We start from the raw sequence: 115,343 nt of genomic DNA, 5'->3' as shown, positions 1-115,343 counted from the left end.
GTTCGGCGCTCCGGCTGCGGGCCGTCGTGTCACCGCGAAGATGTCCCTGAGCCCGACGCTCGCGGCGTTTGATCGCTACCCGGACTACCGTTTCCGCCTTAACGATTCCCTGGAAGACGCCACGACCGAAGATCTGGCCGAAACCACCGTCGACGACAACGGCCAGGCCGTGATCGACCTCAACCTGCAACGCTTTGCCAACAGCACCTATCGCTTGCAGGTGATGACCCAAGTGTTCGAGGCCGAAGGCGGTCGCAACGTGGCGGCGCAAAGTGCCTTGCTGGTGTCGTCCGCGCCCTACCTGGTGGGTGTGAAAAGTCAGGATTCGCTGTCTTACGTCGCCAAGGATGCACCGCGCCAGGTGCAATGGCTGGCCGTCGCGCCGGACCTGACACCACTGGCGGTGGACGGCCTGACCAGCGAAGTGGTCGAGCACCGTTACGTGTCGGTGCTGGTGAAACAGTCCAACGGCACCTACAAGTACGAGTCACGCATCAAGAACATCAGCCAGCCGGCGTCACCGTTGGTGATGACGAAAGAAGGCGCCAAGCAGACGCTTAACACGTCGACACCGGGCGATTTCACCCTGCAGTTGAAGGACGCCAACGGCAACCTGCTCAACCAGATCGACTACAGCGTGGCCGGGCGTGGCAACACCTCGCGCTCCCTGGAACGCAATGCCGAGCTGCAACTGCGCCTGGATAAACGCAGCTATGCCACCGGTGATGAAATCGCCATCAGCATCCGTGCCCCGTACACCGGCGCCGGCTTGATCACTATCGAACGGGACAAGGTCTACACCCAGCAGTGGTTCAAGGCCGACAGCACCAACAGCGTGCAACATATCCGTGTTCCCGCAGGGCTTGAGGGCAATGCCTACGTGAACGTGCAGTTTGTGCGCGACATGGGCTCGGCCGAGGTGTACATGAGCCCGCTGTCCTACGGCGTGGTGCCGTTCAGCATCAACCTGGATGCGCGGCGCATGGCCTTGAAGGTGGAGGGTCCGGCGAAGATCGAGCCGGGGCAGACGCTGGATATCAAGGTCAACGCTGATCGCCCGGGCCGCGCCGTGGTATACGCCGTCGATGAAGGCATCCTGCAAGTAGCGCGCTATCAGACACCGGATCCGCTGGGCTTCTTCTTCCAGAAGCGTGCGCTGGAAGTCGGCACCAGCCAGATCCTTGACCTGATCCTGCCGGAATTCAGCCGCCTGCTCAGTGGGGCGGCGCCCGGTGGCGATACGGAGGGCGCCCTGGCCAATCACCTCAACCCGTTCAAGCGTAAACACCAGCCGCCGGTGGCCTGGTGGTCCGGGCTGGTGGACTTGCCGGCCGGCGAAACCGTGCTGCATTACCAGGTGCCGGACAGCTTCAACGGCAAGCTGCACCTGTTTGCGGTGGCCGTGGACAGCGACAGCGTGGGTGTGAGCGAAGCCAGCACCGACGTACGCGGGCCGATCGTGATCACACCGAACGTGCCGGCCTTTGTGGCGCCGGGGGATGTGCTCAACGTCAGCGCCGGGGTGTTCAGCAACCTCGACGCAGCGGCGAACGTGAAGTTTGAAGTGCAGACCAGTGACGGTCTGGTGGTGCAAGGCGATAAGGGCAGCACACTGTCCCTGCAACCGCGCAAGGAAGGCACGGCCGAGTTCAAGATCAAGGTCGGCGACACCCTTGGTTCGGCGGATTTGCGCTTTGTCGCGGTGTTGCCGGATGGCAAGCGCATCCAGGTCGCCGAAACCACCTCGATCCGCCCGCTGAGCGAACATCGCGTCGCCCTGAGCCTGGGTCGCTTCGACAGCGCCAGCAAAGAGCTGAAACCGACCCGCGAACTGTTCAGCCAACTGCGCGATGTGCAACTGGGCGTGGCCGCCTCGCCGCTGGTGTGGGCCAACGGCCTCAAGCATTACCTGGACGACTACGGCTACGCCTGCACCGAGCAACTGGTGTCCAAGGCCATGCCGGCATTGATCTGGGGCGGCAATGCACCTGAAGCCGAGCAAGCGTTCGGCAGTGCAGTACGCATGCTGCGCCAGCGTCAGAACCAGGCCGGTGGCTTTGGCTTGTGGGCGGCCAACCCGGATGTGGCGCCCTACGCCAGCCTCTACGCCACCGACTTTCTGATCGAAGCCAAGGAGCGCGGGCTGCCAGTGCCGGAAGACCTGCTGGTGCGCTCGAATGCGTACCTGACCGATCTGGCCAATGGTCCCAGCGAAGGCCTGTCGGAATTGCGCAACCGCGCCTACGCCAGTTACCTGCTGAGCCGTCAGGGGATTCTGGTGAGTGGTGCACTGAGCGATATCCGCGAGCGCTACGAAAGCTACTTCAAGGACACCTGGCAGAACGACCTGGGCGCCGCTTACCTGGCAGCCAGCTACAAGCTGCTCAAGCAGGATCGCCAGGCCGATACCCTGTTCCGCAAGGTGCCATGGCGCGCCCTTGTGGATAAGTGGGACAGCGACGGCCTGTATTACGACCCGCTGGTGCACGACGCCGAACACCTGCATCTATTGGCACGACACTTCCCTGAGCTGATGGACGATGTGCCTACAGCGCTGTTGGATAAACTCGGCAAACGTCTCAACGAACAGCGCTATAACTCGCTGTCGGCGGCCCTGTTGCTGCGTGCCCTGGACAACTACGGCCAGCGTGCGCAAAGCGACATGACCCTCAAGGCCACCGCCTGGCTGGGTGACAAGCAACAGCAATTGCTGGAGATGGCCGGCCAGCCGCCGCGCGCCGCCGTGCCGGGCAACACGCAAAAGCTGGTGATGGAAAAATCCGACGGCCCGGCCGCGTTCTACATGCTCAGCGAAGCCGGTTTCGACAAGGGCGCCAAGCTCAAGCCGATCAACAATGGCCTGGACATCATCCACGAATACCTCGACCTCAAGGGCGAGCCCGTGAGCAAGGTTGCGGTGGGTGATGAGTTCCTGGTGCGCCTGCGCCTGCGCGCTACCGACCGCGATCAGGTACAGCAAGTGGCCGTGGTCGACCTGCTGCCGGGTGGCGTCGAGCCTGTGTATAACTTGCCGCCGGAGCCAGAAGCCGCCAGCACGGAGGAAAACGAGGGCGAAGAGTCCGAGTACGTGGAAGCAGACAGCCAGGAAGAGCAGAGCTGGCAAGCCCCCATCGGCGAAACCGAGCTGAGCAACTGGCAGCCGGACTACGTGGATGTGCGTGATGATCGCGTGGTGTTGTACGGTACCGCGCTGCGTGATGTCGGCACGTTCGTCTACCGTGTACGCGCCACCAACGCCGGCACCTTCAACACGCCACCGGCCTACGCCGAAGGCATGTACGAGACCACCCTGCAAGGGCGCGGCAAAGTAGGCCAGCTTGAAATTACCAAGCCTTAAGCGCCTGGCGCCGCCGCTGCTCGTAGCGGCGGCGGTGCTGGTGGGCCTGCGGCTCTGGCCCCATGCCCCGCTGGCACAGGCTGTCAGCTCATCGCGGGTAGTGTTGGCCGACGATGGTTCACTGCTGCGCATGACGCTGGCGGATGACGGTCAATACCGCCTGTGGCTACCGCTGGAGCGGATCTCTCCTTCGCTGGTCCAAGCCTTGCTGCTCAAGGAAGACCGCAATTTCTACTGGCATCCGGGGATCAATCCCCCGGCGTTGCTGCGGGCGGCCATGGCCACCTACAGCGGTGGCCAGCGCCAGGGCGGCTCGACCTTGAGCATGCAACTGGCCCGGCGCCTGTGGGACCTGAACACCCGCCAGGTGCCGGGCAAGTTGCAGCAGATGGCGCTGGCGCTGTGGCTGGAGGCACGCTACAGCAAGCACGATATCCTTGAGGCCTACCTGAACCTGGCGCCCATGGGCGGCAATATCGAAGGGGCTGAAGCCGCAAGCCGTATCTACTTCGGCAAGTCGGCGACGCAGCTGTCGCTGTCCGAAGCGCTGGCGCTGGCGGTGATTCCGCAACAGCCGGGGCGGCGGGCGCGCTTCGGGCCCTCACTGCAAGATGCGCGACTGCGCTTGATGGCGGACTGGCGCCAGACTTATCCACAGGACCCGCGCAACGACAGCCTGCTCGATTTGCCTTTGGAAGCGCGCAACCGCCAGCAGATCCCGTTCCTCGCCCCGCACCTGAGTGAACAGCTGCTGGCTTCCCAAGCCGGCAATGAATTGAACAGCACCCTCAACCTGCCGTTGCAGCAATTGCTCGAACGCCTGATTACCGGGTTTATCGCCGAGCGGCGCAGCACAGGGGTGGAAAACGCCACGGCGATCCTGATCGACAGCCGTGACCAGAGCGTCAAGGCACTGGTGGGCTCGGCGGATTACTTATCCACAAACCTGCACGGTCAGGTGAATGGCGTGCTGTCGCAACGCTCGCCGGGGTCGACGCTCAAACCCTTTCTATACGGGCTGGCGCTGGACCAGGGGGTCATCCACCCCATGAGCATCCTTAAAGACTTGCCCAGTAACTTCGGCTACTTCCAACCGGAAAACTTCGACGGCAGTTTTGTCGGCCCGCTGACAGCGCGAGATGCGTTGATCCGCAGTCGGAACATCCCGGCGGTGTGGCTCGCCAGCCAAGTGAAGTCCCCGTCTCTATACGGATTGCTGCAACGCGCCGGCATCAAAGGCCTGCGCGACGAGAGCCACTACGGCCTGGCCCTGGCCCTCGGTGGCGGCGAGATGACCCCGGAAGAACTGGCGCGGTTGTATGTGATGCTGGCCGGTGACGGGCACCTGCGCCCGTTGCGCTATTTGCAGGAACAGCCGCAATCCACCGGCGCGCCGTTGCTCACGCCTCAGGCCGCGTTCATGGTGCGCGACATGCTACGTCGCAACCCACGCCCGGATGGCCTGCCCGGCCGCCACTGGCGCACCGCCTGGAAGACCGGCACCTCCTGGGGCTTTCACGATGCCTGGAGCGCGGGGCTGGTCGGCCCTTACGTGCTGGTGGTGTGGGTGGGTAACTTCGATGGCCGCCCGAACCCGGCGTTTATCGGGGCCAAGACCGCTGCGCCGCTGTTCTTCCGCATCGCCGACGCCCTGCCCCTGGCCTTGCCCAACACCGTCATCAAGCCTGACAAACCGCCCGCCGGGCTGGTGCGCATCGACGTCTGCGCCGCGTCCGGCGAACTGCCCAACCGTTGGTGCCTGCAAACCCGCAAGACCTGGTACATCCCCGGTGTCTCGCCGATTCGCGTGTCGAACCTGCACCGCCCGGTGCTGATCGACACCCGCACCGGCAAGGCCGCCTGCCCGCCGTTCGATCCGCAGTACACCCGCGAAGAAGTCTTCGAATTCTGGCCCAGCGACGTGCAACGCCTGTACCGCGCCGCCGGCCTGCCCCGGCGCACGCCGCCCAGTGTGATGAAAAACTGCCAGCCCAACCGCCTGAGTGACCAGAGTGAAGCGCCGCAGATCCGCTCGCCACTGACCCAGGTGAGCTACCAGTTGCGCTTGTCTCAACCCCAGGAAAGCATCCCGCTGAATGCCAATGCGGCCAGCGATGCGGCGACGCTGTATTGGTTTGCTGATCAAACCTTGATCGGCCAGGGTTCGCCGCAGACCACGCTGAACTGGCGGCCGGGCAAGTCGGGGGAGTGTCGGTTGCGGGTCAGTGATGATCAGGGGCGCAGTGCGAGCCGGGGGTTGAAGGTGGAGTTTGTACCTTAGGGGGACTGCCGCACTTAACGTAGTTTGATTCCTCACCTCCCCGAGTTGATGCTGGAGACCCTGTCGGGCCTCCAGGGTGTGGCGGGTTACTCCACCGTCACCGACTTCGCCAGGTTACGCGGCTGGTCCACATCGGTGCCTTTAAGCACGGCCACGTAGTACGACAGCAATTGCAGTGGGATGGTGTAGAGAATCGGCGACAGGGTGTCGTGGATGTGCGGCATGTTGATGACATGGGTGCCTTCACCGTTGGTCATGCCGGCTTTTTCGTCGGCGAACACCACCAGTTGGCCGCCACGGGCGCGGACTTCCTGCAGGTTGGACTTGAGCTTCTCCAGCAGTTCGTTGTTCGGCGCCACGGTAACCACCGGCATGTCGTCATCCACCAGGGCCAATGGACCATGCTTGAGCTCACCGGCCGGGTAGGCTTCGGCGTGGATGTACGAGATTTCCTTGAGCTTGAGCGAGCCTTCCATCGCTACCGGGTATTGCGCGCCACGGCCTAGGAACAGGGTGTGGTTCTTGTCGGCGAACAGCTCGGCGACTTTTTCCACGGTGCTGTCCATGGCCAGGGCTTCACCCAGGCGGGTTGGCAGGCGGCGCAGTTCTTCGACCAGGGTGGATTCGACGCCTTCGGCGAGGGTGCCGCGAACCTGGCCCAGGGACAGGGTCAGCAACAGCAGGCCAACCAGCTGGGTGGTGAAGGCTTTGGTGGACGCCACGCCGATCTCACGACCGGCCTGGGTCAGCAGGGTCAGGTCGGATTCACGCACCAGCGAGCTGATGCTGACGTTGCAGATGGCCAGGCTGGCGAGGAAGCCCAGCTCTTTGGCATTGCGCAGCGCGGCCAGGGTGTCGGCGGTTTCACCGGACTGGGAGATGGTCACGAACAGGGTGTCAGGCTGCACCACCACTTTGCGGTAGCGGAACTCGCTGGCAACTTCCACTTGGCACGGGATGCCGGCCAGTTCTTCGAGCCAGTAACGGGCAACCATACCGGCGTGGTAGCTGGTGCCGCAGGCGACGATTTGCACGTTGCGCACTTTGGCGAACAGCTCGGCAGCTTGTGGGCCGAAGGCATTGACCAATACCTGGTGCTGGCTCAGGCGACCTTCGAGGGTGCGTTGCACCACTGCGGGTTGCTCGTGGATTTCCTTGAGCATGAAGTGGCGGTACTCGCCCTTGTCGGCCGCTTCGGCACCGTCGCGGTATTGCACGGCTTCGCGCTCGACGGACTGACCGTTGACGTCCCAGATCTGCACGCTTTCACGGCGGATATCAGCAATATCACCTTCTTCCAGGTACATGAAGCGGTCGGTGACTTGGCGTAGCGCCAGTTGGTCGGAGGCGAGGAAGTTCTCGCCCAGGCCCAGGCCGATCACCAGCGGGCTGCCACTGCGCGCGGCAACCACGCGGTCGGGCTGGCTGGCGCTGACCACGGCAAGGCCATAGGCGCCGTGCAGTTCCTTGACCGTGGCCTTGAGGGCAACCGTCAGGTCACCAAGGTCCTTGAGCTTGTGGTTGAGCAGGTGGGCAATGACTTCGGTGTCGGTGTCCGAGGTAAATACGTAGCCCAGGCCCTTGAGTTGTTCGCGCAGTACTTCGTGGTTTTCGATAATGCCGTTGTGGACCACGGCCAGGTCGCCGGAGAAATGCGGGTGGGCATTGCGTTCGCACGGTGCACCGTGGGTCGCCCAGCGGGTGTGGGCAATGCCCAGACGGCCTACCAGCGGCTCGCCAAGCAGCGCTTGCTCCAGCTCGCTGACCTTGCCCGGGCGGCGCATGCGCTCAAGTTTGCCGGCGTTGGTGAAGACGGCCACACCGGCGCTGTCGTAGCCACGGTATTCCAGGCGCTTGAGGCCTTCGAGCAGGATGGGAGTGATGTTGCGTTCAGCGACTGCGCCTACGATGCCACACATGGTGTTTCTCCTAGATGATTGCCGCGCATATCAGCGTAATGCCGCGGGCTTGGATCTGGTCGCGGGCCTCGAGCGGCAGGCGATCATCGGTGATAAGGGTATGGACACTGCTCCACGGCAGTTCCAGGTTGGGAATCTTGCGGCCGATCTTGTCGGACTCGACCATCACCACCACTTCACGGGCGACCTCGGCCATGACGCGGCTCAGGCCCAGCAATTCGTTGAAGGTGGTGGTGCCGCGCTCCAGGTCGATGCCATCAGCCCCAATGAAAAGCTGATCGAAGTCGTAGGAACGCAGTACTTGCTCGGCGACTTGGCCCTGGAATGAATCCGAATGCGGGTCCCAGGTGCCGCCGGTCATCAGCAGCACCGGCTCGTGTTCCAGTTCGCTCAAGGCACTGGCCACGTGCAGGGAGTTGGTCATCACCACCAGGCCGGGCTGGTGGCCCAGTTCAGGGATCATCGCGGCGGTAGTGCTGCCGCTGTCGATAATGATGCGGGCGTGTTCGCGCAGGCGCATCACAGCCGCACGGGCGATGGCGCGCTTGTACACCGAGATGGGTTGGGTGGCGTCGCCCACCAGTTCCTGGGGCATGGTGATCGCGCCGCCGTAGCGACGCAGCAGCAGGCCGTTGCTTTCCAGGGCAGCCAGATCTTTACGGATCGTAACTTCCGACGTTTCGAAACGCTTGGCCAACTCGTCCACGCTGACTTCGCCCTGTTCATTGAGCAAGGTCAGGATGTTGTGGCGCCGCTGGGGTGTATTTCGTTTCGACATGGTGATGATAAGTTTCGTTTCGAAAGATAACGAAGGCAATCAAAACCTATTGTCGCGAAGTCGTCAAGCGCCAGCTGGAGTTTTCAGCAATGCAGAGCGGGCCCGACGCTCGGCGAGGGGTCAATGCGGACTCAAGCAATCGCCGGCTGCCGCCCCATGGAAAGTGCCGGCGTGACAATGCCAATGTTCACCAGGTAAGCCAGGATATCGTCTGCGATTTGCTCGGGTGCCTTGCCGCTGGTGTCGATTTCCAGGTTGGCCTGGGTGGGTACTTCGTAGGGCGAGTGAACGCCGGTGAAATTGGGCAAGCTGCCCGCCCGGGCTTTTTTGTATAAGCCCTTGGGGTCGCGACGTTCGCATTCCTCAAGCGGGGTGCTGAGGTAAATTTCCACATATTCATTGTGATTGAGGATGTTTTTCACGAATTCGCGATCCTTGCTGTAAGGCGAGATAAACGCACACAGCACGATCAGCCCCGCGTCGGTAAACAACCTGGACACTTCCCCGACGCGACGGATGTTCTCCACCCGGTCTTCGGCGGAAAACCCCAAATCCTTGTTCAACCCCTGACGCAGGTTATCGCCATCCAGTACATAGGTATGGCAGCCCATACGGTTGAGCAACTGGTCCAGCGCATTTGCGACGGTCGATTTGCCGCTGCCGCTCAAACCGGTGAACCATACGGTGCAGGGCTTGTGGCCCTTCAAGGTGGAGCGGTCGGTTTGATCCAAATGGTATTCCTGCCAGCGCGTATTGTTCATAAGAGTTCCTTTCTTCACCAAAACCAATTCAGGCCGCCTGCTTGATCAGGAATGCCAGGGTTGCCTCACAGATGCCGTGCAATTTTTGCTTGTCGACGGCCGTCTCATAACGGTCATCGATATGATGGAAAAAGCCGTTCCCACCCTGAATCGACAGATAGTCATCACCGCGCGGGATGAATGCGCCCTCACCGGACGGCTCTCCACCGGTGGGCGCGACAATGTCGGGGGCTGCCTCGGCGCGTTGCAGCTGTTCCAGGTAGTGTTCTTGAAGTGGCGTCGTGGAGGCCTGCATGAAAAACAGCGGGTCCTGTGCGGCGGCAAAGTTGGCGCCCAGGTGTAGCCACAGATGAACCTTTGGCCCCTGCGCCCATTCGGCACTCGCGTGTTGCATGCCCAAGTAGCCGAGTTCGTGCCCGCAGGTCACCAGGAATACAACGGAGCGCGACAGTTCGATATCGCTCAGCCGCTGTGCCATATGAAGCAGGCAGGCGACGCCACCACCGCGCTCGGAAGCGCAATACCACCAGCCGGTTCGGGGGGTAAACACAATGATGGGCGACAGATGCGGTTGGGTGCCGTGCTTCGTCGCGATGATGTTGGTCGACTGCGCCGGGGCAAAACACAGGCTCGACTCGATTCTGGCCCTGCCGTGAGTCTTGAGCAGGCTGCGTATAAGGTCGCGGTGTTCACCGGAGACAAAAAAACCCGGCTGGGCAAAGGGCGTTTTGAATTCATCGGCATTGAGTGGCGTCAGCCCAGCAAGCGACCCCATGGTAAAAATGATCATGGCGGCGGCGCCCGACGATTGCTTCAGGTCCGCCAATTGCTGATTGCCCATCGTCGACACTTGAGCCAGACGGATATCGCAGGGCTCGGAAAAGCCAATGGTGCCTTCCAGATTCATATGCTCAGGCAGCTGCGTATCCTGGCACGGCATCAGCTCAAATTGATTCTCGCCCAGCAGCAGCCAGCACTGATGGGTCTGCACGGTGGTAAAGGCCAATGCCTGAGTGCGCACTTCGAGCCCCGCCTCGCTTAAAAGCCCTTGCATCCACTCGGAAACCAGAGGGTCCTGGGGCTGACCTGTTCGATGGGGGCCCATCCCATCGTAGGTTTTCAACAGTTCGCTGATAAGGCTCATCCTTTGACTTCCTTATGCCTACAGGGATAACCCGAATTGTTTTTGCATAGAGCAGGCACTCGCCACTTGCACCAACAGCGCATCGGCACCGGCTTGTACGTTGACGGGAAGGTTGGGCAGGTTGGTAACCAGCGCCAGCAGCTTCTTGGTGTCGTAGAACGGCAATGACTGCGCCTCGGTGCTGCTAAGGGTGTCGCAGATAAACTCCTGCAATGCGCCGAAGCTGTGCCGGGAAACCGTTGGGGCCATGAACGGTTGTTTCTGGCGGTCGTAGACGCGCTGAGGGATCAACTCCCGTGCTGCCTCGCGCAACAGATGTTTTTCGCGATCAAGATGGATTTTCTGGTGCACCGGCAACCGGGCGCAAAACTCGGCCAGGGGGTGATCAAGAAACGGCGGGCGACCTTCAATCGAATGGGCCATTTCCATCCGGTCGCCAAGCACGCTGAGCATGTAGTTGGGAAACGAGGTCTTGCACCACAGGTACAAAGACTGATTCACCGCATCGCGCCCTCTGAGCCGGGCGCTGACATCGATCCCGTCCAGAAACGCCGCGATACTGTCGCGCCCGCTGAGCATCTGCGAGAACGCCGGGGTATAAAACGAGGAATACAGCTTGAAGCGCCGGATACTGCCCGCCAGTTGCGCCGGGATGTAGCCCAGCATGGCTTTGATATAGGCAAGTTCGCTGCCCGACTCCTCCGAGAGCAGCAACCCGATAGACGTTTTGTTGGCCTGCTTCAACTGCTCAAGCTTCAGATTCACGGCATCCTGGCCCAGTATCGCGGCGCTGGTGGTCAACATGTCCTGACGGAAGATGGGATAGCCGGCGAGAATTTCATCGGCGCCTTCACCGGTCAGGACCACCTTGATCCCCTGCTCGCGCACCTTACTCGACAAGATGTACTTGGCCACCCCATGGGGGTTGATGAACAGCGACTCGGCGTGCCGGACCGCCTGGTCAAAATGGTCCGCCAGGTTCTGCTGTGTCACATCGACCCGATGCAAACGTGAACCAGCCAGCGCGGCCATTTCCTCAGCCATCGCGTATTCGTCGTACAGGTCATCATCGAAGGAGATGGTGAAGGCTTCCAGCTTCCTGGCACTGAGGCTGTTGGCCATCCCCAGGATGCTGCAGGAGTCCAGGCCACCACTGAGGTAGCAACCTACGGGCACATCCGCTTCCAGGCGCACCTTCACCGCATCGGTAAAGAGTTGCCGGAATTCTTCAACATAATCGGCACTGGTACGGCGGTCGGCCTCCAGTTGCTGCGTCGTCAAATAGTCAAGGTCCCAATAGCTGACCGTGCGCAGGTGTCCCTGGGTGACCAGAATGAAATGGCCAGGTGCAACCTGCTTGATGTTTTTGAAGAATGTGCGGTCGTTGTGCAGGATGCCTGAGTCGAAGTCGTACACGCTCTCTACATCCCACTCGGCCGGCGCGCCCATGGCCAGCAGGGCTTTGATTTCCGAGGCGACCATGAATTTTTCCTGGTCCTGGTAGTAGAACAACGGCTTTACGCCAAACCGGTCGCGGGCGGCAAACATCTGCTGTTTGCGCCGGTCCCAGATGACGAACGAGAACTCGCCGCGCAGGTGTTCAAGGCAGGCCGAGCCGTATTCCAGATAGAGCGCCAACAGCACTTCACTGTCTGAGTGAGTCTGGAACGGATAGCCCTTTTGCTGCAGGCTCGCGCGCAATTGGCGGTGGCCGTAGATTTCACCATTCACCACCGCAACAACATCGTGCGCGGCGCTCAACAGCGGCTGATGTCCGCCTGCCAGGTCGACGATGCTCAGACGGTTGTGGGCCAGCACGACCTTGCCATCCTCCGAGCTCCAGAGCCCACGGTCATCGGGCCCGCGGTGCTGCATCGTGTCCATCGCGCGATGCACATGTTGAAGAGCGAGCGGTCCTTGCGTCATAACGCCGAAAATTGCGCACATATCAATCCCTGCCTGATAAAAGTATTAACAGCCCACTAAGGTCTTTTGGAGTCGCGAAGCTTTTGCGAGGTGGTGCGGATATCCCAGACCAACCCCACCTTACCCAGCAGGCGAATAATCAGCCCGGTTATATCCAGCTGCCACCATTCAACCCGGGTCGTGGCAGAAGCCGGGAAAGCATGGTGATTGTTGTGCCAGGAGGCACCGAGGGTTGGTAGCGCCAGCCAGGCGTTGTTGGTGCTTTTTTCCTGAGTGACGAAGGGCCTGGAGCCGAAGCGGTGGCACACTGAGTTAACGATGTAGACACCGTTTTGCACGCACCAGATGCGCGCCAGCCCCGCCAGCACAAAGCCATTGAGCACTCCCTGCCAAGTCCCCGCCAGCGCCCCGCAGATCGCAGCCGGCAGTGCCAGCCCGAGCAGTACCCAGTACAAGTAATAGTGCGTTACGAACGCGACGGTTTTATCGCGCACCATATCGGAGGCAAACGCGGCGACGTTCACGTACTGATCACCGAACGACCAGCCAACATGGGCATGCCAGAGCCCGCGCAACCCCTTGAGCGCGCCACGATGATCGAACCACGGCGAGTGGGTATCCAGTTCGGTATCGGTGTATTGGTGATGGCGTCGATGGTTAGCGACCCAGAATGCCACCGGCCCCTGGGCGGCGGTCGCGCCCATGATTGCCAGGATCAGCTTGCCGGCCGTGCCGGTCTTGAACGCACGATGAGCAAAGAAGCGGTGGTAGGCGCCTTCGATGCCGAAGAAACTCAGCACATACATCAGCACGAACACACTGACATCGACCCAGCTGAAACCACGGGTCAGGCCGATGTACAAGGCCGCACACACGCCCAGCAACGGCAGCCCGTTGAACAACAGGCTCAGCAACCGCTGGCGGCGGATTAAGACCGGATTGCTCAGGGTAACGCGCACACTGGCGGTGGCCGGCGTCTCCTCGGTCACAGGCCGGCGCAATGGTGGCGGCATATTCACGTTCATAGCGTCATTCCTTGTCCCGGACATGGCTCACTCCAGAATCCCGTTAAGCACAGCGACCACTTGCTCCGGGCATTCCACATGCAGGTTGTGGCCGCCCTCCAGCGTATGGATGCGCTGCGGCGCGACGGCCGCGTGGAACACCTCAAGGTCGGCTTTTCGGTTGGAGCGGCTTTTCGAACCCAGGACCAAATGGGTTTCCAAAGGCAGGCCCTGCAGTAGCTCGATGTACTCAAGCCTGCTGATGCCCAGCCCCATTCCCGCCCGAAAACGCAGGCGCGCATCCCAGGTCCAGCAGATGCCCTCTGGCGCAGGCCGGGTAATGCGTCGCGCCAATTCAAGCGCCTGGGCCGGCAACAGGCTGGGTGTGACTGTGCGCAGGCGCGAGGCGGCCTCTTCAAGGTCGGCCATGGGTTTGTGCACGTGCTGCGTCTTGAGAAACTCGACAAGCTCGCGGTAGCGCTCCACCTGCGGCGTGAAGCGTTGCACCGGTAACACCGGCTCAACCAGGGTCAAGCTCTTGACCGCCTGCGGGAACGCCGAAGCGTAGGCCACCGCGATAACCGAGCCGAACGAATGGGCCACCAGATGCAGGGGCGCCATTGCGTATTGCTGATGAATGGCCTGCATATCCAGCACGTAGTCGAGCAGCGTCGCCAATTGCTCGGACGAGCCATGACCGCTGCGGCCGTGCCCGCGAATGTCGGGGGCCACGTAGCGGCGGGAGCTCAGATCCAAATGCTGTACCAGCGAATCCCACACGGGCCCCTGTTCCAGCAGCCCATGCAGGAACAACATCGAAGGCGCAGACGACGGCGCCCCCCACTCACTGACGCACATCGGTTCGGCCAACGAGGTGACAAACGACTCTCGCCGCTGGACACCGAGCGCGGCAGGCATCGGCGCATACCCCAGCCGTCGGGCCAGCGCCTGGGTCTGGGCGCTGAGCGCGCGCGGGCTCGCTTGGTTTTTCCACGCATCGGCCAATCGCGGGTCGATGGCTTCACGAGTCTTGAAATTTGGGTCCTCAATGGCCATGGAGGTCGCGTGCACCCCGTCACTCATGCGGTCCTGGGCATAGGGGTTCAACATGGCGGCGTCGTAATCGACGCCGAGGAAATCACACAAGCGACGGATAACCGGCTCGGGTTCGCGCACCAGGTCTTCGTAACAAATGTGGATAACCCGCTGCGGATCGACATGCGCCTGGAAAAAATCGAGCACATTCTGGTTGCCGCTCTGCCAGATCTTCTGCGCCGTGGAAAACCCATCCTCGGCCTCGGCCCCAATCAGCTTGTGCATACGCATGCGGGTAAACGACTCGATGACCGGCAGGGGATGACGCACCAGGTGAATATAACGCGGCCGCTCGAACTGGCTTTCAGCATTGACCAATGCCTGCGCCGAAGAGGCGTAACTGGGCGATTTGTCCACCAGCAACGGGCACCGGGTGTGGTCGAGCAAAAATTGGTACACCTCGCTGACCGGCGTATTTTCACGCACCCAATGGTCGATGCGTTCACTGGCGGCCTGGGCATCTTCCAAAAAAATTTCCATCAGTGCGCGCTGCAAGCCCTGATCGAAATAGTTGGACTCGGACGCGGCTTTCCATTCGCCAATGGTCGCGTAGGCCAACAGATGCAATTCAGGCGGAGCAAAGATCTGTGGGTGGCCCTGGACCATTGCGCGTAGCAAGGTGGAACCCGAGCGTGGGCTGGACAGCAGGAACACAACGCCTTCCCTGACCTTGATGTCGGCATCAATGACCGGCAGCTCAGCGGGGAAAGCCTGCGCACCGGCAAGCGACTCGTCGTCATCCACGGTTGCACCTGGAGCGTCGGTACTGAACAGCTGCTCATACAGGTAGCGGGAAAACAGGCGAATGCTGTTGTGGGTGAAAATCTCACGGGGATAAATGATGAAATCCAGGTCGCGTTTGACCTGACTCAACAGCTCCATCAGTACCAGTGAGTCTAGGTTCCATTCGCTGATATTGCTGTCGAGCGTCAATGGCGCATCGCGGCTGTCGGAAAAACGCTGGAACAGTTCGCTGAGGTACTGTTCCAGGCAACTGATCGCCGCCTCGCGATCCTTCAGACCTGCCAGGTGTTTGAGCAGCCTGGATTGAGGGCCGGCACTTTGCGCGGGTGCTTGCGCTACCAGGTCCGCCAGCAACCGGCTGCCCAGCTTGTGACCCACCAGACGTTGGATGGTGACCCAATCGACCTCGGCGATCAGTTGCTGTCGCGGGCCGCCATTCAGGCCGCGCAACGCTTGCAGGGCCTGCTCGGGCACCAATGGCTGAACGCCAAGAGATGCCCAAATACCCGCGGCATCCTGTCCGTGACGGGTGGCCATGCCGACATTGAGCATCGGCCCCCAATTGATGCAGAACACCTCAGCTTGGCGCCCACGGGCCAACTGATCCAGAAACTCGTTGGCAGCGCTATACATGCCCGCCCCACGCGTACCGATCACCGAAGCGATGGACGAAAAAAAACAATGACGAATATCGGGCGCGTCGAAAAACTCCAACAAGTTGATCGCGCCCATCAACTTGCCCTGAAGCACCTCGATGTCTTGCTGGGTATCACTGTCGACGAACAAACCCTCATGCAGGCTGCCGGCCAGGTGAAAAACGCTGTCGATGCTGATGTCCTGAGCAGCCAGGGTGGCTTTGAGGTCAGCGAGGGCCAGCGGACGGGTAATATCGACGACGCTGTAGATGACCTCCTCCCCCAGCGCTTGCCGCACGGCAATGCGTGAATGAGCGGTTCGTCCCACCGCCACGATCTTGCCCGCACCCTGGCTGCGCAAAAAATGCACCAGCTCTCGCCCCAGCGCCCCCATACCACCCACCACCAGACAATTACCCCATGGGCGCGACTTGGCCTCCACGTCGGGTGCGGGGCGCAACGCGAGCGCGGGAAAGTAGACGCGGTCCTCAACCAGTTTGACCTGACGCTCGCTGCCCGACGCCACCGCCAGGAGGTGTGCCAGGCTTTGCTGGCAGTCGGCTCCCTGGTCTACGGTGGTGACCGTGGCAAGGTCCAGCTCCAGGTTCAGCGCTTTACCCAAGCCATGGAAGATCGCCGGCAGTGGCAACCAGCCCAGGCTTTGGTCGCCGGTACTTATCGCGCCGTGGGTCAGGAAAAGCAGGTTCAAATCATCCGACTCAATCCTGTTCAGAACATCGCGCAGCTCGCTCAGCAACGTCGCCAGCCGTGCAAAATCATCATGGGACGGCGAGTCATCAGTGGCCCACAGTGTCGCGACATCAACCACCAGTGTCAGCGGGTCCTGCCGGGCCAGCTCAGCCAGGCGAGCACTCAGCGTCGCAGTGGATGGGCCGCTCGTACTGCGCTCGTGCATGGTGCCACAGCGTAACCGCTCAAGCAGGTAAGGGTCGGCTGTCCAGGCCAGGACAGTGCGGGGTGCGACGCGGGGGGCCGCTTGCAGGTAATCCTGCAGCTCGGCGGAACGCCAGCACACGTCATACGCACTGACGCCCTGGTGATGGCTGCGCGGAGTAAAGTCCGCATCCACCGCGTAATCATCATGCAGCCGTGCGACCACTGCCATCAGCTGTTGCCGGGTAAACCCTTCCAGTTGCGTCAACAACGAACTATCCACACTCATTCCCTATTCCCGACCATGACCCTGATTACGCGCGACCCGCCCGGGCCTGCGTGATGACACGCGCCAGCTGGCGTTCAAATGCAAGGCTGGCGCCGCTCCAGCAGCACCGGTATCTGGCCTTCCGGGCCCATCACGATTCTGCGCAAACTGGGTGCGGCACTGTCCGCGTAGTCGATGGCGTTGTTGATTCGATAGCGCTGCATCACCGTCGCTAGCAGCAAGATGCCGTCCATCATGGCCATGCCCATGCCGATGCAGGATCGCCCTCCGCCGCCGAAGGGAATGAATGCATGTTTCTTTTCCTCGCTCAGGCGTTCGAGGTCGAACCGAGAGGGATCGAAGGCCAGCGGGTTATCCCAGTAATCACGATGGCGGTGCATGGAATAGATGTTCAGCACGATCATGGTGTTGGCCGCAATCGTGTAGCCGGCCAGTTCGGTCTGCTGCTTGGCACAGCGGATCAACATGGAGCCAGGCGTGTAGTGACGCATGGTTTCGTTGAGGATTTTGCGGGCATAACCCAAGCGCCCGACATCCGAAACGGCAGGCAAGCGGCCTTCCAGCAGGGTGTCGATATCGTGCTCCAGCCGTGCTCTGATATCGGGGTATCTGGACAAAAAATGGAAGGCATAGGTGAAGGTGTTGGCACTGGTTTCGTAGGCCCCGAAACACAGGGTCATGCACTCGCTCAGCAGTTGCTCGTGCTCCATAGGCTGGTTGTTATCGGCGTACCTGGCCTGCATGAACATCTGCACCATCGAGCGGGTGGGCGTAGGTGTCGTGGTGTGGTGCTCGATCACCTTCTCGATGAGGGCCAGCATCTTCTTCTTGGCCTTGATAAAGCGCACGTTTTGCGGGGTCGGCACCCATAGAGGCAAAGGCAGCACTTGGCGTGCCCGCTCCATCGTCAGGATGTTGGCCACTTCAAACGACTCACGCAGGGTCTGGGCTGCCTGATGAAAATGCTCGTCGACGCCAAGGACGTTTTCGCAAATATTGCGCCGTGTGAGCGCCAGCACTTCTTCCTTGAGATTGACCCGGGTGAGCTTCTGCGCATCCCAGCGATCCATCATCTCTTTGGCCGCGTTCACCATCGGCGCAGCAAACTGATCGGTCAGCATCGGGTTGAAGGTTGGCTTGAGCAACTTGCGCTGACGCTTGTTGAACTCACCGTCGCTGGTAAACAGGCTATTGGTAAAAAACCGGTCGATTTCCTTGAAATTGCGGTTACCGTTTTTCTGAAAGTGACCATACCGGTCACTCAACACAGTGCGGATATCATCGGGATGGGAAATGATCACGGCCTGTTCTTTGAGGCCGAATTTGATCCGGCAGATATCACCATAGGTCTCGTTGAATTCCACCAGTGCCGCCAGAGCGTTGCGGCGCAACTTGTTCACCGTCCCCAGAACCCCCGCGGGGCCGGGCAGGTCTTTACCAAGGCCCATGGTTCGCGCATCGGTGGGTAGCTGTGACAGGGTAAAATCTTCGGCTTGCTGAACAGGCAGGTTCATGGGTATTCCCTCGTGGCTATCAGGCGGAAATTTCTTTCATCAACAGATCCATCACCTGCTCGTCGGTCATCGCGTCAATCGCGGCATGGGACGTTGAGGTTTCTGCCGTTGGCGTGTCCAGGGGTTTGTCCACCGGCGGGCCAACGCTGTTGCGGCCTGCCAGTTCACAGACCAGGTAAGCCGCCAGCTCGTCGATGCTGGGGTAGTTCCACAACAGCGTGGCGTCCAACTCAAGGTCCAGGAACTGTTCGAGGTCGTGGACGATTTCCACGGCGTCGGTGGAGTCCAGGCCAAAGCTGGTGAAGGGCTCGTTACCGTCGATCTGTTGCGGTGCCACCGCGATGCAGCGCGCCACCCAGGCTTTGATCCACTGTTGCAACTCGACAGGTGAAGGCCCCTGGCCGACAGCCACAGATACCCGGGCGGGTGCCGGCTCGGCCTGAGGCGTCAGCGCTGCAACCTGGGCAGACGTTTCCTCGACTGCCTCCTTTTGCAGGTAGGCATCGAGCATTTGGTTGTCTGCCGGCAACTGTTGCTCGATATCGGCGATATCGGCCATCAAGTCATCGATTTCGTTGCATACCGCGTCAATCCCGGTAAGCGCCACTTCACACGGCGCACCGTACAGGGCCGCCTGTTTGAGTTGCTCGAAACGTGCGCTGGCCCAGTCGTACGCGCGCTTGAAGCGCGGCTGTGCACTGCTTTGCATGGCGAGGTGCAAAAACCCCTGCAGTACGCCAAAGGTCGACACTTCACCCACTTTGTACTGCACCCACTTTTTCGTCAGAAGCGCATCGCCCTGCACAAAGGCATGGCTGCCGGCCCGCTCCTGGATCTGGCGGGCCGTCTGGGCAATCGCCTGGCTGATATGCGGCGCCAGCAAGGTGGTGTCCAAAAAGGCGAAAAAATCCGCGCCGCCCTTGAGGATTCGACCGCCCAGGTACATGTTCATGGTTTCCGTGGGGCCTTCGAACACCCGCAGAATCCTGGCGTCCCGGAGCAGCTGGGGCGCGCCATTGGTTTCGATATAGCCGCGGGCACCGAGCAATTGGGTCAAGTGATCCGCCGCCTCGCCAAACAGCTCCGGCGCACTGGATTTACAGGCGGTGAACACCTCCGACGGAATGGTCACTCCCTGGTCCATGAAGCGCCCGACACTGAACACCAGGGTATCCACGGCCGTAATGGCCGCAGAAACATCGCTCAGGTGTGCCTGTGTCACCGGGTTGTCCAGCAGCAACCCGGTGGAAATCCTACGCCGCCGGGCATAACGCAACATCAACTGCGCACAGCGCTTCATGCCCCCCAGGCTCAGACCGGCAATGCCCAGGCGGGCATGCATCATGATGTCCTGGGCAATATCCATCCCGACGTTTTTGCTGCCCAGCAGGTACTTTTCCTCGACCTGTGCGGCATCGAACTTCACCGTGTTCTGAATCATGGCGCGCATGCCCATGGTCAAGGCTTCGGGCCCCTGGCTCACACCTGCCGTATCGGCCTTGAGTACGTAGCCACTAATGCCGCTCGGCCGCTGCTGGTCATCTAACTGCTGGACAAACACCGTGGTCACACCCGCCCAGGCGCCGGAACCGATCCACGATTTCTCCCCACTGATCGCCTGCCGCTGCGAGCCGACCGGTACGGCGAAGGTCCTGATCGAGCGAGCATCCGAGCCGGCGCCAGGTTCAGTGAAGGCAAACGCAGCCAGCTCACGGCCCCACGCCAGACGAGGCAGCAACTCAAGTTTTACCTCTTCACTGGCGTACATCTGGATCGGCCAGATGCCCAGCCAGTTATTGAGCCCGACGAAGGTACCCAACGTCATATCAATAGCGGTCAGCTGTTGAATCACGCGCATCAGATCAACCGTGGACAGCTCCAGGCCACCGTAGCGCTTGGGCACCTGCATCCCCAGGATGCCTTTGTTGCCCAGGTCCAGGATGATGTGCGGCGCGATAGTGCGGCGCTCATCCATCACCCTGGAGTTGATCCGGGTGGTTGCGTATTGACGAATCCAGCTGATCAATTCCTCAGCCTTCTGGTGACTTTCCAATTGATCGATGGTCATGACATTCCCTGCCAAAAAAGAGAGTTGTTTACGGGTGCAACCGCGCCGGGCACGGGTTCACGTGTACCAGCACAGCGAGTGGTCAAATTGATACGAAGGCGCTAACGGCCATATGTCGCAGCCCTGCGTGTCGACCCCAGAGCTATCCAGCGCATAGCCACGCAGGAATAACTGTTGGATCAGCACGGGCAAATCTACGGTAGAAAAAATCGAGTCGTCGGCCAGCGTGTAAACCGACCGGGCGCCGCCATCGAGCGGTTCGCCGATGTACAACAGGGGTGCTTCGGCAGGCGTGGGGCCAGGTTGTTGATAATTCGCCAACAGCCCTTGGTTAGTGAGAACCTGCATGAGTTGGCGCGGGGTGGCTTTTTGTTCGCAGTAGGCCGACACTAGCCGCCCCAGCCCCTCGTAATGAAACGTGGTGCCCAACAAACCGAAAGCCCGCAGCCTTTCAACGGCGCTCAGGCACGCCAGGAAGTTGCGCACGCCCGGGTGCTCGACCTCTGCGATCTGACGGGTCCCCACAAGCGCCTCGAATGCTTGGGGCACGGGCGAATTGCGCGACCTGTCCGGCCGCGCCAAGGCAGTGAATCTCACGCACAGCGCCAAGGGTTTGCGCTTTTGGCTTTCAACGATAAAGACCGCGGGCAGAGCGGCGATGGTCCGGATCTTCTCGGCCAATTCACCCACCGAGTAAGCCACCATCGCCACGCGAAACCTGAACTTCTCGCGGCACAGCAGCTCCCTGCACAGCTGCGGTAAATCCTCGTCCAGGTACCCAGGCAAACACTCAAGCAGCTTCTTGAGTTGGGCAACAAGGGCCTGGGAAGATCTAGCCGACAGCACGAACACGTGCTCAGGTTGTGCGACGAGGTCGGGAGCCGTTGATGGCGCAGCCGACTTGAGCAGCGCGAACGCGTTGGTGCCGCCAAAGCTGAACGTGCTGACCCCCAGGCATTTATGCGCGATCGAGGGGGCCGGCTCATGCGCCATGCTGACCCTGAGCTGCCCCGCCTCATATTTATAAAAACGGTTGGGCGTGGTGTAGCCACAGGTTGGATAAAACTCCCGGTAATAGGCCATGCACGCCACTTTAATCAACGACGCCATGCCCGACGCCGACTCCAGATGACCGATATTGGTTTTGACCGAACCGATCTTCACCGAATCGTTCGGCGCACCCAGACGCACAATATCGTTCAGGACCTTGAGCTCGACCGCGTCTCCCATCAGCGTGCCTGTGGTGTGAGTCTCGACGTAGCAAAGATCGGCGACAGCATGGTCGCTGGCGGCGAACGCCTCCTGGATCAAACGTTTTTGCGCTTGGGCGTTGGGGGCGGTAAAGCCATTGCTGGCACCATCATGATTGACCGCAGTCGCGCTGATCAGCGCCCAGATTTTGCGCCGGGCGGCCACCGCATCCGGTTGGCGCTGCAGGATCACCACGCCGCAACCCTCCGAGCGCACATACCCATTGGCTGCATCGTCAAAGGAGTGGCAGGCGCCATCGGCAGAAAGAATGCCGGCGTGGAAGTGGGCCAAGGTGTTATTGGGGTGCAAAATACAATTGACCCCGCCTACCACAGCCATATCGATCTCGCCGCGCTTGAGCGCGCCGACCGCGCTGTCAAGCGCGACCAGCGACGAAGAACAGCCGGTATCCACCACCTGGCTGGGACCAATCCAGTCATAGAAATAAGACAATCGATTGGCGGCGGTGCCCAACGCGGTGCCGGAGGCACTGAACTTGCTCAGCAGGGTGTGATCGGCAAACACCATCCTGTGGTAGTCGGCATTGGTCGCGCCGACGAACACGCCTGTACGGCTCTTGCGCAGACTCGCAGGCTCAATACCGCCATTTTCCAAAGCCTCCCACGACACCTCCAGCAGCAGGCGCTGCTGGGGGTCGAGGTGGTCCGCTTCTTCCTTGCACAGGTTGAAAAAACCCCAATCGAACAGCTTGATATTCGGCAGAAAGCCGCCCTTGAGCATGTCCGGGCTCAGCGCCTCAAGGGAACCTTGCAAGTGGCCAAAGCGGTCCTGGGGATAATCGGTGACCGCGCGGGCTCCGCTGCGTAACAGCTCGATAAAGGAAGCCAACCCACTGGCTCCCGGAAACCTGCAGCCCATGCCTACGATAGCGACGTCCATGGCTATGCCTTCCTCACGGGTACGTTCAGTCTTTGAGACTGGCGGCAGGGTGGTCGATACGCTTGAGGGTCAAGCGCGCCAGTCCCATCGTTCCGGATTTGAACCCCACCATGCACATCTGCAGGTACGTGTTATAGCGTTGGAAAATATCTACGCCGTAGGTGGTGCAGATCGCCTCCTTATTGTTCTTGAGCCCCTGCCACCAGGCCTTCTGAGTCAGGTAGTAGTGTTCCCGGTCATTGCGTACACACTGTATTTCGAACATCCCGTCGCAGGCCTGAGCAATTTCGTACAGGCGCGGCAGATCGGACTCCGGGAAAATCTCCTTGGCAAAAAAGGGACTGAAATCTTCACGTGTAGCGTTTTCATAGGTGATGGTTTGCAGGGACACTTTGCCACCGTCTTCCAGCCAGCCGTGACAACGTTTGAAGAACTGGCGGTAACCGAGGATTTTCTCTTCGGCGGTCTGTTCAAGGTTGGCGAAGTGCTCAAACGCGCCGATGGAGATGATCGCGCTGTACTTGGCCGCGGGCACGTGGTCCTGCCAGTTCTCGAGGCGCACGTCGACACCTGGAAGGTCGAGCTGCTCGACGTAATTTTTCTGCGCATCACTCAAGGTCAACCCCACCGCCCGGTCAACCCCATAACTCTGAACCAGACGCTTGAGGGTACCGCCCCAACCACAACCGATATCCAACACATTGGCGCCGTTGCGCGAGCCAGATTGTTCGATGTGGTAATCGAGTTTGCGCAGCTGCGCCTCTACGAATGTATCTCCCGGCTCCCACAGGGCTGCCGAGTAACACTTGGTCACGGGATCGAGCCACAGATGATAGAAGTCATTGCTCAAATCGTAGTGCGATTGGATCGCTTCCATCGATGCGCCAATTGCCGCAGAAGAAGACTGTGTCATTTACAAATCCTTTTGTGAGGTCAAACCAGAATTTCTTCAGCGTCCATGGCGTGTTGCGCAAGGCCTTCGATGGTCGGGTATTCATACACAATGGTCGGATCGATCTCTTTTCCCAACCAGTCCGATAAGTCACCCGTCATACCAATGACCGCCGCAGAGTCGAGCCCCAAAGCGCTGAACTGCGACTGTTCGCTGATGGCTGTTTTTTCGACGCCCGTGAGATCGGCGATATAATTGATCAGCCACTCTTGTAATTTCGCTACATCATTTTTCATCACAACCTCCAGTAGATACTTTTTTAGATGGGGTTCGTATATCCCAGGCCAACCTGCACACTTCCAAGAACTTGATTGCGTAATAACCGATATCGATATCTTTCCAGTCATGTGCAAAGCGCGCGGAGGCAGGAAACGCGTGATGGTTGTTATGGAAAGATTCCCCCACGGTAATAATGCCCATCCACCAAATATTCGTGCTGCGGTCCCGCGTTTCATGCCGACGGCTACCGATCATGTGCGATAAGGAATTGATACTGCTGGTGGCGTGATAACTTAGAAATATCCGCACCAGTCCACCCCACAAGAACCCCTCCAGCGCCCCATATAAGCTCCAGGTATATAGCCCACCGATAATGGCCGGCAGGATCAAGCCAAGAGCAACCCAATAAAAATAACGCGCCGACACCAGGCAAATATCTCGATCGCGCAGCAAGTCTTTGGCATATCGGGTGGAGTTGGTCAGTTCATGCTGGAAAGTCCAGGTGACCTGGGAGAACCATAGGCCCTTGAGCTTATCCAGCACGCCGGGCCGCTCAACGGCGTATGGCGAATGCGGATCACCGTTGCGATCACTGTACTCATGGTGGCGGCGATGGTTGCTGACCCAGTAAATCGGCGAGCCTTGGGCCGTCATGCTGCCCAATACAGCCAGCAGGACTTTTACCCCGCGCCCGCATCTGAACGCCCGGTGAGCGAATAACCGGTGGTAGCCAACCGACCCGCCCAGCATCGTCAGAAGATAAAAAAGTGCAAACACTCCGATATTGACGGGTGAAACGCCATGGATGAAATACAACACGATGGCCACACCCGTGCCCACGGCGGGCAATAGCAATAACACCAAAGCATGTATCAGCTGAAATTTCTTGAGTTGAGGGCTGGACAGCGTCACGCCCTTCAACGACTCCTGATTAACGTCATGAACAGCAGCAGCAACTTCCATGGAGACTCTCCTGGGGTGGCACAGGTATCAACCTCACAATGCTTCGAGCGCACCTTGCGTGAACAACTGTGCAAGCGCGGAACGGCGCAATTTACCGCTGGATGTTTTCGGTATTCCCTTGGGTTTTATCAAGATGATCCGATGGGGCGAAACACCAAAATGGTTAATCACCGCTTGTCGAATGCATGTTGTTACCGAGGCTTTATCCAGTGTGTTGATGTGACTCTTTTCAACTTCGTAAACAATGACTAATTGTTCTTCAGAATCAGCATTAGTTGAAAAGGCCACACCGCAGCCTTCCCTCAATCCCGCAACGGCGCCATAGGCCACTTGCTCGATATCCTGGGGGTAGTAGTTGCGACCTCGCAGAATGATCACATCCTTCAAGCGCCCGGTTATGTAGAGTTCGCCATCGCGCAGGAAACCCAGGTCGCCGGTGCGATAGAAGTCGGCACTGCCTCCTTCGGGCTGACAGGCAAAGCGTTGCGCAGTGGCCGAAGGGTTATTCAGATAACCCGCAGCGATTGAACTTCCCGCAACCCAGACTTCCCCAACCTGGTTTTCGGCAAGTGTGCCGCCACCTTCAGGGTGGACGATGACCACGCGTTGACCATTGATGGCTTTGCCATTACTGACGTAAATGTCCGAAGGTGAGCCCTCAACGCCCGGTAGTACCTGCCCGTCCGCCAGCGCTTGCCGGTCTACGCTCAGCTTGCGCATACCGCTGCCCGCCGTCGGGCCAGTGACGATAAGGGTGGTTTCAGCCATTCCATAACAGGGGTAGAAACTGCTGGCGTTGAAACCAAATGGCGCGAATCGCTGCGCGAAGGCATCCAGTACCTGCGCGTTCACCGGCTCGGCGCCGCAATAGGCCAGCCGCCAGGAGCTCAAGTCAAGGCCTGCGCAGTCCTCCTCCTTGATTCGAGCCAGGCAATGGGCATAGCCAAATGTCGGCCCCCCTGAGGTGGTGCCTTTGTAATCACTGATCGCCCGCAGCCAACGAACCGGCTTCTGCACAAACTCCAGCGGCGACATATGAATGCAGGTGATGCCCAGCCAAATGGGTTGCAGAACATTGCCCACCAGCCCCATGTCGTGGAACAGTGGCAGCCAGTTGACCCCGACAATGTGCTCATCATTGCCGAAGCCGCTCTTGATCATCTCCAGATTGCTGATCAAATTGCCGTGGGTGATCACTGCACCCTTTGGATCGCCCGTCGAACCCGAGGTGTATTGAATAAAGGCCACATCACCAGGCTGCGAGTCGTCAGGCTGAAAATCGGGCTCGGCGATCGGCACTTCATCCACCAGCAACGCAGGGATGTCCCAGTCTTGAATCTTGTATCGTGCGTACAGGTCGGCTGTTGTCAGCACCCTGCCGATAGCAGCGTCCTGCACAATTTTCTCGAAACGGTCCACAGACGATGTCTGGGTCGGGGTATTGACGGGTACCGGGATGACATTGGCGTAAAGGCAACCCAAAAACGCCTTGATGAACTCCAAGCCTGGCGTGAAGACCAACAGCACGTTTTGCCCGGCAAGATTATGGGCGAGCAGAGTACTGGCGATATTGCTTGCACACTTGTCCAACTCGGCAAACGAGAGCGTTTGCTCCTGTGCGCGAGTAATAAATACAAAAGCGGCTTTATCAGGATGCGCGAGCACATGTGCCTTGAACATAGTGACCAGGCATGAAAATCCAGCGTCGTCGACACGCCCATAATTTGTGGAACTCATAATTTCTCATCCGTGATATACGACTAAGACGTTGAAAAAGGCTTATGTAAGGCTGACTGCCTTCAGCACGTTTTCGAACTCGCCTACCGATAGTTGGCGTTTTAAGGCTTTCTCTGGAAAGTATTCCGTTTGTGCAAACTGGTAATGCGGCAATACATCCGGCTCGCAGGTTACCGTTGGAACAATCGCCGGCCAATTCAATATCCGGCCATGTTGATATAAATAACTCAGCACTTTTGAAAGTTGCTGCAAGTCCGGTGTAGCACGATCCAGGCTGGCACAGGCTATATGCTCATTCTGGTGATCCAGTGCGTTAATGATCGACGTCAATTGAGAACTCGGTCCAATCTCAATAAACAGAGTGGGCCCGCCCTCCATCACCTGACTGACTGCACTGGAAAATTTCACGGTGTCACGCACATTGCGTAGCCAATAGCCGGAAGTGGTCAACAACGCAGCCTCAGCAGTACCCGTGACAGTAGAAACGAATTCAGTCACGGGCGTCTTCAGTTCAACAGAATCCAAATAGGATGCGAACAGATCAAGAACCGGTTCCATTAAATAAGAATGGAATCCACGGGCCACATGCAGCCGCTTATAGTGAGTCGAATGCAGGCCCAGTGTTTGTTCCAGCGCAGCAGCATTAACATCGTCGACCGAAATAACACAGGTGTCCGGTGTGTTTTCAACCGCGATCGAATGAGGGATTTCATCAAGAAGAGCCTCCGCGCAACTTGAGGAGGTCGAAACCACGTACATTCCACCGGGCCGGGTATGCGCCTGGATAAGTCTGCCCCGATACCACACAAGGCGTGCAGCGCACTCCATGGTCATCACGCCCGATGCGCAGGCTGCCGCGTACTCGCCAACGCTATGACCGATCACTACCGTTGGCGTAATACCCCAGGCTTTCCACAACGCCGTCAGCGCGTATTGCACACTGAACAGAGCCGGTTGCACCTCTTCCACTTGAAAGTCGGATTCAGGACTGAAGAGAACCTTCAGCAAATCAAAATCAAACGTCTGGCAATAGAATTGCGAGACACGATCCAGTGCTTGTCGGAATACTGGCGTCGATGCATACAGGTTACTTGCCATTTGCTTGTATTGAGCGCCCTGGCCACTGAACACAAAGCAGGTTTTTGCCATCAACCCAGCGGTTGGAACCACAGACTGCGCGATGACCTCACGCACCTTGTCGAGCAGCATGATTTTGTCGCTGGCCGGCGCACTAAACTTGACAGGAAGATGCGTACGGCAACGATTGGACCGCGCGCAAAGAGCCGCCAGTCGATCCTCGGCGAGGCCGTCGAGATGCTTCTCGAGTTGCTTGAGCTGGGTCAGCAATGAAGCAGAGTCCTTCGCGCTGAGCGTCAGGCATTGCGGCAGTGTCGAAGACGCGACCGTTACCGATTGATCATGACTGGACACTACCACATGGGCATTGGTACCGCTCATACCGAAGCTACTGACGGCTGCATGGCGTACCGGGGCGCAATCCGGCCAGTCTTGTGTGGTAGTCGCAACGGCAAGGTGGCTCTGCGTCCACGCAAATTTTTTGTTGGGTACCTCACAGTTCAATGAGGCCGGAATTCTCCCGTGCTTGACCGCCAGCGCAGCCTTGATCAGGCCCGCCAGACCTGCCGCCGCCTCAAGGTGACCGATGTTGCTTTTGACCGCTCCCAACCAGGTGCGGTGCGTGCGCCCATAGAACTTTGACAACGCCATAAGCTCAATCGGATCACCCAACGGCGTAGCGGTACCATGGCACTCGACATAGCGAACCGCTTCAGGCGCGAGTTGAGCTTTGCGCAAAGCCTCGGCAATCACCTCTTGTTGAGCCAAACCGTTGGGCGCCGTCATGCCGTTGGATTTGCCGTCATGATTGATCGCACTGGCGGAGATCACCGCATGAACAGGCAACCCTTCCTTGATCGCGTCGGACAAGCGCTTGAGAACAATAACCCCGGCCCCTTCGCCACGGACATAACCGTCGGCGCCTTCATCAAACGGCCGGCACTCACCGCTGGGCGACAACGCCTGCATGGTCGAAAACGCGACCGAAGCGCCGGGCGTAAGGATCAGATTAGCGCCGCCCACGACAGCCATGTTTATCTCGTGATTGCGCAGCGCGGAGCAGGCAAGGTCTGCTGCCACCAGTGCTGACGAGCAACTCGTGTCCAGTTGCAACGCAGGGCCACGAAAGCCAAAGAAGTAAGAGATTCGTCCGGGGGCGATGCTCTTTCCGCACCCCAGTGCGGACAACGGGGAAATTTTTCCTGTATCCCCTGAGCGAGTATAAAAGTCGGCATAGTCATCACTGGACAAGCCGACATATACCCCGGTTTTTGAACCGGCGAGTATGCGATAGTCCAGACCCGTGTCTTCGATGGCCTCCCAACTCAGTTGCAGGAGTAAACGTTGTTGTGGATCGGTGCGGCGAACTTCAAGTTCTGACATGCCAAAAAAATTGGCGTCAAAATTATAGATGTGATCAATAAGCCCAGCCGTCTTTTGATAATTTTTTCCACTCTCACCAGGAACGGCACTGTTCCATAAAAGGCTGTCCCAACGCTTGTTAACCATTGGCGCTATGGCACTTTTGCCTTCACAGAGATTGTTCCATAACTGCTCAGGCGTCAACGATCCACCCGGAAACCGGCAACTCATCCCAATAATTGCAATTGGCTCTGAAGCCTGCGCTTTCATAGCAGCAAGCTCTTTTTTTAATTGATTAATTTTAATAAGTGACTGTTTGAGTATTTCGGGTCCGGCGTGCCCCAAGACTGATTGTCCACTGTCATCCATGACACACCTACCTGAGGGTCTTCCATCTTCCACAGGGGTACAGGTGGAGAGGATATTGTTGATTTAGTCGCTGGTGGCATAACTATATGTCAGCAAAATCTGAACTAGCAACTAAATATGAAAGACCGAAAAATCGAGGTAGATCACAAACCAAAATCTGTCAAAAAAATAATTATTATATTTTTTAGCCACCTTGTAACGCACGCGTTATAAGGGTCACAGCTTTTTCTGCTGCGAACGAAGCACGGCAAGAAGCGAAAATTTTGTTGCTTTGAAGGCAATCTGAAATCATTTAGAAAATAAATGTTACAAATACCAGCGCTTTTTTGACTCACAAGTCGGGCATGTGCATAAGATTGGTCTACTAGCAATATTTCTATCTTATTCAACTGACGACTGAAGCATAAGGGAACCTGGCCCCCACTTGAAGAGCAGCCGGTTCGCAGGCAAAAAAAACCTGCTGGCCAGCGCCAGCAGGTTTTTTCATTGTGGATAACTCAGGTCTTCTTGATTTTGACCGGGCGTTTCCAGCCGTCGATGTTGCGTTGGCGGGCGCGGGCTACGCCAAGCTGCAAGTTATCCACATCCTGATTGATAGTCGAACCCGCTGCGGTGGTGGCGCCATCGCCTACTTTTACTGGGGCAACCAATGAATTGTTGGAGCCGATAAACACGTCTTCGCCCAGCACAGTCTGGTGCTTGTTCGCGCCATCGTAGTTACAGGTAATAGTGCCGGCACCGATGTTGGTGCGCGCGCCAATAACTGCATCGCCCAGGTAAGTCAGGTGACCGGCTTTTGCGCCTTCACCCAAGTGGGCGTTTTTCAGTTCAACAAAGTTACCCACATGGGCCTTGGCCTCCAGCACACTACCCGGACGCAACCGCGCAAACGGCCCGGCATCGCTGCCCTCGCCCATCACGGCACCGTCGATATGGCTGTTGGCCTTGATCACCACGCCCTTGCGCAGGGTACTGTCCTTGATCACGCAGTTAGGGCCAATCACCACGTCGTCTTCGATGACCACACGGCCTTCGAGGATCACGTTGATATCGATCAGCACATCACGGCCGACGGTCACTTCCCCGCGCACATCGAAACGCGCAGGGTCGCGCAGGGTCACGCCCTGGGCCATCAGGCGGCGGCTTTCGCGCAATTGATAGTGACGCTCCAGTTCGGCCAGTTGCTTGCGGTCGTTGGCGCCCTGCACTTCCATCGGGTCGTGGGGTTGCTCGGTGGCGACCAGCAGGCCATCGCTCACAGCCATCTCGATGACGTCAGTGAGGTAGTACTCGCCCTGGGCGTTGTTGTTGGACAGACGACTCATCCAGTCGGCGAGCTTATTGGCAGGGACCGCGAGAATGCCGGTATTGCCTTCGGTAATGGCGCGCTGGGCTTCGCTGGCATCCTTGTGCTCAACGATGGCAGCGACCTTCCCGTCGGCATTGCGCACAATGCGCCCATAGCCGGTGGGGTCATCCAGCTCAACGGTCAGCAGGCCCATCTGGCCAGGCACGACGTGCTTCAGCAGGCGTTGCAGGGTTTCCACTTCGATCAGCGGCACGTCGCCATACAGGATCAGCACGGTGTTCGCCGTGATGAAGGGCACGGCCTGCGCGGTGGCGTGGCCGGTACCGAGTTGCTTGTCTTGTAGAACGAAATTCAAGTCGTCTGCGGCGAGACGCTCACGCACCACATCGGCACCGTGACCGATCACTACGTGAATGCGCTGGGGGTCCAGTTGCCGGGCGCTGTGGATAACATGGCCCAGCATGGAATTGCCGGCAACCGGGTGCAACACCTTGGGCAGGGCCGAACGCATGCGGGTGCCCTGGCCTGCGGCGAGAATAACGATTTCAAGAGACATGAGTGGCTACCAATCCTGGGCGGTCCGGCTTCAGACCAGAGAAGTGTTTTGCTGAAAAAGAAAAAGGGTAGCCGAGGCTACCCTTTTTAATCAATCGCGCATGATGTACGACGGCTAGGCCGCTTACTTCTTGCGCAACTGCTGGAGCGTGCGCAGCTGGGCTGCAGCCTCGGCCAGACGTACAGCAGCAGCGCTGTAGTCGAAGTCCGCACCCTTTTCGTTCAGGGCCTTCTCGGCAGCCTTGACGGCTTCCTGAGCGGAGGCTTCATCCAGGTCGCCAGCACGTTGCACGGTGTCGGCAAGTACCTTGACCATGTTCGGCTGAACCTCGAGGAAACCACCGGAGATGTAAAACACCTCCTTTTCCCCGCCCTGCTTGGTCAGCGTGATCGGACCTGGCTTCAAGCTGGTGATCAACGGCGCGTGCCCCATGGCAATGCCAAGGTCACCGAGTTCGCCGTGTGCAATCACCATCTCTACCAGACCGGAGAAGATTTCCCCTTCCGCGCTGACGATATCGCAATGGACTGTCATAGCCATCTGATTGCCTCAACCTGATGAGCGCCCGTTTCCGGGCGCCTGGATTACAGTTTCTTGGCTTTCTCGATCGCTTCTTCGATGCCGCCGACCATGTAGAACGCTTGTTCTGGCAGGTGGTCGTAGTCACCGTTGAGGATGCCTTTGAAGCCAGCAATGGTGTCTTTCAGGGAAACGTATTTACCCGATGCACCGGTGAAGACTTCAGCCACGAAGAACGGCTGCGACAAGAAGCGCTGGATCTTACGAGCGCGGGATACCAACTGCTTGTCGGTTTCCGACAGCTCGTCCATACCCAGGATCGCAATGATGTCCTTCAGCTCTTTGTAACGCTGCAGCACGTACTGAACGCCGCGAGCAGTGTCGTAGTGCTCCTGGCCGATCACGTTCGGGTCCAGCTGGCGCGAAGTCGAGTCGAGTGGATCGACCGCTGGGTAGATACCCAGGGAAGCGATGTCACGGGACAGTACGACGGTGGCGTCCAAGTGGGCGAAGGTGGTCGCTGGCGACGGGTCGGTCAAGTCATCCGCAGGTACGTATACCGCTTGGATCGAAGTGATCGAACCTTCCTTGGTCGAAGTGATACGTTCTTGCAGAACGCCCATCTCTTCAGCCAGGGTCGGCTGGTAACCTACTGCCGAAGGCATACGGCCCAGCAGTGCGGATACTTCAGTACCGGCCAGGGTGTAACGGTAGATGTTGTCGACGAACAGCAGAACGTCGTTACCTTCGTCACGGAACTTCTCGGCCATGGTCAGGCCAGTCAGTGCTACGCGCAGACGGTTTCCCGGCGGCTCGTTCATCTGACCGTAAACCAGTGCCACTTTGTCCAGAACGTTGGAGTCCTTCATCTCGTGGTAGAAGTCGTTACCCTCACGAGTACGCTCACCCACACCGGCGAACACGGAATAACCGCTGTGCTCGATGGCGATGTTACGGATCAGTTCCATCATGTTTACGGTCTTGCCTACACCGGCACCACCGAACAGACCCACTTTACCGCCCTTGGCGAACGGGCAAACCAGGTCGATAACCTTGATGCCGGTTTCCAGCAGGTCGTTGCCGCCAGCTTGTTCGGCGAACGAAGGTGCTGGACGGTGAATGCCCCAGCGCTCTTCGGTGTCGATAGGGCCAGCTTCGTCAATCGGGTTGCCCAGTACGTCCATGATCCGGCCCAGGGTCGCTTTACCGACCGGTACGGAGATGGCAGCGCCAGTGTCGACAACGTCCAGACCGCGCTTCAAGCCTTCGGTGGAACCCATCGCAATGGTACGAACTACGCCGTCGCCCAGCTGCTGCTGAACTTCCAGAGTAGTTTCCGCGCCTTGTACTTTCAGCGCGTTGTAGATGCTCGGTACGCTGTCGCGTGGAAATTCCACGTCGATAACGGCGCCGATGATTTGAACGATACGTCCGCTACTCATAGCTGGATCCTCTGAATATTTGAACCGTTAAACCGCGGCAGCGCCGCCGACGATTTCCGAGATCTCTTGGGTGATCGCAGCCTGACGCGCCTTGTTGTAGATCAGCTGCAAATCGCTGATCAGATCACCGGCGTTATCGGTAGCGTTTTTCATCGCGATCATCCGCGCCGCTTGTTCAGCTGCGTTGTTCTCGACCACCGCCTGGTACACCTGCGACTCCACGTAGCGCACCATCAAGCCGTCAAGCAGCTCTTTGGCGTCCGGTTCGTAGAGGTAGTCCCAGTGGTGCTTGAGTTCCTGATCCGGAGTCGCCACCAGTGGAATCAACTGCTCCACGGTTGGCTGCTGGGTCATGGTGTTGATGAACTTGTTGGATACCACGGACAGGCGGTCAATCCGGCCTTCCAGGTACGCATCCAGCATCACCTTCACACTGCCGATCAAATCATTGATCGACGGCTCTTCACCCAGGTGGCTGATAGCTGCAACGACGTTACCGCCGAAGTTGCGGAAAAAGGCCGCACCCTTGCTACCAACGACACACAGATCGATCTCGACGCCGTTTTCGCGGTTTACCGCCATGTCCTTGACCAGGGCCTTGAACAGGTTGGTATTCAGACCACCGCACAAACCACGGTCACTGCTCACAACCACATAACCCACACGCTTGACTGCGCGGTCGATCATGAACGGGTGGCGGTATTCCGGGTTGGCGTTGGCCAGATGCCCAATTACCTGGCGGATACGCTCCGCATAAGGACGGCTAGCAGCCATGCGCATTTGTGCCTTGCGCATTTTGCTGACCGCCACTTTTTCCATGGCGCTGGTAATTTTTTGCGTGCTTTTGATGCTCGCAATCTTACTGCGAATCTCTTTTGCGCCTGCCATGTAACACCTATCAGGTTAGCAAGCGGGAGCCTTGCGGCTCCCGCTGCGGCTTACCAGGTTTGGGTGGCCTTGAACTTCTCGATACCGGCTTTCATGCCAGCGTCGATATCGTCATTGAAGTCACCCTTCACGTTGATCTTCGCCATCAATTCGGCGTGATCGCGGTTGAAGTAAGCAATCAGCGCTTGTTCAAAGCTGCCGACCTTGGCGATTTCAACGTCGGTCAGGAACCCACGCTCAGCGGCATACAGCGACAACGCCATGTCAGCGATCGACATAGGGGCGTATTGCTTCTGCTTCATCAGCTCGGTAACGCGCTGACCATGCTCAAGTTGCTTACGGGTCGCTTCGTCCAGGTCAGAAGCGAACTGGGCGAATGCCGCCAGTTCACGGTACTGAGCCAGAGCGGTACGGATACCACCGGACAGCTTCTTGATGATCTTGGTCTGAGCGGCACCACCCACACGGGATACCGAAACACCGGCGTTCACTGCAGGGCGGATGCCCGAGTTGAACATGGCCGATTCCAGGAAGATCTGACCGTCGGTGATGGAAATCACGTTGGTCGGAACGAACGCGGAAACGTCGCCAGCCTGGGTTTCGATGATCGGCAGTGCGGTCAGGGAACCGGTTTTGCCGGTCACTGCGCCGTTGGTGAACTTCTCTACGTACTCTTCCGAAACGCGGGATGCGCGCTCCAGCAGACGGGAGTGGAGATAGAACACGTCGCCTGGGTAGGCTTCACGGCCTGGTGGACGGCGCAGCAGCAGGGAAATCTGGCGGTAAGCCACTGCTTGCTTGGACAGATCGTCATAAACGATCAGCGCGTCTTCACCGCGGTCGCGGAAGAATTCACCCATGGTGCAACCGGAGTACGGTGCCAGGAATTGCAGCGCAGGAGATTCCGAAGCACTGGCAGCCACGATGATCGTGTTGGCCAGGGCGCCGTTTTCTTCCAGCTTGCGAACCACGTTGGCAATGGTCGATTGTTTCTGACCGATAGCTACGTAGACGCAGAAAATGCCGCTGTTCTTCTGGTTGATGATCGCGTCGATCGCCAGAGCGGTCTTACCGATCTGACGGTCACCGATGATCAGCTCACGCTGGCCACGGCCGACTGGGATCATGGCATCGACAGCCTTGTAGCCAGTCTGTACAGGCTGGTCTACCGACTTACGCCAGATCACGCCTGGAGCAACTTTCTCGACCGCGTCGGTCTCGGTGTTGCCCAGTGGACCTTTACCGTCAACAGGGTTACCCAGTGCGTCGACTACGCGACCCAGCAGTTCCTTACCAACCGGAACTTCCAGGATGCGGCCTGTGCACTTGGCGCTCATGCCTTCAGCCAGACTGGTGTAAGCGCCCAATACAACGGCACCTACGGAGTCTTGCTCCAGGTTGAGGGCCATACCGTAGACGCCGCCCGGAAACTCGATCATCTCGCCGTACATGACGTCGGCCAGACCGTGAATCCGCACGATGCCGTCAGATACGCTGACGACAGTGCCTTCGTTACGGGCTTGGGAGGTCACATCGAGCTTGTCGATGCGGCCCTTGATAATTTCACTTATTTCGGAAGGATTGAGTTGCTGCATTGCTCTGCTGCCCCTTCAAACTCAAGATTTCAATGCTTCGGCAAGTTTCGCGAGTTTGCCGCGAATCGAGCCATCGATAACCAGGTCGCCGGCGCGAATGACAACACCCCCAATGAGGGATGGGTCTTCCGCAACTTGCAGGCGCACTTCCCGGTCGAGTCGTGCACTGAGAACCTTGGCGAGTTTGTCTTGCTGTTCTTGGTTCAATGCAAAAGCACTGGTCACTTCAACGTCTACCGACTTCTCTTGCTCGGCCTTGTACAGGTCGAAAAGAGCGACAATCTCCGGCAACAGCGGGAGACGGTCGTTTTCGGCAACGACGTGGATGAAGTTCTGCACTTTCACATCAAACTTGTCGCCGCACACGTCAATAAACGTGGCGGCCTTGTCTGCGCTCGTCAGTCGCGGGGCCTTGAGCACGCGCTGCATGGTGTCGTCTTGCGACACTGCTGCAGCCAGGCCGAGCATGGCTGACCAAGAGGCCAGCTGCTGGTGGGCCTGGGCGTGCTCGAAGGCTGCCTTAGCGTAAGGTCGGGCCAACGTGGTCAATTCTGCCATGATCGCCCTCGCTTAAATTTCAGCAGCCAGTTTGTTTACCAGCTCCGCGTGCGCGTTTTGATCGATTGTGGCACCCAGGATCTTCTCAGCACCGCCGACGGCCAGAGCACCCAGTTGGGCACGCAGCGCATCTTTGACACCGTTCAGTTCCTGCTCGATCTCGGCCTGAGCCTGAACCTTCACACGGTCAGCGTCGATACGGGCTTTTTCAACAGCCTCTTCAACAATCTGATTACCGCGTTTCTTGGCTTGCTCAATGATTTCAGCTGCCTGTGCCTTAGCATCGCGCAGTTGATGGCCCGCTTTCTCTTGGGCCAACTCCAGGTCGCGAGCTGCACGGGTGGCAGCGTCCAAACCATCCGCGATCTTCTTCTGACGTTCTTGCAAAGCCGCGATGACCGGAGGCCACACGTACTTCATGCAAAACCATACAAAAATGAAGAACGCAACGGACTGGCCAATCAGGGTTGCATTAATGTTCACGCCAACACCTCGCTCGTTCGTTGTCCATCACACCAATCAACTCGAAAATTCGAGTGATCAGCCAGCGAGTTGACCAACGAAGGGGTTCGCGAAGGTGAAGAACAGAGCGATACCAACGCCGATCATGGTTACGGCGTCGAGCAGACCGGCAACGATGAACATTTTAACTTGCAGCATTGGAACCATTTCTGGCTGACGCGCTGCGCCTTCCAGGAATTTGCCGCCCAGCAGGCCGAAACCAATGGCAGTACCCAGTGCGCCCAGGCCGATCAACAGTGCAACAGCGATAGCGGTTAGACCAACTACAGTTTCCATCTTTCCTCCCGACTTTTACGTCGTATGGTTTAGGTTTTTTAGATTTTAAAGCGGTAAAACAAATCGTTTCATAGCCCTTGTGGGCCACCTTCCCGTTTGACCGGAAAGGACATCAGACTAGTCAAGACTGGCCTTAATGGTTCTCTTCGTGCGCCATCGACAGGTAGACGATGGTCAGCATCATGAAGATGAATGCCTGCAGGGTAATGATGAAGATGTGAATCAGGGCCCATGCCACTTGCAATACGGCGCCGATACCACTCAACCACAACAGACCACTGCCAAACATTACGGCGATCAAGATAAACACCAGCTCACCGGCATACATGTTGCCGAATAGACGCAGCGCGAGCGAAAAGGGTTTAGCGATCAAAGTGACGAATTCAAGCAGGAAGTTGACCGGAATCAGCAGTGCCTGAAGGAAAATATTGCTGCTGGAGAACGGGTGTAGCGTCAGCTCTCCAATAAAACCACCCAATCCCTTGATCTTGATGCTGTAGAAAATGATCAAGCCGAACACGGAAAGGGACATGGCCATTGTCGCGTTCGGGTCAGTAGTCGGTACGGCCCGGAAGAACAGATGATCATTGCCCGCGATTTTGGCAGCGGCAAACGGCAGCCAGTCGACGGGAACCAGGTCGATGGAGTTCATCAGGAACACCCAAACGAAAATGGTCAGCGCCAGCGGTGCAATCAGCGCATTACGGCCGTGAAAGGTGTCTCTGACGCTGCTGTCGACGAACTCGATCAGCACTTCGACGAAGTTCTGCAAGCCGCCAGGCTGCCCTGAGGTCACCTTGCTGGCCGCCATACGGAACAGTACGACGAAGATCAGCCCCATCAGAACCGACCAGCCGAGCGTATCGACGTGGAAAGCCCAGAAGCCCATTTCTTTGGCCTCTGCTGCGGAGTGGGCAAAGCCCCAGCCGCCATTAGGAAGCTGACCGAAGGTCAGGTTCTGCAAGTGGTGCTGGATATAGCCCGAAGCGGTTGTTTCTGCCATGGTTGCCTCAAACGCCCTAAGGTTTCGAAAGTCTTGTTTTCATTAGCAGGGGAGCGAACCAGCTGACCAGTTGGGTCAACACGAAGACGCCGAATACAGCCAGCGGCGCCAATGGCTTCACACCTGCAAAGGTCAGTGCAAACAGCACTGCCGTCAAAATCAGTTTCCCTGCCTCGCCGGCATAAAATGACCGGACGATAGCCTGGGCTGCTCGGGCGCCGGAAAACCGAAAGGCCCTGTGAGCGAAATACATATTGGGCAGCAAGGCTATCAGGCCTCCGCAGAGTCCTGAATATCCGGCTACGACTCCATGCCAGTACCAAAGCGCCAATGCGGCGATCAGCAAGATGACAAATTGAGCCAATAAAACCGGAAAAACGGCCAAGCGATGGAACGGCAACGTGTTTGGCGTGCGGGTTTCCATCACTCTTGCTCCTCAATGGTCGGCTGCCGGAAATCAATAACTTGGCATAATTTGTGCCGACAAAATGCGCGCAGAGTATAGGGGCGGTTCTGCCCCTATTCAACTGCCGGGTAGTGATTTCCGATCACGCGCTACATAAGCAAATGTTTCAGCGGATGTGGGCAAGGACGCCTTGAAGCTCATCAAGGGAGTTATATCCGATGACCAATTGCCCTTTGCCTTTCTTCCCATGGCGAATTTGCACCGCAGAGCCCAGGCGCTCGGCCAGGCGCTGCTCGAGGCGGGCGATATCCGGATCAGGTTTGGCCGTTTCGACCGGTGCAGGTTTGCCGCTGAGCCATTGGCGAACCAGGGCCTCGGTCTGACGAACAGTGAGCCCCCGTGCGACAACGTGTCGCGCCCCTTCAACCTGTTGATTTTCCGGCAAACCGAGCAATGCACGGGCGTGACCCATTTCCAGGTCGCCGTGGGATAACATGGTCTTGATGACTTCCGGCAACGCGATCAGACGCAGCAAGTTGGACACGGTCACACGGGATTTACCCACCGCCTCGGCCACTTGTTGCTGGGTCAGCTGAAATTCCTGCTGCAAGCGCTGCAGGGCAATGGCTTCTTCGATCGGGTTGAGGTCTTCGCGCTGGATATTCTCGATCAACGCCATGGCGATGGCGGTTTCATCCGGCACATCGCGCACCATCGCCGGGATGGTTTCCTTGCCGGCCTGCTGGCTCGCGCGCCAGCGGCGTTCACCGGCGATGATTTCAAAACGGCCGCCGCCAATCGGACGCACCACGATCGGTTGCATCACACCCTGGGCCTTGATCGAATTGGCCAGTTCTTCCAGCGCCTGGGGGTCCATGTCCCGGCGTGGCTGGTATTTGCCGCGCTGGATCAGGTCCAGCGGCAGGTGTTGCAGCTCGCGCTCGTCGGCCTGCACCGCCTGTTCTTCAAGCGATGTGACGGTCGGACCACTCAACAGTGCATCCAGTCCACGTCCGAGACCTCGTTTCTTGACGGCCATGGGGATTCCTTAAGTTGGCTGGGCTGCAGCGGTGCGTGAATTGCGGCGCTGACGGCGAACCATCTCGCCGGCCAGCGCCAGGTAGGCAATGGCACCACGGGATTGTTTGTCATAGGCCAAAGCCGGCATGCCGTAGCTCGGGGCTTCGGCCAAACGGATGTTGCGCGGGATCACCGTGTCGTACAGCTGGTCACCGAAGTGTTCCTTGAGCTGCGCCGATACATCGTTCATCAGGCTCAGGCGCGGATCGAACATGGTCCGCAGCAAGCCTTCGATCTGCAGGTTCGGGTTGAGCAATTCGGCAATGCGCTTGATGTTATCCACAAGGTCGCTCAACCCTTCCAACGCGTAGTACTCGCACTGCATGGGGATAATCACCCCATCGGCGGCCACCAGCGCGTTCAGTGTCAGCATCGACAGCGACGGTGGGCAGTCGATCAGGATGTAGTCGTAATTCTCGCGGATTGGCGCCAGGGCGCTGCGCAGACGGCTTTCTTTCATCTGCATTTCCAGCAGCACCACTTCCGCCGCAGTCAAATCGCGGTTGGCCGGCAGCAGTTGATAACCACCATGTTCGGAGTAGTGCATGGCCTGGGCCAGGTCGCACTCGCCAATCAGCAAGTCGTAGACCGAGTTTTCCAGGCCGTGTTTATCCACACCGCTCCCCATGGTGGCGTTGCCCTGTGGATCGAGATCGATCAACAGCACCCGGCGCTTGGTTGCGACCAGGGATGCTGCGAGGTTGATGCAGGTGGTGGTTTTGCCCACGCCACCTTTCTGGTTCGCTATCGCGAATACCTTAGCCATTCTTGCTTGTGTTCCCAATCATGCCGTGCGGCGCAGTATCAGCAGATGGCGTTGGCCTTGGCAACCGGGTACGGCCAAGGCGTGTTCGCTATCGAGGTGGAAGTCTGCCGGCAATGCTAACAGCTCATCGCTTGGATGGACGCCCTTCATTGCCAGCCAGCGGGTGTCGCGGTCGCCCAGATGGCGGGTCCAGTTGCTGAAGTTCTCCATGCTGCTGAACGCCCGGGAAACGATTCCGTTGAATGGCTGTTCAGGCGTGAAGGCTTCGACGCGACTGTGGATAACTTGCAGGTTATCCAGCTTGAGTTCGAGTTTGACCTGGGTCAGGAAGCGGGTCTTCTTGCCGTTGCTGTCCAGGCAGGTCACTTGCGACCCGGGAAACAGAATGGCCAGTGGGATGCCTGGCATGCCGCCCCCACTGCCGACGTCGAGCCAGCGACCGTTTTCGATGAATGGCATCACGCTCAAGCTGTCGAGCAAGTGACGGGACACCATTTCGTCGGGATCACGCACCGCGGTCAGGTTGTAAGCCTTGTTCCATTTGATCAACAGGGCCAGGTAGCCCAACAGCAATTCGTGCTGGGCCGGGGTCAGGTCGACGCCCAACTGGCGCGCACCTGTGGATAACTCTTCGGCGTGTTGCGAGGTGACCAACGAACTCAAGCGCTTTGCTCCAACTGACGGCCCGCGCCGCGTTTTTTCAAATGAATCATCAACAGCGAAATCGCTGCCGGGGTTACGCCGGGGATACGTGAAGCCTGGCCCAGGGTCTCTGGCCGAGTTATCCCCAGCTTGCTTTGGATTTCTTTCGACAGCCCGGAAATCCCGGTGTAGTCGATATCCACAGGCAGCTTGGTGTCTTCACTGGCGCGCAGGCGGGCGATTTCATCCTGCTGGCGGTCAATGTAACCGGCGTATTTGGTCTTGATTTCGACCTGCTCGGCGACCTGTGGGTCTTCTGCACCCTGCCCGGTCACTTCGACCAGACCAGCGTAGTCGATTTCCGGACGCGACAGCAGGTTGAGCAAGTTGTATTCGTGGGTCAACGGCGTACCGAATTTTTCGGCAATCGCATCGCCCTGTTCGGTGCCCGGGCGGACCCAAGTGCTTTTCAGCCGCTGTTCTTCCAACGCGATGCTTTCGCGTTTTTTGCAGAAGGCAGCCCACCGTGCGTCGTCGACCAGGCCCAGTTCGCGACCTTTCTCGGTCAGACGCAGATCGGCGTTGTCTTCGCGCAGGATCAAGCGGTATTCCGCCCGGGATGTGAACATCCGGTACGGTTCCTGGGTACCCAGGGTAATCAGGTCGTCGACCAACACACCGATGTACGCCTCATCGCGACGCGGGCACCAGCTGTCTTTGCCCTGCGCGCGCAGTGCAGCATTGGTTCCGGCCAGCAAACCTTGGGCACCTGCTTCTTCGTAACCGGTGGTGCCGTTGATTTGCCCGGCAAAGAACAAACCGCCGATCACTTTGGTTTCCAGGCTGTACTTGAGGTCACGCGGGTCGAAGTAGTCGTACTCGATGGCGTAGCCCGGACGCACGATGTGCGCGTTTTCCATGCCGCGAATTGATTGCACGATCTGAATTTGCACGTCAAACGGCAGGGAAGTGGAGATACCGTTCGGGTACAGCTCATGAGTGGTCAAGCCTTCGGGCTCGATAAAAACCTGGTGGCTTTCCTTGTCGGCAAAGCGGTGGATCTTGTCTTCGATCGACGGGCAATAGCGCGGGCCGATGCCTTCGATCACCCCGGAGTACATCGGCGAACGGTCGAGGTTCGCGGCAATGATTTCGTGGGTGCGCGCATTGGTGTGGGTGATCCAGCAGCTCACCTGTTTCGGATGCTGTTCCTTGGAGCCCATGAACGACATGACCGGGATCGGTGTATCGCCTACTTGCTCGGTCATCACCGAGAAATCTACGGAGCGCCCGTCAATACGCGGCGGGGTCCCGGTTTTCAGCCGACCGACACGCAGCGGCAGTTCGCGCAGACGCTTTGCCAGGGCAATCGACGGCGGATCACCGGCACGGCCACCGGAATAGTTCTGCATGCCAATGTGGATAAGTCCGCCGAGGAATGTACCGGTGGTCAACACCACGGATTCTGCGAAGAAACGCAGACCCATTTGGGTGACAACTCCGCGCACCTGGTCCTGTTCGACGATCAGGTCATCTGCTGCTTGTTGAAATATCCACAGGTTCGGCTGGTTTTCCAGGGTTTCGCGGACTGCAGCCTTGTACAGGATGCGGTCGGCCTGAGCCCGGGTAGCCCTTACGGCCGGGCCTTTGCGGCTGTTGAGCACGCGAAATTGGATGCCACCTTTATCGGTAGCCATGGCCATCACGCCGCCAAGGGCGTCGATTTCCTTGACCAGATGGCTTTTACCGATCCCACCGATGGCGGGGTTGCAACTCATGGCGCCGAGAGTTTCCACGTTATGCGTCAACAACAGGGTTTTTACGCCCATTCGTGCTGACGCCAGTGCTGCCTCGGTACCGGCATGACCGCCGCCGATGACGATCACTTCAAAACGGGAAGGGAAATCCACCACGCACCTCGTGCCTGCTTATGTAGGTAATCAGGAATTGATTGTTGAAAGAGTTTTAGAGCTTTGGCGGCAAGTATAGGGACTTAGCCCTTCCTAAAGAACCCTTTGCACAAAATTTAACCAGCTGTGGATGAATCACAGACAATAGAAATTAAAAGAGAGAAATTTATTAAATCTTTGTTTTTATGTTTATTTCTACTGAGCATACTTTCTGTGGATAGATCTACACAGGCCTTTATTTACGGCGTGTACAGAGATTCAAAAGTCTGTGGTCATGTGCCAATGAGGCCCTTGGATAAGTCCTTTAAGCCTGTGGATTAAACAGACGGTTATCCACAGAGGCCTTTTTACTCAGGTTTCAGGGCCTGTTATCAACTGGGCACAGGGACGGTTATTCACAGAGCTTAATCCACAGAAATCGGCAAATCTGTCTGTATTCAGTCCGCCACAACGCCAACCGAAACCTTTCACTCGGTGGTGAGCACAGCAAAAAGAGATCTGTTGTGAGAAAACGGCGGGGCAGTTAATAATAGCGATTATCATTAACCTACCTTGTCATGCCCTATGTCCTCTTCTTCACACACGGCTGCGGTCCAGCACATTTATGAGCAGCACCACTCCTGGCTGCGCGGGTGGCTCAAAGGGAAGCTACATAACGCCTGTGATGCGGCCGATGTGGCGCACGATACGTTCGTGCGCATTCTGGGCGGGCGGCATGCGGCACAGATCGTTGAACCACGTGACTACCTGGCGACCATCGCCAGAGGCCTGGTGATTGATCGTTACCGTCGAAACGCTATCGAACAGGCCTACAAACAGACCCTGGCCGAACGGCCTGAAGCCATAACCATCAGTGAAGAAGACAAAGCCATCATCATCGAGACGTTGGTGGCTGTGGATAAAGCCTTGTCTGCACTCGGCGAGCGAGCACGGCGGATATTCATGCTGTCCCAGGTCGAGGGGCTGACTTATCAACAGATTGCCGATCAGCTTCAGGTTTCACTGACCACGGTGAAGAAGCACATGATCCGTGTATTGACTGAATGCTCACTGATCATGGCCAGCCTTTAATGGCGGCGCCCGATCGCAAAACCTTTGAGGCTGCTGCCAGTTGGTACGTACAGTTTCAATCCCAGACGCCTACCGCCGACGAGCGCCAAGCCTGGCAACAATGGCTCAACGGCGATCCCTCCCATCAGGCCGCATGGAATCAGATGGAACAGTTGCAGCGCAGTCTCAGCGCCCTGCCTCCGGATTTCACCCGCCGCGCATTGTCGGCCACACAGCAACGTCGCCAGGTACTCAAGTGGATGTTGGTGCTGGGCGGCACCGGGTTCCTGGGGTGGAATGTTCAGCAACACACGCCCCTGGGTAATCTGTGGGCCGATTACCGCACGGTCGTAGGTGAACGCCGGCGTATTGAATTGGCCGACGGCACGCGGATTGACCTGAATACCGGCACAGCGATTGATGTGCTATTTGATGAGCGCCAGCGTTTGATCCGCTTGCGCGAAGGTGAAGTACTTATTCACACCGGCAAGCTGGGTGTGCAGACGCCCTTTTATGTCGAAACCCGCCAAGGCCGCGTCCAGGCATTGGGTACTCGGTTTACCGTACGCCAGTTGCAGGACTCAACCCGCGTTGGCGTTCTGGAGGATCGGGTGAATGTGTCGCCTGGTGACCAGCCCCTCCAGGCCCGGCTGCTCAATGCCGGCGAAAGCGCAGACTTCGATCGCCAAAAAGTGCAGCCAAACACCGTTTACCGCACATCCCAGGCCGCCTGGGTCGATGGCCAACTGATCGTATTGGATGCACGCCTCGGTGATGTTATCGAAGAGCTCGCCCGCTATCGCCCAGGTGCCCTGCAATGCGACCTGGCCTCGGCACATCTGCGTGTTTCCGGGACCTTTCGCCTGGATTCCACCGACGCAGTGCTGGCCAATCTGCAGGCCACCCTGCCGATTCAGGTGAAATACTTCACTCGCTATTGGGTTTCGGTGAAGCGAATCGGTTGATCGAAAAAATATCTGCACGCGGGGTTATCTTTTTTTTACCTGACACGGCCCTACAGGTAATCACGATGCCACCTTCAGGGCTTACTCACCTATGCGCGTTCCCACCAAGCTCCGCCAGCGACTTTCCTACCACGGTATGACATGCAGCCTGCTGCTCGGCACGGCCACCACTGTCAGTGTGTTGTTATCCACGGGCGCCCAGGCCGCCAGCGCGGTGCAACACTACGTTATTGCGGCCGGCCCCCTGGATAACGCCTTGAGCCAATTTGCCGCCAAGGCGAATGTGATCCTGTCTTTTTCACCTCAACAAACCACACGTTTAAACACAGCAGGCTTGGAAGGTGACTACTCCGTGGACCAAGGTTTTGCGCTGCTGCTGCAAAACTCCGGTTTACAGGCGGTAGTCCAGGCACCTGGCAGTTATGTCCTGCAGGCCGCTTCCACCGGCGAACTCACCCTCGCGCCCACCACAGTCAGCACTTATCAACAGGGCGGTTTCAATCAGGAGATTGCTGGGGATGTGGGCTACAAAGCGCAGAACAGCAGGGTCGGTACAAAGACCAGTACGCCGCTGTCGGAAACACCACGTTCGGTATCGGTCGTCACCGGCCAGCGTATCAAGGACCAGAAGTCGCAAACCCTGACCGAAGTGTTGGGTTACGTGCCCGGTATCTTTGCACCGCCCTTTGCCGCAGGTGATGGGCTGGCGGGCGATCTGTTCTTCATTCGCGGTTTCAATGCCACGGATTACGGCTACGGCCTGCTGCGAGATGGCCTGCGCGTACAAGGTAATCGGTACGACACCACCAGTGAGCCCTATGGCCTGGAGCGGGTCGAAATCTTCCGCGGCCCCTCTTCCCTGCTCTACGGTGAAAATGCGCCTGGCGGTCTGGTGAATCTGGTGAGCAAACACCCTACTGCTACGCCACAAGGTGAAGTGCAGTTGGGTTATGGCTCCAATAATCGGCGTCAGTTGGGTGTGGATATCTCTGGGCCGCTCAATGACAGCGGCAATATCCTCGGCCGGGTTGTGATGCTCGGTCGCAAATCCGATACGCAGACCGACCATGTGCCAGACGATCGCCTGTACATCGCGCCATCACTGACCCTGAATTTCGACGACTACAACACCCTCACCCTGTTGGCCAATTACCAGAAAGACCACACTAATCTGGAACTCGGCCTACCGGCTGCCGGCACCTTGCTTACAAATCCCAATGGCAAGCTCTCCAAGCACACCATGCTCGGCGACCCGGATTGGAATACGTTCGAACGCGAAACCTGGAGTACCGGTTACGAATTCAGCCACAGCTTCAACGATGACTGGCAGTTCCGTCAGAACTCGCGCTACATGCAGTCACGCATCAACCGCCATGAAACCTGGCCCAGTGCCCTGAATAACCGCGGCTTTGGCACTCAACTGAACATGACCGCCTATGACCGCTATAACAAGTCGATGGTCTATTCGCTGGATAACCAGCTGGAAGGAAAATTCCAGGTCGGTGGCCTGGAAAACACGGTGCTGTTTGGCGCCAGTTATGACCGCACCTCGTTCAATCAGGATTGGGATGCGGGGTTTGCCGGCACCATCAATGTGTATAACCCGGTGTACCTGCGTGACCCGTTGACGCCGGTGGCGGTGCAAAACACCCTGCTCGAGCAGCAGATGAAAGGCGTTTATGCACAGATCCAGAGCAAATACGATCACTGGCTGTTCCTGCTCGGCGGCCGTCAGGACTGGGTCGACAGCGATTTCCGTGACAAGGTGAACAAGGCCGGCAATACCGGGTCCGAAGACCGCAAGTTCACCTATCAGGGCGGGGTGATGTACCAGTTCGACAACGGCCTGACGCCGTATGTCAGCTACTCCACTGCCTTTGTCCCCGTGCAGCAGATCTCCAACGCCGGCTCGCCCTTGAAACCGATCACCAGCAGCCAGTACGAAGTGGGCGTGAAGTACGAGCCGATCGGCTGGGATACGGCAATGACGGTGTCGGTGTATGACTTGCGCAAGGAAGACGACACTTACCTTGACGCCACCACCAATAGCTATCGCCAGGTAGGCGAAAGCCGGGCCAAGGGCGCTGAGGTAGAGGTCAACAGCAATCTCACGCCTAACCTGAATGTCACCGCAGCCTATACCTACACTGACGCGAGAATTACCAAGGATTCGGCGACGTCGTTGGTCGAGGGCCACCAGATGACCGGGGTTCCGCGTAACCAGGCCTCAGTGTGGGGCAAGTACCGCTTCTTCGATGGCCAACTCAAGGGCTTGTCCCTGGGCGGTGGCGTGCGTTATTTCGACAGTACCTTTTCCTACACCGCACCCACGCTGTATGGAAAGTTGGATGCAGGAAGCGTCACCTTGGTGGACGCAGCCGTTGGCTATCAGATCGACAAACACTGGTCTGTAGATGTGAACGCCAAGAACCTGTTCGACAAGGAATATGTATCTGGTTGCAACGATGCGGGCCGCTGCTATTGGGGTGACAGCCGTACCCTGCTCGGTACGGTGTCTTACAATTGGTAGGACGCTGTGGATAACTCGGTTATTTACCGATGCAGAAGCTGGAAAAGATCCGCCCCAACAAATCATCGGAGCTGAACGCGCCGGTGATTTCGCCTAACAGCTGCTGCGCCTGACGCAGATCTTCCGCCAGCAGCTCCCCGGCGCCCGCCAGGGTCAACTGCGCCCGACCGTGCTCCAACGCTGCGCTCGCATGGCGCAACGCCTCCAGGTGCCGACGGCGCGCACTGAAGCTGCTTTCCGAGGTCTGCTCGTAGCCCATACAGGCTTTGAGGTGCTCGCGCAGCAGTTCCAGGCCTTCACCGGCCGACTTCGCACTCAGGCTGATCGTGACGTGGCCATCCGCGCTGGTTTCCAGCGCAATGGCCTCTCCCGTCAAGTCAGCCTTGTTGCGAATCAAGGTGACCTTGGCCGGGTCCGGCCGGTGCTCGAGGAATTCCGGCCACAGGGCGAAAGGATCCACAGCCTCGGGCGCCGTTGCGTCCACCACCAACAGCACCCGATCCGCTTCGCCGATGGCTTTGAGCGCGCGTTCCACACCGATCTTTTCCACCTGGTCGTCGGTGTCGCGCAAACCGGCGGTGTCTACAACGTGCAACGGCATGCCGTCGATGTGGATATGTTCGCGCAGGATGTCCCGTGTGGTGCCGGCAATCTCAGTGACGATGGCGGCTTCCCGCCCCGCCAGGGCATTGAGCAAGCTGGATTTTCCCGCATTGGGCCGCCCCGCGATCACAACGGTCATGCCGTCTCGCAGCAAAGCCCCCTGCCCGGCTTCACGCAGCACTGTGGATAACTCATCGCGAACTTTATCCAGCATCGCCAGTACGTGGCCATCGGCGAGAAAGTCGATTTCTTCTTCCGGAAAATCAATCGCCGCCTCGACGTAGATACGCAGGCTGATCAACTGCTCGGTCAAGTTATGCACACGCAGGGAGAAAGCACCCTGCAGGGAGCGCAATGCATTACGTGCCGCTTGTGCAGAACTGGCTTCAATCAGGTCGGCAATTGCTTCGGCCTGGGCCAGATCCAGCTTGTCATTCAAAAATGCCCGCTCGCTGAATTCCCCTGGACGTGCCAGGCGGCAGCCCAATTGCAGGCAGCGTTGCAGCAACATATCCAACACAACCGGACCGCCGTGTCCCTGCAACTCCAGGACGTCTTCCCCGGTGAATGAATTCGGCCCAGGGAAATAAAGCGCTAACCCCTCGTCCAGCACGTTGCCGTCAGCATCCAGGAACGGGCCGTAATGCGCATAACGGGCCTTCAACTCACGGCCACTCATGGCTTTGGCTGCCACACTCGCAAGCGGCCCCGAAATTCTAACGATGCCGACACCGCCGCGACCTTGAGCGGTAGCGACAGCAGCGATGGTTTCACGAGGAGCGCTCATCAACAGGTTCCAGACCAAAAGTGACAGAAAGCAAAACGCCCCACTAGGGGGCGTCTTGAGTGGTTATCCACAGAGTAAGTTACGCAGAGGCTTTTGCGGTAGCCGCTTCGATCTTGCGTGTGATGTACCACTGTTGGGAGATAGACAACACGTTGTTGACCACCCAGTACAGCACCAGACCAGCTGGGAACCACAGGAAGAAGAAGGTGAAGATGATTGGCATCATTTTCATCACCTTGGCCTGCATCGGATCCGGCGGAGTCGGGTTCAGGCGCTGCTGGATGAACATCGTCGCGCCCATGATGATCGGCAGGATAAAGAACGGGTCTTTGATCGACAGGTCGGTTATCCACAGGATGAACGGCGCCTGACGCATCTCCACGCTTTCCAGGAGCACCCAGTACAGCGACAGGAACACCGGCATCTGCACCAGAATCGGCAAGCATCCACCCAGCGGGTTGATCTTCTCTTTCTTGTACAGCTCCATCATGGCCTGCGACATTTTCTGCCGGTCATCGCCATGTTGTTCTTTCAGCGCCGCCAGTTTCGGAGCCACCGCACGCATGCGCGCCATCGACTTGTAGCTGGCTGCCGACAGCGGGAAGAAAATCCCCTTGATCAGCATGGTCAGGAAGATGATCGAGAAGCCCCAGTTACCCACAATGCTGTGGATATGTTGCAGCAACCAGAAAATCGGCTGGGCGATGAACCACAGGAAGCCGTAATCCACAGTCAGCTCAAGACCTGGGGACAACTCTTTCAGCACAGCCTGGCTTTTCGGGCCGGCGTACAGGATAGCGCTGGTTTCAGCCTTGGCGCCGGGTGCGACGGTCAACGCCGGGCCAGTGAAGCCAATGATGTAGTTACCCTGGCTGTCCTTGCGGGTTTGAACCAGGTTGGCCTCACCCTTGTTCGGGATCCAGGCGGTCACGAAGTAGTGCTGCAGCCAGGCAACCCAGCCGCCTTGCACGGTTTCTTTCAGCGAGCCCTTGTCGATATCTTTCATCGACACTTTTTTGTACGGTTCGCTACTTGTCCACAGGGCGGCGCCCAGGTAAGTCGCGGTGCCGGTGGCAGTGCTGGAAGAAGGATCGGAGCTGGCGTCACGCTTGAGCTGGGCAAACAGGTTGCCGCTCCATGGTTTGTCGCTTTCGTTGTCGATCAGGTAAGTGACCTTCAAGTCGTACAAACCACGGGTGAAGCTGAAGCGCTTGATGTAGTTGACGCCGTCGAGGCTGAATTTCAGGTCGACGTTCAACTGGTTCTGGCCATCAGCCAGTTGATAAGTCTTCTGCTCGGTCGAGTAAATCGGACGACCGGTAGCACGTGCATCCGGACCATTGGTGCCGGTCAGGCCGCTTTGCGCCAGATAAGTACGCTCACCACCGTTATCGAACAGTTGGAACGGAACATCCGGATGGTCTTGGCGACGTGGATACAGCGGCAGTTTCAACTGCGCGATATCACCACCTTGTGGGTCGATAGCCAGGTCGAGCACATCCGTTTTCACGTGGATGAGGTCTTTGTTGGTGACCACTGGCGTTTCTAACGGGGCGCTTGTCTCGCCATTCGCGCTGGGAACATCGGCACTCGCGGACGCATTGTTACCCAGCGGGGTGTCCGGAATAGCCGGCGCAGCCTGGTTGGTAGCAACATTCTGAGTCGGCAGGGCAGCCTGGCCATAGTCCTGGTTCCACTGAAGAACCATGACGTAGGACACGATTGCCAGGGCGACGATCAGGATCGTGCGTTTAATATCCATGATTACTCGGCCATCGAAGAAGAACGGGAGGTAGGGATAGGTGGAACCGGGTCATAACCACCGGGATTCCACGGATGACAGCGACCTAAACGACGAAAGGTCAGCCAGCCACCGCGCAGAAGACCATGGTTTTCTATGGCCTCTAACGCGTAGCAGGAACAACTGGGGTAGAAACGACAGTGGTTGGCCATCAGAGGACTAATGGCATAGCGATAAAACTGGATCGGAACGAGGGCCAGTTTACGCATCAAGGCTGTCTACCCCTACAGTTTCGGTGCTGACTGCTGGTGCTGGCTTGTGGGTACGCGCCAAACGTTTCCAGAGCTTGCCGAAATGCTGAATCAATTCGGGGTTTTCTACATCCCCCAAGCCTTTGCGCGCGACGATAACAATATCCCAACCAACCAGAGTGTCCTGGTGGAGGCGAAACGATTCGCGCATCAGACGCTTGAGGCGATTGCGCTCAACGGAGAGCTTTACGCTCTTCTTGCCGATCACCAACCCGAGTCGGGGGTGATCCAGATCGTTGTTACGCGCAAGGAGCAGGAGATTTTTCCCCGGAACCTTGCCGGTGGGGGAGTCAAAGACTGCCTTGAAATGCCGGGGGGTTAGCAGACGCTTTTCCCGACTGAAGTCCTGACTCACCACCAGTACCGGATTATCAAACTGCCAGACGCGCACGACCTTTGGCGCGACGACGCGACAGGACAGCACGGCCGTTCTTGGTAGCCATGCGAGCACGGAAGCCGTGGGTGCGGGCGCGTTTGATGGTGCTTGGTTGGAAAGTACGTTTCATGGCGTTGTTACCTGGTTCGTCCACAACGGGCCGGAATGGCCCCCGTTTTAAGAGACCGGCGATTCTAGTGAAAGCAAGCCTCTAGGTCAATTTCCAACCAGCTTTTCCTTTAATTAGATCTCCACAGGCCATCGGCTCTTTTCTGTCCGCTTGGCTTCCAGTGCTCATGGGATAGATATAAAAATAAAGAAGGAAGTTATTTAAAGCTTTTCTGTAAAGCTTATAAAAGCTAGACAGGCATTCAGCTGTGGATAACTGCCTTTAGGTCATATACCACGTGATGTACAGAGAATGACAACACGGGGGAGAAACGGTGCTCTGCCTGTGCTGCGCTGTCGGATAAGCTGTGTGTGGAATGGGCTGTTATCCACAGGCTGGTTACCCACAGACTTTCGCCCCTACTTGTGCAACGATCTCAGGGCCGCTTATCCACAGAGCTTATGCACAGACCATTGGTCGCCTTTATTGCTGTTAAGACGTTGATTTTGGCTGGCCTGTGATCAAGCTACATGTGGATAAGTGGACGGCTCGCCGCTACAATGGCGGCTGTTTTTGCCTCACCGGCTTTCAACTTAGGGGATATCCGTGTCAGTGGAACTTTGGCAGCAGTGCGTGGAGCTTTTGCGCGATGAGCTGCCTGCCCAGCAATTCAACACCTGGATCCGTCCGCTACAGGTCGAAGCCGAAGGCGACGAGTTGCGTGTCTACGCACCCAATCGTTTTGTTCTCGATTGGGTCAACGAGAAATACCTGAGCCGCGTTCTCGAATTGCTCGATGAACATGGCAACGGCCTCGCGCCCGTGCTCTCCTTATTAATAGGCAGCAAACGCAGCTCTGCACCTCGCGCTGCGCCGAATGCGCCATTGGCTGCTGCGGCGTCGCAAGCCCAGGCAGCCGCCGCACCGGCCGCCAGTGCGCCTGCTCCTGCACCGGCATCATCCAAATCGTCTGCGAGAAAAAGCGCGCCAGAAAATGAAGAGCCGTCCCGCGACAGCTTTGACCCGATGGCAGGCGCCGCGTCCCAGCAAGCCCCGGTCCGCGCCGAACAGCGCACCGTCCAGGTCGAAGGCGCGCTCAAGCACACCAGCTACCTGAACCGTACGTTCACCTTCGAGAACTTTGTCGAAGGTAAATCCAACCAGTTGGCTCGCGCAGCCGCCTGGCAGGTCGCCGATAACCCCAAGCATGGCTACAACCCGCTCTTCCTTTATGGTGGCGTTGGCTTGGGTAAGACTCACTTGATGCACGCTGTGGGTAACCACCTGTTAAAGAAGAACCCGAATGCCAAGGTCGTGTACCTGCATTCGGAGCGTTTCGTGGCAGACATGGTCAAGGCCCTGCAGCTCAACGCGATCAACGAGTTCAAGCGGTTCTACCGCTCGGTTGATGCGTTGCTGATCGATGACATTCAATTCTTTGCCCGTAAAGAGCGTTCCCAGGAAGAGTTTTTCCACACCTTCAACGCCCTGCTCGAAGGTGGCCAGCAGGTCATCTTGACCAGCGACCGTTATCCGAAGGAAATCGAAGGCCTGGAAGAACGCTTGAAGTCGCGCTTCGGCTGGGGCCTGACTGTTGCGGTAGAGCCGCCGGAGCTTGAAACCCGCGTCGCGATCCTGATGAAAAAGGCCGATCAGGCCAAAGTCGACCTGCCACACGATGCCGCCTTCTTTATCGCCCAACGCATCCGCTCCAACGTGCGTGAGCTCGAAGGTGCACTCAAGCGGGTCATCGCGCACTCACACTTCATGGGCCGCGATATCACCATCGAGTTGATTCGCGAATCCCTCAAAGACTTGTTGGCGCTGCAGGACAAACTGGTGAGTGTGGATAACATCCAGCGCACCGTGGCCGAGTACTACAAGATCAAGATTTCCGACCTGCTGTCCAAGCGCCGTTCGCGCTCGGTTGCACGTCCCCGTCAGGTGGCCATGGCGCTCTCCAAGGAGTTGACCAACCACAGCCTGCCGGAAATCGGTGATGTGTTTGGCGGACGCGACCACACCACGGTCTTGCACGCGTGCCGCAAGATCAACGAACTTAAGGAATCCGACGCGGATATTCGCGAGGACTACAAGAACCTGCTGCGTACACTGACTACTTGATGACACCAGCGCAGCTTATTAAGGCAAGGGACTAGACCATGCATTTCACCATTCAACGCGAAGCCCTGTTGAAACCCCTGCAACTGGTCGCAGGCGTCGTCGAGCGCCGACAGACCTTGCCGGTGCTCTCTAACGTATTGCTGGTCGTCGAAGGCCAGCAATTGTCCCTGACCGGTACCGACCTGGAAGTCGAGCTGGTCGGTCGTGTACAGCTGGAAGAACCCGCCGAGCCTGGCGAGATCACCGTGCCGGCGCGCAAGCTGATGGACATCTGCAAAAGCCTGCCGAACGATGCGTTGATCGACATCAAGGTTGATGAAGCGAAGTTGGTCGTCAAGGCCGGCCGCAGCCGCTTCACCTTGTCCACCTTGCCGGCAAATGATTTCCCGACGGTTGAAGAAGGCCCGGGTTCTCTGACGTGCAGCCTGGATCAGAGCAAGCTGCGTCGCTTGATCGAGCGCACCAGCTTCGCCATGGCCCAGCAGGATGTACGCTACTACCTCAATGGCATGCTGTTGGAAGTGTCGGAAGGTATTATCCGCGCGGTGGCCACCGACGGTCACCGTCTGGCGATGTGTTCGATGCGTGCCGATATCGGCCAACCGGATCGTCACCAGGTGATCGTGCCGCGCAAGGGTATCCTTGAGCTGGCGCGTCTGCTTACAGAGCCGGAAGGCAACGTCAGCATCGTGCTGGGGCAGCACCATATCCGCGCGACTACCGGCGAATTCACTTTCACTTCCAAGCTGGTTGACGGCAAGTTCCCGGATTACGAGCGAGTGTTGCCTAAAGGTGGCGACAAGCTGGTGCTGGGCGATCGCCAAGCGCTGCGTGAAGCGTTCAGCCGTACCGCGATCCTGTCCAACGAGAAGTACCGTGGTATCCGTCTGCAACTGGCCAACGGTCAGTTGAAAATCCAGGCGAACAACCCGGAGCAGGAAGAAGCGGAAGAAGAAGTGGGCGTTGACTACAACGGCGGTTCACTGGAAATCGGCTTCAACGTTAGCTATCTGTTGGACGTACTGGGTGTGATGACCACCGAACAGGTTCGTCTGATTCTGTCGGACTCCAACAGCAGCGCCCTGGTGCAGGAATCCGACAACGATGACTCGGCTTACGTTGTCATGCCGATGCGCCTGTAACCATGCTCAGCAGAAGCTAGATGTCCCTCAGTCGCGTCTCGGTCACCGCGGTGCGCAATCTGCACCCGGTGACCTTCTCCCCCTCTCCCCGCATCAATATCCTCCACGGCGCCAACGGCAGTGGCAAAACCAGCGTGCTGGAAGCCATTCATCTGTTGGGGCTTGCCCGTTCCTTTCGCAGCGCTCGCCTGTTACCCGTCATCCAGTACGAACAATTGGCGTGCACGGTGTTTGGCCAGGTCGAACTGGCTGAAGGCGGGCACAGCAGCCTGGGCATATCCCGAGATCGCGGTGGAGAGTTCCAAATCCGCATTGACGGGCAAAATGCTCGCAGTGCCGCGCAGCTGGCGGAAATTCTGCCGCTGCAATTGATCAACCCCGACAGTTTTCGTTTGTTGGAAGGTGCCCCGAAAATCCGCAGGCAATTCCTCGATTGGGGAGTGTTCCACGTGGAACCACGTTTTATGGCCACGTGGCAGCGCTTGCAGAAGGCCCTGCGGCAGCGGAACTCATGGCTGCGGCATGGTACACTTGACGCCGCTTCGCAAGCGGCCTGGGACCGTGAACTGTGCCTGGCCAGCGACGAAATAGATGAATACCGCCGCGCCTATATCAAAGCCTTGAAACCAGTCTTTGAGCAGACCTTGAGTGAGTTGTTGGACCTCGAAGGGCTGACGCTGAGCTACTACCGTGGTTGGGACAAAGAGCGTGAGCTGAGTGCAGTGCTCGCGACGTCCCTGCAGCGGGATCAGCAAATTGGTCATACCCAGGCCGGACCACAGCGGGCTGATTTGCGCCTTAGATTAGGCGCTCACAATGCTGCGGACATCTTGTCCCGTGGCCAGCAGAAGTTGGTGGTGTGCGCACTGCGGATTGCCCAGGGCCACTTGGTGAGCCAAGCACGGCGCGGTCAGTGTATTTATCTGGTGGACGACTTGCCGTCGGAACTCGACGAGCAGCACCGCCACGCGCTATGCCGCTTGTTGGAAGAATTACGCTGCCAGGTGTTTATCACTTGTGTAGACCACGAATTATTGAGGGAAGGCTGGCAGACGGAAACGCCAGTCGCTTTGTTCCACGTGGAACAAGGCCGTATCACCCAGACCCACGACCATCGGGAGTGAAGGCATGAGCGAAGAAAACACGTACGACTCGACCAGCATTAAAGTGCTGAAAGGTTTGGATGCCGTACGCAAACGTCCCGGTATGTACATTGGCGACACTGATGACGGTAGCGGTCTGCACCACATGGTGTTCGAGGTGGTCGACAACTCCATCGACGAAGCTTTGGCCGGTCACTGCGACGACATCAGCATCATCATCCACCCGGATGAGTCTATTACCGTGCGTGACAACGGTCGCGGTATTCCAGTAGACGTGCACAAAGAAGAAGGCGTCTCGGCGGCGGAGGTCATCATGACCGTGCTCCACGCCGGCGGTAAGTTCGACGACAACTCCTATAAGGTCTCCGGTGGTTTGCACGGTGTGGGCGTTTCGGTAGTGAACGCACTGTCCGAAGAGCTGATCCTGACCGTGCGCCGTAGCGGCAAGATCTGGGAACAGACCTACGTCCACGGTGTTCCACAAGAACCGATGAAAATCGTCGGCGACAGTGAAACCACCGGTACGCAGATCCACTTCAAGCCATCGGCTGAAACCTTCAAGAATATCCACTTCAGCTGGGACATCCTGGCCAAACGGATTCGTGAACTGTCGTTCCTTAACTCCGGCGTGGGTATCGTCCTCAAGGACGAGCGCAGCGGCAAGGAAGAGCTGTTCAAGTACGAAGGCGGCTTGCGTGCGTTCGTTGAATACCTGAACACCAACAAGACTGCGGTCAACCAGGTGTTCCACTTCAACATCCAGCGTGAAGACGGCATTGGCGTGGAAATCGCCCTTCAGTGGAACGACAGTTTCAACGAGAACCTGTTGTGCTTCACCAACAACATTCCTCAGCGCGACGGCGGTACTCACCTGGTGGGTTTCCGTTCCGCACTGACGCGTAACCTGAATACCTATATCGAGGCCGAAGGCCTGGCCAAGAAGCACAAAGTCGCCACCACCGGTGATGATGCGCGTGAAGGCCTGACCGCGATTATTTCGGTGAAAGTGCCGGATCCCAAGTTCAGCTCCCAGACCAAAGACAAGCTGGTGTCTTCCGAAGTGAAGACTGCCGTTGAACAGGAAATGGGCAAGTATTTCTCCGACTTCCTGCTGGAGAACCCGAACGAAGCCAAGCTGGTCGTTGGCAAGATGATCGACGCTGCACGTGCCCGTGAAGCGGCGCGTAAGGCACGTGAGATGACCCGTCGTAAAGGTGCGCTGGATATCGCTGGCCTGCCAGGCAAACTGGCTGACTGCCAGGAGAAGGACCCTGCCCTCTCCGAACTGTACCTGGTGGAAGGTGACTCTGCTGGCGGTTCCGCCAAGCAGGGTCGTAACCGTCGCACCCAGGCCATCCTGCCGTTGAAGGGTAAGATCCTCAACGTCGAGAAGGCGCGCTTCGACAAGATGATTTCTTCCCAGGAAGTTGGCACCTTGATCACAGCCTTGGGCTGCGGTATCGGCCGCGACGAGTACAACATCGACAAGCTGCGCTACCACAACATCATCATCATGACCGATGCTGACGTCGACGGTTCGCACATCCGGACCCTGCTGCTGACCTTCTTCTTCCGTCAGTTGCCGGAGCTGATCGAGCGTGGCTACATCTACATCGCCCAGCCGCCGTTGTACAAAGTCAAAAAAGGCAAGCAAGAGCAATACATCAAAGACGACGACGCCATGGAAGAGTACATGACGCAGTCGGCCCTGGAAGATGCCAGCCTGCACTTGAACGATGAGGCTCCGGGCATCTCCGGTGAAGCGTTGGAGCGTCTGGTTAACGACTTCCGCATGGTGATGAAGACCCTCAAGCGTCTGTCGCGCCTTTACCCTCAGGAGTTGACCGAGCACTTCATCTACCTGCCAGCCGTAAGCCTGGAGCAACTGGGCGACCACGCGCACATGCAGGATTGGCTGGCCCAGTACGAAGTGCGTCTGCGCACTGTCGAGAAGTCCGGCCTGGTGTACAAAGCCAGCCTGCGTGAAGACCGTGAACGTAACGTATGGCTGCCGGAGGTCGAACTGATCTCCCACGGCCTGTCGAACTACGTCACATTCAACCGCGACTTCTTCGGCAGCAATGACTACAAGACCGTAGTAACGCTGGGCGCACAACTGAGCACCCTGTTGGACGACGGCGCTTATATTCAACGTGGCGAACGCAAGAAGCAGGTCAAGGAATTCAAGGAAGCCCTCGACTGGCTGATGGCCGAAAGCACCAAGCGCCATACCATCCAGCGCTACAAAGGTCTGGGTGAAATGAACCCGGATCAGCTGTGGGAAACCACCATGGACCCTGCTCAGCGTCGCATGCTGCGCGTGACCATCGAGGACGCCATTGGCGCGGACCAGATCTTCAACACCCTGATGGGTGATGCGGTCGAGCCTCGTCGTGACTTCATTGAAAGTAATGCCCTGGCGGTCTCCAACCTGGACTTCTGATTCTGATAGTCTGCTGAACCCAAAAGGCCAACGCTATGCGTTGGCCTTTTTTATTGGGTGAATATCGGCTGTCTGCTGAATGCTCCACGTGGAACATTCTGGTTTTCAGCCCTGTTGCGAGGGCACCGCTACACTTTCCAATCGGTAACCGTACCCATAGATCGTCAACAGCTGCCACCCCCTATCCGCGGTCAGTCCCAACTTATTACGCAGTCGATAGATGTGCGTATCGAGCGGCCGCGACGACACCATTTCTTCGTGGGTCCAAAACCGCTCATAGAGATACTCTCGGGAAAGCGGTCGGGCCAGGTTGGCAAACAAGCAACTGGCCAGACGGTACTCGCGTTCGGTGAGGTTGATCGGTTTTCCCGCCCGGGTCACGGTCAACTCCGCATCATCAAAGGTCAGGTCGTTGAAGCTCTGCACTTCATGGTTGGCTGATTTCTGCAGGCCGTGGCGACGTAGAACCGCCGTCACCCTCGCCTTCAGTTCATTGGGACGGAAGGGCTTGCTGACATAATCATCGGCACCACTGTTCAGCGCAGTGACGATATCGCTCTCTGCATCGCGGCTGGTCAGCATGATGACCGCAGGCGGCGACTCCATGTGTTCACGGGTCCAGCGCAACAGAGCAATACCGCTGATATCCGGCAATTGCCAATCGAGTATCAACAGGTCGAAGGTTTCCCGGCGCAATTGGCGTAGCAGGTCTTCACCGCGTTCGAAGCAGTGCAGGGTCCAGGGTTGTTCGGCAGTGCTGGGGATTTGTCGCAGTGTCTGTTCCACCCGTCGCAGTTCCGCGGGTTCGTCATCCAGTATTGCGACACGCATGGGTGGGTCCTTTCTTCTTGAAAAATACGGCAGCCGTCAGCCGGGTTAGTGATGGGCACGTACTGCGCAGATGCCGGCCTCTGAATCTGAAGAATTGTGTTCAGATCCGTCGACCCCTTGGATCTCTCGGTACGCTGGCATCAATGTGCGATTAACCCATTGAAAGTCCTTGATACCGATGTGGGAAAGATACCGGCTCCCGCCCATAAGGAAAAGGATCAGCCGACGCATGCGCTGCCGTACACTCCTGCGTGCTGGTGTCAGATACCTTCTGGAACCCAATCTTGATGAGCACCATGATCCTTTCTTCGAACCGCCTGTGCCGTGCCCTCCCCTCATTGTTGATCATGGCTGTAGGCTCTGCAGGGGCGGTTGGCAAGACGCGCACGCCTTACATTGATGATCACATGCTGTGTCGCCCCCAGCCCCTGCCGGCGGTGGTTCAGCATCTCACCGGGGAAGCCTGGAAAATTGATACCAAGGGCCAGGCGAGCCTTTTGCTGGAAGGCATGACCATTGATGAACAGGAAGGCGTGAAGACCTCGGCGTCCGCGTTCGTCAGCCTGTTGCTCGGTGACGGATCCCGGGTGGTGTTGCCCGCAAGTTCACAGGTTCGATTGCATCTGGAGCGCAAGCTGTCGATTCCCCAGGTTGTACTCGAACAGGGTCAGGCGGAAGCGTATGTGATCAAGCGTACCAGCGACCATGATCGTTTTCAGATCGTGACTCCCGTGGGGGTGTTGGGCGTACGCGGCACGCATTTCCGGGTACGTAACGACGCAGAGCAATCGCTGCTCGAAGTGTTGGACGGGCAGGTTGCCGTCAGCCGCGAGGCAAAAAACCAGCCGATGGAACAGGAGGTAAAAATCGATGCCCGGCAAGGTCTGCTGTTCAAGAAGCAGGGAGACCTGAAACCGGTTGAGCTACTTGCTGCACCGAAGCTCGTGGGTCAGGACGGCCAGAAAGGTGATGCGCCGGTCTGGAGCCTGTACCTGCGGCCTTTGCCCGGAGCCCAGCGATACCGGGCACAGGTCGCTACCGACAAAGCCTTCATGGACATCAAGCAGGAAAACTTTTCCAGTGCGCCGAAAATGAGCTTCACTGGGCTCAAAGCCTCGTTCTACCACGTGCGCCTTTCGGCCTACGATGAAAACGGGCTGGAGGGAGAAACCGGGGTCTATGACATCTTTTACTACCCACCCACCACCCAGGCACATTGACCTATGAAGCTCTGGGGCAAGACCGAGAAACGCCAGCCCACCCATGCCCAGCGCCTGTTTCATGGTCTGGTGCGCGAGTGGTTGTGGATCGGTTTGCTGTTGCTGCCTGTTACCGTCTATCTGTCGTTGAGCCCAGGCCTGGCGTTGAATAATCCGCTGTACGACAGCCTTCGGCGCCTTACCCCGCTTCCTGTAGACCCGCGCATCCTGCTGGTGACCATTGATGACGCCAGCCTGAAAAAGCTTGGCCAGTGGCCCTGGCCACGCAGCTTGCACGCCGACCTGATCGACCGCCTCAGCGCCGGTCAACCGGCGGGTATCCTCTTCGATGTGATCTTCAGTGAGCCCGGCGATCCCGCCAATGACATACGCTTGGCCGAAGCGGTATGCAATGCAGGCAACGTCTTGCTGCCTCTGGTACGTGAGGGCACTTCAAGTTATAGCCAGCCCGGTGGTCAGATGCTGGCGTTGCATAAGTGCGCCAAGGGCGTGGGCCACATCAATGTCGAAGCGGACAGCGACGGCGTGGTCCGCAGCCTGTATCTACGTGAAGGCCCTCCCGAGACGACGGCACCGCAACTGGCCTGGCTGGCCTATGAGATGAGCGGCGAGCTATCGGACATGCCGGGCGAGCCGCAGCAGGCGACCGCACAACACTGGCACCGTGAACACGCCATCCGCATCCCGTTTATCGCACCCCATACCCATTTCCCCAGCGTGTCCTACGTCAGCGTATTGCGCGGTGAGGTTCCTCCCGAGCAGCTACGAGGGCGCCTGATCCTGGTGGGTTCAACGGCTTCCGGTATGGGGGATCGGTTCGTCACCCCCCTCTCCTCCACGGTCGGTACAACGGCAGGCGTGGAAATCCAGGCCAACGTGCTCAACGGCTTGCTGCAAGGTCGCAGCATTGTCGACCTGCCGGGCTGGCTCGCGGCGCTGATGGCGACCTCCCTGGTGGCTTTGTTGCTGGGCCTGCTGCTCTATCGCCCGCGCTATGCACTGTGGATGACCCTGGGCTGCATGATCGCTGCGTTGCTCGGCGCCTGGGCCTTGTTGCGCCTGGGCCACTGGTGGTCGCCCGCCGCGTGTCTGATTGGTTTGCTGCTCAGCTACCTGATCTGGAACTGGCGTCGCCTGAGCGTGATCCTCGCCTACTTCGGCTGGGAATTGGCGCGCCTGGATAACGAACCCAAAGTCCTGCCCGAACGCCGCCGTGCGCCCGCCAGCAAAGGCGACGTGCTGCAAGCGCGTATCTTTGCCCTGGAGCAGGCCGTAAGCCGCACGCGGGATACGCGGCGCTTCATGGCCGATGGCCTGGAGTGCCTGCCGGTAGCGACGCTGATTACCGACCCCACGGGTAACATCCTGCTGGCCAACCGCATTGCCCGCGAGGTGTTCGGCAATGACCTGGTCACCGAAAACCTGCTGGAACAATTGGCCGACCTGGGCTACCCGCCGCTGCACAATGGTGTGCGCCCCGCCCTCTCGGCGCTGGAGCTGGTCGAGTTCCGCGATATCCATCAACGCAGCCTGCGCATGGAATTGGCACCCTTACTGCCGGCCGAAGGTGATGTTGCACTGGGCTGGCTGTTGAGCCTGACGGATTTGAGCAAGGAGCGTGATGCGCAACAGCACCGCGAAACCATGTTGCGTTTCCTCTCTCATGACTTGCGTGCACCGCACTCGGCGATCCTCGCGCTGCTGGATGTGCATAACGGCGAGTCCCCAGTCTTCGCCCAGATAGAACAACAGGTTCGCCGCGCCCTGGGCCTTACCGAATCCTTCGTGCAACTGGCGAAGGCCGAAGCTGACGGTTACCAGTTCCAGCCGACGCTATTTGCGATGTTGGTGATGGACGCCTTTGATCAAGTGGCGCTGATCGCCCAGCTCAAGGGGATCCACCTGGTTCATGATCTGGATGAGGCCGACGAGGGCATGGTCTCCGCTGACCAGTCGCTGCTCACTCGTGCGTTGTTCAATGTGCTGGAGAACGCGATCAAATACTCCTCTTCCGGTACCACCGTCAGGTTGCGGCACAGCAGTGCGCAGGGCTGGTTGGAATGCCGTATCAGCGATCAGGGGCCGGGGATTGCGGCAGAGGATTTGCCGGAGCTATTCAGCCAATACCGGCGCTTTGAGTCCGCTCAGGGTAGTGAAGGATTAGGGTTGGGGTTGACCATGGTCAAGGCGGTAATCGAGCGCCACGGTGGACATATCCGTTGCGAAAGCGTGGTAGGCAAAGGCACCACGTTCAGCCTGCAACTACCGCTGCTGGAAGACTGAAAAAACGTACTTTTCTGCTGTGCATGAAAAACCGGTCGCAAGGACCGGTTTTTTTATGCGGAAAAACTTATGCACCTTTTCAGCGATTTTATGAGCTTGGGAAATATGCAATAAAATCAAGATGTTATGATTAAAAAAGCACAATTCGCCAACAAACCGTACACAGGTTATCCACAGATGCTCAGGTCACCGGAGTGTCGACCACAACAGGCTCTGGCGGCAGCGAACCCATTGCCCGTTGCTGCGCTTCATTCCACGCCTGAGCGCGGTCATTCAGCGCTGCAATGGCACGTGGGCCTTCACCTTCTGCGTACATCGGTTCGCCAATCACCACGGTGATGATGCCTTCGCGCTTGGCCCATCCGGTCTTTGGCCAGAACTTGCCGGCGTTATGGGCAATCGGCAGCACGGGCAAGTTGGCATTGACTGCCAAAGCCGTACCCCCGCGTGAGAACTTGCCTACGGTGCCGTAGGGCACGCGAGTCCCTTCCGGGAAGATCAGTACCCACACGTTATCCTTGAGCAGTTCATCGCCCTTCTTGGCCACGTGCTTGAGCGCTGCCTTGGGGTTGTCGCGGTCGATGGCGATCGGACGCAACATGGCCATGGCCCAGCCGAAGAACGGCACATACAGCAACTCACGCTTGAGCACCTGGCTCAACGGCGAGAAGTACGCCGAGAGAAAGAACGTCTCCCAAGTGCTCTGATGGTTCGACAGAATCACGCACGGCTGGTCCGGGACATTTTCCGCGCCCCTGATCTCGAAGCGGATGTTCAGGAACACCTTGGTCAGCCACAACGCGCAGCGGCACCAGTAAACGTTGATGAAGCGGTAGCGCGCCTTGAACGGCAAGAAGGGCGCAATAAAAAAGCTCAGGGTGCACCAGAGAAACGAACTGGTGCCCAACAGCAGGTAAAAGAAAAAGGTTCTGATGGCCTGCAAAATCGACATGGCGGCATTTACCGTTGCGGGACAACGCCCGCCTGTTAAAAGCGCACTCCCGAACAGTCCTTGGTCAGGAAGTCGAGGGCGGCTAGTTGTTGATAAGTTCTGCGGCAACGGCCGCCAGATCGTCAAAAATCAAGGTGCCTACCGGCAGGTTTTTCGCCTGGGTCTTTTCGCCTTTCCCGGTCTTGACCAAAACTGGCTGAGAGTCGACGGCTTTGGCCGCCTCCAGGTCACCGAGGCTGTCCCCGACGAACCATAGCCCAGCCAAGGGCACCTTGTAATGTTCTGCAATGGTTTTCAACATGCCAGGCTTGGGTTTGCGGCAATCGCAGCCCTCATCCGGCCCGTGGGGGCAGTACACCACCAGCCCCACCTCACCGCCCTGCTCGGCCACCAGTGCACGCAGGCGTGCGTGCATGGCGTCCAGGGTGGCGATGTCGTAGTACCCGCGAGCAATTCCGGACTGGTTGGTGGCGATCGCCACCGTCCAGCCGGCTTTGCTCAACTGCGCGATGGCCTCGATGGAGCCGGGCAGTGGAATCCATTCCGCCACCGACTTGATGTAAGCGTCGGAGTCGTAGTTGATCACCCCGTCCCGATCGAGAATCAGCAGTTTCAACATGGTCAGCTCAGCGTCGAAATGTCAGCGATGTTGACGAACAAGCCACGCAGGCGCGCCAGCATGGCGTAGCGGTTTTTCCGCACGCCGGCATCGTCGGCATTGATCATCACCGCTTCGAAGAACGCATCCACCGGCTCACGCAAGGTGGCCAGGCGCGCCAATGCTTCGGCGTAGTTGCGCTCAGCGATCAGCGGCTTCACCGCGTTTTCCGCCTTGGCGATGGCCGAGTTCAGCGAGAACTCCTTGGCATCGGCAAACAGGCCAGGGTCGACGTCAGCGTTGCCCAGGCCTTCGGCCTTGCTCAGCAGGTTCGACACACGCTTGTTCACGGCGGCCAGGGCGTCGGCTTCCGGCAGTTTGCGGAACGCCTGCACGGCTTGTACGCGCTGGTCGAAGTCCAGCGCCGAACCCGGCTGCAGGGCACGTACCGACAAGTACACCGACACGTCCACGCCTTCGTCTTCGTAACGCGCACGCAGGCGGTCGAACACAAACTCCAGCACTTGCTCGGCCAGGCCGGCCTGTTTGACCTTGGCACCGAACTGGCCGACCGCGAACACCACGGCCTGGGTCAGGTCGAGGTCCAGCTTTTTGTCGATCAGGATACGCAGCACGCCCAGGGCCGCACGGCGCAGGGCATACGGGTCTTTGCTGCCGGTTGGCAACATGCCGATACCGAAGATACCCACCAGGGTGTCCAGCTTGTCGGCGATGGCCACGGCTGCACCGGTCAGGGTGCTTGGCAATTCAGCGCCGGCACCGCGCGGCATGTACTGCTCGTTCAGGGCCAGTGCCACGTCGTCCGGCTCGCCGTCGTTGAGGGCGTAGTAGTAACCGGCTACGCCTTGCATCTCCGGGAACTCGCCGACCATCTCGGTGGCCAGGTCGCACTTGGACAGCAGGCCAGCGCGGGCAGCCCAGGCGGAGTCACCACCAATGCGCGGCGCAATGTAGGCGGCCAGCTTGGAAACCCGCACAGCTTTGTCGTAGACGCTGCCGAGTTTTTCCTGGAACACCACGTTCTGCAGGCGCAGGTTGAAGTCTTCCAGCTTCTGTTTCTTGTCTTGCTTGAAGAAGAACTCGGCGTCGGTCAGGCGCGGGCGCACGACTTTCTCGTTACCGGCGATGATCTGCTGCGGGTCCTTGCTCTCGATGTTGGCCACGGTGATAAAGCGCGGCAGCAATTTGCCGTCCACGTCCAGCAGGCAGAAGTACTTCTGGTTGTCCTGCATGGTGGTGATCAGGGCTTCCTGCGGCACGTCGAGGAAACGCTCCTCGAACGAGCACACCAGCGGCACTGGCCATTCAACCAGCGCGGTCACTTCGTCGAGCAGGCTTGGCGGCACGATGGCGGTGCCCTCCTGCAGGCGGGCCAGTTCTTCGGTGCGCTTGCTGATCAGCTCGCGACGCTCGTTGGCATCAGCCAGCACATAGGCAGCGCGCAGATCGTTGAGGTAGTTGGCCGGCGAAGTGATACGTACCGCTTGCGGATGATGGAAGCGGTGGCCACGGGAGTCACGGCCGGCCTTCTGGGCGAGGATGGTGCAGTCGATGACCTGGTCACCGAGCAGCATCACCAGCCATTGGGTTGGGCGTACGAACTCTTCCTTGCGTGCACCCCAGCGCATACGCTTGGGGATCGGCAGGTCGTTCAACGAATCTTCGACGATGGTTGGCAGCAGGCTGGCGGTCGGCTTGCCCGTGATGACCTGGCTGAACCGCAGTTTCGGGCCGCTCTGGTCGATCTCACTCAGTTCCACGCCACACTTCTTGGCGAAACCCAGGGCGGCCTGGGTCGGGTTGCCTTCGGCGTCGAAAGCGGCCTGGCGCGGTGGGCCGTCGAGGTTGATGCTGCGGTCCGGCTGCTGGGTTTCCAGTGCGGTCAGCAACACGGCCAGGCGGCGCGGCGCGGCATAGACTTTTTTCGCGGCGAATTTCAGGCCGGCGGTTTGCAGGCCCTTTTCGATACCGGCCAGGAACGCATCGGCCAGGGTGTTCAGTGCCTTGGGTGGCAGCTCTTCGGTGCCCAGTTCAACCAGGAAATCTTGAACACTCATTGTGCAGCCTCCAGCTTAGCCAACACTTCATCACGCAGGTCCGGGGTGGCCATCGGGAAGCCCAGCTTGGCGCGAGCCAGCAGGTAGGCTTGGGCGACGGAACGCGCCAGGGTGCGTACACGCAGGATGTATTGCTGGCGCGCGGTTACCGAGATGGCACGGCGCGCGTCCAGCAGGTTGAAGGTATGGGAGGCCTTCAACACCATTTCATAGCTTGGCAACGGCAGCGGCTGGTCGAGCTCGATCAGGCGCTTGGCTTCGCTTTCGTAGAAATCGAACAGTTCGAACAGCTTGTCGACGTTGGCGTGTTCGAAGTTGTAGGTGGACTGCTCCACTTCGTTCTGGTGGAACACGTCGCCGTAGGTGACCTTGCCGAACGGGCCGTCAGCCCACACCAGGTCGTAGACCGAGTCCACGCCCTGCAGGTACATGGCCAGGCGCTCGAGACCGTAGGTGATCTCGCCGGTCACCGGGTAGCACTCGATACCACCGGCCTGCTGGAAGTAAGTGAACTGCGTCACTTCCATGCCGTTGAGCCAGACTTCCCAGCCCAGGCCCCAGGCGCCCAGGGTCGGCGATTCCCAGTTGTCTTCGACGAAACGGATGTCGTGGACCAATGGGTCCAGGCCCACATGCTTGAGCGAGCCCAGGTAGAGTTCCTGGAAGTTGTCCGGGTTCGGCTTCAATACCACCTGGAACTGGTAGTAGTGCTGCAGACGGTTCGGGTTTTCGCCGTAGCGGCCGTCAGTCGGGCGACGACTGGGCTGCACATAAGCGGCGTTCCAGGTTTCCGGGCCGATGGCCCGCAGGAATGTAGCGGTGTGGAAAGTGCCGGCGCCTACTTCCATATCGTAGGGCTGAAGTACCACACAACCTTGCTCGGCCCAGTATTGCTGGAGGGCGAGGATCAAGTCTTGGAAGGTACGCACGGCTGGCGTAGGCTGGCTCACGAAATTCACCTGTTACTTGGGCTGCGATTTAAAGAGCGGGAGTATACCCGATTCGGCCCCGCCACCACTCCCTGGAGCCTTATGCCACGCTGCTTTTGGTGTTCTGAAGATCCGCTGTACATGGCTTATCACGATCAGGAGTGGGGAACGCCGCTGCGCGATGCGCAGGGTTTGTTCGAGTTGCTTTTGCTCGAAGGGTTCCAGGCGGGCCTGTCCTGGATCACCGTTTTACGCAAACGCGAGCATTATCGGAAGGTCTTATTCGGGTTTGATGCGCAGCGCTTGGCCCAACTGAGCGACGCCGAGATAGACGCGCTGATGCTCGATCCGGGCATCGTGCGCAACCGCCTGAAGCTCAACGCCACTCGGCGCAACGCCGCTGCCTGGCTGGCGCTGGAGGAACCGGTGGGTTTGCTCTGGTCCTTCGTCGGCGGCAAACCCAAGGTCAATCACTTCAAGGACCGCAGCGAAGTCCCGGCGATCACGCCCGAAGCCGAAGCCATGAGCAAGGCCCTGAAAAAAGCCGGTTTCACCTTCGTCGGGCCGACCATTTGCTACGCCTTCATGCAGGCCTCGGGCATGGTCATGGACCACACTCAGGACTGCGACCGTTACGCGGACTTGGCCAACGCCGGTTAGAATGCGCGCTTTGCGCACCACACACGATCAGGAGTGACCTGTGGAAAAGTTTAAAGGCGCCTTGCTGGTAGGCGCTCTGCGGTTGTTTGCCCTGCTGCCCTGGCGCGCTGTCCAGGCGGTTGGCACGGCCATCGGCTGGATCATGTGGAAAACCCCCAACCGCTCCCGTGACACGGTGCGGATCAACCTCTCCAAGTGCTTCCCGGACATGGACCCGGCTGCCCGTGAGCGCCTGGTCGGCCAGAGCCTGATGGACATCGGCAAGTCCCTCACCGAAAGCGCCTGCGCCTGGATCTGGCCGGCCCAGCGCTCCATCGACCTGGTACGTGAAGTCGAAGGCCTGGAAGTGCTGCACGAAGCCCTGGCCTCGGGCAAAGGCGTGGTCGGCATCACCAGCCATCTGGGCAACTGGGAAGTGCTCAACCACTTCTATTGCAGCCAGTGCAAGCCGATCATTTTCTACCGCCCGCCCAAGCTCAAGGCGGTGGATGAACTGCTGCGCAAGCAGCGCGTGCAACTGGGTAACCGCGTGGCCGCGTCGACCAAGGAAGGCATCCTCAGCGTGATCAAGGAAGTGCGCAAGGGCGGCCAGGTGGGGATTCCCGCCGACCCGGAGCCGGCCGAATCCGCCGGGATCTTCGTGCCGTTCTTCGCCACCCAGGCGCTCACCAGCAAGTTCGTGCCGAACATGCTTGCTGGCCACAAGGCGGTGGGCGTGTTCCTGCATGCACTGCGGCTGCCGGATGGCTCGGGCTACAAGGTGATTCTGGAAGCGGCGCCGGAAGACATGTACAGCACCGATACCGCCACGTCCTGCGCGGCGATGAGCAAGGTGGTGGAACGTTACGTCGGTGCCTACCCGAGCCAGTACATGTGGAGCATGAAGCGCTTCAAGAAACGCCCGCCGGGTGAAGAGCGCTGGTACTGATTCAAGATCAACGCAAAACCAATGTGGGAGGGGGCTTGCCCCCTCCCACATTTAAGTCCTGCTCAGGCTTGGCGATCGAGTTTTTTCAGGAACACGGTCATCTCTTTCTCTGCCTGCTTGTCGCCGTGAGCAAGCGCCGCTTCTATCCCCTTCTCCCACGCCAGCCGCGCCGCTGCACGATCTTCCAACCCCAACAGCGCCTTGCCCAACAACTTCCACGCCGCCGAATACTTCGGGTCGAACTCGACGCACTTGCTCAAATGCTCCGCCGCCTTGGCGTTGTCCTTCAGATCCAGATAACCCTTGCCCAAGCCAAACCGCAGCAGGGCGTTATCCACACCCTTGGCGAGCATTTTCTCCAGGGATTCGAGCATGCCGTTCACTCCATTCGATCAGAAAAAGCTCAACCCCACGTGGAACAGCTTCTCCACATCGCGGATATGTTTCTTGTCCACCAGGAACAGAATCACATGGTCCCCGGTTTGGATCACCGTATCGTCGTGGGCAATGATCACCTCTTCGTCACGGATGATCGCGCCAATGGTGGTACCCGGCGGCAAGCCGATATCGCGGATGGCCTTGCCGATCACCTTGCTCGACTTGGAGTCGCCATGGGCAATCGCCTCGATGGCTTCCGCCGCACCACGGCGCAGGGAATGCACGCTGACGATATCGCCCCGGCGTACGTGGGCGAGCAAGGTGCCGATGGTAGCCAGCTGCGGGCTGATGGCGATGTCGATATCACCGCCCTGGATCAGGTCCACGTAGGCTGGGTTGTTGATGATGGTCATCACCTTCTTTGCCCCCAGCCGCTTGGCCAGCAACGACGACATGATGTTGGCTTCGTCATCGTTGGTCAGTGCCAGGAAGATGTCGGCGTCGGCGATGTTTTCTTCCATCAGCAGGTCGCGGTCCGAGGCGCTGCCTTGCAGTACGACGGTGCTGTCCAGGGTGTCGGACAAATGCCGGCAACGTGCCGGGCTCATCTCGATGATCTTCACCTGGTAGCGGCTTTCGATGGCTTCGGCCAGACGCTCACCGATCTGCCCACCGCCGGCGATGACGATGCGCTTGTAGGTCTCATCGAGACGGCGCATTTCGCTCATCACCGCGCGAATATTCGCCTTGGCGGCGATGAAAAACACTTCGTCGTCGGCCTCGATCACCGTATCGCCCTGGGGCAGGATCGGACGGTCACGCCGGAAAATCGCCGCGACGCGGGTTTCCACATTCGGCATATGCTCGCGCAACTGGCGCAGTTGCTGGCCCACCAGCGGGCCGCCGTAGTAGGCCTTTACCGCGACCAGTTGCGCCTTGCCGCCGGCAAAGTCGATCACTTGCAGAGCACCCGGGATTTCGATCAGGCGCTTGATGTAGTGGGTTACCACCTGCTCCGGACTGATCAGTACGTCTACCGGAATCGCATCGTTGTCGAACAGCCCGGCGCGAGTCAGGTAAGCCGCTTCGCGTACGCGGGCGATCTTGGTCGGCGTGTGGAACAGGGTGTGGGCCACCTGGCAGGCGACCATGTTGGTTTCGTCACTGTTGGTCACGGCCACCAGCATGTCGGCGTCATCCGCACCGGCCTGGCGCAGCACGGTCGGGAACGAGGCGCGGCCTTGGACGGTGCGGATGTCGAGGCGGTCGCCGAGGTTGCGCAGGCGCTCGCTGTCGGTGTCGACCACGGTGATGTCGTTGGCTTCGCTGGCCAAATGTTCGGCCAAGGTGCCACCAACCTGCCCTGCCCCAAGGATGATGATTTTCATCCGGTCACTCCCTTTAACCCGTTCAGCCGCGCGCGGCGGCGATCTTGATCAGTTTGGCGTAGTAGAAGCCATCGTGTCCGCCTTCTTGCGCGAGCAACTGGCGACCGTGGGGCTGCTTGATGCCAGCGGCGGTGGCGAGGTCCAGCTCCCGTGCACCGCTGGTGCGGGCGAGGAAGGCTTCGATCACCTCGGTGTTTTCCGTCGGCAAGGTGGAGCAGGTGGCGTAGAGCAGGATGCCGCCGACTTCCAGGGTCGGCCACATCGCGTCGAGCAACTCGCCCTGCAGCACGGCCAGGGCGGCGATGTCATCGGGTTGGCGGGTGAGCTTGATGTCCGGGTGGCGACGGATTACGCCGGTGGCGGAACAGGGTGCATCGAGCAGGATGCGCTGGAAGGGTTTGCCGTCCCACCACGTCGCGGTGTCACGGCCGTCGGCGGCAATCAGCTCGGCGCTGAGGCCCAGGCGCGCCAGGTTTTCACGCACGCGCACCAGGCGCTTGGCTTCCAGGTCGACGGCGACGACACCGGCCAAGTCCTTTTCGACCTCCAGAATGTGACACGTCTTACCGCCTGGCGCGCAGCAGGCGTCGAGGACGCGTTGGCCCGGTGCCAGGTCGAGCAGGTCGGCAGCCAGTTGTGCGGCCTCGTCCTGCACGCTGATCCAGCCTTCGGCAAAGCCCGGCAGGTTGCGCACATCGGTGGCCGTTTCGAGCACGATGCCGTCGACGCTGTACACGCAGGGCGTGGCATTGATGCCGGCGGTAGTGAGCAATTGCAGGTAGGCGTCACGGCTGTGGTGACGGCGGTTGACCCGCAGGATCATCGGCGGATGCGCATTGTTAGCCGCGCAGATGGCTTCCCACTGTTCGGGCCAGAACGCCTTCAGGGATTTTTGCAGCCAGCGCGGGTGAGCGGTACGCACCACCGGGTCATGTTCCAGCTCGGCCAGCAGTGCTTCGCTTTCGCGCTGGGCGCGGCGCAGCACGGCGTTGAGCAGGGCCTTGGCCCAGGGCTTTTTCAGTTTGTCGGCGCAACCGACCGTCTCGCCGATGGCTGCGTGGGCCGGCACACGGGTGTAGAGCAACTGATAGAGGCCCACCAGCAGCAGCGCTTCCACATCGGCATCGGCGGCCTTGAACGGCTTCTGCAGCAACTTGGCCGCCAGTGCCGACAGGCGTGGCTGCCAGCGCGCGGTGCCGAAGGCCAGGTCCTGGGTGAAACCGCGATCGCGGTCTTCGACCTTGTCCAACTGGGTCGGCAATGAACTGTTCAGCGACGCCTTGCCGTTGAGGACGGCGGCGAGAGCCTTGGCGGCAGCCAGACGTGGGTTCATTGGGCTGTCCCGAGGATGGTGCCTACAGCAAATTTCTCACGACGGCTGTTGAACAAATCACTGAAATTAAGCGCCTTGCCACCCGGCAATTGCAGACGGGTCAGGCACAGCGCCTGCTCGCCGCATGCGACCAGCAGGCCGTCCTTGCTGGCGCCGATGATTTCACCTGGAGCGCCTTTGCCCTCGGCGAGTTTGGCGGCCAACACTTTTACGGCTTCGCCATTGAGGGTGCTGTGGCAGACCGGCCAGGGGTTGAAGGCGCGTACCAGGCGTTCCAGCTCCACGGCCGGGCGGCTCCAGTCGATACGCGCTTCGTCTTTGTTCAGTTTGTGGGCGTAGGTGGCCAGGCTGTCGTCCTGGACTTCGCCCTCCAGGGTGCCGGCGGCCAGGCCGGCGATGGCCTGGATCACGGCGGGCGGGCCCAGTTCGGCGAGGCGGTCGTGCAGGCTGCCGCCGGTGTCTTCGCCGGTGATCGGGGTGGTGACCTTGAGCAGCATCGGGCCGGTGTCCAAGCCCGCCTCCATGCGCATCACGGTTACGCCGCTTTCGCTGTCGCCGGCTTCCACGGCACGTTGGATCGGCGCCGCACCGCGCCAGCGTGGCAGCAGCGAGGCATGGCTGTTGATGCAGCCCAGGCGCGGGATATCCAGCACCACTTGCGGCAGGATCAAGCCGTAGGCTACGACCACCAACAGGTCAGGCTTCAGTGCTGCCAGCTCGGCTTGGGCTTCGGTATTACGCAGGGTCGGCGGCTGCAGCACGGGAATATTGTGCTCCAGCGCCAGCTGCTTGACCGGGCTTGGCATCAGTTTTTGCCCGCGACCGGCCGGGCGATCCGGCTGGGTGTACACCGCGACGATGTCATAAGGGCTGGCAAGCAGGGCCTTGAGGTGTTCGGCGGCGAATTCTGGAGTGCCGGCAAAAACAATGCGCAGTGGCTCGGTCATGGGAGGTCTCGGTTAAAAGCAGTCACAAAAGAAAAAGGCTTGCCGCAGCAAGCCTTTGGAAGAAGGGCATCAAGCTTGCTGGCGATGCTTTTTTTCCAGCTTCTTCTTGATCCGGTCGCGCTTGAGCGTGGACAGGTAATCGACAAACAGCTTGCCGTTGAGGTGGTCGCATTCGTGCTGGATGCACACCGCCAGCAGGCCTTCGGCAATCCGCTCGAACGGCTTGCCGTCGCGGTCCAGAGCCTTGATCTTCACGCGCAGCGGGCGCTCGACGTTCTCGTAGAACTCGGGCACCGACAGGCAGCCTTCCTGATACTCGCCCATCTCGTCGGTCAGCGGTTCGAACTCGGGGTTGATGTACACCATCGGTTCGCTGCGATCTTCCGACAGGTCCATGACCACGACACGCAGGTGTACGTTGACCTGGGTCGCGGCGAGGCCGATGCCCGGGGCTTCATACATTGTTTCAAACATGTCATCGACCAACTGACGAACCTTGTCGTCCACTACGGCCACCGGCTTGGCGATCGTGCGCAAACGCGAGTCGGGAAATTCGAGGATGTTCAAAATAGCCATAAGCGTAATTGCTGCACATGTGAGGTAAAGGCAAATCGGCGTTGGGATGGACCCAGACAGCCGGTGTGAAACGCCCCGAAGCCGCGAAGGCCCTGGCATTTCACGCGAACGCACATAATAAAGGAGATTCACCCCATGAGGAAATCGCTACTCGTCTTGCTGCTGTGGGCCCCGTTTGCCATGGCCCTGCTGCCCCAGCCCGTCCAGCGCCTGGATCAATCGACACAACAGGCCATCCAGCGCTTTTTACTGCACAACCGCATTCTTGATTCGCCACAGGACCTGGACAGCGCGCCGTACATTGTTGCCGCTGATGCGGGTCGAGTGCTGGGGGGCAACGGTGAGCGGGTGCATGCCAGGGGCAACCTGGATCCTTCCCAACCCCATTACGGAATATTCCGACGCGGCAAGGTCTACACCGACCCGCAGACCCAAGAACTACTGGGCATCAACGCCGACGATATCGGCACTGCCCGTTTCGTCACGGCTGGCGACCTCACCACCCTGGCCGTGCAGCGAGTGACCCAGGAGGTGCGCCCGGGTGACCGCCTGCTACGTGCGCAATCTCCTGTCGATCCGGCCACCCTTGAGGTCATTTCAACGGCACCCTTCATCGAAGGGCACATCATCGATATCCCCAAGGGTGTCACCCAGATCGGCGTGCTCGATGCTGTCACCCTGAACAAAGGCCGCCGTGACGGCCTGGTCGAAGGCCAACTGCTCAGCGTGATCAAGGCTGGCGCCACCGTGCGCGACAGCCTCACCGGCACGCCGACCCGACTCCCCGATGAACGTGCCGGCACCCTGCTGGTATTTCGCACCTACGAAAAGCTCAGCTACGGCCTGATCCTCAATGCCTCGCGACCGCTGGCGGTGATGGACCGTTTCGAGACTGCGCATCAAACACAATGAATAGGTTGCTAAATAAGTTACCAACAGAGTTATCCACAGCTTGTTCCGGTCAAGGATGATCAAATGAATCCGATAAACAGTCATGAAATATCCCCGTCAGAACTGGAAGCCCGACTACGCTTGCACAGGCTGCCGGAACTGGGCCCCAAGCGTTTTCGCTTATTGATCGAAGCGTTCGGCTCTGCGTCAAAGGCCATCAGTGCTCCCGCCAGTGCCTGGCGTTCGCTAGGGTTGCCGGCCATCAGCGCCGATGCCCGGCGCAGCCATGAAATCCGCGAGGGCGCCAGCGCGGCATTGGCCTGGCTGGGGTGCCCTACCCAGCATTTGCTGATGTGGGACCAACCGGAGTACCCCGCACTGCTCGCCCAGATTGACGACGCGCCGCCGCTGTTGTTCGTCGCGGGTGACCCTCTGATCCTGGAAAAACCGCAACTGGCGATGGTGGGAAGCCGCCGCGCATCCCGTCCTGGCATGGACACCGCCGCTGCATTTTCCCGCAGCCTGGCGAGCGCGGGTTTTGTCATCACCAGCGGCCTGGCCTTGGGTATTGACGGCGCCGCCCATCAAGCCGCATTGGACGTGGGCGGCCAGACAATCGGCGTCCTCGGCACCGGGCTCGAAAATTTTTATCCACAGCGCCACCGACGGCTGGCGGCGGCGATGATTGACCAGGGCAGCGCCGTGGTTTCCGAGTTTCCGCTGGACGCCCCGCCTCAGGCCGGCAACTTTCCCAGGCGTAACCGCATCATCAGCGGGCTGTCCCTTGGCGTATTGGTGGTGGAGGCGAGCATGGCCAGTGGTTCGCTGATTACGGCCAAGCTGGCGGCCGAGCAGGGCCGTGAGGTGTACGCGATTCCGGGCTCCATCCATCATCCCGGCGCCAAGGGTTGCCATCAGTTGATTCGCGACGGTGCGGTATTGGTGGAGACCATCGAGCACATTCTTGAAGGCTTGCGCGGCTGGCAGGCGCTGTCCCGTCCGGAGCCGATGCCGGTGACCCATCCGCTGGTAGCGCTGCTGCACGCGGCGCCGCACACCAGTGAAGCGCTGGCGATTGCCAGCGGGCGGCCGTTGTCCCAGGTGTTGGCGACGCTTACGGAGCTGGAGCTTGAAGGCCAGGTCATCTGCGAAAGCGGGCGCTGGCTTGCGCGCTGCTAGGTTTTGTAACGAAGATCGGTAAACTGCGCAGAGCTTTAGTCTGGAGAGTGAACAATGGTCAACCGGTGGCGTGTGCTGGAAACCGCACGAGAAATTCGCGCAGGCGCAGTGATTGCCTACCCAACCGAAGCGGTTTGGGGCCTGGGCTGCGACCCGTGGAACGAAGAAGCAGTGGACCGTTTGCTCGCCATCAAGAATCGCTCGGTGGACAAGGGCCTGATCCTGGTGGCGGACAGCATCCGCCAGTTCGACTTTCTCTTCGAAGACTTCCCGCAGGAATGGATCGACCGCATGGCCGCCACCTGGCCCGGGCCGAATACCTGGCTGGTGCCCCATCAGGACTTGCTGCCGGAATGGGTGACAGGTGTGCATGACACGGTGGCGCTGCGGGTGACTGACCATCCGCTGGTGCGGGATTTGTGCTCACTGGTAGGGCCGTTGATTTCCACCTCGGCCAACCCTCAGGGTCGCCCGGCGGCGCGTACGCGGATTCGCGTGGAGCAATACTTCCGTGGCCAGGTGGACCTGGTGTTGGGTGGCGCCCTGGGTGGGCGCAAGAACCCCAGCCTGATTCGTGACCTGGTGACCGGTGAGGTTGTGCGGCCTTCCTGAGACCGAGGTGCGGTCATCGCGGGCAAGCCCGGCTCCCACACCTGATCCGCGTCTTTCATGACAACACGGTCAAATGTGGGAGCCGGGCTTGCCCGCGATGAGGCCCTTACAGACTCCAGATATCCGTTGCCTTACGGCAACAGAATGGTCGACCCCGTCGTGCGTCGCGCCGACAACTCGGCCTGCGCCTTGGCCGCCTCCGCCAACGAGTACCGCTGGTTGATATCAATGCGCACCTTGCCGCTCTTGATCATCGAGAACAGATCATCGGCCATCGCCTGCAGGTTCTGCGGGTTGTTGGCATAGGTAGCCAAGGTCGGCCGGGTGACGTACAGCGAGCCCTTGGCCGACAGGATTCCCAGGTTCACCCCATCCACTGCGCCCGACGCATTGCCGAAACTCACCACCAGCCCACGCGGGGCCACGCTGTCCAGCGAGGTCAGCCAGGTGTCCTTGCCGACGCCGTCATACACCACCGGCACCTTTTTGCCGTCGGTCAACTCCAGCACGCGCTGGGCGACGTTTTCCTTGCTGTAGTCGATGGTTTCCCAGGCGCCGAGGGATTTGGCCAGGGCGGCCTTTTCCGGCGAGCTCACGGTACCGATCAGCTTCACGCCCAAAGCCTTGGCCCACTGGCACGCCAGGGAGCCCACACCACCGGCTGCGGCGTGGAACAAGATGGTTTCACCGCCTTTGAGTTCATAGGTCTGTCGCAGCAGATACTGCACGGTCAGGCCCTTGAGCATGGCACCGGCGGCCTGTTCGAAGCTGATATCGTCCGGCAGGTGCACCAGGTTGGCGGCGGGCAACACATGCAGTTGGCTGTAGGCGCCCAGCGGGCCACTGCCGTAGGCCACGCGATCGCCGACTTTGAATTGGGTGACTTCACTGCCGACGGCATCGACCACGCCGGCGCCTTCTGCGCCCAGCCCCGATGGCAAGGCCGGCGGCGCGTACAGGCCGCTGCGGAAATAGGTGTCGATGAAGTTCAGGCCGATCGCCTCGTTACGCACGCGAACCTGCTGCGGGCCAGGCTCGGCCGGCGTGTAGTCCACATACTCAAGCACTTCGGGGCCGCCATGGGCGCTGAACTGGATACGTTTGGCCATCTGCACTTCTCCTGGGTTCGAATCGCGTAGCCCCCTATCGGACTCCTAAGCTTGATCTTCGTCAACTGCGACGCACATGGGTGCGGTGTTATCCTGTGCGCCCATTTGCCGCCGACGCCCAATGGCCTCGCGTAGCTTTGCCCGATTCAAGGTGATGCCATGACTACCCGCACCGAGGCTGTAAAGGCCTACCTGCTTGACCTGCAAGACCGCATTTGCAGCGCCCTGGAAACCTTCGAGACGGACACTCGCTTTATCGAAGACGCCTGGACCCGGCCTGCCGGCGGCGGCGGTCGCACCCGTGTGATCGAGAACGGTACGGTGATCGAAAAAGGCGGCGTTAACTTTTCCCATGTGTTTGGCAGCGGCCTCCCTCCTTCTGCCAGTGCGCATCGGCCCGAGCTGGCCGGTCGCGGTTTCGAGGCCCTGGGCGTGTCGCTGGTGATCCACCCGCACAATCCTCATGTGCCGACGTCCCACGCCAACGTGCGGTTTTTCATCGCAGAAAAAGAAGGCGAAGAACCGGTGTGGTGGTTCGGCGGTGGCTTCGACCTCACGCCTTACTACGGCAACGAAGAAGACTGCATCCACTGGCACCGGGTGGCCGAGCAGGCCTGTGCGCCGTTCGGTCCTGACGTGTATTCGCGCTACAAAGCCTGGTGCGACACTTACTTCCACATCAAGCACCGCAACGAACCGCGCGGTATCGGCGGCCTGTTTTTCGATGACCTGAACGAGTGGGGCTTCGACACCTGCTTCGCCTTCATCCGTGCCATCGGCGATGCCTACCTCGACGCCTACCTGCCGATCGTGCAGCGCCGCAAGGCCATCGCCTACACCGAGCAACAGCGCGAATTCCAGGAATTCCGCCGAGGCCGCTACGTTGAATTCAACCTGGTCTACGACCGTGGCACCTTGTTCGGGTTGCAATCGGGCGGGCGTACCGAGTCGATCCTGATGTCGCTGCCGCCGCAAGTGCGCTGGAGCTACGACTGGAAGGCCGAGGCCGGCAGCGAAGAAGCACGCCTCACCGACTACTTCCTGCAAGACCGTGACTGGCTTGGCCTTGACGCACCCAAGGCGGCTGTCTGATGGACCGTTATGTCGTCTTCGGCAACCCCATCGGCCACAGCAAGTCGCCGCTGATCCACCGCATGTTCGCCGAGCAGACCGGCGAGCAACTGGACTACAGCACACTGCTGGCGCCCTTGGATGATTTCACCGGCTGTGCCCGTGAGTTCTTTCTGCAGGGCCGTGGCGCCAATGTCACCGTGCCGTTCAAGGAAGACGCCTACCGACTGGCCGACACCCTGACCGAGCGCGCCCAACGTGCCGGTGCGGTGAATACCTTGAGCAAGCTGGCAGACGGCAGCCTGTTGGGCGACAACACCGATGGCGCCGGCCTGGTGCGCGATCTCACCATCAACGCCGGGCTGAGCCTGCAAGGCAAACGCATCCTGCTGCTGGGCGCGGGTGGTGCGGTGCGTGGCGCGCTGGAACCGTTGCTGGCCGAGCAGCCGGGCTCGCTGATCATCGCCAACCGCACCGTGGAAAAGGCCGAATTGCTCGCCGAGCTGTTCGACGACCTGGGCCCGGTATCTGCCAGCGGTTTCGACTGGCTGCGTGAGCCGGTGGACGTGATCATCAACGCCACGTCCGCCAGCCTGTCAGGCGATGTACCGCCGATTGCGGGTAGCCTGATCGAGCCGGGCAAGACCTTTTGCTACGACATGATGTACGCCAAGGAACCGACCGCGTTCTGCCGTTGGGCGACGGAGCACGGTGCAGCGGTGGCGATGGATGGCCTGGGCATGCTGGTGGAACAGGCGGCGGAAGCCTTCTACCTGTGGCGCGGCGTGCGCCCGGATTCGGCGCCTGTATTGGCTGAACTTCGCCGCCAGTTGATCTGACACTGATCCAAATGTGGGAGGGGGCTTGCCCCCGATGAGGGAGTGTCAGTTGATACATCCATGGCTGACACACCGCTATCGGGGGCAAGCCCCCTTCCACATTGTTGATCGTTTTCAGTCTTGGAACTGGATGGGGCAATTGTCGGCCCCTTCCAGCTTTCTCAACTCTTCCACCACCTGCGGCCTGGCCCGGCGCAGCGTCAAACTGCGGCCCAGCCCACGCAAGCGCCGAGCCTCCTGGTGCAGCATCTCCACCCCTGAATAGTCGATAAAGTTGATCTGCTGCGCCTCGATCACCACCCGCTCGCCCTGCAGGCTTTGCAGACGCACTTGCAGGTAATGGCTGGCGCCGAAAAAGATCGAGCCGCCCACGCGCAGCACATCCTCATCGCCATCTCGCCACTGTTGTACCCGTGGCTGGGAGGTGCGCTTGAGGTAGAAAAACAGCGACGCCAGCACCCCTGCATAAATGGCGGTTTGCAGCTCCAGCAACAAGGTGGCCACACACGTCAAGCTCATCACCACAAACTCGGCGCGACTGACGCGGAACAGCGCACGAATGCCGCGACGGTCCACCAGCCCCCAACTGATCAGCAAGATGCTCGCGGCCATGCTCGGGATCGGGATATGGGCGATCAGGGCCGCGCCAAATAACGCGAACAACGCCACCCATAACGCGGAAAACACCCCGGCCAACGGCGAGCAGGCGCCCGCCTCGTAGCTGAGGCCGGAACGTGTGAACGAGCCGGCTGACAGGTAGCCGGAGAAAAATCCGCCCACGATATTGGATAGACCCTGTGCACGGACTTCCTGGTTGGCGTCGAGCAATTGCTGTGAGCGCGCCGACAACGAGCGGGCAATCGACAGGCTGGTCACCAACCCGAGCATGCCCACCGCCACGGCGCTCGGCAGCAGGCGCAGGAGCATGTCCAGGTCCATCGGCAACGGGCTGAACGGCGGCAGTTTGCCCACAAACGAACTGACCAGCGCTACGTGCCCGAACATCGCTGGCCACAGCCACGCCACCAGGCTGCCCAGTGCCAGCGCAATCAACAGCGTTGGCCAGCGAGGCACCAGGTACTTGAGCAGCGCGCCGACCAGAAACGTGCCAAACCCCAGTAAGAGGGACGCGTGGTCCCATTCGCCGCTGTGATGAATCAGTGCCAACAAGCTATTGATGGCGGTGGCCTGGCTTGGCAGATCCAGCCCCATCAGGTTGGGCAACTGGCCGAGGGCGATCACCACGGCGGCACCCAAGGTGAACCCGAGCACCACCGAGTGCGATACAAAATTTACCAACGCGCCGAAGCGCAGCATGCCCAACAGCCACTGGAAAACGCCGGCGAGGAAGGTCAGCAGCAGGATCAGGGTGATGTAGTCCTGTGACCCCGGCACGGCCAATGGACTGACGCTGGCGTACAGCACAATGGAAATCGCCGCCGTGGGCCCGCAGATCAAGTGCCAGGACGAACCCCAGAGGCAAGCGATCAGTACCGGGATGATCGCGGCGTACAGGCCGTACTCGGGTGGGAGACCGGCAATCAGCGCGTAGGCAATCGACTGTGGCAGGGCGAGGACTGCGCCACTGAGGCCGACGATTGCATCCCGGCCGACGCTGGCACGGGTTTGGCGCGGGAGCCAGCTGAGGAAGGGAAAGAGTGTGTGGCGGTTGGGCCGGGGCATCGCGGACTCGGATCGGAAGGTTTGCATCAGAGTATCAGTACACACAGGGCCTATGTGGGAGGGGGCTTGCCCCCGATGAGGGAGTGTCAGTTGATACATCCATGGCTGAGACACCGCTATCGGGGGCAAGCCCCCTCCCACATTTGAATTGCATCAGGCCTCAGAGTCTGGCTTTAACTGCAGGGAGTGCGTCTTTACCGTCCAGTGTTTTTACACCCTCAAGCCACTTATCCAATACCGCCGGATTGGCCTTGATCCACGCCTTCGCCGCATCGGCGTTGCTGACCTTGTTGTTGGCGACCTCGGCCATGATGCCGTTCTCCATCTCCTGGGTAAAACTCAGGTTGGTCAGCAGTTTTCCTACGTTCGGGCAGGCCTGTGCGTAACCCTTGCGGGTCAAGGTATACACGCTGCCAGTGTCACCAAAGTATTTCTCGCCACCCTTGAGGTAGCGCATTTTCAACTGCACGTTCATCGGATGCGGGGTCCAGCCGAGGAAGGTGACGAATTTCTGTTTCTTCACCGCTCGCGACACTTCGGCCAGCATCGCCTGTTCGCTGGACTCGACCAGCTTCCACTGGCCCAGGTCGAAGTCGTTCTTCTTGATGATTTCCTGCAACGAGATATTTGCCGGCGCGCCGGAGCCGATGCCGTAGATCTTCTTGTCGAACTTGTCGGCAAACTTGTTCAGGTCGGCAAAATCATGCACCCCGGCGTCCCACACATAGTCGGGCACAGCGAGAGTGAACTCGGTGCCGTCGAGGTTTTTCGCCAGTTGCACCACATCGCCATTGGCCACGAACTTGTCGTAGAAGCCCTGCTGTGCCGGCATCCAGTTGCCGAGGAACACGTCCACCTGGCCGTCCTTGAGCCCGCCGAAGGTGATTGGCACCGCCAGGGTGTCCACCTTCGGTTTGTAGCCCATGCCGGTCAGCAGGAAACCGGCGATGGCGTTGGTGGCTGCGATATCGCTCCAGCCCGGATCGGCCATTTTTACCGTTTCACAACTGGCGTCCGCGTACACGTTGGCGCTGGTCAGTACCAACAGGCTCAACATCACAGTCAACTTTTGCATGGCCTTCCCTCTGTATTTATTGGTTTTGGCAGGGTTGTGGATAACGTGCCTTGCGCTCCAGGTCGTCGAGGTCGATATGGTTGCGCATGTATTGCTGACTGGCGTCCACCAGTGGCTGGTGATCCCAGCTCTTCAGCTTGCCCTGGGTGAGTGCCTCGAATACCAGGCGACGACGGCGTTGACTGGCGAGCACCTGCTGGTGGATCGCCGGGATGTCCCATTTGGCCCGCGCCTCACTCAAAAACGCCTCGAACAGTGGCCGGTGTTCCGGTGACTGGCTGAGGTTCTCCCGCTCGTGCGGGTCGTTGTGCACATCGAACAGTAGACAAGGGTCGTCTTCGCTGTAGATGAATTTGTAGGCGCCTCGGCGAATCATCATCAGCGGGCTGATGGTGCCTTCGGCCATGTATTCGCCGAACACTTCGTCGTGCCCGCCCTGCCCTTGCAAGTGCGGGACCAGAGAGCGGCCGTCCAGCGGCAGGCGCGGGTCCAGTTCGCCGCCGGCCAGTTCCACCAGGGTCGGCAGCAGGTCGGCGGTGGACACGGCTTGCGTCACTCGGCCCGCCGCGAATTGCCCCGGCGCACTGACCAGCAGCGGTACGCGCGCGGCCATTTCGAACCAGTGCATTTTGTACCAGAGCCCGCGCTCGCCGAGCATGTCACCGTGGTCGCCGGAGAAGATGATGATGGTGTCATCGGCCAGGCCGGTGTCTTCCAGGGTCTGCAGCAGCTTGCCGACATTGCTGTCGATGTAGCTGCACGCGCCGAAGTAGGCGCGGCGCGCATCGCGGATCTTATCCACGGGCAGCGGTTTGTCCCACAGGTCGTAGACCTTGAGCAGGCGCTGGGAGTGGGGGTCGAGATCAGCCTGGGCAGGCGTTGCAGGCAGGGGGATGTCGGCGTCGTCGTACAGGTCCCAGAACGGCTTGGGAATGGTGTACGGGTCGTGCGGGTGGGTCATCGATACCGTCAGGCAGAACGGTCGTTCGCCGTCTTCGCGGATATGGTCGAACAGGTATTGCCGGGCCTTGAACACCACCTCTTCGTCGAAATCCAGCTGGTTGGTGCGCACGCACGGGCCGGCTTGCAGCACCGACGACATGTTGTGGTACCAGGTGGGGCGCACGTGCGGCTCGTCCCAGTTCACCGCCCAGCCATAGTCGGCGGGGTAGATGTCACTGGTCAGGCGTTCTTCGTAACCGTGCAGTTGGTCGGGACCGCAGAAGTGCATCTTGCCCGACAGCGCGGTGCGGTAGCCGAGGCGGCGCAGGTAGTGAGCGTAGGTCGGCACGTCGGCGGGGAAATCGGCGGCGTTGTCGTAGGCGCCGATCTTGCTCGGCAACTGGCCACTGACCAGGGTAAAGCGCGACGGTGCGCACAGCGGGCTGTTGCAGTACGCGGCATCGAACACCACGCCCTGTGCGGCGAGGCGGCTCAGGTTGGGCAATTTGATGGGGGAAGGTCCGTAGAACGGCAACATCGGCGCGGCCATTTGATCGGCCATGATGAAAAGAATGTTCTTGCGCTTCATGATCTATCGGCATTCCATAGGCGGTGTTTATGCGAATGAGCATGCAGCCCATGGAAAATGGGGTAAAGCCCATGAAAAGCAATGTCTAGGATAAGCACCGCTTATGTATGAAGCCCTTGGCGACCTGTCCCTCGATCTGCTGCGCGCGTTCGAAGCAGCGGCGCGCCACCGCAGTTTTACCGCCGCTGCCATGGAACAGGGCACCACCCAGCCCGCGATCAGCCAGCAGATCAAGCGCCTGGAGGAACAACTGGCGATCCGCCTGTTTGATCGCATCTACCGTGGCATTGAGTTGACCGATGCCGGCGCCCTGTTGTTCGAGCATGTGCAGGGCGGTTTGCAGGGCATCAACCAGGGACTGAGCCTGATTACCCAGCAGGATCAGCATGAAGTGCTGCAAGTGGCGACCGACTTCGCCTTCGCCGCTTATTGGTTGATGCCGCGTTTGCACCGCTTCCACCAGGCCAACCCCCAGGTGGACGTCAGCCTGGTGACCAGCGAACGCAACCACGCGACCTTGCGCAGCGATATTGATGTGGCGGTACTGTTTGGCGACGGCCGTTTCAAGCAGGGCGATAGCCTGTGGCTGTTCAACGAGGAAGTGTTCCCGGTGTGCAGCCCGCAGTGGCTCAAAGAACAGGCCACGCCACTGACTAAGCAAAATTTGCACGATTTTCCGTTGTTGCACCTGCGCCAGGAAAACAACAGCCAGTGGTTCGACTGGAGTGGCGTGTTTCGCGAACTGGGCATCACCACTGCGCCTACTCCCGGCCAGTTGCGCTTCGATAACTACACCCTGTTGATCCAGGCTGCGATTGCCGGCCAGGGCGTGGCCATCGGCTGGCGCCATCTGGTGGACAACCTGCTGGAGCAGAACTGGCTGTGCCGACCGATCCACGACACGGTGATCTCGCGTTTCGGCTATTACGTGGTGCAACCCCAGCGCAAACGCCGAGGGCAGTTGGTGGAGCGGTTTGTCGACTGGCTGGTGGCCGAGCAGGCCAGCAGCGCGCAGTCGCTGACCGGACTGGCCCTGCCATCGATTGCGGTCTAGCATCTGGCGCATATTGGATCCGGAGTCCGTCATGCAACGTATCAAGGGCTATCACGCCCATATCTACTTCGACGCGAACACTATCGAACAGGCGCGCACCTTGTGTGAAGACGCTGCCAAACTGTTCCCGCTGCGCATGGGCCGTGTGCACGAGCGGCCTGTAGGGCCGCACCCGGACTGGAGCTGCCAGTTGGCGTTCGACCCGGAATACATCGGTGTGGTGTTGCCGTGGCTGGTGATCCATCGCAATGGCCTGGTGGTGTTCCTGCACCCCGATACCGGCGATGACCTGAAGGACCACACTGACTATGCCGTCTGGATGGGGGCAATGCGGGAGCTGAACTTGTCAGCCTTTTCTTAAATTAAATCCCTAAATATGGGATTGATATTTATATATTGAGACTTTCTGCGCCGTAGGTTTATATTCACTGCATCCGCTCAGAACTCAGGTGAAGCGATGCAGGCGCAATTGATCGCGCTCGATTGGGGTACCAGTTCCCTTCGTGCTTATAAACTCGGCCCCGTCGGCGCAGTGCTGGAACAGCGCTCGCTGGCGTGGGGCATCATGCATTTGCCCAATGAACCCCGGGACATTGCTGGCGTGCGTTGCAGCGATGGCTTCGAGTTGGCGTTCGATGCGGCGTGTGGTGACTGGCTCGACGCCGAGCCCGGTTTGCCGGTGATTGCCTGCGGCATGGTCGGCAGTGCCCAGGGCTGGAGCGAGGCGGCTTATCGCAACACCCCTGTCGATGTCGCCAGCCTTGGCCAGGCGCTGCACAAGGTGCGCAGCCTGCGTGGCGTGGATGTGCATATCGTGCCGGGCGTGATCGAGCAGATCGGCTTGCCCAACGTGATGCGCGGCGAAGAAACCCAAGTGCTGGGCGTGCTTCAAGGGCTGAGCACCAATGGGTTGATCGGCCTGCCCGGCAGCCATTCCAAGTGGGTCGAAGTGGTCGATGGCTGCATCACTCACTTCGACACCTTCATGACCGGCGAGCTGTTTGCGGTGTTGAGCAAGCACAGCATCCTTGGGCGTACCCAACAACAATCCGCACAATTCCAGGCTGACGCCTTTGACCGCGGCGTGCAGGTGGCGCTGTCCAAAGACGGCGAGCGCGGCGTGCTGTCGACGCTTTTCAGTGCGCGCACCCTGGGCCTCACCGCTGAACTCACTGCCGAGCAGCAGCCCGATTACCTCTCCGGCTTGCTCATCGGCCATGAACTCGCCGGCCTGCCCGGCAGTGCCCGGCACAAGCCGATCATCCTGGTCGGCGCCGCGCCCCTCTGCGCCCGCTATCAACGCGCCCTCGCCCTCTGCGGCTTCGCCCACGTCAGTCTGGCGCAGGAGGCCACCGAGCGCGGACTGTGGCAATTGGCGGTGGCATCCGGGCTCACTCAACCTGTATTGGAGGCCTGACATGCTCAAGCACGCACTCGCACAAAACGGTTTGATCGCGATTCTGCGCGGCATCCGTCCGGACGAAGCCCAGGCCGTCGGCCAGGTGTTGTACGAGGCCGGGTTTCGTGTGATCGAAGTCCCGCTGAATTCGCCCGATCCTTACACCAGCATCCGCACCCTGCGCGACAGCCTGCCCGCCGATTGCCTGATCGGCGCAGGCACGGTGTTGCTGCCTGAGCAGGTCGAGCAGGTGAAGGCGGCCGGTGGCCAGGTGATCGTGATGCCCCACAGCGATGCCAAGGTGCTGCGAGCGGCGAAAGCCGCAGGCCTGTTCCTGTCGCCAGGTGTGGCGACACCGACCGAAGCTTTCGCCGCCCTGGCCGAAGGTGCTGACGTGCTGAAGCTGTTCCCCGCCGAGCAGATGGGCCCGGCGGTGATCAAGGCGTGGCTGGCGGTACTGCCGGCAGGCACCTTGCTGCTGCCGGTCGGCGGCATTACCCCGGACAACATGCAGGTGTTTGTCGATGCCGGCGCCAAAGGGTTCGGGCTGGGTTCCGGGTTGTTCAAACCGGGTATGACAGTGGATCAGGTAGCGAGCCGTGCCCAGGCTTATGTCGCCGCCTGGAAAGTCCTGAGCTGACATCAAGTTCCGCGCCCCTGGCGCTGCATCTATAAGAGAGACAAGAGATGAAAATCACCAAACTGACGACCTTTATCGTCCCGCCGCGCTGGTGCTTCCTCAAGGTCGAGACCGACCAGGGCGTGACCGGCTGGGGTGAGCCCGTGGTCGAAGGCCGCGCCCATACCGTGGCGGCTGCCGTCGAAGAACTGTCCGACTACCTGATCGGCAAAGACCCGCGCAACATCGAAGACATCTGGACCGTGCTCTATCGCGGCGGCTTCTACCGCGGCGGTGCGGTGCACATGAGCGCCCTCGCCGGTATCGACCAGGCGCTGTGGGACATCAAGGGCAAGGCCCTCGGCGTGTCCGTCAGCGACTTGCTCGGCGGCCAGGTGCGCGACAAGATCCGCGTGTACTCGTGGATCGGTGGTGACCGCCCAGCCGACACCGCCCGCGCTGCCAAAGAGGCTGTGGCTCGAGGCTTCACCGCGGTGAAGATGAATGGCACCGAAGAACTGCAATTCGTCGACAGCTTCGAAAAGGTCGACCTGGCCCTGGCAAACGTCGCCGCTGTGCGTGATGCGGTCGGCCCCAACGTCGGCATCGGCGTCGACTTCCATGGCCGTGTGCACAAGCCCATGGCCAAGGTGCTGATGAAGGAGCTGGATCCGTACAAGCTGATGTTTATCGAAGAGCCGGTGCTCAGCGAAAACTACGAAGCGCTCAAGGAACTCGCGCCGCTGACCAGCACCCCGATTGCCCTGGGCGAGCGCCTGTTCTCGCGCTGGGACTTCAAGCGTGTGCTCAGCGAAGGCTATGTCGACATCATCCAGCCCGATGCTTCCCACGCGGGTGGCATCACCGAAACCCGCAAGATCGCCAACATGGCCGAGGCCTATGACGTGGCCCTGGCACTGCACTGCCCGCTGGGTCCGATTGCCCTGGCGGCGTGTTTGCAACTGGATGCGGTCTGCTACAACGCGTTTATCCAGGAGCAAAGCCTGGGCATTCACTACAACGAGAGCAACGACCTGCTCGACTATGTGCGCGACCCCGGTGTGTTCGACTATGACCAGGGCTTCGTGAAGATCCCCAACGGGCCGGGGCTGGGCATCGAGATCAATGAGGAATACGTGATCGAGCGCGCGGCCATCGGCCACCGCTGGCGCAACCCGATCTGGCGGCATGCCGACGGCAGCTTCGCCGAGTGGTAAGCACCCTGCAGGAGCCGGGATGCCGGCTCCTGCAAGCCCTCAATAAGCATAAGAAGAGGCAACCCCCATGCACCCTGAATCCTTCACCGGGCAGGCTTCTTTAGTCACGCCTACCAAAAAGCGTTTTTTCATCATGGTGCTGCTGTTCATCACCGTGGTGATCAATTACCTCGACCGCAGCAACCTGTCGATTGCAGCCCCGGCGCTGACCAGCGAACTGGGCATCGACCCGGTTCAGGTCGGGCTGATTTTCTCCGCGTTCGGCTGGACCTACGCAGCCATGCAGATCCCTGGCGGCTGGCTGGTGGACCGCGTGCCGCCGCGCATTCTCTATACCGCCGCGCTGATCTTGTGGTCCATCGCCACCGTGATGCTCGGCTTCGCTGCCAGCTTTATCGCGTTGTTCGTGCTGCGCATGGCGGTGGGTGCCCTGGAAGCCCCGGCGTATCCGATCAACAGCCGCGTGGTCACCACCTGGTTTCCCGAGCGCGAACGCGCCACGGCGATTGGCTTCTATACCTCCGGGCAGTTTGTCGGGCTGGCATTCCTCACGCCGGTACTGGCCTGGCTGCAACACGCCTTCGGCTGGCACATGGTGTTTGTCGTCACCGGTGGCGTTGGCATCCTGTGGGGGATCATCTGGTACGCGGTGTATCGCGAGCCGAAGGATTTCAAAGGCGCCAACGCCGCTGAAATCGAGCTGATCCGCGAAGGCGGCGGCCTGGTGGACATGCAGGAAAAAACCGCCAAGGCCCCGTTCAGCTGGGTCGACCTGGGGATCGTGCTGAGCAAGCGCAAACTCTGGGGCATCTACCTGGGGCAGTTCTGCCTGAACTCCACGCTGTGGTTTTTCCTGACGTGGTTCCCCACCTACCTGGTGAAATATCGCGGGATGGACTTCATCAAGTCCGGCCTGCTGGCATCGTTGCCGTTCCTGGCGGCGTTTGTCGGCGTGCTGTGTTCCGGGATCTTTTCCGACTGGCTGATTCGTCGCGGTGCGTCGGTGGGGTTTGCGCGCAAGTTGCCGATCATTGGCGGGCTGCTGATTTCCACGGCGATCATCGGCGCCAACTATGTGGACTCGACGGCCTGGGTGATTGCGTTCCTGGCGGTGGCGTTCTTTGGCAATGGCCTGGCGTCGATTACCTGGTCGCTGGTGTCGACCCTGGCACCGGCCCGCCTGTTGGGGCTGACCGGTGGGGTGTTCAACTTCATCGGCAACCTGTCGGCGATTGCCACGCCGATTGTGATCGGCTTTTTGGCCAGCGGTGATTCGTTTGCGCCGGCGATTACCTACATCGCGGTGCTGGCCTTGCTCGGGGCGCTTTCCTACGTGTTGCTGGTGGGTAAAGTCGAGCGGATCGAGTTGTAAAAAAGGGCGACCCTTGCGGTCGCCCTTTTTCCTTTTGGCTCAGGGCACCGACATCTCGTTACGGAACACATTCAGCGGGTCCCAGCGCTGCTTGGTGCGGCGCAGGCGGCTTTCGATCATCAGGTCAGGGAAGAAGATCTTGTACCACTGCGGGTTGGGTCCCTTGCTGGGGTCGCCGTCGATAAACAGCATGTCGCGGTCGGGGTAATTGATGTAGCACCCTTCGAACTGGGCATTGACCGGAACGCCGTTGTCATTGGCAAATGCCGCGAAAAACAGTCCCTGGATCCATTGCGCATGGGCTTGATCCGAAGTGCTGCTTTCGTCACGCCAATAGCATTGTGGTTGCCACTTCAAGTAGGACGAACGCTGTGCAACCGATGATTCCCGCCGCACGGCGGCGCTGGCCTGATTGATTTGCCCACCGAAGGACTGGATCTGGATCAGGCTTTGAGTCAGCCGTTTATCGGGATCGTCCCACGTCAGCGTGTCCCAGATCGCCTGCAGCACAGTGGCGATGAAAATACCCTTCTGGTAGGCCGACTTATACCGGCCACGCTGGTTGGGCCCTGAGCCGTTGAGTGTCTGCTGGCAATGCAGCCAATCCATTCGACGGGTCGCCGCCAGGGCAGACGCCAGTGAATTGATCGTCGGCCCTGGCGGGTTGCTGTGTGGCAGGTGGGTCGTTGGCGAAGGACTCAGGCATTCGGTCGCGGGAATGCCGATGGCATTGAGCATCGAGCTAACAAAGTCTTCAAAAGGCGCTTGATCATTCAACTCGCCCTGCTTGTCCACGTAATGAACATCCATCGTGACGTTGCCAGTGTTCTGATGGCGCATCTCCAGTTTGGTCGCCAGGCCCCAGGTGTCCGGGTTGGCCTGGTTGCGGGCAAACCAGCCCTGATAGGCCGCCAGCAATCTGTCGAGGGCTGGCTTGGTCAGCAGGGACCAGTCCCATTCCAGTACCAGCCACAGCACTTCCTTGGGGGCTTGTGGCAAACGTTCGAAGTAGTAACTGGTGATAATCCCGAACTGCCCGCCGCCTGCGCCGCAGCAGGCGGCGAACAGATCCAGTTCGTCCTGTTGGGTGCTATTGCGGGCGACATGCACAGGGACCAGGCCGTTGCCCTGGGCGTTCGGCACCAGGATGTCGACGCCGCTCAACCAATCGCACACCAGGCCATCCTTGCGTGACAGCAGCCCGTAGCCACCGCCGCAAATATGCCCACCCAGCCCGACCGAATAGCACGAGCCGCCGGGCAAGCTCGTGTTGGCCAGTTTGTACAGCGCCACATAGGCATCCCAGTTCTGGCCGCCCGCTTCCAGGCGGTAGCTGTAGCGATGAGGCGAGGCGGGCACCAGTTGTGAGGCAATCTGCCCCGTGGCGTCGTAGACCACTTGGTTCAGTTGGCTGATATCGATGATCGAGAGCACTTCGTTGGGACTGTCGGGCATTTTGTTCGCGACAAAACCCTCATAGCAGTGGCCACCGCTGCGCACCGTAATCCGGCCATCGGGGATCGCCAACGCCTGGGCGGCGGCGTCGATGATGTCCTGGGGGCTGTAACAGAGATAAATCAAGTTGGCGCCGTTCGACGACGATTCACCCTGCACATTGCCCAGCGGCCAGCGCAGGTTGAAACCTTTTTGCAGCGTTGAATGACGACGATCCGCAGCGGTAATGAGATCAAATGCCATGATGTACTCCAAAGAGCCAAGAATGACTTCTGATGCGACTAACTTAACGACCGGGAGGGCAAGGAATGCGGGGCTTGCGCAGGCGGTTAGACGGCAATAGGCATGAAGTGCGTTGAGGGAGGACGCAATGTCCACCCTCAAGCCTAGCGGAAAAAGCTGAAAGCGCCGGGCGCTTACTTACGGGCGTTACGCACGCCTTCCGACAGCGCCGCACACAGGCTCAACACGCCGTCGATGGCTTGCTGGTCGTTCTTGGCATTGGCGATGTGATCGATCAGCGCCGAACCCACCACCACACCGTCGGCCAGCCGGGCGATGGCCGCCGCTTGTTCCGGTGTGCGGATACCAAAGCCGATGCTGATCGGCAGGTCGGTGTGGCGGCGCAGACGGGTCACGGCTTCTTCGACGTGTTCCAGGGTCGCCGCACCGGCACCGGTCACGCCGGCGACCGAAACGTAATACACGAAGCCTGAGCTGCCGTTGAGCACGGTAGGCAGGCGTACGTCGTCGGTGGTCGGTGTGGTCAGGCGGATAAAGTCGATGCCTGCGGCCTGGGCCGGGTCGCACAGCTCGCCGTTATGCTCGGGCGGCATGTCGACCACGATCAGGCCGTCGACCCCGGCTTCCTTGGCGTCGGCGATGAACTTCGGTACGCCGTATTTGTGGATCGGGTTGAAGTAGCCCATCAACACCAGCGGCGTGTCGTTGTTGTCCTGGCGGAACTCGCGGACCATCTGCAGGGTTTTCACCAGGTTCTGCCTGGCATTCAACGCACGGATGTTGGCCAGCTGAATGGCCGGGCCGTCCGCCATCGGATCAGTGAAGGGCATGCCCAGCTCGATCACATCGGCACCGGCGGCCGGCAGGCCTTTGAGGATCGCCAGGGAGGTGTCATAGCCAGGGTCGCCAGCGGTGACGAAGGTTACCAGGGCGGCACGGTTCTGTTCTTTCAGCTGGGCGAAGCGGGTGTGCAGGCGGCTCATCAGTGTTTCTCCTGCTGCGATTGTTCCATATGGTGCATGACGGTTTGCATATCTTTATCGCCACGCCCCGACAGGTTGACCACCATCAGGTGATCCTGCGGCAGGGTCGGGGCGCGCTTGAACACTTCGGCCAGGGCGTGGGCGCTTTCCAGGGCCGGAATGATCCCTTCCAGGCGGCAGCATTTGTGGAAGGCGTCGAGGGCTTCGTCATCGGTCACCGAGGTGTACTGGACGCGGCCGATGTCATGCAACCAGGCGTGTTCCGGGCCGATGCCGGGGTAATCCAGGCCGGCAGAGATGGAGTGGGCGTCGATGATCTGGCCATCGTCGTCCTGCAGCAGGAAAGTACGGTTGCCGTGCAGTACGCCAGGTACGCCACCGTTGAGGCTGGCGGCGTGCTTGCCGGTTTCGATGCCGTGGCCGGCAGCTTCCACGCCGATGATCTCCACGCTCGTGTCATCCAGGAACGGGTGGAACAGACCCATGGCGTTGGACCCCCCGCCGATGCACGCCACCAGGCTGTCCGGCAGGCGGCCTTCCTGGGCTTGCAGTTGGTCGCGGGTTTCCTTGCCGATCACGGCCTGGAAGTCGCGCACCATGGCCGGGTACGGGTGCGGGCCGGCCACGGTGCCGATCAGGTAGAAGGTGCTGTCGACGTTGGTTACCCAGTCACGCAGGGCTTCGTTCATCGCGTCCTTGAGGGTGCCGGTGCCGGCGACCACCGGGATCACTTCGGCGCCCAGCAGCTTCATGCGGAACACGTTGGCCTGTTGGCGCTCGATATCAGTGGTGCCCATGTAGATCACGCATTGCAGTCCAAAGCGCGCAGCCACGGTGGCAGTCGCCACGCCGTGCATGCCGGCGCCGGTCTCGGCGATGATGCGTTTCTTGCCCATGCGCCGCGCCAGCAGGATCTGGCCGATGCAGTTGTTGATCTTGTGTGCGCCGGTGTGGTTCAGCTCTTCGCGCTTGAGGTAGATCTTGGCGCCGCCACAGAACTCGGTCAGGCGCTCGGCAAAATACAACGGGCTTGGACGACCGACGTAGTCACGTTGGAAGTAGGCCAATTCCTCGTTGAACGCCGGATCGATCTTGGCCGCTTCGTATTCTCGGGCCAGGTCTAGGATCAACGGCATCAGGGTTTCAGCGACGTAACGGCCGCCGAACGCGCCGAACAGGCCGTTGACGTCTGGGCCGTTGCGTAGATCGGTCTGGGACTGAGTCATGGGACGCTCCAGGAGAGAATGGGTGTAGGAAGCAATGAGGGCCACTCTACCCCTGACGTCCTGCGCTGAAAACCGATAAGATCGCCGCAACCTGTCAGGAAAACTCACAGATGAGTCGAGACCTTCCACCCCTCAATGCCTTGCGTGCCTTTGAAGCCACCGCCCGTTTGAACAGCGTCAGCCAGGCAGCCGAGCAATTGCATGTGACCCATGGGGCGGTCAGCCGGCAGTTGAAAGTGCTGGAGGAGCACTTGGGCGTGAGTTTGTTCGTCAAGGAGGGGCGCGGCCTTAAACTCACAGATGCCGGTACTCGTCTACGTGACGCCAGCGCCGAGGCGTTCGAGCGGCTGAGGGACGTGTGCGCCGAACTGACCCAGAGCAGTGCCGACGCACCGTTCGTGCTGGGTTGCTCGGGCAGCTTGCTGGCGCGCTGGCTGATCCCGCGCCTGGGGCGCTTGAACGCGGACCTGCCGGACCTGCGTCTGCACCTGTCGGCGGGTGACGGTGACCTTGACCCGCGCCGCCCCGGCCTGGATGCCCTGTTGGTGTTCGCCGAGCCACCCTGGCCTGCGGATATGCAGGTGTATGAACTGGCCAGCGAACTCATCGGCCCGGTGATGAGCCCGCGTTTCGCCCGCTACGAGCGGCTGCGCCGGGCACCCGCGTCGGTGTTGTGTGGTGAAGCGCTGTTGCACACCACCTCACGTCCGCAAGCCTGGCCCAGTTGGGCGCGGCAACACGGCATCGAACCCGGCGCGTTGAAACACGGCCAGGGGTTTGAGCATTTGTATTATTTGCTGGAGGCGGCAGTGGCCGGGCTGGGCGTTGCGATTGCGCCAGAACCGCTGGTGGTCGAAGACTTGCGCGCGGGTCGCCTGGTGGCGCCGTGGGGTTTCAGTGAAACCCCGGCGCACCTGGCGTTGTGGCTACCCAAGCGCGCCGCGGACGGACGCGCCGGGCAACTGGCGCAGTGGCTCAAGGCTGAGCTGTTGCGCCAGCCAGATTAGTCACCGCGCTTGCACAGCAGGTAGGCGGCCAGCAGGCCCAGTGCGCCTACGGCAACACCGGCTGTAGTCCATGGGTGTTCTTGTGCGTAGTCCCGGGTTGCAACACCGGTTTCGCGAATTTTGACTTTGCTTTCTTCGTAGGCATCGCTGATCAGGTGGCGGGAGTGCTTGAGGGCATTCTCGGCATTGCTTTTCAGGGCCTTCAAGGTTTTGCGCGATTCGTCAGACGCATCGTCCTTGAGGCTTTCCAGAGACTTGAGCAGGCTCGAAATCTCGGCTTCCATGCTTTCCAGCGACGCTTTGCGTAAAGAAGTGTTGGCCATGTGGACTCTCCTGAAGTGATTGAGTGGCGTGTGTAGATACCGACTGCGGCCGTTTCAGAAAGTGCAGTTAATCTGAACTTTCAGGTAGGAACGGTCGCCAGAAGCAGTACGAACATTGACTGCTACGCTTGCTTAACGACCCTTAGGAGAACTGCCATGAGTGATCATCACACCTACAAGAAAGTCGAATTGGTTGGCTCGTCGACCACCAGCATCGAAGACGCGATCAACAATGCCATTGCTGAAGCCAACAAGAGCATCAAGCATCTCGAGTGGTTTGAAGTGACTGAAACACGTGGCCATATCGAGAATGGCAAGGTTGCGCACTATCAGGTCACCCTCAAGGTAGGGTTCCGAATTGCCAGTAGTTGATCGCAGCGGTTGAACTTGCTGACTGGCCGATTGCCATAACCTGCGCTACAACCAATGGGTGCCGATGCCGCAAGCGTCGGCACGCTCTTTTTGATCAGCGCAAGGAAAGTAACGGATGAAGAAGTTCCTGTTAGCGGTAGGTTTGTTGAGCATTGCAGGCACAGCCCTGGCGGCAGGCAAGCCTTGTGAAGAGCTGAAAAGCGAGATTGCGGCGAAAATCGACGCCAAGGGCGCTTCGGGTTATTCGTTGGAAGTTGTGGATAAAGGCGCTGCAGCCGATGGCTACACGGTAGTCGGCAGCTGCGAAGCCGGTACCAAGGAAATCGCCTACAAGCGCGGTTAATCCCGTGTTGCAGACGTAAAAAACCGACGCGAGTGCGTCGGTTTTTTTTCGCCTGAGGGTTTTAGCCCTTCATCACTTGCGCCAGCAGTTCGTAGGAATGAATCCGATCGGCGTGCTCGTACAGGTCGCAGGTAAAGATCAGCTCATCGGCGCCGGTTTGTTCGATCAGCACCTCCAGCTTGGCGCGGATCTTCGCCGGGCTACCGACCATGGCCAGGCCGAGGAAGCTGCCGACCGCGTCTTTTTCATGGGGCAGCCACAGGCCGTCCATGGTTTTCACCGGTGCGCGCTGCACCAGGCTTTGCCCGCGCATCAGCGCGAGGATGCGCTGATAGACCGAGGTGGCGAGGTATTCAGCCTGTTCATCCGTATCTGCAGCGACCAGCGGAATGCCAAGCATCACGTAAGGCTTGTCCAGCACGGCCGAAGGCTTGAAGTGATTGCGATACACGCGAATCGCCTCATGCATCAGGCGCGGTGCGAAATGCGAGGCGAAGGCGTAAGGCAGACCGCGTTCACCTGCCAATTGCGCGCTGAACAGGCTGGAGCCCAGCAGCCAGACCGGTACGTTGGTGCCGGTACCGGGGACGGCGATCACCCGTTGGTCGGGGGTGCGTGGGCCGAGGTAGGCCATCAGCTCCGCCACATCTTCGGGGAAATCGTCGGCACTGCCGGAGCGCTCACGGCGCAGGGCGCGGGCGGTCATCTGGTCGGAGCCGGGTGCGCGGCCCAGGCCCAGGTCGATACGGCCGGGGTAGAGGCTTTCCAGGGTGCCGAACTGTTCGGCGATCACCAGCGGCGCATGGTTGGGCAGCATCACGCCGCCAGAGCCGACGCGGATCGTCGAGGTGCCACCGGCCAGGTAACCCAGCAGCACCGAGGTGGCCGAACTGGCGATACCGTCCATGTTGTGGTGTTCAGCCACCCAGAAACGGGTGTAGCCAAACTTTTCTACATGCTGGGCCAGGTCCAGGGAATTGCGCAGTGACTGCGCCGGACTGCCGTTGGCGCGCACGGGCACCAGGTCGAGGGTCGAGAACTTTACGTCGGACAGCGATTTCATAAGCCTGCTTCTCCAAAGGGGCCGCAGGCTTTTTAGACGAACCAAAACCTGCCGCTTCATGTGCATGCTCTATGCAATGAGGGCATATACCCGAGATTCAATAGCAGGCCAGGAAATTTCCTACTGAATCGCTAGGTTTTTCTCACAAGATGAACTTTGCCGGGCCGACTATCCTCAGAACCCTTACTGACGCAAAACCACCGTTCGAGGAGACCGCTATGAGTATCGTTAAAAAAGCATCCGCGCATTGGGAAGGTGACCTGAAGACTGGCCTGGGCTCTATTTCCACGGAAACCGGCGTACTGCGTGAAGCGCCCTACGGCTTCAAGGCCCGTTTCGAGGGCGGCAAGGGCACCAACCCGGAAGAACTGATCGGTGCGGCCCACGCCGGCTGTTTCTCCATGGCGTTTTCCATGATTCTCGGCGATGCCGGGCTCAAGGCTGACAGCATTGATACCCAGGCCGAAGTGACTCTGGACCAGGTTGACGGTGGTTTTGCGATCACCGCTGTGCACCTGATCCTCAAGGCCAAGATTCCGGGCGCGAGTCAGGCGCAGTTCGATGAACTGAGCAAAAAAGCCAAGGAAGGGTGCCCGGTGTCCAAAGTGCTGAACGCAAAAATCAGCCTGGATGCCACCTTGGTCAGCTGACACAGCCCGTCCAATGTGGGAGGGGGGCAAGCCCCCTTCCACATTTAGCCCTGCGTTAGATCAGAACTCGTGTTTTGTAAGTGTGGTCCTATTACCATGCAGCCTAGGCGCACACCCGTGCGCAATGCATTCAGGGAGCTTCACACATGAAACGTTTTGCCTTGGCGATCATCTGCGGTGTATTGGCCACATCGGCTGTGGCCGCGCCAAAAGACTGCGAAGAGCTCAGGAAAGAGATTGAAGTGAAGATCCAGGCCAAGGCGATTCCTTCGTACACCCTGGAAATCATCACCGCCGAAGAAGCCAAGAATCACGACAGTGCGATGATTGTCGGTTCGTGCGAAAACGGCACCAAGCGCATCATCTACCAGAAAAACAACAACTGATCAGATGCAGTTGACGCTGCGTTCCTCCGCGAGCAACTGACGCGCCGAATCGTACAACCGGATATTCGGCGTGAAGGCCAGCGAGCGTCCTTCCAGCACATAACGCTGGCCAGCCTGGAAGTGGTCATATTCCAGGGTCATGAAGCAGGTGCGATACATCATCTGGCTGAGCCCACCCAAACCGCCGCCGGCCGGGACTTCAAAGTCGAAGCGCACCATCAGTTCATGATGGCCGGGTGGCATTTGGAAGAAACGTCCGTCATCCAGGTTCTTGCCGTCCAGGCGCTGCGCCATGACCAGCTTGGAGCCCGGCGTCGGCGTAGTGAAATCGACCCACGCCTGTTGCGGATCCATCGGTGGTACGGGTGTTGTCGTGCAGGCGCTGAGGAACAAAGCGGCGACGGGTAACAAGAGCTGGCGCATGGCAGGCACTCAACGGGAAGATAGAATTGAGCCTGCTGCGACGGCGGCAGACCTCCCATGAGTATAAACACGTCGCGCCATGGAAAAATTCTGCCTGGGCGCGATAGTCTGGCGAGCAAATTACCCAGGAGCGGTCGGGGCATGGTCAGGCGTTTTCTTCCAGGGTTGATGGTTGTGCTGCTCAGCGGCTGTTCCAGTGTCAGCTATTACAGCCAGTTGGCCAGCGGTCAGTGGCAATTGCTGCGGGCCCGGGAGCCGGTGGCGCAGGTGATCGCCGACCCTTCCCGCCCACCGTTGTTGCGCGAACACCTGGCGCAATCGCAAAAGGCGCGTACGTTCGCCAGTGAACACCTGCATCTGCCTGACAACCAGAGTTACAGGTTGTACGCCGACATTGGCCGACCCTATGTGGTCTGGAACGTCTTCGCCACGCAGGAGTTTTCCCTGTCTCCTGAAACCCATTGCTTCCCCATTGCGGGCTGTGTGGCCTATCGCGGCTACTACAACCAGGGTGCGGCGCGTGGTGAGGCGGCGTTGTTGAAGCAGCGAGGCATGGACGTGTCGATCGGCGGTGTCGAGGCCTATTCCACCTTGGGCTGGTTCAATGACCCGATCATGAATTCGATGATGAACTGGGGTGATGAGAGGCTGGCCACGTTGATCTTCCACGAACTGGCGCATCAGCGTTTCTATGTGAAGGACGACACCGAGTTCAATGAGTCGTTTGCCAATTTCGTCGAGCAGGAAGGTACGCGTCAGTGGCGCGCTGCACGTGGCTTGGCGCCGCAGAGCCTGTCGGCGTCGAAGCAGCGTGATGAGTTCATTCAGCTGATCCTCGATACCCGCCAACGATTGGAAAAACTCTATGCCCAACCCTTGGCCACTGATGTGATGCGCCAGGCGAAGGCGGCCGAGTTCGAGCGTCTGCGTCGCGATTACCGGCAGCTGCGCGACAGCCAGTGGGGCGGGGACAAACGGTATGACGCGTGGATCAACCAACCCATGAACAATGCGCGGTTGTTACCGTTCGGGCTGTATGACCAGTGGGTGCCTGCGTTTGCGGCGTTGTTTGCGCAGGAAGGTGGGGATTGGCTGAGGTTTTATGCGGCGGTGGAGAAGCTGGGCGGATTGCCGATGGAACAGCGCAAGGCGGCGTTGAGGCAGTTGCAAGGTATTGGCCTTCAGGGCCTCATCGGGGACAAGCCCCTCCCACATGCTAATTTGTGAACACACTCCACTGTGGGAGGGGGCTTGCCCCCGATAGCGTCCTCAAGTGCGCTGCAAAAATGCCTGGTGCATCTGCGCCAACGTCTCGAAATGCCAGGTCGGCGCCTCGGCATCCAGCTCCTCGAAACTGCCGAACCCATACCCCACCGCCGCCGAATCCAGCCCATTCTTGTGCGCGCCGATCAGGTCATGCTTGCGATCACCAATCATCAAGGTGGTGGCCGGGTCCAGGCCTTCCTCGCTCATCAGGTGGGCGATCAGTTCGATTTTGTTGGTGCGCGTCCCGTCCAGCTCGCTGCCGTAGATCACCTTGAAGTGCTTGGCAAAGTCGAAATGCCGGGCGATTTCGCGGGCAAACACCCAGGGCTTGGAAGTGGCGACGTAGAGCTGGCGGCCTTGATCGTTCAATGCTTCCAGCAGCGGCATCACGCCGTCGAACACACGGTTTTCGTACAGGCCGGTGACCTTGAAACGCTCGCGATAGAAATTCACCGCTTCCCAGGCCTTGGCCTCGTCGAAGCCGTAGAACTGCATGAACGCCTGCAGCAAGGGCGGGCCGATGAAGTGTTCGAGTTTGGTCAGGTCCGGCTCGTCGATACCCAACTTGCCGAGGGCGTACTGGATCGAGCGGGTAATGCCCTCGCGTGGGTCGGTGAGCGTGCCGTCCAGGTCGAACAGGACGGTTTGGTAAGGCAAGGTCATCGGTCGAATCCTTCAGCCAGGTGCAGGTCTTTGAGCTTCACGTAATTCGCGGCGCTGTAGGTGAAAAAGGCGCGTTCCTTGTCAGTCAACGGGCGAATCTGTTTGACCGGGCTGCCGACATACAGGAAGCCGCTTTCAAGTTTCTTGCCCGGCGGCACCAGGCTGCCGGCGCCGATGATCACGTCGTCCTCGACCACGGCGCCATCCATCACGATGCTGCCCATACCGATCAGGATGCGATTGCCGACTGTGCAGCCATGCAGCATGACCTTGTGGGCGATGGTCACGTCGTCGCCGATCAGCAGCGGGAAACCGTTCGGGTTGAACGGCCCGGCGTGAGTGATGTGCAGCACACAGCCATCCTGCACGCTGGTGCGCGCACCGATACGGATACGGTGCATGTCGCCACGGATCACGGTCAGCGGCCAGACCGAGCTGTCGGCGCCGATTTCGACATCGCCGATCACCACCGCCGAAATATCGACAAAAGCCCCGGCGCCCAGGGCTGGCGTGTGGTTCTGATAGGTGCGAAGGGTCACGATAGCCTCTCTCTCTTCTGCTGATAGCTGCGGTGGGCGTTGATTGTAATTAAGATGGCCCCATCTTTGTTCTTACATGTTTCTTCAGCCAAGGTGCCAACCGTGAGCGCGAACAACCCTCTTCTGCAGTCCTACGACCTGCCGCCGTTCTCGGCGATCCGTGCCGAGCACGTCCAGCCGGCCATCGAACAGATCCTCGCCGACAACCGCGTTGCCATCGAAGGCATCCTGCAAAGCCAGGGCAAAAATCCGACATGGGCCGGCCTGGTGCTGGCCATGGACGAGCTGAATGATCGTCTGGGCGCCGCGTGGAGCCCGGTCAGCCACCTCAACGCCGTGTGCAACAGCGCCGAACTGCGCGAAGCCTACGAAGGCTGCCTGCCGGCATTGAGCGCCTACTCCACCGAGATGGGCCAGAACCGTGCGCTGTTCCAGGCCTTCGAAGCCCTGGCTAACAGCCCGGAAGCCGCCGGTTTCGACGTGGCGCAGAAAACCATCCTGGAACACTCCCTGCGTGACTTCCGCCTGTCGGGCATCGATCTGCCGCCGGAGCAGCAAAAACGCTACGCTGAAGTGCAGAGCAAGCTGTCGGAACTGGGCAGCAAGTTCTCCAACCAGTTGCTGGACGCCACCCAGGCCTGGACCAGGCACGTCACCGATGAAGCCACCCTCGCCGGGCTGACCGACTCGGCCAAGGCGCAAATGGCCGCCGCCGCCCAGGCCAAAGGTCTCGACGGCTGGCTGATCACCCTCGAATTCCCTAGCTACTACGCCGTCATGACTTACGCTCAGGACCGTGCCCTGCGTGAAGAAGTCTACGCGGCCTACTGCACCCGCGCGTCGGACCAAGGCCCGAATGCCGGTCAGAACGATAACGGCCCGGTGATGGAACAGATCCTCGACCTGCGCCAGGAACTGGCCCAGTTGCTGGGTTATGCGTCGTTCTCCGAATTGAGCCTGGCCACCAAGATGGCCGAGTCCAGTGACCAGGTGCTGAGCTTCCTGCGTGACCTGGCCAAGCGCAGCAAGCCGTTTGCCGCCCAGGACCTGCAACAGCTCAAGGCCTACGCCGCCGAACAAGGCTGCGCCGACCTGCAAAGCTGGGACAGCGGTTTCTACGGCGAAAAACTCCGCGAGCAGCGCTACAGCGTGTCCCAGGAAGCCCTGCGCGCCTACTTCCCGATCGACAAAGTGCTGGGCGGCCTGTTCGCCATCGTGCAGCGCCTGTACGGCATCGAGATCGCCGAGCAGAAAGGCTTCGACACCTGGCACCCGGATGTCCGCCTGTTCGAAATCAAGGAAAACGGGCAACACGTGGGCCGCTTCTTCTTTGACCTGTATGCCCGCGCCAACAAGCGCGGCGGTGCCTGGATGGACGGTGCCCGCGACCGTCGTCGCACCATCGACGGTGTGCTGCAAAGCCCGGTGGCCAACCTGGTGTGCAATTTCACCCCGGCCGACAGCGGCAAGCCTGCCCTGCTGACCCACGATGAAGTCACCACGTTGTTCCACGAATTCGGCCACGGCTTGCATCACCTGCTGACCCGCGTAGAACACGCAGGCGTGTCCGGCATCAATGGCGTGGCCTGGGATGCGGTGGAACTGCCGAGCCAGTTCATGGAGAACTGGTGCTGGGAGCCGGAAGGCCTGGCGCTGATCTCCGGCCACTATGAAACCGGCGAGCCGTTGCCCCAGGACCTGCTGGAAAAAATGCTCGCGGCGAAGAATTTCCAGTCCGGCCTGATGATGGTGCGCCAACTGGAGTTCTCGCTGTTCGACTTTGAATTGCACGCCACCCACGGCGATGGTCGCAGCGTGGCGCAGGTGCTGGAAGGCGTGCGCGATGAAGTGTCGGTGATGCGTCCGCCGGCCTACAACCGCTTCCCCAACAGCTTTGCGCACATCTTCGCGGGCGGTTATGCGGCGGGTTATTACAGCTACAAGTGGGCCGAAGTGTTGTCGGCGGATGCCTTCTCCAAGTTCGAAGAAGACGGCGTGCTCAACGCCGAGACCGGCCGTGCCTTCCGCGAAGCGATCCTGGCGCGTGGCGGCTCCCAGGAGCCGATGGTGCTGTTCGTCGACTTCCGCGGACGCGCGCCGTCGATTGACGCACTCTTGCGCCACAGCGGCCTGAGTGAGGACGCGGCAGCATGAGTGAAGGGCCTGTGATTACCAAAAAGCAATTTATCGCCGGGGCGGTCTGCCCGGCATGCAGTGAGCCGGACAAGCTGAAGATGTGGACCGAGGACAACGTGCCGCACCGTGAGTGCGTGGCCTGCGGCTATACCGACACGCTGAATGATCAAGGGTTGTCGGTGCCCAAGGAATTGGGCACGCGGGTCAATACCACGGCGTTGAAAGCACCGGCGGACCCGAAGGTGCAGGCGGTGCAGTTCTTTCCTAATCCGAAGTTGAAAAAAGACTGACGGGCGGCCCTCTGTAGGAGTTCGGCCAGCCGGGCTCCTACAGTTATTTCTCGTCTTTTCCCGTCGTCGTGATCCAATCCTTCATCGAGCACAACGCGAACGCGCTAGTGCTGCAATCGCCATTCGCCAAGGCCGTGCGTAACTTGTCGATATCGGCCCTCATCATGTAGCGAACGCCGTCCTTGAAGCCATTGCTGGAGCCAAACCCGCCCAAGGTCATTTCGTTCAGCGCGTCTTCCTTGCTCCATCCCTGAATCACTACCCGATACATCGCCGCCATCAGGCCAGTGCGGTCAGAGCCGTGCTTGCAATGCATCAGCACCGGGCCGTTGGCTTCGGCTTCCCGGATGGCCCTCAGCGCCGCCAACACGTCCGTATCATCTACATGGTTGGTGCGATACGTCAGTTGAACCTGACGGATGCCAGGCGATTTGAGCCAGTCGGCATCCGACTCCGGCAGGAAGTTGATCACGGTGCCGATCTTCAGTTGTTCCAACAGCGGCCCGGCGTTGCGATCCGGTAGTGCGCTGCGGTAGAGGGTGGGCGTCATCTGGTGCAAGTTGTATTGATTACCCACAGGCTGGGCCCACTCCGGTGAACGGATGGAGACGGTGTCGTCGGCTTGAGCGTAAGCGCAGGTGAACATCGCGATGATCGCGAGGCCGAGGCCCGACAACCATTGATTCTTGAGCATGGGTGACATAACCGAGCAAGGAGTGGGTGGTGCTCAGGTTCGTCCAGAGGGGGTCAATGAGGCGTGAGGAGGCCGTCAAAGAATCGTGAATCCTCAGTCTTTAGTCGCTGAAACGGTTCTGTGAATTCATAGCCTGCTATCATTTGTAACTATCGATTGCCTAAAAGGCCAAGCCGCTCACTAGAAGCCGGCCGATATTCCCGTGACCACATGATGAGGTGCCACCATGTCTGATCAAGATCAAGACAACCCCCGGCGTGACTTTTTGCGCAAATCCTTGACCTTGATCCCGGTGGTCACGGTTGCCAGCACTGGCCTTGGCGGCTCGATGCTGATGGCAACGCCTGAACCGGCGCAGGCCGCTCCCGCCAAGCCTGTGGTGAGTGAAAAGGCCTACGAGCCTGCTTACTTCACGGCTGAGGAGTGGGCGTTTATCAACGCCGCCGTCGAGCGCCTGATTCCCGCCGATGAGCAAGGCCCGGGCGCCCTGGAAGCCGGTGCGCCGGAATATATCGACCGTCAGATGAACACCCCGTACGCCAGCGGCGCGCTGTGGTTCATGCAAGGCCCGTTCAACGCGGATGCCGCTCCAGAGATGGGCTGGCAGTCCAAACTGGTGCCCAAGGACATCTATCGCCTGGGCATTGCCGCGACGGATGCCTGGTCGAAAGCCTTCAACGGTAAAGCTTTTGCTGCGCAAGACAGCGCTACCCGAGACGATATGTTGCGTCGTCTGGAAGCTGGCGGCAGTGAAGTGACGGCGCATTTTGAAGCGGTGCCGCCCAAGATGTTCTTCAACCTGTTGCTGCAAAACACCAAGGAAGGGTTCTTTTGCGACCCCATCCACGGTGGCAACAAAGGCATGGTCGGCTGGACCATGATCGGCTTCCCTGGCGCTCGTGCCGATTTCATGGACTGGGTTGAACGCAACGAGCAATACCCCTTCCCGGCAGTTTCCATCCGCGGTGAGAGGGCATAAACGTGGCGACCATCATGAAGAAAGTGGATGCAGTGATCGTAGGCTTCGGCTGGACCGGCGCGATCATGGCCAAGGAGCTGACGGAAGCAGGCCTCAACGTGGTTGCGCTGGAGCGTGGCCCGATGCAGGACACTTACCCGGACGGCAACTATCCCCAGGTCATCGACGAACTGACCTACAGCGTGCGTAAAAAACTCTTCCAGGACATTTCCAAAGAGACCGTGACCATTCGCCATAGCGTGAATGACGTCGCCCTGCCCAACCGTCAGTTGGGCGCGTTCCTGCCGGGCAACGGTGTGGGCGGCGCGGGCCTGCATTGGTCGGGGGTGCATTTCCGTGTCGACCCGATCGAGCTGCGCATGCGCAGCCACTATGAGGAACGCTACGGCAAAAACTTCATCCCCAAGGACATGACCATCCAGGACTTCGGCGTGAGCTATGAAGAGCTGGAGCCGTTTTTCGACTACGCGGAAAAAGTCTTCGGCACCTCCGGCCAGGCCTGGACCGTAAAAGGTCAGCTGGTAGGCGAAGGCCGTGGCGGCAACCCGTATGCACCGGACCGTTCCAATCCGTTCCCGTTGGAAGCGCAGAAGAATACGGTCTCCGCACAGCTGTTTCAGAAAGCGGCTGCCGAGGTGGGTTACAAACCCTACAACCTGCCGTCCGCCAATACCTCGGGGCCCTATACCAACCCCTACGGTGCGCAGATGGGGCCGTGCAACTTCTGCGGTTTCTGCAGCGGCTATGTCTGCTACATGTATTCCAAGGCCTCGCCGAACGTGAACATCCTGCCGGCGTTGCGCCAGGTACCGAACTTTGAGCTGCGGCCCAATTCCCACGTACTCAAGGTCAACCTCGACAGCACCAAGAGCAAGGCCACCGGCGTGACCTACATCGACGCCCAGGGCCGGGAATGCGAACAGCCGGCAGATCTGGTGATTCTCGGCGCCTTCCAGTTCCACAACGTGCGTTTGATGCTGTTGTCGGGCATCGGCAAGCCCTACGACCCGATAACCAATGAGGGCGTGGTGGGCAGGAACTTCGCCTACCAGAACATGGCCACCATCAAGGCTTTCTTCGACAAAGACACTCATACCAACAACTTCATCGGTGCAGGCGGCAATGGCGTGGCCATCGATGACTTCAACGCCGACAACTTCGACCACGGCCCCCATGGCTTCGTGGGTGGCTCGCCGATGTGGGTCAACCAGGCCGGCAGCCGGCCGATTGCCGGTACGTCCAACCCGCCAGGCACACCGGCCTGGGGCAGCGCGTGGAAACGCGCCACCGCCGATTACTACACCCACCAGGTGTCGATGGATGCCCACGGTGCCCATCAATCCTACCGGGGCAACTACCTGGATCTGGACCCTGTTTATCGCGATGCCTACGGCCTGCCGCTGCTGCGGATGACGTTCGACTGGCAGGAAAACGACATCAAGATGAACCGCTTCATGGTCGAGAAAATGAGCAAGGTCGCCGAGGCGATGAACCCCAAGGCGATTGCCCTGCTCGGCAAAAAGGTCGGTGAGCATTTCAATACGGCGTCCTACCAGACCACCCACCTCAATGGCGGCGCGATCATGGGCACCGACCCGAAAACCAGCGCGTTGAACCGCTACCTGCAGTGCTGGGATGTGCACAACGTGTTTGTCCCAGGTGCGTCCGCTTTCCCACAAGGCCTGGGCTACAACCCTACCGGCCTGGTGGCGGCGCTGACCTACTGGTCGGCGCGGGCCATTCGCGAGCAATACCTTAAAAATCCCGGCCCACTGGTTCAGGCATAAGGAGCGATGATCATGAAAGCACTTGTTATCGCCACCTTCGCCCTGTTCAGCAGCTGCTCTGTCAGTGCGGCTGAAACCGATTTGATCAAGCAAGGTGAATACCTGGCCCGCGCCGGTGATTGCGTGGCCTGCCACACCGCCAAAGGCGGCAAGCCCTTCGCCGGCGGGCTGCCGATGGAAACGCCGATCGGCGTGATCTATTCCACCAACATCACCCCGGACAAGACCGGCCTGGGCGACTACAGCTTCGAAGACTTCGACAAGGCCGTGCGCCATGGCGTCGCCAAGAGCGGTAGTACGCTTTACCCGGCGATGCCCTACCCGTCTTATGCGCGTGTCAGCGACAGCGATATGCAGGCGTTGTATGTGTATTTCATGAAGGGTGTCGAGCCGGTCGCTCAGCAGAACAAGGACAGCGATATTCCGTGGCCCTTGAGCATGCGCTGGCCGCTGGCGGCGTGGCGTTGGATGTTTGCGCCGGCTGTCGAAGCGCATCAGGCGCAAGCCGCCGTCGACCCGGTGGTCAGCCGTGGCGCCTACCTGGTGGAAGGCCTTGGCCATTGCGGCGCATGCCACACGCCACGGGCCCTGACCATGCAGGAAAAAGCCCTGAGTGCCTCTGACGGCAACGCCTTCCTGTCCGGCAGTGCGCCGCTGGAGGGCTGGATCGCCAAAAGCCTGCGCGGTGACCACAAGGACGGCCTCGGCAGTTGGAGTGAGGAGCAGCTGGTGCAATTCCTCAAGACCGGCCGCAGTGATCGCAGCGCGGTGTTTGGTGGCATGAGCGACGTTGTCGTCCACAGCATGCAGTACATGTCGGAGGATGACCTGACGGCTATCGCCCGTTACCTCAAGAGCTTGCCGGCGGTGGACCCCAACGACCAACCGCATCAGTACGACAAGCAGGTGGCCGAGGCGCTGTGGAAAGGCGATGACCGCAAGCCGGGCGCGTCGGTATACATCGACAACTGCGCGGCCTGCCACCGTACTGATGGGCATGGCTACACGCGGGTGTTCCCGGCGCTGGCGGGCAACCCCGTAGTGCAGACGGCGGATGCCACGTCGTTGATCAACATCGTGTTGAATGGCGGCACCTTGCCGGCTACCCACGCGGCGCCCTCGACCTTCACCATGCCGGCGTTCGCCTGGCGTCTGTCGGATCAGGAAGTGGCGGATGTGGTCAGTTTCATTCGGGGCAGTTGGGGCAATAAAGGTGCGCCGGTGAAAGCCAACGAAGTGGCGGACCTGCGCAAGAACGATATGCGCACCACTTCGGGCGATGACCTGGGCCAGGTCACGCAACGGCACTGATCCCTGGCTGACCGCCAAACGGCACTGGTCAGAAGCCCTGCGCCTCGATACTGTATATAAAAACAGTATCGAGGCGTTTTCATGTCTACTCCGTTGCCGCCCCGTGGCCGGGGCACGGCCACCAACCTGCACAACCGCTTCGCACCGACTGTCAGCGTGGTCGAGGATGACGGCTGGTTCCAGGAAGTGCCGCCGACCCAGGGCACTGAAGTGCGCATCGAAACGGCCAAGACCATCATCACCCGCAACAACTCGCCGGACTTGCCGTTCGATCGTTCGATCAACCCCTACCGTGGCTGTGAGCACGGCTGTATCTACTGCTACGCGCGGCCGAGCCATGCCTATTGGGACATGTCGCCGGGGCTGGATTTCGAAACCAGACTGATCGCCAAGACCAACGCCGCCGATGTGCTGGAACAGCAGTTGTCGAAACCGGGTTACGTGTGCGCGCCGATCAACCTTGGGTCCAACACCGACCCGTACCAACCGATCGAGCGCGAGTACAAGATTACCCGGCAAACCCTGCAAGTGCTGCTGCGCTATCGCCATCCGGTGACCATCATCACCAAGGGCTCGCTGATATTGCGCGATCTGGACCTGCTCACCGAGTTGGCGCGCCAGCGGCTGGTCGCCGTGATGATCAGCCTCACCAGCCTGGACGACGAACTCAAGCGGATCCTGGAGCCACGCACGGCGGCGCCCAAGGCGCGCCTGCGCGCGATCCGGGTGATGCGTGAGGCGGGGATCCCGGTGGGCGTGCTGTGCTCGCCGATGATTCCGATGATCAATGACAGTGAGCTGGAAAGCCTGCTGACCGAAGCTCACGCTGCGGGCGCGCAAAGTGCGGCGTACATGATGCTGCGCCTGCCGCTGGAGGTGGCGCCGTTGTTCGAGGAGTGGCTGGCGGCGCATTACCCGCAGCGTGCGGCCCATGTGATGAGCCTGGTGCGCCAGGTGCGTGGCGGCGAGGTGTATGACAGCCGCTTCGGCGTACGCATGCGTGGCGAAGGGCCGTTTGCCGACTTGCTGGCGCAGCGCTTCAGCAAAGCCATCAAGCGGCTGGGGCTCAACCGGCGGGAAGGGTTTGACCTGGATTGCACGGCGTTCTGTCCTCCGGGCAGACAGATGGCATTGTTGTAGACTGACAGGGCAGAACGCACCGTTCCTGTAGGAGTGGTCGCGTTTTGACATCACTGAAACCCGCGATCTAGAGCGGTTCATTCAGTTTGAGTTAAGTTTCGGCGGTTACCTTGTTCAGCGAGTGACTGATGAGTCGGCACTGTGGCCCCTGGCGTTTTACAACTAATCCACTGGCCAAGCGTCCAACTGACCTGAAAACTCCCCTGCATTAATCAAGAGGATGAATCATGAGTGACAAGGATAAACAGCCGTTGGCTGCGTCGGCTTCTGCCCCTCAGGTGGCTGAAACCGCCGATGCAGCGCTGAAGCATATCGTTGACGGCTTTTTGCATTTCCATCACGACGTCTTCCCCCAGCAGGAAGAACTCTTCAAAAAACTCGCCACGGCCCAGAGCCCACGGGCGATGTTCATTACCTGCGCCGACTCGCGCATCGTGCCTGAGCTGATCACCCAGAGCTCTCCTGGCGATCTGTTCGTGACGCGTAACGTCGGCAACGTCGTACCGCCTTACGGCCAGATGAACGGCGGTGTTTCCACGGCCATCGAGTACGCGGTACTCGCCCTTGGCGTGCAGCACATCATCGTCTGCGGGCACTCCGATTGTGGCGCCATGCGCGCGGTGCTCAACCCTGACAGCCTGGAGAAGATGCCGACGGTCAAGGCCTGGCTGCGGCATGCTGAGGTTGCCAAGACCATGGTCCATGACAACTGCGACTGCGCCAATGAAGGCGAGAGCATGAAAGTGCTCACCGAAGAAAACGTCATCGCCCAACTGCAACATTTGCGCACCCACCCCTCCGTGGCTTCGCGCATGGCCAATGGTCATTTGTTTATCCACGGTTGGATCTACAACATCGAGACCAGTGAAATCCGCGCCTACGATGCCGACCAGTCGACGTTCCGACCGTTGAGCGGCGACGGACCGATCCCTTGCGCGACGCCTAAAGCGCGCTTCTAACACACTTCCCTGCCGGGTAAAGCGGTGGCTGCCATGGACGCAGCCAGGCTTTACCGCGCCCGGCGAATGCCTCGGGAGAGTCATCATGCGTGCTGCTCAATTGAAAGCTGTATTGCCAAGGGAGCTGCTCGCTTCCGTGGTTGTGTTTCTGGTCGCCCTGCCCTTGTGCATGGGGATTGCGATCGCCTCTGGCATGCCGCCGGCCAAAGGCTTGATTACCGGGATTATCGGTGGCCTGGTGGTGGGCTGGTTGGCGGGCTCGCCGTTGCAAGTCAGTGGCCCGGCGGCGGGCCTGGCGGTGCTGGTGTTCGAGTTGGTGCGCCAGCACGGCATGCTGATGCTCGGGCCAATCCTGCTGCTGGCGGGATTCCTGCAACTGGTTGCCGGGCGTTTGCGCCTGGGCTGCTGGTTTCGCGTCACGGCACCGGCGGTGGTGTACGGCATGTTGGCGGGGATTGGCGTGCTGATTGTACTGTCGCAGATCCACGTGATGCTCGACGGCGCGCCCAAGCCTTCGGGGCTCGACAATCTGGCAGGCTTCCCGGCGGCACTGGCCGACGCAATCCCGACCCTGGGCGGCGGCCTGGGCTGGCAGGCCGGGTTGCTCGGTTTGTCGACGATGCTGGTGATGTACGCCTGGGACAAATTGCGCCCGCAGCAACTGCGCTTTGTGCCCGGTGCTTTGCTGGGCGTGGGCCTGGCCACGGCTGTCAGCCTGGTGCTGGCGTTGCAGGTCAAGCGTGTCGAAGTCCCGGAAAACCTTGCTGATGCCATCGACTGGCTACGCCCCAGCGACCTGTTGAACCTTGCCGATCCCCAACTGTTGATCGCCGCATTTGCCGTGGCGTTTATCGCGAGTGCTGAAACGCTGCTGTCTGCGGCGGCGGTCGACCGCATGCACAGCGGTCAGCGTTCGGATTTCGACAAGGAGTTGTCTGCTCAAGGGGTGGGCAACATGCTCTGCGGCCTGGTCGGCGCCTTGCCGATGACCGGCGTGATCGTGCGCAGCTCGGCCAACGTGCAGGCCGGTGCAACCACGCGCTTGTCGGCGATGTTCCATGGCCTGTGGCTGCTGGCGTTCGTGCTGTTGCTGTCGAGTGTGCTGCAAAGCATCCCGGTGGCGAGCCTGGCGGGTGTGCTGGTGTACACCGGTATCAAGCTGGTGGACATCAAGGCCTTCAAGGCGCTGGGACGCTATGGGCGGATGCCGATGTTTACCTACGCGGCCACGGCGCTGGCGATCATCTTTACCGACCTGCTGACCGGCGTATTGGTGGGCTTCGGGCTGACGTTGGTCAAGCTGGCGTTCAAGGCTTCGCGGTTGAAGGTCAGCCTGATCGACCTGCCCCAGGACGGTGAGATGGAGCTGCGCCTGACCGGTGCGGCGACCTTTCTGAAAGTGCCCGCGTTGACTCAAGTATTGTCGACGGTGCCTGTCGGGACGACCGTGCATGTTCCGCTGAGCAACCTGAGTTACATCGACCATTCCTGCCTGGAACTGCTGGAGGAATGGGGGCGGGCCAATGCGGCCAAGGGCTCGACGTTGGTGATCGAGGCGCGCGGGTTGAAGCGTCGGCTGGAAGGCCGGGTGAGGACGACGACGGGGATAGGCTCCGCGCCAGCCTGAACAGCAAAACAACGCCTGTAGGAGCCGGCAAGCCAGCTCCTACAAGGCGGGATCAGGCCGGCTGATCCAGCGCCAACTCAACCCCCAGCTGTCGCGACAGGCATGGCCAGCGCTTCCACGCGGCTTCCGTGTCGGGGCTCTTGAGCTGTTCGCGATAAGCCTCCACGGACTCCAGCGCAAAGCTTTCTTCGTTGAGCATTTCATCCACTGCGTGGTGTACCGCTTCATCCAGCTGGTTGGCGAAGGTTTCGCCGATCAGCTGATGGGCAATGACATTGGCCACCGTGGTATCGGCCGGAATCAACGGCTGGCCGAAGTGCTTGATATACAGATCGTTGACCTCTTCGACCAGGCGATGAGCCAGGTAGGCCTCATCCAGCAGGCCATCGAGACCTTCATGGCCGGCCAGGATGGCAGGCGGTTGCAGGAAGAAGTGCTCGGCGATTTTCAGTACCGGTTTGATCTGGCTTTCGATACCGGCCTCGCGGGCCACGTCGTTGGCGGCGTCCAGCAAGTCCGGGACCAAGTCGATGTAGGCGGTGACAAAGCGGGTCATGACAATGTTGCGATCACCGTCAGCCAGGGAGATGGCCGAATGCAGGTGCGGCAATTGTTTTTCCAGTTGCAGGGCAAGCTGGCCAGTGCTGGCTTCGTGTTGATGGGCACGGGAAATCTGCTCGCGCAATGCGGCGGTGTTCATGAAAGCTCCAGTGATGCAGGCGTAGGAAAAGGGAGAAGATAAGGTAGCTCGTTTATACGAGCGCCTCAGACGCATTTGTCATAATTATTTCATGGTTATGCGCCCGCGTTATATCGAATTGCCATCGTTCGTCGGATAAACGATTCCGTGCCCGGTTCTATTGACTCCAGCCAGTCATTTCTACTCATTTGCCCCTACACATTGCGGGGTTGCAGAGCCTGTCTATACTCGGATTTGTACGCGATTAGCTGATGACGCCAGACTGCATAAGCAGGCAAGGCCAGGCGGTTGTAAGCAGTATGGAAGCCGCTCCCTTCGACGCAGGTGCAAACCGGCGGGATAACAAGAACGATAAGGGGAACCCGCAATGATGCGACATCCACATGTTTGGATGGGCCTCCTGTTGTGGTCGGTATTCGGCCAGGCACATGCCGCCTGGACAACGAATATGGCGCCAGGGGCGACAGAAGTCAGTCACGCTGTGTTCGACCTGCACATGACCATATTCTGGATCTGTGTGGTGATCGGCATCATCGTGTTTGGCGCGATGTTCTGGTCGATGATCGTTCATCGCCGGTCTACGGGCCAGGTCGCGGCCAAGTTCCACGAGAGCACTACCGTGGAGATCCTCTGGACCGTCGTGCCCTTGCTGATCCTGATCGCGATGGCCATTCCGGCCACCAAGACCCTGATCAATATCTACGACAGCAGTGAGTCGGATATCGATATCCAGGTCACCGGCTACCAGTGGAAATGGCATTACAAATACCTGGGCCAGGATGTGGAGTTCTTCAGCAACCTGGCCACGCCCGCCGAACAGATCCACAACCAGGCGACCAAGGGCGAACACTACCTGCTGGAAGTCGACCAGCCGCTGGTGTTGCCGGTGGGGGCCAAGGTGCGCTTCCTGGTGACCGCCGCCGATGTGATCCACTCCTGGTGGGTGCCGGCGTTTGCGGTCAAGCGCGACGCGATTCCCGGCTTCGTCAACGAGGCCTGGACCCGTGTCGAGAAGCCCGGCATCTACCGTGGCCAGTGCGCCGAGCTGTGCGGCAAGGACCACGGCTTCATGCCCATCGTGGTCGAGGTCAAGTCCAGGGCCGACTACGACACCTGGCTCGGCGAGCGCAAGGCAGAGGCCGCCAAGCTCAAGGAGCTGACCTCCAAAGAGTGGACCCTGGAAGAGCTGGTGGCCCGTGGCGACAAGGTCTACCACACCACCTGCGTGGCCTGTCACCAGGCCGAAGGCCAGGGCCTGCCGCCGATGTTCCCGGCGCTCAAGGGTTCCAAGATCGCCACCGGTCCCGCCGCCGATCACCTGAGCCTCGTGTACCACGGCAAGCCCGGCACCGCGATGGCGGCGTTCGGCAAGCAGCTCTCGGAAGTGGATATCGCCGCCGTGGTGACCTACGAGCGTAATGCCTGGGGTAACAACAAAGGCGACATGGTCACGCCTAAAGACGTGCTGGCCATCAAGCAGGCGGAAAGCAAATGACCTCTCTCATGGCATTGACCGCGACCCGCCCCGCCCACTCGCTTGCAGGAGAACGACCATGAGCGCTGTGATCGACGACCATGGTCACGCCGACCATGCCCACGGCCCCGCCAAGGGCCTGATGCGCTGGGTGCTGACCACCAACCACAAAGACATCGGCACCATGTACCTGTGGTTCGCCTTTGCCATGTTCTTGCTCGGCGGCTCGTTCGCCATGGTGATCCGGGCCGAGCTGTTCCAGCCCGGCCTGCAGATCGTGCAGCCGGCGTTCTTCAACCAGATGACCACCATGCACGGTCTGATCATGGTGTTCGGCGCGGTGATGCCGGCGTTTGTCGGCCTGGCCAACTGGATGATCCCGTTGATGATCGGCGCGCCCGACATGGCCCTGCCGCGCATGAACAACTTCAGTTTCTGGCTGTTGCCGGCGGCCTTCCTGCTGCTGGTCTCGACGCTGTTCACGCCAGGCGGCGGGCCGAACTTTGGCTGGACCTTCTACGCGCCGCTCTCCACCACCTACGCGCCGGAAAGCGTGACGTTCTTTATCTTCGCCATCCACCTGATGGGTATCAGCTCGATCATGGGCGCGATCAACGTGGTCGCCACCATCCTCAACCTGCGTGCCCCGGGCATGACCTTGATGAAAATGCCGCTGTTCGTCTGGACCTGGCTGATCACCGCGTTCCTGCTGATCGCGGTCATGCCGGTGCTGGCCGGGTGTGTGACCATGATGCTGATGGACATCCACTTCGGTACCAGCTTCTTCAGCGCGGCCGGCGGCGGTGACCCGGTGCTGTTCCAGCACGTGTTCTGGTTTTTCGGCCACCCCGAGGTGTACATCATGATCCTGCCGGCCTTCGGCGCCGTCAGCTCGATCATCCCGACCTTTTCGCGCAAGCCATTGTTCGGCTACACCTCGATGGTCTACGCCACGGCGAGCATTGCGTTCCTGTCGTTCATCGTGTGGGCGCACCACATGTTCGTGGTGGGCATCCCGTTGGTGGGCGAGTTGTTCTTCATGTACGCCACCCTGCTGATTGCCGTGCCCACCGGGGTGAAGGTGTTCAACTGGGTCAGCACCATGTGGCAGGGCTCGCTGACCTTCGAAACGCCGATGCTGTTCGCCGTGGCCTTCGTGATCCTGTTCACCATTGGCGGTTTCTCCGGGCTGATGCTGGCGATTGCCCCGGCGGACTTCCAGTACCACGACACCTATTTCGTGGTGGCGCATTTCCATTACGTACTGGTGCCCGGCGCGATCTTCGGCATCTTCGCCTCGGCCTACTACTGGCTGCCGAAATGGACCGGCCACATGTACGACGAAACCCTGGGCAAGCTGCACTTCTGGCTGTCTTTCGTGGGCATGAACATGGCGTTTTTCCCGATGCATTTTGTCGGGCTGGCGGGCATGCCGCGCCGGGTGCCGGACTACAACCTGCAGTTCGCTGACTTCAACATGGTCTCGTCGATCGGCGCGTTCATGTTCGGCGCCACGCAGATCTTCTTCCTGTTTATCGTGATCAAGTGCATCCGTGGCGGCCCGCCGGCGCCGGCCAAGCCCTGGGATGGCGCTGAAGGCCTGGAGTGGAGCATCCCTTCGCCGGCGCCATACCACACCTTCACCACGCCGCCGGAGGTCAAATGAACACGCCTTGGCACTGCTTACACGGCCAATGTGGGAGAGGGCTTGCCCCCGATGGCGGTGTGTCAGCCGACATCATGATTGGCTGTAAAACAGCCATCGGGGGTAAGCCCCCTCCCACAATGGCCTCATTCACATTGGGTGGGCGTCATGGCTGAATACTTGCCGATCAAGCGCCTGGTCACACGGCTGCTGATCCTGGTGGTGGCGATGTTCGCCTTCGGCTTTGCGCTGGTGCCGATCTACGACGTGATGTGCAAGGCGTTCGGCATCAACGGCAAGACCGCCGGGCAGTATGAGGGCGAGCAGGTTGTCGACCCGACGCGCCAGGTGCGCGTGCAGTTCCTGTCTACCAATGCCATCGACATGGTCTGGGATTTCTATGCCAAGGCGGACGAAGTGGTGGTCAACCCGGGCGCGGTGACCGAGATGCTGTTCGTGGCCCACAACCCGACTGACAAGCCGATGACTGCCCAGGCCGTACCGAGCATTTCCCCGGCCGAAGCGGCGATGTATTTCCACAAGACCGAATGCTTTTGCTTCACCCAGCAAGTGCTGCAGCCGGGCCAGCGGATCGAGATGCCGGTGCGCTTCATCGTCGACCGCGACATGCCCAAGGATGTGAAGCATCTGACTCTGGCGTACACGCTGTTCGATATCACTGCGCGCCAACCGCCGGTGGCTGTACATACCGGCGGCTAGCTACTGTTTGCCCCCTCAATCAGGAGAGCGAATACATGTCGACTCATGATACGTACTACGTACCAGCGCAAAGCAAATGGCCGATAATTGCCACGATTGGCATGCTGGTCACCGTGTATGGACTGGCTGTGTGGTTCAACGACCTCAAGGCGGCACGCCCGGAATCCCATGGCCCGTGGATCTTTTTTGTC

99 protein-coding genes and 1 pseudogene (2 of these 100 only partly in view) are annotated in these 115,343 nt (G+C 59.6%); 42 read left to right on the top strand and 58 right to left on the bottom strand.

Annotated elements, in window-relative coordinates:
• Nucleotides 1-3,358 carry the 3' portion of an MG2 domain-containing protein gene (locus AC3WP7_RS16105; RefSeq protein WP_102592225.1) on the top strand. The gene continues 2,447 nt to the left of window position 1, outside the view, so 3,358 of the gene's 5,805 nt are visible here — the last part of the coding sequence; the start codon falls outside the window, past its left edge; the stop codon is at nucleotides 3,356-3,358.
• A complete protein-coding gene (pbpC, locus tag AC3WP7_RS16100) occupies nucleotides 3,339-5,639 on the top strand; it encodes a penicillin-binding protein 1C (protein ID WP_102592191.1) in 2,301 nt (766 codons plus the stop codon). The genes AC3WP7_RS16105 and pbpC overlap by 20 nt, the downstream gene beginning before the upstream one ends.
• Nucleotides 5,640-5,725: 86 nt before the next feature.
• On the opposite strand, the gene glmS is transcribed toward pbpC, so the two are convergent.
• From glmS to mnmG, 29 genes are all read right to left on the bottom strand, one after another.
• Nucleotides 5,726-7,558, bottom strand: a complete 1,833-nt coding sequence (gene glmS, locus AC3WP7_RS16095) for a glutamine--fructose-6-phosphate transaminase (isomerizing) (protein ID WP_092241519.1) — start codon at nucleotides 7,556-7,558, stop codon at nucleotides 5,726-5,728.
• A 10-nt stretch (nucleotides 7,559-7,568) separates the two neighbouring features.
• Nucleotides 7,569-8,336, bottom strand: coding sequence for a DeoR/GlpR family DNA-binding transcription regulator (locus AC3WP7_RS16090; RefSeq protein ID WP_058424356.1), 768 nt, complete (start codon nucleotides 8,334-8,336; stop codon nucleotides 7,569-7,571).
• Nucleotides 8,337-8,467: 131 nt separating this feature from the next.
• Nucleotides 8,468-9,097, bottom strand: a complete 630-nt coding sequence (cysC, locus tag AC3WP7_RS16085; RefSeq protein ID WP_093514239.1) for an adenylyl-sulfate kinase — start codon at nucleotides 9,095-9,097, stop codon at nucleotides 8,468-8,470.
• A gap of 28 nt (nucleotides 9,098-9,125) precedes the next feature.
• Nucleotides 9,126-10,241 carry a M28 family peptidase gene (locus AC3WP7_RS16080; protein WP_102592190.1) on the bottom strand — a complete coding sequence of 372 codons (1,116 nt, stop codon included), beginning with the start codon at nucleotides 10,239-10,241 and terminating at the stop codon, nucleotides 9,126-9,128.
• A gap of 18 nt (nucleotides 10,242-10,259) precedes the next feature.
• Nucleotides 10,260-12,188: an asparagine synthase (glutamine-hydrolyzing) gene (gene asnB, locus AC3WP7_RS16075; protein WP_093514241.1), complete on the bottom strand. Its 1,929-nt coding sequence runs from the start codon at nucleotides 12,186-12,188 to the stop codon at nucleotides 10,260-10,262.
• Between the two features lie 35 nt (nucleotides 12,189-12,223).
• The gene (locus tag AC3WP7_RS16070; RefSeq protein WP_158243782.1) at nucleotides 12,224-13,192 is read right to left on the bottom strand and encodes an acyl-CoA desaturase; all 969 of its coding nucleotides are present in this window, start codon (nucleotides 13,190-13,192) and stop codon (nucleotides 12,224-12,226) included.
• Between the two features lie 27 nt (nucleotides 13,193-13,219).
• The gene (locus tag AC3WP7_RS16065) at nucleotides 13,220-16,828 is read right to left on the bottom strand and encodes an alpha/beta fold hydrolase (protein WP_093514243.1); all 3,609 of its coding nucleotides are present in this window, start codon (nucleotides 16,826-16,828) and stop codon (nucleotides 13,220-13,222) included.
• A gap of 74 nt (nucleotides 16,829-16,902) precedes the next feature.
• The gene (locus tag AC3WP7_RS16060) at nucleotides 16,903-18,342 is read right to left on the bottom strand and encodes a cytochrome P450 (protein ID WP_093514244.1); all 1,440 of its coding nucleotides are present in this window, start codon (nucleotides 18,340-18,342) and stop codon (nucleotides 16,903-16,905) included.
• 19 nt (nucleotides 18,343-18,361) lie between these two features.
• Nucleotides 18,362-20,410 carry an acyl-CoA dehydrogenase family protein gene (locus AC3WP7_RS16055; RefSeq protein ID WP_093514245.1) on the bottom strand — a complete coding sequence of 683 codons (2,049 nt, stop codon included), beginning with the start codon at nucleotides 20,408-20,410 and terminating at the stop codon, nucleotides 18,362-18,364.
• A gap of 57 nt (nucleotides 20,411-20,467) precedes the next feature.
• Nucleotides 20,468-22,561: a beta-ketoacyl synthase N-terminal-like domain-containing protein gene (locus AC3WP7_RS16050; protein WP_093514246.1), complete on the bottom strand. Its 2,094-nt coding sequence runs from the start codon at nucleotides 22,559-22,561 to the stop codon at nucleotides 20,468-20,470.
• A gap of 25 nt (nucleotides 22,562-22,586) precedes the next feature.
• Nucleotides 22,587-23,474 (bottom strand): class I SAM-dependent methyltransferase, encoded by an 888-nt coding sequence (locus tag AC3WP7_RS16045; RefSeq protein WP_093514247.1) that lies wholly within the window; start codon nucleotides 23,472-23,474, stop codon nucleotides 22,587-22,589.
• Between the two features lie 20 nt (nucleotides 23,475-23,494).
• Nucleotides 23,495-23,749 carry an acyl carrier protein gene (locus tag AC3WP7_RS16040; RefSeq protein ID WP_093514248.1) on the bottom strand — a complete coding sequence of 85 codons (255 nt, stop codon included), beginning with the start codon at nucleotides 23,747-23,749 and terminating at the stop codon, nucleotides 23,495-23,497.
• Nucleotides 23,739-24,695 carry an acyl-CoA desaturase gene (locus AC3WP7_RS16035; RefSeq protein WP_093514249.1) on the bottom strand — a complete coding sequence of 319 codons (957 nt, stop codon included), beginning with the start codon at nucleotides 24,693-24,695 and terminating at the stop codon, nucleotides 23,739-23,741. Before AC3WP7_RS16035 ends, AC3WP7_RS16040 begins: the two co-directional genes overlap by 11 nt.
• A 33-nt stretch (nucleotides 24,696-24,728) precedes the next feature.
• Nucleotides 24,729-26,432, bottom strand: a complete 1,704-nt coding sequence (locus AC3WP7_RS16030; RefSeq protein ID WP_093514250.1) for a fatty acyl-AMP ligase — start codon at nucleotides 26,430-26,432, stop codon at nucleotides 24,729-24,731.
• Between the two features lie 42 nt (nucleotides 26,433-26,474).
• The gene (locus AC3WP7_RS16025; RefSeq protein ID WP_093527105.1) at nucleotides 26,475-29,240 is read right to left on the bottom strand and encodes a type I polyketide synthase; all 2,766 of its coding nucleotides are present in this window, start codon (nucleotides 29,238-29,240) and stop codon (nucleotides 26,475-26,477) included.
• Between the two features lie 497 nt (nucleotides 29,241-29,737).
• Entirely contained in the window at nucleotides 29,738-31,105 is a 1,368-nt protein-coding gene (glmU, locus tag AC3WP7_RS16020; protein WP_093514252.1) for a bifunctional UDP-N-acetylglucosamine diphosphorylase/glucosamine-1-phosphate N-acetyltransferase GlmU, read from the bottom strand.
• Between the two features lie 123 nt (nucleotides 31,106-31,228).
• Nucleotides 31,229-31,645, bottom strand: coding sequence for a F0F1 ATP synthase subunit epsilon (locus AC3WP7_RS16015; protein WP_058424358.1), 417 nt, complete (start codon nucleotides 31,643-31,645; stop codon nucleotides 31,229-31,231).
• Between the two features lie 44 nt (nucleotides 31,646-31,689).
• The gene (gene atpD / locus AC3WP7_RS16010) at nucleotides 31,690-33,066 is read right to left on the bottom strand and encodes a F0F1 ATP synthase subunit beta (protein ID WP_015886645.1); all 1,377 of its coding nucleotides are present in this window, start codon (nucleotides 33,064-33,066) and stop codon (nucleotides 31,690-31,692) included.
• 27 nt (nucleotides 33,067-33,093) lie between these two features.
• Nucleotides 33,094-33,954, bottom strand: coding sequence for a F0F1 ATP synthase subunit gamma (atpG, locus tag AC3WP7_RS16005; RefSeq protein ID WP_003233565.1), 861 nt, complete (start codon nucleotides 33,952-33,954; stop codon nucleotides 33,094-33,096).
• 50 nt (nucleotides 33,955-34,004) lie between these two features.
• Entirely contained in the window at nucleotides 34,005-35,549 is a 1,545-nt protein-coding gene (gene atpA / locus AC3WP7_RS16000; RefSeq protein ID WP_003177064.1) for a F0F1 ATP synthase subunit alpha, read from the bottom strand.
• Nucleotides 35,550-35,570: 21 nt separating this feature from the next.
• The gene (locus AC3WP7_RS15995; protein ID WP_093514253.1) at nucleotides 35,571-36,107 is read right to left on the bottom strand and encodes a F0F1 ATP synthase subunit delta; all 537 of its coding nucleotides are present in this window, start codon (nucleotides 36,105-36,107) and stop codon (nucleotides 35,571-35,573) included.
• Nucleotides 36,108-36,119: 12 nt separating this feature from the next.
• Nucleotides 36,120-36,590 (bottom strand): F0F1 ATP synthase subunit B, encoded by a 471-nt coding sequence (locus tag AC3WP7_RS15990; protein WP_093527103.1) that lies wholly within the window; start codon nucleotides 36,588-36,590, stop codon nucleotides 36,120-36,122.
• 57 nt (nucleotides 36,591-36,647) lie between these two features.
• Nucleotides 36,648-36,905 (bottom strand): F0F1 ATP synthase subunit C, encoded by a 258-nt coding sequence (gene atpE / locus AC3WP7_RS15985; protein ID WP_002555987.1) that lies wholly within the window; start codon nucleotides 36,903-36,905, stop codon nucleotides 36,648-36,650.
• A gap of 133 nt (nucleotides 36,906-37,038) precedes the next feature.
• Nucleotides 37,039-37,908, bottom strand: coding sequence for a F0F1 ATP synthase subunit A (gene atpB / locus AC3WP7_RS15980; RefSeq protein ID WP_093514255.1), 870 nt, complete (start codon nucleotides 37,906-37,908; stop codon nucleotides 37,039-37,041).
• Nucleotides 37,909-37,924: 16 nt separating this feature from the next.
• Nucleotides 37,925-38,332 (bottom strand): F0F1 ATP synthase subunit I, encoded by a 408-nt coding sequence (locus AC3WP7_RS15975; protein ID WP_010565865.1) that lies wholly within the window; start codon nucleotides 38,330-38,332, stop codon nucleotides 37,925-37,927.
• Between the two features lie 148 nt (nucleotides 38,333-38,480).
• Nucleotides 38,481-39,353, bottom strand: a complete 873-nt coding sequence (locus AC3WP7_RS15970) for a ParB/RepB/Spo0J family partition protein (RefSeq protein ID WP_016970690.1) — start codon at nucleotides 39,351-39,353, stop codon at nucleotides 38,481-38,483.
• A gap of 9 nt (nucleotides 39,354-39,362) precedes the next feature.
• Entirely contained in the window at nucleotides 39,363-40,160 is a 798-nt protein-coding gene (locus tag AC3WP7_RS15965) for a ParA family protein (protein WP_010207696.1), read from the bottom strand.
• Nucleotides 40,161-40,178: 18 nt separating this feature from the next.
• Nucleotides 40,179-40,823: a 16S rRNA (guanine(527)-N(7))-methyltransferase RsmG gene (gene rsmG, locus AC3WP7_RS15960; RefSeq protein ID WP_092241515.1), complete on the bottom strand. Its 645-nt coding sequence runs from the start codon at nucleotides 40,821-40,823 to the stop codon at nucleotides 40,179-40,181.
• Complete coding sequence (mnmG, locus tag AC3WP7_RS15955) at nucleotides 40,820-42,712, bottom strand: tRNA uridine-5-carboxymethylaminomethyl(34) synthesis enzyme MnmG (protein WP_102592189.1); 1,893 nt, start codon at nucleotides 42,710-42,712, stop codon at nucleotides 40,820-40,822. Before mnmG ends, rsmG begins: the two co-directional genes overlap by 4 nt.
• A gap of 564 nt (nucleotides 42,713-43,276) precedes the next feature.
• Here mnmG and AC3WP7_RS15950 point away from each other — a divergent pair.
• The 3 genes from AC3WP7_RS15950 to AC3WP7_RS15940 all read left to right on the top strand — a co-directional run bounded on the left by AC3WP7_RS15950 (nucleotide 43,277) and on the right by AC3WP7_RS15940 (nucleotide 47,257).
• Nucleotides 43,277-43,783: a sigma-70 family RNA polymerase sigma factor gene (locus AC3WP7_RS15950; RefSeq protein ID WP_093514256.1), complete on the top strand. Its 507-nt coding sequence runs from the start codon at nucleotides 43,277-43,279 to the stop codon at nucleotides 43,781-43,783.
• Nucleotides 43,783-44,727, top strand: a complete 945-nt coding sequence (locus AC3WP7_RS15945; RefSeq protein WP_102592515.1) for a FecR domain-containing protein — start codon at nucleotides 43,783-43,785, stop codon at nucleotides 44,725-44,727. The genes AC3WP7_RS15950 and AC3WP7_RS15945 overlap by 1 nt, the downstream gene beginning before the upstream one ends.
• A gap of 91 nt (nucleotides 44,728-44,818) precedes the next feature.
• Nucleotides 44,819-47,257, top strand: a complete 2,439-nt coding sequence (locus AC3WP7_RS15940; protein WP_092241508.1) for a TonB-dependent siderophore receptor — start codon at nucleotides 44,819-44,821, stop codon at nucleotides 47,255-47,257.
• A gap of 19 nt (nucleotides 47,258-47,276) precedes the next feature.
• Here AC3WP7_RS15940 and mnmE read toward each other — a convergent pair whose 3' ends face one another.
• The 5 genes from mnmE to rpmH form a co-directional block, all read right to left on the bottom strand.
• Nucleotides 47,277-48,647, bottom strand: a complete 1,371-nt coding sequence (gene mnmE / locus AC3WP7_RS15935) for a tRNA uridine-5-carboxymethylaminomethyl(34) synthesis GTPase MnmE (protein WP_071490888.1) — start codon at nucleotides 48,645-48,647, stop codon at nucleotides 47,277-47,279.
• A 79-nt stretch (nucleotides 48,648-48,726) separates the two neighbouring features.
• Nucleotides 48,727-50,409 (bottom strand): membrane protein insertase YidC, encoded by a 1,683-nt coding sequence (yidC, locus tag AC3WP7_RS15930; RefSeq protein ID WP_071490889.1) that lies wholly within the window; start codon nucleotides 50,407-50,409, stop codon nucleotides 48,727-48,729.
• Nucleotides 50,410-50,411: 2 nt separating this feature from the next.
• Nucleotides 50,412-50,657 (bottom strand): membrane protein insertion efficiency factor YidD, encoded by a 246-nt coding sequence (yidD, locus tag AC3WP7_RS15925; RefSeq protein ID WP_003213574.1) that lies wholly within the window; start codon nucleotides 50,655-50,657, stop codon nucleotides 50,412-50,414.
• Nucleotides 50,650-51,057 (bottom strand): ribonuclease P protein component, encoded by a 408-nt coding sequence (rnpA, locus tag AC3WP7_RS15920; protein WP_020302575.1) that lies wholly within the window; start codon nucleotides 51,055-51,057, stop codon nucleotides 50,650-50,652. Before rnpA ends, yidD begins: the two co-directional genes overlap by 8 nt.
• Before the next feature lie 13 nt (nucleotides 51,058-51,070).
• Entirely contained in the window at nucleotides 51,071-51,205 is a 135-nt protein-coding gene (gene rpmH / locus AC3WP7_RS15915) for a 50S ribosomal protein L34 (RefSeq protein WP_003213577.1), read from the bottom strand.
• A 585-nt stretch (nucleotides 51,206-51,790) separates the two neighbouring features.
• Here rpmH and dnaA point away from each other — a divergent pair.
• Genes dnaA through gyrB form a run of 4 tightly spaced genes read left to right on the top strand, consistent with a single transcriptional unit; the run spans nucleotide 51,791 to nucleotide 57,996 of the window.
• The gene (dnaA, locus tag AC3WP7_RS15910; protein WP_092241502.1) at nucleotides 51,791-53,308 is read left to right on the top strand and encodes a chromosomal replication initiator protein DnaA; all 1,518 of its coding nucleotides are present in this window, start codon (nucleotides 51,791-51,793) and stop codon (nucleotides 53,306-53,308) included.
• Between the two features lie 38 nt (nucleotides 53,309-53,346).
• Complete coding sequence (gene dnaN / locus AC3WP7_RS15905; RefSeq protein ID WP_058424368.1) at nucleotides 53,347-54,450, top strand: DNA polymerase III subunit beta; 1,104 nt, start codon at nucleotides 53,347-53,349, stop codon at nucleotides 54,448-54,450.
• A 20-nt stretch (nucleotides 54,451-54,470) separates the two neighbouring features.
• Nucleotides 54,471-55,574, top strand: coding sequence for a DNA replication/repair protein RecF (gene recF, locus AC3WP7_RS15900; RefSeq protein WP_058424369.1), 1,104 nt, complete (start codon nucleotides 54,471-54,473; stop codon nucleotides 55,572-55,574).
• 4 nt (nucleotides 55,575-55,578) lie between these two features.
• On the top strand, nucleotides 55,579-57,996 hold the full coding sequence (gyrB, locus tag AC3WP7_RS15895) for a DNA topoisomerase (ATP-hydrolyzing) subunit B (protein WP_025854386.1): 2,418 nt from the start codon (nucleotides 55,579-55,581) through the stop codon (nucleotides 57,994-57,996).
• 105 nt (nucleotides 57,997-58,101) lie between these two features.
• Here gyrB and AC3WP7_RS15890 read toward each other — a convergent pair whose 3' ends face one another.
• Nucleotides 58,102-58,827: a response regulator transcription factor gene (locus tag AC3WP7_RS15890; RefSeq protein ID WP_071490891.1), complete on the bottom strand. Its 726-nt coding sequence runs from the start codon at nucleotides 58,825-58,827 to the stop codon at nucleotides 58,102-58,104.
• A 287-nt stretch (nucleotides 58,828-59,114) separates the two neighbouring features.
• Here AC3WP7_RS15890 and AC3WP7_RS15885 point away from each other — a divergent pair, with 287 nt between their 5' ends.
• Nucleotides 59,115-60,047 carry a FecR family protein gene (locus tag AC3WP7_RS15885; RefSeq protein WP_102592514.1) on the top strand — a complete coding sequence of 311 codons (933 nt, stop codon included), beginning with the start codon at nucleotides 59,115-59,117 and terminating at the stop codon, nucleotides 60,045-60,047.
• A gap of 3 nt (nucleotides 60,048-60,050) precedes the next feature.
• Nucleotides 60,051-62,330 carry a CHASE2 domain-containing protein gene (locus AC3WP7_RS15880; RefSeq protein ID WP_093120207.1) on the top strand — a complete coding sequence of 760 codons (2,280 nt, stop codon included), beginning with the start codon at nucleotides 60,051-60,053 and terminating at the stop codon, nucleotides 62,328-62,330.
• Between the two features lie 181 nt (nucleotides 62,331-62,511).
• On the opposite strand, the gene AC3WP7_RS15875 is transcribed toward AC3WP7_RS15880, so the two are convergent.
• The 4 genes from AC3WP7_RS15875 to glyQ all read right to left on the bottom strand — a co-directional run bounded on the left by AC3WP7_RS15875 (nucleotide 62,512) and on the right by glyQ (nucleotide 66,908).
• Nucleotides 62,512-63,282, bottom strand: a complete 771-nt coding sequence (locus AC3WP7_RS15875; protein ID WP_092241494.1) for a lysophospholipid acyltransferase family protein — start codon at nucleotides 63,280-63,282, stop codon at nucleotides 62,512-62,514.
• Nucleotides 63,283-63,364: 82 nt separating this feature from the next.
• Nucleotides 63,365-63,901: a D-glycero-beta-D-manno-heptose 1,7-bisphosphate 7-phosphatase gene (gene gmhB, locus AC3WP7_RS15870; protein WP_170856039.1), complete on the bottom strand. Its 537-nt coding sequence runs from the start codon at nucleotides 63,899-63,901 to the stop codon at nucleotides 63,365-63,367.
• A gap of 2 nt (nucleotides 63,902-63,903) precedes the next feature.
• Nucleotides 63,904-65,958: a glycine--tRNA ligase subunit beta gene (glyS, locus tag AC3WP7_RS15865; protein ID WP_071490895.1), complete on the bottom strand. Its 2,055-nt coding sequence runs from the start codon at nucleotides 65,956-65,958 to the stop codon at nucleotides 63,904-63,906.
• Nucleotides 65,955-66,908, bottom strand: a complete 954-nt coding sequence (glyQ, locus tag AC3WP7_RS15860; protein WP_003187265.1) for a glycine--tRNA ligase subunit alpha — start codon at nucleotides 66,906-66,908, stop codon at nucleotides 65,955-65,957. Before glyQ ends, glyS begins: the two co-directional genes overlap by 4 nt.
• Nucleotides 66,909-66,989: 81 nt before the next feature.
• On the opposite strand from glyQ, the gene AC3WP7_RS15855 reads away from it, so the two are divergent.
• The gene (locus tag AC3WP7_RS15855; protein WP_093527093.1) at nucleotides 66,990-67,547 is read left to right on the top strand and encodes a DNA-3-methyladenine glycosylase I; all 558 of its coding nucleotides are present in this window, start codon (nucleotides 66,990-66,992) and stop codon (nucleotides 67,545-67,547) included.
• Between the two features lie 40 nt (nucleotides 67,548-67,587).
• A complete protein-coding gene (locus AC3WP7_RS15850; protein ID WP_071490897.1) occupies nucleotides 67,588-68,475 on the top strand; it encodes a lysophospholipid acyltransferase in 888 nt (295 codons plus the stop codon).
• Nucleotides 68,476-68,537: 62 nt separating this feature from the next.
• Here the strand turns inward: AC3WP7_RS15850 and AC3WP7_RS15845 are convergent, their stop codons facing one another.
• The 5 genes from AC3WP7_RS15845 to def all read right to left on the bottom strand — a co-directional run bounded on the left by AC3WP7_RS15845 (nucleotide 68,538) and on the right by def (nucleotide 73,097).
• The gene (locus AC3WP7_RS15845) at nucleotides 68,538-68,849 is read right to left on the bottom strand and encodes a hypothetical protein (protein WP_071490898.1); all 312 of its coding nucleotides are present in this window, start codon (nucleotides 68,847-68,849) and stop codon (nucleotides 68,538-68,540) included.
• An 18-nt stretch (nucleotides 68,850-68,867) separates the two neighbouring features.
• Complete coding sequence (trkA, locus tag AC3WP7_RS15840; RefSeq protein WP_071490899.1) at nucleotides 68,868-70,241, bottom strand: Trk system potassium transporter TrkA; 1,374 nt, start codon at nucleotides 70,239-70,241, stop codon at nucleotides 68,868-68,870.
• A 22-nt stretch (nucleotides 70,242-70,263) separates the two neighbouring features.
• Nucleotides 70,264-71,574, bottom strand: a complete 1,311-nt coding sequence (rsmB, locus tag AC3WP7_RS15835) for a 16S rRNA (cytosine(967)-C(5))-methyltransferase RsmB (protein WP_102592513.1) — start codon at nucleotides 71,572-71,574, stop codon at nucleotides 70,264-70,266.
• Nucleotides 71,571-72,521: a methionyl-tRNA formyltransferase gene (fmt, locus tag AC3WP7_RS15830; protein ID WP_092241492.1), complete on the bottom strand. Its 951-nt coding sequence runs from the start codon at nucleotides 72,519-72,521 to the stop codon at nucleotides 71,571-71,573. The genes rsmB and fmt overlap by 4 nt, the downstream gene beginning before the upstream one ends.
• 69 nt (nucleotides 72,522-72,590) lie before the next feature.
• Nucleotides 72,591-73,097 (bottom strand): peptide deformylase, encoded by a 507-nt coding sequence (def, locus tag AC3WP7_RS15825; RefSeq protein WP_102592512.1) that lies wholly within the window; start codon nucleotides 73,095-73,097, stop codon nucleotides 72,591-72,593.
• 135 nt (nucleotides 73,098-73,232) lie between these two features.
• Between def and AC3WP7_RS15820 the strand changes: the two genes are divergently transcribed.
• The 3 genes from AC3WP7_RS15820 (at nucleotide 73,233) to tsaC (ending at nucleotide 75,779) form a co-directional block, all read left to right on the top strand.
• Nucleotides 73,233-74,009, top strand: coding sequence for a peptidoglycan-binding protein (locus AC3WP7_RS15820; protein WP_093514262.1), 777 nt, complete (start codon nucleotides 73,233-73,235; stop codon nucleotides 74,007-74,009).
• A gap of 63 nt (nucleotides 74,010-74,072) precedes the next feature.
• The gene (dprA, locus tag AC3WP7_RS15815) at nucleotides 74,073-75,167 is read left to right on the top strand and encodes a DNA-processing protein DprA (RefSeq protein ID WP_102592511.1); all 1,095 of its coding nucleotides are present in this window, start codon (nucleotides 74,073-74,075) and stop codon (nucleotides 75,165-75,167) included.
• Nucleotides 75,168-75,221: 54 nt separating this feature from the next.
• Entirely contained in the window at nucleotides 75,222-75,779 is a 558-nt protein-coding gene (gene tsaC / locus AC3WP7_RS15810; protein ID WP_071490904.1) for an L-threonylcarbamoyladenylate synthase type 1 TsaC, read from the top strand.
• Nucleotides 75,780-75,910: 131 nt separating this feature from the next.
• On the opposite strand, the gene AC3WP7_RS15805 is transcribed toward tsaC, so the two are convergent.
• Nucleotides 75,911-76,888: a quinone oxidoreductase family protein gene (locus tag AC3WP7_RS15805; protein WP_102592510.1), complete on the bottom strand. Its 978-nt coding sequence runs from the start codon at nucleotides 76,886-76,888 to the stop codon at nucleotides 75,911-75,913.
• Nucleotides 76,889-77,047: 159 nt separating this feature from the next.
• Here AC3WP7_RS15805 and hemF point away from each other — a divergent pair, with 159 nt between their 5' ends.
• Together hemF and aroE are read left to right on the top strand one after the other, a co-directional pair.
• On the top strand, nucleotides 77,048-77,980 hold the full coding sequence (gene hemF, locus AC3WP7_RS15800; RefSeq protein ID WP_092241486.1) for an oxygen-dependent coproporphyrinogen oxidase: 933 nt from the start codon (nucleotides 77,048-77,050) through the stop codon (nucleotides 77,978-77,980).
• Entirely contained in the window at nucleotides 77,980-78,798 is an 819-nt protein-coding gene (gene aroE, locus AC3WP7_RS15795; RefSeq protein WP_092241484.1) for a shikimate dehydrogenase, read from the top strand. The genes hemF and aroE overlap by 1 nt, the downstream gene beginning before the upstream one ends.
• 114 nt (nucleotides 78,799-78,912) lie before the next feature.
• On the opposite strand, the gene AC3WP7_RS15790 is transcribed toward aroE, so the two are convergent.
• The 3 genes from AC3WP7_RS15790 to betC form a co-directional block, all read right to left on the bottom strand.
• The gene (locus AC3WP7_RS15790; RefSeq protein ID WP_102592517.1) at nucleotides 78,913-80,481 is read right to left on the bottom strand and encodes a SulP family inorganic anion transporter; all 1,569 of its coding nucleotides are present in this window, start codon (nucleotides 80,479-80,481) and stop codon (nucleotides 78,913-78,915) included.
• A 160-nt stretch (nucleotides 80,482-80,641) separates the two neighbouring features.
• Nucleotides 80,642-81,556, bottom strand: a complete 915-nt coding sequence (choX, locus tag AC3WP7_RS15785) for a choline ABC transporter substrate-binding protein (RefSeq protein ID WP_092241482.1) — start codon at nucleotides 81,554-81,556, stop codon at nucleotides 80,642-80,644.
• 16 nt (nucleotides 81,557-81,572) lie between these two features.
• Nucleotides 81,573-83,087: a choline-sulfatase gene (betC, locus tag AC3WP7_RS15780; RefSeq protein WP_071490909.1), complete on the bottom strand. Its 1,515-nt coding sequence runs from the start codon at nucleotides 83,085-83,087 to the stop codon at nucleotides 81,573-81,575.
• 103 nt (nucleotides 83,088-83,190) lie between these two features.
• Here betC and AC3WP7_RS15775 point away from each other — a divergent pair, with 103 nt between their 5' ends.
• From AC3WP7_RS15775 to AC3WP7_RS15750, 6 genes are all read left to right on the top strand, one after another.
• Nucleotides 83,191-84,141 (top strand): choline sulfate utilization transcriptional regulator, encoded by a 951-nt coding sequence (locus tag AC3WP7_RS15775; protein WP_093120181.1) that lies wholly within the window; start codon nucleotides 83,191-83,193, stop codon nucleotides 84,139-84,141.
• Nucleotides 84,142-84,172: 31 nt separating this feature from the next.
• A complete protein-coding gene (locus AC3WP7_RS15770) occupies nucleotides 84,173-84,502 on the top strand; it encodes a DOPA 4,5-dioxygenase family protein (protein ID WP_058424390.1) in 330 nt (109 codons plus the stop codon).
• Between the two features lie 96 nt (nucleotides 84,503-84,598).
• On the top strand, nucleotides 84,599-85,558 hold the full coding sequence (locus tag AC3WP7_RS15765) for a 2-dehydro-3-deoxygalactonokinase (protein ID WP_092241478.1): 960 nt from the start codon (nucleotides 84,599-84,601) through the stop codon (nucleotides 85,556-85,558).
• A 1-nt stretch (nucleotide 85,559) separates the two neighbouring features.
• A complete protein-coding gene (locus AC3WP7_RS15760) occupies nucleotides 85,560-86,180 on the top strand; it encodes a 2-dehydro-3-deoxy-6-phosphogalactonate aldolase (protein WP_092241476.1) in 621 nt (206 codons plus the stop codon).
• 47 nt (nucleotides 86,181-86,227) lie between these two features.
• Nucleotides 86,228-87,376 (top strand): galactonate dehydratase, encoded by a 1,149-nt coding sequence (gene dgoD / locus AC3WP7_RS15755; protein WP_003170741.1) that lies wholly within the window; start codon nucleotides 86,228-86,230, stop codon nucleotides 87,374-87,376.
• 67 nt (nucleotides 87,377-87,443) lie between these two features.
• Nucleotides 87,444-88,748, top strand: coding sequence for an MFS transporter (locus AC3WP7_RS15750; RefSeq protein ID WP_092241474.1), 1,305 nt, complete (start codon nucleotides 87,444-87,446; stop codon nucleotides 88,746-88,748).
• Nucleotides 88,749-88,787: 39 nt separating this feature from the next.
• Here the strand turns inward: AC3WP7_RS15750 and AC3WP7_RS15745 are convergent, their stop codons facing one another.
• The 3 genes from AC3WP7_RS15745 to trpB all read right to left on the bottom strand — a co-directional run bounded on the left by AC3WP7_RS15745 (nucleotide 88,788) and on the right by trpB (nucleotide 92,655).
• The gene (locus AC3WP7_RS15745) at nucleotides 88,788-90,446 is read right to left on the bottom strand and encodes a BBE domain-containing protein (RefSeq protein ID WP_102592509.1); all 1,659 of its coding nucleotides are present in this window, start codon (nucleotides 90,444-90,446) and stop codon (nucleotides 88,788-88,790) included.
• A 173-nt stretch (nucleotides 90,447-90,619) separates the two neighbouring features.
• A complete protein-coding gene (gene trpA / locus AC3WP7_RS15740) occupies nucleotides 90,620-91,429 on the bottom strand; it encodes a tryptophan synthase subunit alpha (RefSeq protein ID WP_092241470.1) in 810 nt (269 codons plus the stop codon).
• Nucleotides 91,429-92,655 carry a tryptophan synthase subunit beta gene (gene trpB, locus AC3WP7_RS15735; RefSeq protein WP_092241468.1) on the bottom strand — a complete coding sequence of 409 codons (1,227 nt, stop codon included), beginning with the start codon at nucleotides 92,653-92,655 and terminating at the stop codon, nucleotides 91,429-91,431. The genes trpA and trpB overlap by 1 nt, the downstream gene beginning before the upstream one ends.
• A 110-nt stretch (nucleotides 92,656-92,765) precedes the next feature.
• Here trpB and AC3WP7_RS15730 point away from each other — a divergent pair, with 110 nt between their 5' ends.
• Nucleotides 92,766-93,662 (top strand): LysR family transcriptional regulator, encoded by an 897-nt coding sequence (locus tag AC3WP7_RS15730; protein WP_102592508.1) that lies wholly within the window; start codon nucleotides 92,766-92,768, stop codon nucleotides 93,660-93,662.
• Here the strand turns inward: AC3WP7_RS15730 and AC3WP7_RS15725 are convergent.
• Nucleotides 93,659-93,985: an ElaB/YgaM/YqjD family protein gene (locus AC3WP7_RS15725; RefSeq protein ID WP_003170746.1), complete on the bottom strand. Its 327-nt coding sequence runs from the start codon at nucleotides 93,983-93,985 to the stop codon at nucleotides 93,659-93,661. The two genes, AC3WP7_RS15730 and AC3WP7_RS15725, sit on opposite strands and share 4 nt — an antisense overlap.
• 156 nt (nucleotides 93,986-94,141) lie before the next feature.
• On the opposite strand from AC3WP7_RS15725, the gene AC3WP7_RS15720 reads away from it, so the two are divergent.
• A complete protein-coding gene (locus tag AC3WP7_RS15720) occupies nucleotides 94,142-94,357 on the top strand; it encodes a dodecin (RefSeq protein WP_032885105.1) in 216 nt (71 codons plus the stop codon).
• Between the two features lie 115 nt (nucleotides 94,358-94,472).
• Nucleotides 94,473-94,700: a DUF1161 domain-containing protein gene (locus tag AC3WP7_RS15715; protein WP_012721486.1), complete on the top strand. Its 228-nt coding sequence runs from the start codon at nucleotides 94,473-94,475 to the stop codon at nucleotides 94,698-94,700.
• A 61-nt stretch (nucleotides 94,701-94,761) separates the two neighbouring features.
• On the opposite strand, the gene AC3WP7_RS15710 is transcribed toward AC3WP7_RS15715, so the two are convergent.
• Nucleotides 94,762-95,763, bottom strand: coding sequence for an LLM class flavin-dependent oxidoreductase (locus tag AC3WP7_RS15710; RefSeq protein WP_102592507.1), 1,002 nt, complete (start codon nucleotides 95,761-95,763; stop codon nucleotides 94,762-94,764).
• 218 nt (nucleotides 95,764-95,981) lie between these two features.
• On the opposite strand from AC3WP7_RS15710, the gene AC3WP7_RS15705 reads away from it, so the two are divergent.
• Together AC3WP7_RS15705 and AC3WP7_RS15700 are read left to right on the top strand one after the other, a co-directional pair.
• Entirely contained in the window at nucleotides 95,982-96,413 is a 432-nt protein-coding gene (locus AC3WP7_RS15705) for an OsmC family protein (protein WP_017253980.1), read from the top strand.
• Nucleotides 96,414-96,559: 146 nt separating this feature from the next.
• Complete coding sequence (locus AC3WP7_RS15700) at nucleotides 96,560-96,799, top strand: DUF1161 domain-containing protein (RefSeq protein WP_092241461.1); 240 nt, start codon at nucleotides 96,560-96,562, stop codon at nucleotides 96,797-96,799.
• Here AC3WP7_RS15700 and AC3WP7_RS15695 read toward each other — a convergent pair whose 3' ends face one another.
• Nucleotides 96,800-97,222: a PA0061/PA0062 family lipoprotein gene (locus tag AC3WP7_RS15695; RefSeq protein ID WP_071490919.1), complete on the bottom strand. Its 423-nt coding sequence runs from the start codon at nucleotides 97,220-97,222 to the stop codon at nucleotides 96,800-96,802.
• Between the two features lie 141 nt (nucleotides 97,223-97,363).
• On the opposite strand from AC3WP7_RS15695, the gene AC3WP7_RS15690 reads away from it, so the two are divergent.
• The gene (locus AC3WP7_RS15690) at nucleotides 97,364-98,449 is read left to right on the top strand and encodes an aminopeptidase (RefSeq protein ID WP_102592506.1); all 1,086 of its coding nucleotides are present in this window, start codon (nucleotides 97,364-97,366) and stop codon (nucleotides 98,447-98,449) included.
• Between the two features lie 42 nt (nucleotides 98,450-98,491).
• Here the strand turns inward: AC3WP7_RS15690 and AC3WP7_RS15685 are convergent, their stop codons facing one another.
• The gene (locus AC3WP7_RS15685; RefSeq protein ID WP_093514270.1) at nucleotides 98,492-99,151 is read right to left on the bottom strand and encodes an HAD family hydrolase; all 660 of its coding nucleotides are present in this window, start codon (nucleotides 99,149-99,151) and stop codon (nucleotides 98,492-98,494) included.
• On the bottom strand, nucleotides 99,148-99,690 hold the full coding sequence (locus AC3WP7_RS15680) for a gamma carbonic anhydrase family protein (protein ID WP_092241455.1): 543 nt from the start codon (nucleotides 99,688-99,690) through the stop codon (nucleotides 99,148-99,150). The genes AC3WP7_RS15685 and AC3WP7_RS15680 overlap by 4 nt, the downstream gene beginning before the upstream one ends.
• Nucleotides 99,691-99,792: 102 nt before the next feature.
• Between AC3WP7_RS15680 and prlC the strand changes: the two genes are divergently transcribed.
• Complete coding sequence (prlC, locus tag AC3WP7_RS15675) at nucleotides 99,793-101,844, top strand: oligopeptidase A (protein ID WP_071490923.1); 2,052 nt, start codon at nucleotides 99,793-99,795, stop codon at nucleotides 101,842-101,844.
• Nucleotides 101,841-102,116 carry a YheV family putative zinc ribbon protein gene (locus AC3WP7_RS15670; protein ID WP_003187322.1) on the top strand — a complete coding sequence of 92 codons (276 nt, stop codon included), beginning with the start codon at nucleotides 101,841-101,843 and terminating at the stop codon, nucleotides 102,114-102,116. Before prlC ends, AC3WP7_RS15670 begins: the two co-directional genes overlap by 4 nt.
• A 43-nt stretch (nucleotides 102,117-102,159) precedes the next feature.
• Here AC3WP7_RS15670 and AC3WP7_RS15665 read toward each other — a convergent pair whose 3' ends face one another.
• A complete protein-coding gene (locus AC3WP7_RS15665; protein WP_102592505.1) occupies nucleotides 102,160-102,810 on the bottom strand; it encodes a phosphatase domain-containing protein in 651 nt (216 codons plus the stop codon).
• A gap of 226 nt (nucleotides 102,811-103,036) precedes the next feature.
• Here AC3WP7_RS15665 and AC3WP7_RS15660 point away from each other — a divergent pair, with 226 nt between their 5' ends.
• From AC3WP7_RS15660 to AC3WP7_RS15635, 6 genes and pseudogenes are all read left to right on the top strand, one after another.
• Nucleotides 103,037-103,789 (top strand): gluconate 2-dehydrogenase subunit 3 family protein, encoded by a 753-nt coding sequence (locus tag AC3WP7_RS15660; protein WP_092241451.1) that lies wholly within the window; start codon nucleotides 103,037-103,039, stop codon nucleotides 103,787-103,789.
• 2 nt (nucleotides 103,790-103,791) lie between these two features.
• Entirely contained in the window at nucleotides 103,792-105,576 is a 1,785-nt protein-coding gene (locus AC3WP7_RS15655; protein WP_092241449.1) for a GMC family oxidoreductase, read from the top strand.
• 6 nt (nucleotides 105,577-105,582) lie between these two features.
• Nucleotides 105,583-106,898 (top strand): annotated as a pseudogene (locus AC3WP7_RS15650) (c-type cytochrome).
• Between the two features lie 70 nt (nucleotides 106,899-106,968).
• Nucleotides 106,969-108,027, top strand: a complete 1,059-nt coding sequence (locus AC3WP7_RS15645) for a PA0069 family radical SAM protein (RefSeq protein ID WP_092241445.1) — start codon at nucleotides 106,969-106,971, stop codon at nucleotides 108,025-108,027.
• Nucleotides 108,028-108,254: 227 nt separating this feature from the next.
• On the top strand, nucleotides 108,255-108,986 hold the full coding sequence (locus tag AC3WP7_RS15640; RefSeq protein WP_071490929.1) for a carbonic anhydrase: 732 nt from the start codon (nucleotides 108,255-108,257) through the stop codon (nucleotides 108,984-108,986).
• A gap of 85 nt (nucleotides 108,987-109,071) precedes the next feature.
• Complete coding sequence (locus tag AC3WP7_RS15635; RefSeq protein WP_102592504.1) at nucleotides 109,072-110,613, top strand: SulP family inorganic anion transporter; 1,542 nt, start codon at nucleotides 109,072-109,074, stop codon at nucleotides 110,611-110,613.
• A gap of 52 nt (nucleotides 110,614-110,665) precedes the next feature.
• Here the strand turns inward: AC3WP7_RS15635 and AC3WP7_RS15630 are convergent, their stop codons facing one another.
• Entirely contained in the window at nucleotides 110,666-111,313 is a 648-nt protein-coding gene (locus AC3WP7_RS15630) for a hypothetical protein (RefSeq protein WP_058424413.1), read from the bottom strand.
• A 367-nt stretch (nucleotides 111,314-111,680) separates the two neighbouring features.
• Here AC3WP7_RS15630 and coxB point away from each other — a divergent pair, with 367 nt between their 5' ends.
• The 4 genes from coxB to AC3WP7_RS15610 form a co-directional block, all read left to right on the top strand.
• Complete coding sequence (coxB, locus tag AC3WP7_RS15625) at nucleotides 111,681-112,808, top strand: cytochrome c oxidase subunit II (RefSeq protein WP_093120150.1); 1,128 nt, start codon at nucleotides 111,681-111,683, stop codon at nucleotides 112,806-112,808.
• A gap of 58 nt (nucleotides 112,809-112,866) precedes the next feature.
• On the top strand, nucleotides 112,867-114,453 hold the full coding sequence (gene ctaD, locus AC3WP7_RS15620) for a cytochrome c oxidase subunit I (protein WP_016978771.1): 1,587 nt from the start codon (nucleotides 112,867-112,869) through the stop codon (nucleotides 114,451-114,453).
• 147 nt (nucleotides 114,454-114,600) lie between these two features.
• Nucleotides 114,601-115,152 (top strand): cytochrome c oxidase assembly protein, encoded by a 552-nt coding sequence (locus AC3WP7_RS15615; RefSeq protein ID WP_071490934.1) that lies wholly within the window; start codon nucleotides 114,601-114,603, stop codon nucleotides 115,150-115,152.
• Nucleotides 115,153-115,187: 35 nt separating this feature from the next.
• Nucleotides 115,188-115,343, top strand: the start of a protein-coding gene (locus tag AC3WP7_RS15610) for a cytochrome c oxidase subunit 3 (protein ID WP_071490935.1). Its footprint extends 732 nt past the window's final position; only the first 156 of its 888 coding nucleotides appear in the window; it begins with the start codon at nucleotides 115,188-115,190; its stop codon lies off the right edge, out of view.

Source organism: Pseudomonas sp. FW305-3-2-15-C-LB1, assembly GCF_058787615.1.
The sequence above is the reverse complement of the archived record's forward strand: the minus strand, read 5'-3'. Positions and strand labels throughout refer to the sequence as shown.

Bases quoted from the DNA above. Each gene is read 5' to 3' on its own strand.
- AC3WP7_RS15970 (WP_016970690.1), bottom strand. From the start codon at position 39,353: ATGGCCGTCAAGAAACGAGGTCTCGGACGTGGACTGGATGCACTGTTG.
- trpA (WP_092241470.1), bottom strand. From the start codon at position 91,429: ATGAGCCGCCTGCACACCCGCTTCGCCCAGCTGAAAGAACAGAACCGT.
- AC3WP7_RS16030 (WP_093514250.1), bottom strand. From the start codon at position 26,432: ATGAGTTCCACAAATTATGGGCGTGTCGACGACGCTGGATTTTCATGC.
- AC3WP7_RS15995 (WP_093514253.1), bottom strand. From the start codon at position 36,107: ATGGCAGAATTGACCACGTTGGCCCGACCTTACGCTAAGGCAGCCTTC.
- hemF (WP_092241486.1), top strand. From the start codon at position 77,048: ATGACTACCCGCACCGAGGCTGTAAAGGCCTACCTGCTTGACCTGCAA.
- AC3WP7_RS15615 (WP_071490934.1), top strand. From the start codon at position 114,601: ATGGCTGAATACTTGCCGATCAAGCGCCTGGTCACACGGCTGCTGATC.
- AC3WP7_RS15845 (WP_071490898.1), bottom strand. From the start codon at position 68,849: ATGCTCGAATCCCTGGAGAAAATGCTCGCCAAGGGTGTGGATAACGCC.
- dnaN (WP_058424368.1), top strand. From the start codon at position 53,347: ATGCATTTCACCATTCAACGCGAAGCCCTGTTGAAACCCCTGCAACTG.
- AC3WP7_RS16040 (WP_093514248.1), bottom strand. From the start codon at position 23,749: ATGAAAAATGATGTAGCGAAATTACAAGAGTGGCTGATCAATTATATC.
- AC3WP7_RS15745 (WP_102592509.1), bottom strand. From the start codon at position 90,446: ATGGCATTTGATCTCATTACCGCTGCGGATCGTCGTCATTCAACGCTG.
- atpD (WP_015886645.1), bottom strand. From the start codon at position 33,066: ATGAGTAGCGGACGTATCGTTCAAATCATCGGCGCCGTTATCGACGTG.
- betC (WP_071490909.1), bottom strand. From the start codon at position 83,087: ATGAAGCGCAAGAACATTCTTTTCATCATGGCCGATCAAATGGCCGCG.
- gyrB (WP_025854386.1), top strand. From the start codon at position 55,579: ATGAGCGAAGAAAACACGTACGACTCGACCAGCATTAAAGTGCTGAAA.
- AC3WP7_RS15760 (WP_092241476.1), top strand. From the start codon at position 85,560: ATGCTCAAGCACGCACTCGCACAAAACGGTTTGATCGCGATTCTGCGC.
- AC3WP7_RS16055 (WP_093514245.1), bottom strand. From the start codon at position 20,410: ATGACCATCGATCAATTGGAAAGTCACCAGAAGGCTGAGGAATTGATC.
- AC3WP7_RS16090 (WP_058424356.1), bottom strand. From the start codon at position 8,336: ATGTCGAAACGAAATACACCCCAGCGGCGCCACAACATCCTGACCTTG.
- trkA (WP_071490899.1), bottom strand. From the start codon at position 70,241: ATGAAAATCATCATCCTTGGGGCAGGGCAGGTTGGTGGCACCTTGGCC.
- AC3WP7_RS15715 (WP_012721486.1), top strand. From the start codon at position 94,473: ATGAAGAAGTTCCTGTTAGCGGTAGGTTTGTTGAGCATTGCAGGCACA.
- AC3WP7_RS15750 (WP_092241474.1), top strand. From the start codon at position 87,444: ATGCACCCTGAATCCTTCACCGGGCAGGCTTCTTTAGTCACGCCTACC.
- AC3WP7_RS16070 (WP_158243782.1), bottom strand. From the start codon at position 13,192: ATGAACGTGAATATGCCGCCACCATTGCGCCGGCCTGTGACCGAGGAG.
- dprA (WP_102592511.1), top strand. From the start codon at position 74,073: ATGAATCCGATAAACAGTCATGAAATATCCCCGTCAGAACTGGAAGCC.
- AC3WP7_RS15645 (WP_092241445.1), top strand. From the start codon at position 106,969: ATGTCTACTCCGTTGCCGCCCCGTGGCCGGGGCACGGCCACCAACCTG.
- fmt (WP_092241492.1), bottom strand. From the start codon at position 72,521: ATGACCGAGCCACTGCGCATTGTTTTTGCCGGCACTCCAGAATTCGCC.
- yidC (WP_071490889.1), bottom strand. From the start codon at position 50,409: ATGGATATTAAACGCACGATCCTGATCGTCGCCCTGGCAATCGTGTCC.
- rpmH (WP_003213577.1), bottom strand. From the start codon at position 51,205: ATGAAACGTACTTTCCAACCAAGCACCATCAAACGCGCCCGCACCCAC.
- def (WP_102592512.1), bottom strand. From the start codon at position 73,097: ATGGCTATTTTGAACATCCTCGAATTTCCCGACTCGCGTTTGCGCACG.
- AC3WP7_RS15770 (WP_058424390.1), top strand. From the start codon at position 84,173: ATGCAACGTATCAAGGGCTATCACGCCCATATCTACTTCGACGCGAAC.
- AC3WP7_RS15640 (WP_071490929.1), top strand. From the start codon at position 108,255: ATGAGTGACAAGGATAAACAGCCGTTGGCTGCGTCGGCTTCTGCCCCT.
- AC3WP7_RS15775 (WP_093120181.1), top strand. From the start codon at position 83,191: ATGTATGAAGCCCTTGGCGACCTGTCCCTCGATCTGCTGCGCGCGTTC.
- AC3WP7_RS15730 (WP_102592508.1), top strand. From the start codon at position 92,766: ATGAGTCGAGACCTTCCACCCCTCAATGCCTTGCGTGCCTTTGAAGCC.
- AC3WP7_RS15805 (WP_102592510.1), bottom strand. From the start codon at position 76,888: ATGGCCAAACGTATCCAGTTCAGCGCCCATGGCGGCCCCGAAGTGCTT.
- AC3WP7_RS15710 (WP_102592507.1), bottom strand. From the start codon at position 95,763: ATGAAATCGCTGTCCGACGTAAAGTTCTCGACCCTCGACCTGGTGCCC.
- AC3WP7_RS16050 (WP_093514246.1), bottom strand. From the start codon at position 22,561: ATGGACGTCGCTATCGTAGGCATGGGCTGCAGGTTTCCGGGAGCCAGT.
- AC3WP7_RS15660 (WP_092241451.1), top strand. From the start codon at position 103,037: ATGTCTGATCAAGATCAAGACAACCCCCGGCGTGACTTTTTGCGCAAA.
- AC3WP7_RS16080 (WP_102592190.1), bottom strand. From the start codon at position 10,241: ATGAGCCTTATCAGCGAACTGTTGAAAACCTACGATGGGATGGGCCCC.
- coxB (WP_093120150.1), top strand. From the start codon at position 111,681: ATGATGCGACATCCACATGTTTGGATGGGCCTCCTGTTGTGGTCGGTA.
- AC3WP7_RS15975 (WP_010565865.1), bottom strand. From the start codon at position 38,332: ATGGAAACCCGCACGCCAAACACGTTGCCGTTCCATCGCTTGGCCGTT.
- yidD (WP_003213574.1), bottom strand. From the start codon at position 50,657: ATGCGTAAACTGGCCCTCGTTCCGATCCAGTTTTATCGCTATGCCATT.
- AC3WP7_RS15690 (WP_102592506.1), top strand. From the start codon at position 97,364: ATGGTCAGGCGTTTTCTTCCAGGGTTGATGGTTGTGCTGCTCAGCGGC.
- AC3WP7_RS16025 (WP_093527105.1), bottom strand. From the start codon at position 29,240: ATGGATGACAGTGGACAATCAGTCTTGGGGCACGCCGGACCCGAAATA.
- glmS (WP_092241519.1), bottom strand. From the start codon at position 7,558: ATGTGTGGCATCGTAGGCGCAGTCGCTGAACGCAACATCACTCCCATC.
- AC3WP7_RS15670 (WP_003187322.1), top strand. From the start codon at position 101,841: ATGAGTGAAGGGCCTGTGATTACCAAAAAGCAATTTATCGCCGGGGCG.
- atpG (WP_003233565.1), bottom strand. From the start codon at position 33,954: ATGGCAGGCGCAAAAGAGATTCGCAGTAAGATTGCGAGCATCAAAAGC.
- ctaD (WP_016978771.1), top strand. From the start codon at position 112,867: ATGAGCGCTGTGATCGACGACCATGGTCACGCCGACCATGCCCACGGC.
- AC3WP7_RS15630 (WP_058424413.1), bottom strand. From the start codon at position 111,313: ATGAACACCGCCGCATTGCGCGAGCAGATTTCCCGTGCCCATCAACAC.
- AC3WP7_RS15940 (WP_092241508.1), top strand. From the start codon at position 44,819: ATGCGCGTTCCCACCAAGCTCCGCCAGCGACTTTCCTACCACGGTATG.
- AC3WP7_RS15820 (WP_093514262.1), top strand. From the start codon at position 73,233: ATGAGGAAATCGCTACTCGTCTTGCTGCTGTGGGCCCCGTTTGCCATG.
- dgoD (WP_003170741.1), top strand. From the start codon at position 86,228: ATGAAAATCACCAAACTGACGACCTTTATCGTCCCGCCGCGCTGGTGC.
- atpA (WP_003177064.1), bottom strand. From the start codon at position 35,549: ATGCAGCAACTCAATCCTTCCGAAATAAGTGAAATTATCAAGGGCCGC.
- aroE (WP_092241484.1), top strand. From the start codon at position 77,980: ATGGACCGTTATGTCGTCTTCGGCAACCCCATCGGCCACAGCAAGTCG.
- AC3WP7_RS16045 (WP_093514247.1), bottom strand. From the start codon at position 23,474: ATGACACAGTCTTCTTCTGCGGCAATTGGCGCATCGATGGAAGCGATC.
- atpE (WP_002555987.1), bottom strand. From the start codon at position 36,905: ATGGAAACTGTAGTTGGTCTAACCGCTATCGCTGTTGCACTGTTGATC.
- AC3WP7_RS15695 (WP_071490919.1), bottom strand. From the start codon at position 97,222: ATGCGCCAGCTCTTGTTACCCGTCGCCGCTTTGTTCCTCAGCGCCTGC.
- AC3WP7_RS15790 (WP_102592517.1), bottom strand. From the start codon at position 80,481: ATGCCCCGGCCCAACCGCCACACACTCTTTCCCTTCCTCAGCTGGCTC.
- AC3WP7_RS15765 (WP_092241478.1), top strand. From the start codon at position 84,599: ATGCAGGCGCAATTGATCGCGCTCGATTGGGGTACCAGTTCCCTTCGT.
- AC3WP7_RS15705 (WP_017253980.1), top strand. From the start codon at position 95,982: ATGAGTATCGTTAAAAAAGCATCCGCGCATTGGGAAGGTGACCTGAAG.
- AC3WP7_RS15890 (WP_071490891.1), bottom strand. From the start codon at position 58,827: ATGCGTGTCGCAATACTGGATGACGAACCCGCGGAACTGCGACGGGTG.
- glmU (WP_093514252.1), bottom strand. From the start codon at position 31,105: ATGTCTCTTGAAATCGTTATTCTCGCCGCAGGCCAGGGCACCCGCATG.
- AC3WP7_RS16060 (WP_093514244.1), bottom strand. From the start codon at position 18,342: ATGAACCTGCCTGTTCAGCAAGCCGAAGATTTTACCCTGTCACAGCTA.
- AC3WP7_RS16065 (WP_093514243.1), bottom strand. From the start codon at position 16,828: ATGAGTGTGGATAGTTCGTTGTTGACGCAACTGGAAGGGTTTACCCGG.
- rsmB (WP_102592513.1), bottom strand. From the start codon at position 71,574: ATGAACCCACGTCTGGCTGCCGCCAAGGCTCTCGCCGCCGTCCTCAAC.
- asnB (WP_093514241.1), bottom strand. From the start codon at position 12,188: ATGTGCGCAATTTTCGGCGTTATGACGCAAGGACCGCTCGCTCTTCAA.
- AC3WP7_RS15855 (WP_093527093.1), top strand. From the start codon at position 66,990: ATGCCACGCTGCTTTTGGTGTTCTGAAGATCCGCTGTACATGGCTTAT.
- glyS (WP_071490895.1), bottom strand. From the start codon at position 65,958: ATGAGTGTTCAAGATTTCCTGGTTGAACTGGGCACCGAAGAGCTGCCA.
- AC3WP7_RS15885 (WP_102592514.1), top strand. From the start codon at position 59,115: ATGAGCACCATGATCCTTTCTTCGAACCGCCTGTGCCGTGCCCTCCCC.
- AC3WP7_RS15725 (WP_003170746.1), bottom strand. From the start codon at position 93,985: ATGGCCAACACTTCTTTACGCAAAGCGTCGCTGGAAAGCATGGAAGCC.
- AC3WP7_RS15945 (WP_102592515.1), top strand. From the start codon at position 43,783: ATGGCGGCGCCCGATCGCAAAACCTTTGAGGCTGCTGCCAGTTGGTAC.
- choX (WP_092241482.1), bottom strand. From the start codon at position 81,556: ATGCAAAAGTTGACTGTGATGTTGAGCCTGTTGGTACTGACCAGCGCC.
- AC3WP7_RS15665 (WP_102592505.1), bottom strand. From the start codon at position 102,810: ATGCTCAAGAATCAATGGTTGTCGGGCCTCGGCCTCGCGATCATCGCG.
- gmhB (WP_170856039.1), bottom strand. From the start codon at position 63,901: ATGTTGAAACTGCTGATTCTCGATCGGGACGGGGTGATCAACTACGAC.
- AC3WP7_RS15720 (WP_032885105.1), top strand. From the start codon at position 94,142: ATGAGTGATCATCACACCTACAAGAAAGTCGAATTGGTTGGCTCGTCG.
- recF (WP_058424369.1), top strand. From the start codon at position 54,471: ATGTCCCTCAGTCGCGTCTCGGTCACCGCGGTGCGCAATCTGCACCCG.
- AC3WP7_RS15875 (WP_092241494.1), bottom strand. From the start codon at position 63,282: ATGTCGATTTTGCAGGCCATCAGAACCTTTTTCTTTTACCTGCTGTTG.
- AC3WP7_RS15635 (WP_102592504.1), top strand. From the start codon at position 109,072: ATGCGTGCTGCTCAATTGAAAGCTGTATTGCCAAGGGAGCTGCTCGCT.
- trpB (WP_092241468.1), bottom strand. From the start codon at position 92,655: ATGACTCAGTCCCAGACCGATCTACGCAACGGCCCAGACGTCAACGGC.
- atpB (WP_093514255.1), bottom strand. From the start codon at position 37,908: ATGGCAGAAACAACCGCTTCGGGCTATATCCAGCACCACTTGCAGAAC.
- AC3WP7_RS15950 (WP_093514256.1), top strand. From the start codon at position 43,277: ATGTCCTCTTCTTCACACACGGCTGCGGTCCAGCACATTTATGAGCAG.
- AC3WP7_RS16035 (WP_093514249.1), bottom strand. From the start codon at position 24,695: ATGGAAGTTGCTGCTGCTGTTCATGACGTTAATCAGGAGTCGTTGAAG.
- AC3WP7_RS15700 (WP_092241461.1), top strand. From the start codon at position 96,560: ATGAAACGTTTTGCCTTGGCGATCATCTGCGGTGTATTGGCCACATCG.
- mnmE (WP_071490888.1), bottom strand. From the start codon at position 48,647: ATGAGCGCTCCTCGTGAAACCATCGCTGCTGTCGCTACCGCTCAAGGT.
- cysC (WP_093514239.1), bottom strand. From the start codon at position 9,097: ATGAACAATACGCGCTGGCAGGAATACCATTTGGATCAAACCGACCGC.
- tsaC (WP_071490904.1), top strand. From the start codon at position 75,222: ATGGTCAACCGGTGGCGTGTGCTGGAAACCGCACGAGAAATTCGCGCA.
- AC3WP7_RS15880 (WP_093120207.1), top strand. From the start codon at position 60,051: ATGAAGCTCTGGGGCAAGACCGAGAAACGCCAGCCCACCCATGCCCAG.
- AC3WP7_RS16015 (WP_058424358.1), bottom strand. From the start codon at position 31,645: ATGGCTATGACAGTCCATTGCGATATCGTCAGCGCGGAAGGGGAAATC.
- AC3WP7_RS15685 (WP_093514270.1), bottom strand. From the start codon at position 99,151: ATGACCTTGCCTTACCAAACCGTCCTGTTCGACCTGGACGGCACGCTC.
- AC3WP7_RS15965 (WP_010207696.1), bottom strand. From the start codon at position 40,160: ATGGCTAAGGTATTCGCGATAGCGAACCAGAAAGGTGGCGTGGGCAAA.